This is a genomic window from Pseudomonas nitroreducens NBRC 12694 (genome assembly GCF_002091755.1).
GTDB classification, from domain to species: domain Bacteria; phylum Pseudomonadota; class Gammaproteobacteria; order Pseudomonadales; family Pseudomonadaceae; genus Pseudomonas; species Pseudomonas nitroreducens.
Genome location: NZ_BDAI01000002.1, coordinates 619,165 through 704,071 on the forward strand (window position 1 = coordinate 619,165; position 84,907 = coordinate 704,071).

The following is an 84,907-nucleotide window of genomic DNA, read 5'->3' on the forward strand; positions in this document are numbered from 1 at the left end:
CTTCGGCGACACGTAGGTCATCGGGCCGCCCTGGCTGCCGACGGGCAGGCGGGCCTTCCAGATCTCCTCGCCGTTGCTGCTGTCGTAGGCGCGCAGGTAGAAGTCCTGGGTGCCGGCGATGAATACCAGGCCGCCCTGGGTGGACAGCGTGCCGCCAAGGGTCGGCAGGCCGATGGGAATCGGCAGGTGCATGCGGATACCCAGCGGGCCGGTGTCTTCCACAGTGCCCACCGGTACCTGCCAGGCCACCTGGCGGGTCTTCAGGTCAATGGCGGTGAGGGTGCCGAACGGCGGCGCCTGGCACGGGATGCCGGCCACCGAGAGGAAGCGGTTCTTGTTCACCGCGTAGGGCGTGCCCTTGAGCGGCACGGCGCCCATGCCGGTGTTCAGTGCCTCGCCACCGCCGGCGGCCGCGCCCTTGTTGGCCGAAGGGATCATCTGGATCCACAGGCCCAGGCGCATATCGTTGACGAAGATGAAGCCGTGCACCGGGTCGGTGGACAGGCTGCCCCAGTTCATGCCGCCCAGGGAGCCGGGGAAGCTCAGCGACAGGTCGGTGCCCGGTGCGGTGTAGAGGCCGTCGTAGCGCATCTTCTTGAAGTCGATGCGGCACAGCAGCTGGTCATAGGGCGTGGCGCCCCACATGTCCGACTCGCTGAGGGTCTGCGCGCCGATCTGCGGCATGCCAACGGACTTCGGCTGGGTCGGCGAGTAGGGCTCGTCGGGGATGTTGCCCGGCTTGACCGGCACATCCTTGACCTCGGTCAGCGGCTTGCCGGTGGCGCGGTCGAGTACGTAGATCTGCCCGGCCTTGGTGCCGATGACGACTGCTGGAACGGTCTTGCCGTCGGACACGGGGAAGTCGACGAGGCTCGGCTGCATCGGCAGGTCGAAGTCCCAGAGGTCGTTGTGCACGGTCTGGTAGACCCACTTCTGCGTGCCGGTCGTAGCGTCCAGAGCAAGGATCGAAGCGCCGTAGGTGTGGTCGAGTTTCGTCCGCTCCACGCCATAGATGTCGGTGGAGGAACTGCCCATGGGCAGGAAGACGGTGTTCATCGCCGGGTCGTAGGACATCGGCGCCCAGCTGTTGGGCGTGCTGCGTACGTAGCTCTTGCCGTCCGCCGGGGCCTGCTTGTCTTGCGGGTTGCCCGGGTCGAAGGCCCAGCGCATGGCGCCGGTGATGACGTCGAAACCACGGATCACGCCGCCGGGCATGTCGGTCTGGACGTTGTCCGCGACACGGCCGCCGACCACCACCGTGGTGCCGGCCATCAGCGGGGCGGAGGAGAGCTGGTAGTAGGAATCGGGTACGTCGCCCAATCCTGCCTTCAGGTCGACCTGGCCGTTAGTGCCGAAGCCCTGGCAGAACTCGCCGGTGTCGGCGTCGACAGCGATCAGGCGCGCATCGATGGTGTTGGTCAGCAGGCGACGCTGGCAGTTGGCGCCGGCCGGAACGCTGGCGGCGTTGACCGGCGTGCTGTTCGGCTGGGTCGGCTGTGCGATTTCCTTGGTGGCATCGAAATAGGCCATGCCACGGCAGCGTTGCCAGACCTTGGACTGGGCGTTGATCTCGTTCTTCCACAGCTCCTTGCCGGTATCCGCGTCCAGCGCGATCAGGTTGTTGTGCGGGGTGCAGATGAACACCTTGTCGCCGACCTGCAGCGGGGTGAGCTGGTCTTCCGCGCCGTTGCCGTCGCTGATCGCCACGTCGCCGGTGTGGTAGGTCCAGGCCACCTGCAGCTTGTCGACGTTGCCGCGGTTGATCTGGTCCAGCGCGGCGAAGCGGCTGCCACCCTCGGTGTTGCCGTAGTGCGCCCAATCCTTCTGCGCATGGGCCGGGTCCACCGGCGTCAGGCCGGGGCCCTTGCCGGTGGGCGCGACGCTGGGATGGGCGACGAACATGTTGCCGGCGGCGATGGCCACCAGCACCGCCAGCACAGCGGCGATGCCATAGGCACCACGACCAGCGTTGCGGCCTGCCGAGCGGGCCAGCAGCGGATAGACCAGCGCGACCACCACGCCGATGGCGCTGAACATGAACAGCCGCGAGAACAGCGGCCAGAATGTCAGGCCGGTATCGGCCACGGCCCAGACCCCGGTAGCGACCAGGAAAACGGCGAACAGCCAGGCGCCTGCCGGCTTGCGAAGGGCGATCAGCAGGCCGGAAATCGCCATCGCCAGGCCGCCGATGAGGAAATACCAGGAGCCGCCGAGGCTGACCAGGCGGACGCCGCCGGTAGCCAGGGCGAGGCCGAGGAGGGCGATGATCACGCCCAGGCCGAGGAGGATGAAAGTGCTCGCGCGGGATGCGCGCTCTACTCGTTTCATACAGAAGGTTCTCGCTGTGGAATTCGCCAATTATACGCTTAGCATGCTAATTAACTAGATAGTACAATCGTCGAAGATTAAAATCCTGACGAATGAAATAGCCTCTTGTTCGCCCCTTGCCCACAAGACGCCAATCCACAACAAACCTGTGCAGCGGCTGCCGCGACTGGCAGCATTGCTGCTCGGTCCTACAGAAGAATCCTAGTCACCGTGCCTGCCAACCGCTCTGTCGTGCCCACCCAACTCAAACTGCTGCCGTTGCTGATCTGCGGTGCTGTCCACGGCCAACTGGCCCGCGCCGAAGCCGCGGAGGTGGAGAGTGAAGTGCAGCTTGCGCCCATGGTGGTGACGGGCGCCTATGCGCCGGTATCGAGCTTCGACCTGCCGTTCTCCATCGACACCGTGCAGCAGCCGCAACTCAGCGATGGCCAGCTCGGCGTCAATGCCTCCGAAGTGCTGCAGCGGGTCCCCGGCCTGGTGGTGCAGAACCGCCAGAACTACGCCCAGGATCTGCAGATTTCCTCCCGCGGCTATGGCGCGCGCTCAGCCTTCGGCATTCGCGGGCTGAAGCTGCTCAGCGATGGCATTCCCGCCAGCACGCCGGACGGCCAGGGCCAGGCGGCGACACTGAACCTGGATGTCGCCGACCGCATCGAAGTACTCCGTGGTCCGGCCTCGACGCTCTACGGCAGCAACAGCGGCGGGGTGATCCAGATGTTCTCCCGCGACGGCTATGGCCCGCCGAAGGTCGGTGCGCAGACCACCTTCGGCAGCGACGGCTTCAACAAGAACCACCTCTATGCCGAAGGCGGCACCGACCAGGCCGGCTTCCTGCTCGACGCCTCGAGCATGGACACCGACGGCTACCGCGACCATAGCGCCGCGCGCCGCGACCAGACCTTCGCCAAGCTCAACTTCAAGCCCGACGAAGACAGCCGCCTGGCGCTGATCTACAGCAGCCTGGAGCAGAACGGCACGCAGGACCCGCTGGGCCAGACCTGGGACGCATACCGGCACGACCCGCGCTCGGTGGCAGCGGCGGCCGAGACCTACAACACGCGCAAGAGCATCGACCACCAGCAGCTGGGCATGAACTACGAGCGCTACTTCGGCGACGCGACCCTGCAGTTCAACCTCTATGCCGGCCAGCGCAGCGTGGTGCAGTACCTGTCGATCCCCAGGGGCGTGGCTTCCAATGCCCAGCGCGGTGGCGGGGTAGTGGACTTCGATCGCGAATTCCACGGCGGCACCCTGCGCTGGATCCAGCCGGTGCACGGAGTGCCGGGTGAGCTGACCGTCACCACCGGGGTGGACTACGACCGCAGCGAAGACGACCGCAAGGGTTTCCAGAATTTCAGCGGCGACCAGTTGGGTGTGAAGGGCGAGATGCGCCGCAACGAAAACGACATCGCCACCAGCCTCGACCCCTACGTGCAGGCACGCTGGGAACTGGGCAACTGGACTTTCGACGCCGGCCTGCGCCACAGCAGCATGAAGATGGAAGTGGACGACCATTACCTGAGCAACGGCGATTCCAGTGGCTCGAAGACGTACCAGCAGAACAACCCGTCGCTCTCGGTGATGTATGCCTTTACCCCGAACCTGCATGGCTATGTCAGTGCCGGCAAGGGCTTCGAGACGCCGACCCAGGCAGAAATGGCCTACGCGCCAGGGCTGGCGGAAAGCTTCAACTTCGGCCTCGACCCCGCCACCAGCACCCAGTACGAAGTCGGCCTCAAGGCGAAGGTCGCCGGCAATACGCGGGTCAACGCGGCGATATTCGAAATCCGTACCGACGACGAGATCGTCGTTGCCAGCTCCACCGACGGCCGCACCAGCTACCAGAACGCCGGCAAGACCCTGCGCCGGGGCTTCGAGCTGGGCGTGCAGAGCGACCTCTCCGAACACTGGCAGGCCAATCTCGCCTATACGCGCCTGGATGCCACCTACGACGAGGACTTCGTCGAGAGCGGCAGCGTGATCGAAAAGGGCAACCACCTGCCCGGCGTGCCCGGCAGCAGCCTGTTCGGCGAGCTGGTGTGGAAGCCCCGGGACGGTATCAGCATGGGCTTCGAAGGCCAGTACCGCAGCAAGGTCTACGTCGAAGACAGCAACCAGGACAAGCCGGCGCCCAGCTATGCGGTGTTCAACTGGCGCACCCGCTTCGAGCAGCATGTCGGGCCCTGGACCTTCCACCAGCTGGTGCGGTTGGACAACCTGCTGGATCGCCAGTACGTCGGTTCGGTGATCGTCGGCGACAGCAACGGTCGTTACTACGAGGCGGCGCCGGGGCGGTCGTGGTACGCGGGGGCGGGGCTGGAGTATCGCTTCGACTGAGCGTCCTGACCGAGGTTTTGCGTAGGGCGGATAACCTGTTCCAGGTTATGCACCCTACGGTCCTGTGGGGTGCGGATCGCGAGCAAGCTCGCTCCTGCGAAATGCGCTGCGGAGCTGATCAGTAGGACCGAGGCGAGGCCTGCTCCTTGCTCGCGAACTCGTTATCGGCAACGCCGGTCATCGCCCGCGGGGCACCATAACCGTTCCGAATCCTCTATCCTCGCGAGTTTTGAACCGAGCGGGACTTGTGTGTGATGGGTAGATGGGCAATCGGGGCATTGTTGATGTGCGTCGCGGGCTGGGCGTCGGCGGCTGACCCGCTGTTCGGCAAGTACAACTACGGCGCGGCGCAGAAGGGTTTCGGCAAGCAGCAGGGCTTCGTCGAATGCCTGCAGCCCATGGGCGTCACCGCGCGCTGCAAGGACGGCGTCGACTATGCCGGCACGCGCTATCGCCTGGCGCTGACCTTCGACAAGCAGAAGCTGGTCGAGGCGGTGTTGTACACCGAATACAACGACGCCGCGTACCGGCGCGTGCTGCAGGAAGTGGCCAAGCGCTTCATGCTGGTGGCCATTGCCGACGACAAGAACGTGGTCGACGTCCTGGCACATACCCTGAACCCGAACCGCACCGAGGCCGACGCCAAGGCCATCGGCGACTTCGAGACCCACGCGTTGCGCAGCGGCATGATCAGCTACCGCCTCTACGAACAGCTCGACAAGTACATCAAGCCGGGTCTGGACGCCCGCCAGGTATTGGCGACGGTGCCGGCGAGCATTCGCGTGGTCGAGGTCACGGTGAAGCATGGCAAGTCGGAGAACTGGCTGATCGTGAAGTTCGCCAAGCCGGGCCTGGCGCCGAAAAAGCCCAAGGCCTGATCCGCGCGAATAAATCCGCTCCCAAAGGAACAGAGCCCCTCACCCTAACCCTCTCCCGCAAGCGGGAGAGGGGACTGTTCGCTGCAGGATGAAACCATAGCGTCAGCCGGCACGGTCTGCTCCCTCTCCCTGAGGGAGAGGGGTGGGGTGAGGGGGAAGCTCAGGCACAGAGCAGGGCGGAGAGTGCGGTCGTCCATCGGCTTCATATCTTCGTATGAGGCCTTCCCCCGGATTGCATGGAACGGACGATTGTTCGCCACTGGCCTGACACAGGACAGTGGCGCACTACCGTTCAATCTGGAATCCGCACATGAAACGTTCCCTGTGGCTGGAGGAAATCGCCTCCGAGCTGACTCCGCTGCCTGCCCTGGAAGGCCCGCTCGAAGTCGACGTGGCCATCGTCGGCGGCGGCTTCGTTGGCCTCTGGACCGCGCTGCGCCTGCTGGAGCTCAAGCCTGACTGCCGTATCGCCATCATCGAGCGCGACATCTGCGGTGGCGGCGCCTCCGGGCGAAACGGCGGCTTCGTCATGTCCTGGTGGCCGAAGATCAGCTCGCTGGCCGCGCAGTGCGGCAAGGATGAGGCGCTGCGCCTGGCTCGAGCCTCGGCGGCGGCCATCGGCGAGATCGAGGAATTCTGCAAGGCCCACGATATCGACGCGCACTTCCGCCGCGCCGGCTGGTTGTGGACCGCCACCACCGAGGCGCAGCGCGGTGCCTGGAAGGGCGTGCAGCAGACCTGCGCGCGCTTGGGCGAGCCGGTCTTCCAATCGCTTTCCGACAGCGAAGTGGCCCGCCGCGCCGGCTCGCCGAAGCACCTGGAAGGCGTACTGGAAGCCAGCAACGCCACCGTGCAGCCGGCACGCCTGGTGCGCGGCCTGCGCCGGGTGGCGCTGGAGAAGGGGGTGCGCATCTTCGAGAACACCCCGATGCTCAGCCTGGATCGCGGCCGGCCGGCCGTGATCCGCACGCCCGGCGGCGAATTGCGCGCACCCAAGGTCGTGATGGCGACCAATGCCTGGGCGGCGGCGATTCCCGAACTGCGCCGCACCATCCTGCCGGTGACCAGCACGGTGGTCGCCACCGCGCCGATTCCCGAGCGCCTGGAGCAGATCGGCTGGACCGGCGGCGAAGCCGTCACCGATTCGCAGCTGATGGTCGACTACTACCGCACCACCCGGGACGGCCGCATCGCCTTTGGCAAGGGCACCGGGATGATCAGCTACGCCAGCCGCATCGACGAGCGCTACGACCACAACCCGCAGCTCAACGACGACACCGAACAGGACCTGCGCCGCACCTACCCGCAACTGGACGACGTGCCGGTGACTCACAGCTGGTCCGGGCCCATCGACCGCACCTACGACAGCCTGCCGGTGTTCGGCCACCTGAACGGCGCGCCGCACATCGTCTACGGCATCGGCTGGAGCGGCAACGGTGTCGGCCCGAGCCGTCTCGGCGGGCGCATCCTCGCCAGTCTCGCGCTGGGCATCGATGACGAATGGAGCCGTTGCGGCCTGGTCGGCCGCCAGCCCAAGCGCTTCCCGCTCGAACCGGTGCGCTACATCGGCGGCCTGATGGTGCGCGGTGCGGTGCAACGCAAGGAACAGGCCGAGGCGCAGAACCGCAAGGGCGCCTGGCTCGACCGCACCCTGGCCGGCTTCGCTCCGGCGGGCCTCGAAGACAAGGACCTCTAGGAGAACAGCTGCATGCCCCAACCGATCCTGCTCACCGGCACCGCCGGACTCGAACTGCCGGCGCCGCAGCCGGTGAAGGAACCCCAGGGCACCCCCGTGTCCAGCACCGCGACCCACGCCGAGGAAGGCGAGGGTGGATTGCTCACCGGTGTCTGGGAATGCACGCCCGGCCGCTGGCGGCGCCAGGTGCTGTCACGGGAGTTCAGCCATTTCATCAGCGGCCACTGCCTGTTCATCCCGGACGACGGCGAGCCCATCGAACTGCGCGCCGGCGACGCCGTGCTGTTCCCGGCGAACTGTCAGGGCACCTGGGATATCCGCGAGACGGTGCGCAAGAGCTTCGTGATCATTCCCTGATCCCCAGGTCCATCCCGGCAATCTGCGCCGAGCGCAGCGCGATCCAGAGGACGGCCACGTCCTCGGTGGAATCCAGCGAGCGCTCGGTGATTTCCTCGATGCGGCGGATGCGGTAGACCAGCGTCTGCTTGTGTACGTTGAGCAGCTGCGCGGCTTTCTGCCAGGAGCGGTTCTGTTCGAGGAAAACGCGCAGGGTGTGCTGCAACTGGCCACCCTGTTGCGCGTCGTAATCCGCCAGCGCACCCAGCACCCGGCGATGTACGCGGCGGGCTTCCTCCAGGCTCGCCGGCAGCCAGGACTGTTCGCCCTGCGCATCGGCGTAAGCCACCAGCGGTCGCTGGCGGTTGGCATGGGACAGCGCCAGGCGTGCCTCGCGCAGCGCCTCCACCGCGCGCAATGCATGGCCCAGCGGGTTGCTATGGCCGAGCATGCAGTCCAGCTCGGCCTGCAGGGCCTGCGCTTGGGCCGGATCGTTCAGCAGCAGGATCAGCTCGCTGCCCTGGTGGCGCACCAGCAGCCCCATTCCCAGCCGCTGCAGGCGCTGCTGCCAGTGCGTCGGCAGTTCGCCGGCGGCGCGCGCAAGCACCAGGCAGGCGGCATCCACCGGGCAGTTCAGCTGCGCCAGGCGCTCCTGCGCGGCGCGCTCGGTGAGGCGCTGCTGCAGCAGGTCATCCAGCAACTCCGAGCCCAGGCGCAGCATGCGCTCGTGCTCGACCTGGGCGCGTTCCAGCTCGATGCCCAGCACCGCGACGATGTGGTGCAGCAGGCCGTAGTCGAGCAGCTCGCCGCCGGTAGCGAGAATCTCGCAGGTGGCCAGCGACGGCAGTGGCATCACCAGCGCTTCCTGCTCGCCATTGCTGCAGCGGGTCACGGTGTCCGGCACCGAGCGACGCTGGGCGAGGGTTGCCCGCCAACTGTCCGGCAGCGGCGGCAAAGCCTCCTGCCAGGGCTGCAGGGTGGCCGTATCGAACAGGTAGAGCTGGGCACGCACATCGCTGCACAGCCGCCGCAGCAGCCCGGCAAGGCCGAGCCCGCGCAGACCGATGCGTGCGCTTTCATAGATGCGGGTGACGGCGCTGCGGCGTTCGTGCTCTTCCTGCTTGCTGGCGTCGACGATGGCGCGGGTGACGGCGGAGAAGGGCACCGCGTAGTCGGTCATCAGCAGCGGGAAACCCAGCCGGCAGGCTTCGTCCTGCAGGGCCTGGATATCCGCCGGCGCCTGCATGTTCTCGCCGATCATCAGCCCCGATATCCGCGCCCCGGCCAGGCGTTGCAGGTAGTCGCGCTGCGCCTGCGCCTGCGCGGGAATGCCGATGCCGGTAGTCATCAGCAGGTCACCTTCGCCGAGCCATTGGGTGGGGTCCGCCAGCTCGCACACGTGCGCCCAGCGCAGGCGCCGGCCGACGCCTTCACTGCCGCCAAGCAGGCGGGTGCGCAGGGAGGCGTTGTCGAGGATGTCCTGGATATGGAAAGGCATGGCGGGTCCGCAGCGAAGAGAAACGGCCGGCAAGCATGCCACCAAGCGCGAGGCCTTGTCGCGCCTGGCTTGAGTGGGGATCGCAGGCTTCGTACCAGGATACGAGCGGGGTCTTCCGAATTGTAGTTCCGTCTGATTGTGGAGCTTGCCCGCGTGCCCCAAGACTAGCTGGCAGTGCGCCATGCGAGCCCTTGGAGGCCCCGGATGGCGCCGCCTGCCGCGAGGCGGGCCGTCTACTCACCGGAGACCATAACAATGAACAAGATCCTGAGTTCCTCCATCGCCTGCGCCCTGGGTTGCGCGGCGACTTTCCCTGCCTTCGCCGACCTCACCGTGGTCTCCCACGGCGGCGCCAACAAGGCCGCCCAGGTCAAGGCCTTCTACCAGCCCTACATGCAGCAGAGTGGCAGCCGGCTGATCGCCGACGAGTTCAACGGCGAGATGGCCAAGGTCAAGGTGCAGGTGGACACCGGCAGCGTTTCCTGGGACGTCGTCGAGATGGAGATGCCGGAACTGGCGCGCGCCTGCGATGAAGGCCTGCTGCAGGAAATCGGCGAACAGCCGGGCATTGCCAAGCTCGCCCCTGAACTGCTGGACGGTGCCGTACAATCTTGCGGCGTGGGCTTCTTCGTCTGGTCCACGGTGCTGGCCTACAACGCCGACAAGCTGAAGAGTGCGCCCACCGGCTGGGCGGATTTCTGGGACACGCGGAAATTCCCCGGCAAGCGCGGCCTGCGCAAGGGCGCCATGTACACCCTGGAGTTCGCCCTGATGGCCGACGGCGTGGCGCCGAAGGATGTGTACGCCGTGCTCGGCACCAAGGAAGGCCAGGACCGCGCCTTCCGCAAGCTCGACCAGATCAAGCCGAGCATCCAGTGGTGGGAAGCCGGTGCGCAGCCGCCGCAGTACCTCGCGTCCGGCGACGTGGTGATGAGCTCCGCCTACAACGGCCGGATCGCCGCCGTGCAGGATGAAAGCCAGCTGCGCGTGGTGTGGAACGGTGGCATCTACGACATGGACGCCTTCGCCATTCCCAAGGGCGCGAAGAACACCGAGGAAGGGCTGCGTTTCATCCAGTACGTATTGCAGACCGAGCAGCAGAAGAACTACGCGCAGCAGATTGCCTACGGCCCGGTGAACCGTACTGCCGTCCCGCTGGTGGACGCCGCGCGCCGCAGCAACATGCCCACCGACGAGGCCAACCTGGCCGGCCAGGTGGCGATGAACGCGGCCTTCTGGGCCGACCACGGCGAGCAGCTGGAGCAGCGCTTCAACGCCTGGACCGCCAAGCAGTAAGTCTTCCCAGTGTGCGGTCCCGCCCGCACTTTCAGGCCACCTTCGGGTGGCCTTTTTTGTGGGTGGAGGGGCGGTATTTCGAGATGAGACGACTGTTTCGGTGCTCGATTTCCGTCTGTGCAGCCGGATGCCACGTGCCTTCGATGTTGGCGAGCAAGGACTAGGCGTCCCCCTCGGCCCTACAGATGGGCCTGGCATTTTTTGTAGGAGCGAGCTTGCTCGCGAACCAGGACCGGCCCGGCGGGGAACGGCTTGCGGACAAGGTCCGCTTGTGCGGGAACGCCGGTAGCTCGCCCACAAAAAAGCCCATCGGGTCACCGATGGGCTTGGGGGCAGGCTGGATAACGGATCAGGTCGCCAGGCTCAGCGATGCCGACTGCTGCAGCGAACGGCCCTTGGTTTCCGGCGCCCAGGCCAGGCAGATGAAGAACGCCAGCAGGGTGATCGCCGCACCGATCAGCAGGGTTGCCTGCAAACCGATGGACTCGATGCCGATCGGCATCAGGTAGGTGCCGGTGGCTGCGCCGATGCGGCTGAAGCCCACGGCCACACCCACGGCAGTGGCGCGCACGGAGGTGGGGAACAGTTCGTTGGGGTAGATCCATTCCAGGATGCTCGGCCCACCGGAGACGAAGGCATAGAAGGCAAAGGCGCCGACGATGAACCAGGCCGGCGCGTCCGCCCACAGGCCCAGGGCCAGCAGCGGCAGCGCCATCAGCGCGAAGGGCACCACCACCATGGGCCGGCGGCCCCAGGTTTCCACCAGTTTCAGCGCCGGGATCACGCCGATGGCGAAGAGAATGGCGATCATCAGCTCGCCCAGGGTCGAGGAGTTCTCGCCTTTGATGCCGGCGGTCAGCAGGATCATACTACCGAAGGTGTACAGCACGTACTGCGGGGTGATCTGCGCGAAGTAGAGCATGCCGCACATGATGGTGCGCTTGAGGTAGCCGCCCGAGGAAATCATCTTCAGGTCGCTCTTCCACGAGCGATGGCGGCCGCCGTCGTTCAGCTCGGCGACGTCGGCCGGGGTGATCACCACGTCCCTGCCGTAGACCAGCTTGATGACCTTCTGCGCTTCCTCGATGCGGCCCTTGCTGGCCAGCCAGCGCGGCGATTCCGGGATGCCGCGGCGGATCAGCACGACGATGATGCCGACCACCGCGCCGCTGAACAGCATCCAGCGCCACAGCGAATGGTCACCCGTCCAGGAGACCATCAGGTAGCCGACGATGAAGGCGGTCATGGCGCCGCAGGACCAGGCCAGGCCGGACACGCCGATCATGAAGCCGCGGCGCTTGGACGGGGTGAACTCGGTCAGCAGCGAGGTGGCGATGGGGTAGTCCGCGCCGACCGCCAGGCCGATGACGAACCGCAGCACGATCAGTTGCCAGGCCTCGGTGACGAAGGCAGACAGGCCGCAGGCGATCACCAGTATGGTGAGGTCCAGGGCGTACATGGTTTCCCGGCCGATGCGGTCGGTGATGGCGCCGAACACCGTCGCGCCGAAGAAGATGCCCAGCAGCGAGGCAGCGCCGATCAGGCCGGTTTCCACCGAGGTGGCGGCGATGTCCTGGCCGAAGCCGATCAGCGCGATGCCGATCAGGCTGAGGATATAGCCGTCCAGGAACGGCCCGCCGCAGCAGGCCAGCAGCAGCTTGCGGTGAAATTTCGATACCGGGGAATGTTCAATGACATCAAACACGCTCATGGGTACAACCTTTGTTGAATTTATAAGTGGCCGGGCAGGCGGCTGTCGAGAGTCGGCAGCGGGCGGCAGGAGCCCGCGTTCAGCGGCCGGCAAGGGGAGGCAAAGGTTGCAGGGGTGGGTCAGGGCGGACAATCCACCCAAGGTAAGAAGCGCCGCGTAGGGGCCTGTACGATCGTATGAGCGCCTGTAGTTGCGCCCGCCGCAGGTTTCAGCCGGCGGGTTGCAGCAACAGGTGCACGGTCGCGCTGCAGGCCTGGCCGGGCAGGTGGGACACCTGCAGCTCGCCGCCGATGCTGTTGATCAGGTGCTGGGCGATGCTCAGGCTGAGGCTGCTGCGCGCCGGGTTGCGGGCGGGGTAGTCGCGGGTCAGCTCGGAGAGTGAGTACGCGCGCATTTCGCGGCGTCTGCTGCCCGGCAGGCCTTCGACGGTAATCCGCACGGCCATCTGTTCCTGCTTCGGGGTGGCGGCAATGCATAGCCGGACACTGCCGTCATCGGTCAGGTCGATCACGTACAGGCCCAGGTGCCGCAACGCCTCGCGCAGGGACTTGGCATCGACCAGCAGCCGCTTGCGCGAGCGACTGTCGGTTTCCAGCTTCAGGGCCAGTTGCTTCTGCCCGGCCACGCCGTGCAGGGCTTCGAGCACCTCGCTGGCGAGTTCGTCAAGCCGCGAGGGCAGCAGCGGGACTTCATCCTGGGCGATGAGCGCACGCTTGAGCGAGGCGCCATGGACTCGCAGCTCGTCGAGAATCGCCTGGGCCTGGTCGAGGGCCGGGCCGCCAGGCTGCCCCAGGGTATCGGCCAGCGCCTGGAGGCGTTCGTTCAGGTGGGTGGTCGCGCTGGTGAACAGGTCGGTCAGTTGCTGATGCGCCAGTTCGCCGGCTTCGGCGCGGCTGCGCAGCTCTTCGAGCTGGTCGTAGCGTTCGGTGATGTCGGTGCTGCAGCAGATCATCCCAAGCAGGTTGCCTTCGCCATCCCGATAGGGCGTACCCCAGTGATGCAGCACACGGCGTTCACCGTGGACGTTGATTTCGATGTCCTTGTTGAAGGACTGCTCCTCACTGATCGCGCGCTGCAGGAAACGCAGCATGTTGCGGGCGTCGCTGGGCGAGTACCAGTCCACCTCGGTGGTGCGGGTGCCGAGCACGTCGTCCAGCTCCGCCTGGTACAGCTCCAGGTGCGCCGGGTTGGCATAGACAAGACGTGCCTCGGTATCGCGAACGTAGAAGGCCGCCGGCAGGCTTTCGACCATGGAGCGCCACAGGGGCGCCCCGCCGGCATCGGCGTCGGTGCCATGGGCATCGCTGGCGGGTGCCGCAAGGTGGTTGCGGCGGGCGAAGTCGATCAGTTCGAGCATGCTGGAAAGGTTGAGCTTGCTGCGCATGCGCGCCCGGTAGGTACTGACGGATTTCTCGCTGATGGTCAGCTCGTGGGCGATCTCCTGGTTGCTGTAGCCGCTGGCGAGCAGGCTGAGCACGCTCAATTCACGGTTGGACAGCGAGGCCACGCGCTCGGCGTCGTTCTCGTGCAGGCTGCCGCGGTGCACGCTGCCGAGCATTTCGGCCGGGAAGTAGCTGTGCCCACGCAGGACAACGCCCAGTGCTTCCTTGAGGCGCTCGATGTCCTGGTGCTTGCTGACGAACCCCGAGGCGCCCGCCTGCAGGAAGCGGCCGACGTAGTGCTCCGTGTCCTGGGTGCTGTAGCCCAGGATCGGCAACGTCAGCCCCCGCGCGCGCAGGCGCGAGATGACATCCAGGCCGGTGAGCTGCGACAGGTCGATATCGATGATCAGCAGGTCCGGGGCCAGGCGCGTGGCCAGGCTCAGGGCTTCGAGGCCGTTGCAGGCTTCCCCGACTACCGTGTGGCGCTCCGCCTGCAGCAGCATGCGCACGGCGTAGCGGGTCATCGGGTGTTCGTCCGCGATCAGTATCCGCGCCATCTCTATCCCTCTGGTCTGCTCTCCACTCTAGGGCATGGCGGCGGCTTTCGTGTAGTCATTTTCCTACAAGTCGTGACTGGATTTCGCATCCTCAGTTCATGGTCGCTGGGAAAGAATGCCTGCAAAGACTCCCCATTCCCCTCAAGGTGACCCACATGAGTCGCACTCGAATCGTCAGGGCCGGCATCCTCGCCGGCTCGCTGGGTGTCGCTCTGGTCATGGCCGGCAGCGGCGTCCTCGCCTGGCACCTGGTCATGCAACACACCGCTGAACGCCTGGAAAGCCTGGCACGGCTTGCCTCCGAACGCGCGGACCGAACCCTGGCCCAGGCCGCGACCGCGCTGCGGCAACTGAACAGCTCGCCGTTGCCGCCCTGCTCGGTGGAGGGCGTCGAGCAGATGCGCCTGGTGGCCATCGACACGCTGGCGGTGAAGGCGGTCGGTTATGTCGAGGAAGAGGTGTTCGTCTGCAGTTCCTGGGGCGCCGTCACGTCCCCGGCACAGCGCTGGCCGGAAGACTTCCGTACCCGCGAGGGCCTTGGCGTGTCGATCAACGTGCAGCCGTTCGTTGTGCCGGCCAAGCCCATGCTGGCCCTGCGCGATGCCGCGTTCAACCTGCTGATCGAGCCGGAACACTTCCTCGAGACATCCCTGGCGCCCGGTGTCAGCCTGGCGCTGGGCACGCCCACGGGGCACTGGCTGGGTACGCCTGCCGCCGGTTTCGCCCAGATGCTGACGCGCATCCATGGCGAGCCGCACTCCGGCTTGCAGGACGGCTACGTGTACGCGCGGGTTGCGCACGGCAATTGGCAGACCGTCGCGGCGGTCACCCGCCAGGAAATCCTCGGCGACCTGTGGCGCGAGATGCTGATGCTCGCACCGCTGGCCCTGCTGCTTTCGGGCCTGTGGTGCTGGCTGGTGGCGCGCCGTGTGCGGGCATGGCTGTCGCCCTTGGCCGTACTGTCACGGGCGGTGGCGAAGGGCGAATTCCACGCCTTCTACCAGCCCATCCTCGACCTGCGCGACGGCCGCTGCATCGGCGCCGAAGCGCTGGTGCGCTGGCGCCGCGCAGACGGTTCGCTGGGCATGCCTGACAGCTTTCTTCCGCTGGCCGAATCCAGCGGCCTGATCGAGCCGATCACCGCGCAGGTGATCTCCGGCGTTTGCCGCGAGCTGGGCGCCAGCCTCGTTTCGGGGCAGTTGCAGCATGTGTCGATCAACCTGTCGGCGCGCGATGTAGCCAGCGGCGACTTCCTCCCGCACCTGACGCAGGAACGGCAGCACGCCGGCATCGCCGCCCAGTGCATCTGGCTGGAAGTGACCGAAAGCAGCCTGCTGAGCATCGATGCGGCGCACCGGACACTGGCGCAGAGCCGCGCGGCAGGGCACCCGATTGCCCTGGACGACTTCGGCACCGGGTACTCCAGCCTGCAATACCTCAGGCGGCTGCCGCTGGACCTGCTGAAGATCGACCGCTCCTTCGTCCAGCCGCTCTCGGCCGGCACGCCTTGCCCGGTGACCGACCACACCATCGCCATGGCGCGCCAGCTGAAGCTGCTGCTGGTGGCTGAGGGCATCGAGTCCGACGAGCAACTGCAGTACCTGCGCCAGCGTGGCGTGCAGTACGGTCAGGGTTGGCTGTTCGGCCGGGCGATGCCGCTGGATGCATTCTTGACCTTCGTAGCCGGCCACCACTGGCAGGCTGCGTCATGATTTCCCCGTCCCCTGAACACAGGATGATCACCATGAAAGCTTCCCTGCTGCTGTTCTGCCTTGCCACTGCCACGCCCGCGTTCGCGCTGGCTGCCGACACCGTCACCACGGTCCCGGTGCACTTCGCCAAGGGCGCAAGCAGCACCGCCCACAAAGGCAGCTTCAAGGGCTACGACACAGTCCTCTACACGCTTTCGGCCAAGGCCGGGCAACACATGAAAGTCGGCGTCACGGGCAGCAGCAAAGCAAACTTCAACCTCTTCGCCCCGGGCGACAAGCCGGGCGAATCGACCGCCCTGGGCGCTGGCTCAGTCGGCCAGGACTGGAGCGGTGCGCTGCCAGCCTCGGGAACCTACAGCGTGCAGGTCTACCAGATGCGCGCCAGCGCGCGGCGCGGCGAAACGGTGAACTACAGCATCTACTTCGCCATCGAGTGACGCCGGGGCCGCCTTCCGAGTGGCCCAGGGCTGCTCGGCCCAGGTCGTCAGGAAGGTGGGTACGCCGATTCGGTGGACCGGCTTGTTCATCCCCGCCCGGGATCGAGCCGGTGTAGCCCTCTCGCTCAGGCGGCAACCCGGCTCGCGAAAATGACAACCTATCTGCAACCCGATTCAGGAATGGGCCGCCTGGTAGTGGCTTGGCGATTGCCCGAGGACGCGCTTGAAGGTCTGCGAGAAGGCGCTCGGGCTCTGGTAGCCGTGCTCCAGCGCCACTTCCAGCACCGGGGCTCCGGAGAGCAGGCGTTGCAGGCTGAGCACCATGCGCACGCGCGTGCGCCAGTCGCTGAAATTCATGCCCAGTTCGCGCTGGAACAGTCGGGCAAGAGTGCGGCTGCTGATGTTCAACTGCTGTGCCCATTCCTCCATCCCTGTTTCGTCGGCCGGCGCGCCGATCACCGCGTTGCACAGCCGCAGCAGGCGCGGGTCGCGCGGCATCGCCAAGTGGATGCCAACGGTCTGCGCCGCGTCCATCTCTACCAGCAGCAGCTCGTGCAGGCAACGGCGCCGGCGCTCGTTTCCATCGCCGGGTTGTACGGCACTGGCGGCGACCAGCAACTCCCGCAGCAGCGGGGTCACCCCGAGCAACTGGCACTGCTGGCCACCCCAGGGCCAGTTCGAAGCGGGCATGAACAGGGTGCGCATACGCACCCTGCCAAACATGCGGAGCTGGTGCTCGGTGCCCGGCGGCACCCACAGCGCATGTCCCGCCGGTACTACCCAGCTCTTTTGCGCCGCACCCACCAGCATCACGCCGGAAATCGAGTGGATCAGCTGCGCCTGGGTATGGCAGTGCGGCAGGATTTCCTCGCCATCCTGGTGGTCGTAGGCCAGCGCTTCGAGCGACATGGCGCAGGTCATGCTGCCGGACCTTGGCGGCGAGAGAGTGTGTCGAGCGGCGTCATGCGGGACTCCTGGTTGATCCGGCATTCTAAATGAGGATGTCCGGCATGATTTGGCGTTGTATTGTCGCGATAATAAAAAAGGCGCAATAAATCGGCACAAATCATAAATAAATTGGATTTATTGGTAAGGCTTTCTCTCTTCGGTGAGATGAGACAAAACCCGACACTTCCCGCGCGGGTGGAATCGCGAAGTTTTGCCGCATGCGCTGGGCTTCAGACACGGACATTCGGCCGAACAGGCGCTTGAGTTCGCGGGTGAACGGCGAGCCGACGGCAACGCTCGCTGCGTGCTGGGCAGCGATGCGCCGGGCCTGGTGCGGCAGAAGCTTTCGGCACTGCATGAGGAGCTCAGCCGATCCACCGACGGCTGAGGCGCAGGTCAGCGCCTGGGGTTGCGTTCCTCGGGGCGCAGCGTGAGCACGTCGAAACCCGTGGTGGTTACCGCCACGGTGTGTTCGAACTGTGCGGAGAGCTTGCCGTCGAGGGTCACCACGGTCCACTCGTCCTTCAGGGTTTTCACGCCCGAAAGTCCCTCGTTGAGCATGGGCTCGATGGTGAAGACCATGCCCTGCTTGAGGATCTGCCCGGTGCGCGGACGGCCGACATGCAGTACCTGCGGCGGCTCGTGCATCTCGCGACCGATGCCGTGGCCGCAATAGTCCTCGACCACGCTGTAGCCGTGCTGCCGGGCGTGCCGCTCGATGGCGTGGCCCACATCGCCCAGGCGGGCGCCGGGCTTCACCGCGCGGATGCCTTTCCACATGGCTTCGTAGGTGATGTCCACCAGGCGCTTTGCAGCAGGCGAAACCTTGCCGATCAGGTAGGTCTTGCTGGAGTCGGCGATAAAGCCGTTCTTCTCCAGGGTGATGTCGAAGTTGACGATGTCGCCGTCCTGCAGGCGATCCGCCTCGGAGGGAACACCGTGGCAGACCACCTGGTTGCGTGAGGAATTGAGTACGTAGGCGAAGCCGTACTGGCCCTTGCTGGCCGGCCGCGCCTGGAGTTCGTCGACGATGTAGCGCTCGACCTTGTCGTTCACCTCCAGGGTGGTCATGCCTTCCAGCGGCAGGGCGTCGACGAAGCCGAACACCTGCGCCAGCAGGCGGCCGGACTCTCTCATCAGCGCCAGTTCCGCCGCCGTCTTGATCACTTGGCACCTCCGGCGACGGGGTATTTCACCCCGGCTTCCTGCAATTCGCGGGTGACGATGTCGTTGTAGCTCAGGGTCGGTTCGAGCTCGCAGAGCATGCCGATCTTGATCCAGAACGCCGCCTGGGCGTTGATCGAGCGGCACGCCACGGTGCTGGCACGGCGCAGTTGGTCGTGCAGATCGTCATCCAGGTTGATGATGCCCATGGGAAAAGTCTCCATATGAAACATAACAATACATATATGAATCATATTTCCCGGCGTACAGAAACGCAAAACTCCCGCGCCCACTCACTGCGGTGTATCGGCGTCCTGCATGGCGTGTAGCAGGTCCACCAGTGCGCGGGCGCAAGCGGGCAGGGCCTCGCGGTCGCGCAGCAGCACGCTGCGTTCGCGTACCACCCAGGGTTCGTCCAGCGGCAGGATGCGCAGGTTCATGGTGCGGCTGTGGCGCAGGGCGGCCGTTTCCGGGATGACGCCGATGCCGACACCGGCCTCGACCATCCGGCAGATCGCCTCGAAGCTGGCTACCTGGATGCGCAGGTTGAGCTCGCCACCCATGCGGTCCACCCGCTCGCGCAGGAAGCTCTGCAGGGTGCTGCCCTCGTGCAGGCCGATGTGCGGGTAGTCCAGGGTATCGGCCAGGGTCAGGCGGGGCAGGGCGCACAGCGGGTGGTCCGGGGCCACGGCCAGCACCAGCCGGTCGGTACTGAAGTGGACGATCTGCAGGCCCTCGGCACGCACCGGGCCGGCGACTATGCCCAGGTCCGCCGAGCCATCGAGGATCGCGCGGACGATGTCGCGGTTCAGCCGCTCCTGCAGGTCGACACTGACGCCGGGGCGTTCGGCGAGGAAGTCCGCCAGCAGCTCGGGGAGAAACTCGGTGCATGCGGTGGTGTTGGCGAAGATGCGGATGTGCCCGACCTGGTCACCGGCCTGGCCGCTGAAGTCGCTTTTCAGGTGGTCCACCTGGCGCAGGATCAGCCGTGCGTGCTGCAGCAGGCGCTCCCCGGCAGGGGTCAGCTCGACCCCGCGGTTGTCCCGATACAACAGTCGGCAGTCGAGTTGCCCCTCCAGCGCCTTGATCCGCGCGCTGGCGGCCGCGGCGGAAAGATGGGCACGGCGCGCGCCCTGGGTGAGGCTGGGGGCTTCGGCGATATGGATGAAGAGACGCAGGTCGGCGAGATCGAAATGCATGCAACGGGTTCCCGCTAGGCTTGGGGATGGGGGATGGCGTTCGTTTCTGCTTAACGCTGGATTATGAAAATGTGGATTCGCTGAACGCAAGCCCCTGTTGCATCCTCGGCTCATCCACTCTGCCAAGAGGTCACCCATGAGCGATTCGCCGTACGCCGACTGGATCGGCCGTTCCCAGGAACGCGAGGAAGAATTGAGTGCCGTGCTGGTCCGCCGTCTGGCCGTGACCCTCGCGGAAGACGTACCGGCCGCGGGCGATGCGCTGCCGCCGCTGTGGCACTGGATGTTCTTCCAGGACGAGGTGGTCGAACCCGGCCTGGGCGCCGATGGCCATCCGGCGCGCGGTGGCTTCCTGCCGCCGGCCGATGGGCGCAACCGCATGTGGGCCGGCGGCCGCCTGGAGTTCCATGCGCCGCTGCGCGTCGGTGGGCTGGCGAAGCGCACCACGACCATCCTCAATGTCGAGGAAAAGCACGGCCGCACCGGCTCGCTGCTGTTCGTCACCCTGCGCCATGAATTCCATCAGGACGGCCGCCTGGCCCTCAGCGAGGAACAGGACATCGTCTACCGCGAACCGACGCCGCCCCGGCTCTCCAGCGGCGACGCGCTGCCCGCCGGCGACTGGAGCGAGTCCGTCGAACCGACTCCGATCCTGCTGTTCCGCTATTCCGCGCTGACCTTCAACGGCCACCGCATCCATTACGACTGGCCCTACGTCACCGAAGCCGAGGGCTACCCCGGCCTGGTGGTGCACGGCCCGCTGATCGGCACCCTGAACCTGCGCGCGTTCTGCCGCGCCAACCCCGAAGCACGCCTGCGCCGATACGCCTACCGTGGCTTGCGCCCGCTGATCAGCCCCGAACCTTTCGCAGTCGGCGGCCGCCTGAGCGGCCCAGACAAGGCCGAAGTCTGGGCTGGCAACGGTGCCGGCATCGCCCAGCGCGGCGAAGTGGAATTCGACTGATCGCACCCCTGCGGTGCCCTCCCAACAAGAAAAGAGCAAAGGTGATTCGATGACTTCCACCCCCGAAGAACTCCAGGCCATCCGTGAAGGCGTGCGCGCCCTGTGTGCGGAGTTCCCCGCCGAGTACTGGCGCCGGATCGATGAAGAGAAAGGCTTCCCCGAGGACTTCGTCCGCGCCATGACCGAAGCCGGCTGGCTCTCCGCGATGATCCCGGAAGAGTACGGCGGCTCGGGCCTGGGGCTGGCCGAGGCCTCGGTGATCCTGGAGGAGGTGAACCGCTGCGGCGGCAACTCCGGCACCATCCACGGGCAGATGTACAACATGTTCACCCTGTTGCGGAACGGCAGCGCCGAGCAGAAGGCCTACTACCTGCCCAGGCTCGCCAACGGCGAGCTGCGCCTGCAATCCATGGGCGTCACCGAACCCACCACCGGCACCGACACCACCAAGATCAAGACCACTGCCGTGCGCCAGGGCGACAAGTACGTGATCAACGGCCAGAAGGTATGGATCTCGCGCGTCCAGCATTCCGACCTGATGATCCTGCTGGCCCGCACCACGCCGCTGGCCGAGGTGAAGAAGAAGTCCGAAGGCATGTCGATCTTTATCGTCGACCTGCGCGAGGCCATCGGCAACGGCCTGACCGTGCAGCCGATCGCCAACATGGTCAACCACGAGACCAACGAGCTGTTCTTCGACAACCTGGAAATCCCCGCCGGCAACCTGATCGGCGAGGAGGGCAAGGGCTTCAAGTACATCCTCGACGGCCTCAATGCCGAGCGCACGCTGATTGCCGCCGAGTGCATCGGCGATGGCCGCTGGTTCACCGAGAAGTCCGCGCAGTACGCCCGTGACCGCGTGGTGTTCGGCCGCCCGATCGGGCAGAACCAGGGCGTGCAGTTCCCCATCGCCGAGGCGCACATCGAGATCGAGGCCGCCGACCTGATGCGCTGGCGCGCCTGCGAGGAGTACGACAACGGCAAGAACGCCGGCGCCGCCGCCAACATGGCCAAGTACCTGGCGGCCAAGGCCAGCTGGGAGGCCGCCAACGCCTGCCTGCAGACCCACGGCGGTTTCGGCTTCGCCAACGAGTACGACGTCGAGCGCAAGTTCCGCGAGACGCGCCTGTACCAGGTGGCGCCGATCTCCACCAACCTGATCCTGTCCTACGTGGCCGAGCACCTGCTCGAACTGCCGCGCTCCTTCTGACGAACCGGGACGACAAGCGATGAACAATACCCACGCCCTGGCCGAGTTCCTTGCCGGCCTGCGTTACGAAGACCTGCCCGCGGCAGTGGTCGAGTACACCGAAGAACTGTTCCTCGACTGGCTCGGCTCGGCCCTGGCCAGCCAGAACCGCCATCCGATCCCGCTGTTCCAGCGCTATACCCGGCGCATGGGCCCTGCGAGCGGGAAGAGCCGCGTACTGGTGGACGGCAGCTCGACTTCCGCCTACTTCGCCGCGCTGGTCAACGGCGCCAGTTCGCACCTGGTGGAACAGGACGACCTGCACAACAGCTCCGTGCTGCACCCGGCCACCGTGGTCTTCCCGGCGGCCCTGGCGGCCGCGCAGGAACTGGGCAAGTCCGGCCGCGAGCTGATCCTCGCCAGCGTCGCCGGCTACGAGGCGGGCATCCGCATCGGCGAGTTCCTCGGCCGCTCGCACTACCGCATCTTCCACACCACCGCCACGGTCGGCACCCTGGCCGCCGCGGTGGCGGTGGGCAAGCTGCTGGGGCTGGACAGCCGCCAGTTCGTCAACTGCCTGGGCAGCGCCGGTACCCAGGCCGCCGGCCTCTGGGAATTCCTGCGCGACGCTGCCGATTCCAAGCAGCTGCACACCGCGAAGGCGGCTGCCGACGGCCTGCTCGCCGCCTACCTGACGGCCGATGGCCTGACCGGCGCGCAGAACATCCTCGAAGGCGAGCAGGGCATGGCGGCCGGCATGTCCAGCGACGCCGACCCGAGCCGTCTGGTGGACGGCCTGGGCACCCGCTGGGCACTGTGCGAGACCTGCTACAAGTTCCACGCCTCCTGCCGCCATACCCATCCTGCCGCCGACGCGCTGCTCGGCCTGATGCAGCGCGAAGGGCTGGCGCACGGCGATATCGCCAAGGTCACCACCCGCGTGCACCAGGGCGCCATCGATGTGCTCGGCCGTGTGCTGGTGCCGCAGACGGTGCACCAGGCGAAGTTCTCCATGGGCACCGTGCTGGGCCTGATCGCCGTGCACGGCAAGGCCGGGCTGGTGGAGTTCGAGGAGTTTTCCCTGAAGGATCCAAACGTCGCGGCCTTCCGCGAGAAGGTCGCCATGCAGCTCGATGCGGAAGTGGACGGCGCCTACCCGCAACGCTGGCTGGGCCGCGTCGACGTGCTCACCACCGACGGTCGCCAGCTGCACGGCGCCATCGACGAGCCCAAGGGCGATCCGGGCAATGGCCTGAGCCGTGCCGAACTGGAAGACAAGTTCCGCCGCCTGCTGGCCTTCGCCGGCCAGCGCGGCAGCGCCGAAGCGGATCGGCTGGTGCAGGCCAGCTGGCGGCTGCACCAGCTGTCGAACCTCGACGACTTCCGCTGAAACAGACTCGCGGGCGCCTAGGCCGCCCGATCCCACCGAATCGTAGCGTCGGCCACCCGGCCGGCGTCTGGAGTTGCCCATGAGTTCGCGTCCCCTCGACGGGATTACCGTCGTCAGCCTGGAACACGCCATCGCGGCACCGTTCTGCACCCGCCAGTTGGCCGACCTCGGCGCCCGCGTGATCAAGATCGAGCGCCCCGGCGTCGGCGACTTCGCCCGCGGTTACGACGAGCGTGTGCGCGGCCTGGCCTCGCATTTCGTCTGGACCAACCGGTCCAAGGAAAGCCTGTCGCTGGACCTCAAGCAGGAGCCGGCGCAGGCCGTGCTGGAGCAGTTGCTGGAGCAGGCCGACGTGCTGGTGCAGAACCTCGCTCCCGGCGCCGCTGCGCGCCTGGGCTTGTCGTTCGAAGCGCTGCACGAGCGCTTCCCGCGGCTGATCGTCTGCGATATTTCCGGTTACGGCGAAGGCGGCCCCTACGAGCAGAAGAAGGCCTATGACCTGCTGATCCAGAGTGAAAGTGGCTTCCTCTCGGTCACCGGCGGCCCCGGCGCCGACGAGATGGCCAAGGCCGGGTGCTCGATCGCCGATATCTCCGCCGGCATGTACGCCTACAGCGGCATCCTTTCGGCCCTGCTGCTGCGTGGCAGGACCGGCGAGGGCAGCCGCGTCGAGGTGTCGATGCTCGAAGGCATGGCCGAGTGGATGGGCTTCCCCATGTACTACGCCTTCGAAGGCCAGTCGCAGCCACCGCGCGCCGGCGCCGCCCACGCCACCATCTATCCCTACGGGCCGTTCCCCACCGGCGATGGCGGCAGCGTCATGCTCGGCGTGCAGAACGAGCGCGAATGGAAGCTGTTCTGCGAGGTCGTCCTGCAGCGTCCGGAGCTGGCGGCCGACCCCCGCTTTACCGCGACCAGCCTGCGCGTGGCCAATCGCGATGCCCTGCGTGCACTGATCGTCGAAGCCTTTGCCGGCCTCGACGCCGAGCAGGTGGTCGGGCGCCTGGAACAGGCACAGATCGCCAACGCCCACGTCAATGACATGCGCGGCCTGTGGCAGCATCCGCAGCTGGCCGCCCGCGACCGCTGGCGCGAGATCGACAGCCCGGCCGGCCGCCTGCCGGCGCTGTTGCCGCCGGTGAACAGCAACGCCTATGCCCCGCGCATGGACGCCGTGCCGGCGCTGGGCGAACAGACGGATGACCTGCTCCGGGAACTGGGGTATACCCCCGGTGATATCCAGCGCCTGCACGAGCAGGGCGCGGTATGACCCAGGAGAGCCCAATGATTCAGGATACCCCGGCGGATTCCATCGTACGGACCGCGCTGTTCGTTCCCGGCAGCCGCCCGGAGCGCTTCGCCAAGGCCTTGGCCAGCGGCGCCGACGCAGTGATCGTCGACTTCGAGGACGCCGTCGAGGCATCGCTCAAGGCCCGGGCGCGGGAAAACCTCGAAAGCTTCCTCGACGCCAATCCGGAGGCGCGCGTGCGGGTACGGGTGAACGCCGCCGGCGATCCGCAGCAGGCGGCCGACCTCGAACTTTGCGGGCGCCTGCCGGGCGTCACCGGCATCCTGCTGCCCAAGGCCGAACGCGCCATGCAGGTGCGCATCGCCGCTGCCTCCGGCAAGCCGGTGTGGCCGCTGATCGAGAGCGCCCGCGGCCTGCTCGCGCTGGGGGAGATCGCCGCCTGCGAGGGCGTCGAGCGCCTGACCTTCGGCGGCCTCGACCTGGCGCTGGATATCGGCATGAGCAGCGGCACCCAGGCCGCCGCGGTGGTCTACGACCAGGTACGCCTGAGCCTGCTGCTGCATTCGCGGGTGAACGACCTGCAGCCGCCGCTGGATACCGTGTTCCCCGCCTTCGACGATGCCGAAGGGTTCGCCGCGACCATCCGTCATGGTCGCGACCTCGGCCTGCTCGGCGCCCTGTGCATCCATCCCCGACAGGTCGCTGTGGCCCATGCGGCGCTGGCCCCCGGCGCTGAGGAACTGGACTGGGCACGCCGGGTGGTAGAGGCCTCGCAAGGCGGCGCGGCGGCCTTCCAGGTCGACGGGCAGATGGTCGACGCGCCGGTGCTGGCCCGCGCCCGGCGGCTGCTGGCCAGCGCCGGCGGCTGAACGACCATCTGCAGTAACGAGCTTGCTGCGAACCTTTTCCGCCGGTCGCCGGTGCCAATCGTTCGCAAGCAAGCTCGCTCCTGCATGGTCGGCCGGTTTTCGCGAAACGCCTCGGCAACGCAAAACCGCGATCTTGACCGAGAGCACCGTCAAGGGACAGGTGGCTGATCTAGGCTAGGGGACACAAGGCTCCCATGCGCGGGCCTTCGCAGCAGTGCCCCGGAGCCTTTCGACCCCATGCCCGATACCTCACCACGGCAATCCTCCCGCTTCGACTGGCAGCGTTGGCTGCCAGGGCTGGCCACCCTGTGCAACTACCAGGCGAGCTGGCTGCCCAGGGACCTGGCCGCCGGCCTGGTGCTGACCACCATGCTGGTGCCGGTGGGCATCGCCTACGCCGAGGCTTCCGGCGTACCGGGCATCTACGGGCTGTACGCGACCATCATTCCCTTGCTGGCCTATGCGCTGTTCGGCCCGAGCCGCATCCTCGTGCTTGGCCCGGACTCCGCGCTGGCCGCGCCGATTCTCGCGGTGGTGCTGGTGCAGGCGGCAGGCGATCCGCAGCGAGCCATCGCCATCGCCAGCCTGATGGCGCTGGTCTCCGGCGTAGTCTGCATGGTCGCCGGGCTGCTGCGCCTGGGCTTCATCACCGAACTGCTGTCCAAGCCGATCCGCTACGGCTACATGAACGGCATCGCCCTGACGGTGCTGATCAGCCAGTTGCCCAAGCTGTTCGATCTTTCCGTCGAGAGCCGGGGGCCGCTGCAGGACCTCTGGTCATTGGGCCGGGCGCTGCTGGGCGGGCAGGCCAACTGGCCGAGTTTCGCGGTGGGTGGAGGCTGCCTGGTGCTGATCCTCGCACTCAAGCGCTACCGGCGCCTTCCGGGCATTCTCATCGCGGTGGTGCTGGCGACCCTGTCGGTCAGCCTGTTCGACCTCGGCAGCCGCGGCGTCAAGGTGCTCGGCGAGTTGCCCCAGGGGCTGCCAGGGTTTTCGTTTCCCTGGGTGAGCGGCATCGATCTGGTGGAAGTGCTGCTGGGCGGTATCGCCGTGGCGCTGGTGTCATTCGCCGACACCAGTGTGCTGTCGCGCACCTACGCGGCGAGGCTGAAGACGCCGGTGAACCCCAACCAGGAAATGTTCGGCCTGGGCGTGGCGAACTTCGCTTCCGGGCTGTTCCAGGGCATTCCCATCAGCAGCAGCTCCTCGCGTACGCCGGTCGCCGAGGCCGCAGGGGCAAAGACCCAGCTCACCGGCATCGTCGGTGCCCTGGCGGTGACCCTGTTGCTGCTGGCGGCGCCCAACCTGATGCAGCACCTGCCCACCAGTGCCCTGGCTGCGGTGGTGATCGCCGCGGCACTGGGGTTGTTCGAGTTCACCGACCTCAAGCGCATCTTCCGCCTGCAACAATGGGAGTTCTGGCTGTCCATGGGCTGCTTTGCCGGCGTGGCGGTGTTCGGGGCCATTCCAGGCATCTGCATCGCCGTGGTGATCGCGGTGATCGAGTTCCTCTGGGATGGCTGGCGACCGCACCATGCCGTGCTGGGCAGGGTGGACGGCGTGCGTGGTTATCACGACGTAACGCGTTACCCGAATGCGCGGCGCATTCCCGGCCTGGTGTTGCTGCGCTGGGATGCGCCGCTGTTCTTCGCCAATGCCGAGCAGTTCCAGAACCAGGTACTGGCGGCGCTAAACCAGTCCCCCACGCCCGTGCAGCGCCTGGTGATCGCGGCCAGCCCGGTGACCAGCATCGATATCACCTCCGCCGACATGCTCGCCGAGCTGGACAAGATCCTGGAGCAACGCGGGGTGGAGTTGCAGTTCGCCGAGATGAAGGACCCGGTGAAGGACAAGATGAAGCAGTTCGAGCTGTTCGAGGGCCTGGGTGAATCGGCATTCCACCCCACGGTGGGCGCCGCCGTGGATGCCTACCTGGCCGACTCCGGCGTGGACTGGGAGCCCTAGGCGCCTGTCGATCAGACGGCGCCCAGGGCTACAGCGGAGCAGGGCGCAAGGCTCAACATGACGGTGGCGAATCTAGAGCTTCCAGATGGGGCCGTAGGTGCCAAAACACGCGTTCGATAGCGCCTGCTTGCGAACGCCGTGAGTCTGGTAGCCGCCGAATTCGTTGATTTCCAGGGTCAATTGCGGGGTCAGCTCCTTGCCGCTCTTGAGGCGGACGCTGTCGAACACCCGCAGCTTCTTGCCGGTATTGACCACGCTGGTCTCCATCCAGGCCTCGGGCGTACTGGCTTCATCCAGGCGGGCCAGCAGTGCGTTATAGAGGGGCAGGTAGCGACCGTCCGGAGCCTTGCAGTCGATGTTGATCTTCTTCACCAGGGCCTCGGCCTCGGCGGAGCTGAAATATAACCGGCTGCCAAAATCGCGCTGAAGCCTGTCGACGTAGGAACCCTGGTCGCCACCCGTTGCGGTGGCAACCGTCGCAACATCGGCGGCCTGCCCGGCAAGCTCAGCCTGGCAGGCCTGCCGGCTCTTGTAGAAGGTGTGCGAAACCCTGACGCCAGACGGTTTGTAGATTGCAGAAGCGATCAGTACCTGGCCGTCGGTACTCACCAGGTCGCCATCCGGAATGTACTCACCGCCCTTGCCCCATACGCCATCCGGGAGACCACCTGGCCACTCGACGCAGGAGGGCTGCTGGATATCGCGGCGCAACTCGTAAACGCGCCCCTGGAGAAAGGCCTGCGTATTTTCGGCAACGCTCGGAAAAGATGTCAGCGACAGGCAGGATGCGATGAATAGCCGAGTCCAATTCAAGAAGCGTCTCCTTGTCGCCCGTCGACCTGTCGGCGGGCATTTGTGACTCAGGATAGCTGCGTATCGCGTCGACACAGGGCGAAGAAATCATCCGGAACGATCAGGGCGTCGCCGGGCCTGCTTCGCCAAATATCTGAACTCTGCGCCAGAGGTCTGTCCCAACAGGTAGAACCCGGCGCCGACGTCCATCCCAACAGGGCGCCATTCTGCATCCTGATGAGGAGGACCCTACCGTGGCCAAGAAACCCACCATCAAGCGAAGCGATCTGGCTGGCACCGACACCACCGACCGCCGTAACCGCAACGAGAAGATCGAGCAACTGGAGCCCCACCGCGAGGACGCCACGGGGGAGGCGCTCACCACCAATACCAACGTGCGCATCGCCGATAACCAGAACAGCCTGCGCGCAGGGGAGCGCGGACCTTCGCTGCTGGAAGACTTCATCCTGCGGGAGAAGATCACCCACTTCGACCATGAGCGGATTCCCGAGCGCATCGTGCATGCGCGGGGCGCAGCGGCCCATGGCTATTTCGAATGCTACGAGGACTGGAGCCAGCTGACCAAGGCGGCGTTTCTCGGCAAGGCGGGCCTGCGTACGCCGGTGTTCGTGCGCTTCTCCACCGTGCAGGGGCCGCGCGGGTCGGCGGACACGGTGCGCGACGTTCGCGGCTTCGCGGTGAAGTTCTATACCGAGGAGGGCAACTACGACCTGGTTGGCAACAACATGCCGGTGTTCTTCATCCAGGATGCGATCAAGTTTCCCGACTTCGTCCACGCGGTGAAGCCCGAGCCGCACAACGAGATTCCTACCGGCGGTTCGGCCCATGACACCTTCTGGGACTTCGTCTCGCTGACGCCCGAGTCCGCGCACATGGTCATGTGGGCCATGTCGGACCGCGCCATTCCGATTTCCCTGCGGCATATCCAGGGCTTTGGCGTGCATACCTTCCGTCTGATCAATGCGGCGGGCGACAGTGTGTTCGTCAAGTTCCATTGGCGGCCGAAGTCCGGTGTCTGCTCGCTGGTCTGGGACGAAGCGCAGAAGCTGGCCGGCAAGGATGCGGACTTCCATCGCCGCACCCTATGGGACGACATCGAAAGCGGCGACTACCCCGAATGGGAGCTGGGCGTGCAGGTGATCGCCGAAGCCGACCAGGACAAGTTCGACTTCGACCTGCTCGATCCCACCAAACTGGTGCCCGAGGAGCTTGTTCCCGTGAAGCTGCTGGGCCGCATGGTGCTGAACCGCAACCCGGACAACTTCTTCGCCGAAACCGAGCAGGCGGCGTTCCACCCCGGCCATGTGGTGCCGGGCATCGATTTCAGCAATGACCCGCTGCTGCAGGGGCGGCTGTTCTCCTATACCGACACCCAGCTGTCGCGCCTTGGCGGGCCGAACTTCAACCAGATTCCGATCAACCAGCCGCTGTGCCCGTTCCACAACAACCAGCGCGACGGCCTGCACCAGCACATGCTGCACAAGGGCCGCGCCGCCTACGAACCCAATTCCATCGACAACGGCTGGCCCAAGGAAACCCCGCCCGCCGCGCGCCACGGCGGTTTCACCAGCTATCCGGAAACCATGACCGGCACCAAGGTCCGCGTACGGGCCGATTCCTTCGCCGACCATTTCACCCAGGCCGCGCTGTTCTACCACAGCCTCAGTAAGGCGGAGCAGGGCCATGTGGTTTCGGCCTATGCGTTCGAGCTGTCGAAGGTCGAGCGAATGGCGATTCGCGAGCGCGAGGTCAACCAGATTCTCGCCAATATCTGCCCGAAACTTGCCGAGCGCGTGGCCCAGCGTATCGGGGTGAAACTCACCAACAGGAAGGCCCAGGTTCCGCAGCCCAAGCCATCGCCGGCCTTGAGCCAGGCCAACCTGCTGGCCGGCGATATCCGCTCCCGCAAGGTGGCGATCCTGGTCGCCGATGGCGTCAAGGAAAGCGACGTCAAGGGCTTGCAGGATGCGCTGAAAAAGGCGGGGGCGAGCGCCAAGCTGATCGGCCCCAGTGCCGCCCCGGTGAAGTCCGAAACGGGTTCGGCGCTGGTGCCCGATGCCAGCTGGGACGGCCTGCCGTCGGTGGCTTTCGACGCGGTGTTCGTGCCCGGCGGCGCGAAATCCGTGCAGGCCATCGGTAGCGATGGCCGCGCGCTGCACTACCTGCTGGAGGCGTACAAGCACCTCAAGCCGCTGGCATTCGCCGGCGACGCCGGGAAGCTGCCGGCGCAGCTAGGCCTGCCCGCGGATGAAGGGGTGATCGACGGCAAGTCCGCCAGCGAAGTATTCGGCAAGTTGCAGGAGGCCTTGCTGCAGCACCGCATCTGGGGTCGTGAAGCCCATGCCGGGAAGATCCCCGCCTGAGCGGAGGGGCGGCGGCCGATGCTGCCGCCCCGTGCCCACCGGGCAGTCAACCTGAACTCCAGCCGCTGGTTCGGCTCAACCGGCCGACAGCCTTTGTCCGAGAACCGCAGGAGAGCACCATGACTGAGCGGGCAGGCGCCCTGATAACCGAGGTTATGGATGGTCAGTACGCTGGGCGTCGATTGTCCGCGCCAGGCCATATAGGCCGGAGCAAGAGCCGTGGGCCAGTCGTTCACGTGCAGCAGGTCCGGGCTCCATGCGAGTTCGCTCATGCCGGCAGCCAGGTCTGCGGCGGCGAGGCTCAACCGTGCAAAACGGATGTGGTTGTCGGCCCATTCATGGCCGTTCTGGTCTACATACGGGGTGCCGGGGCGGTCGTAGAGTTCCGGGCAGATCACCGCGTACACCACCAGCCCATCGGCGAGCTTGAGTTCGCCGATATCACAGGCGGGCAAGGCCGCGAGGCCGGGCAGGCGGCCAACCATCTTGCACGCCACGGCCCCCTTGAGTACCTGTGGGTAGCCGGGAATCAGCACGCGGATATCGTGGTCACCCAGCAGGGCACGGGGCAGGGCAGAGGAGACATCGCCCAGGCCGCCGGCCTTGACGAAATCTGAAAACTCCGAAGAGACGAAGAGAATCCGTTTGCGTCGCTGCGGCGGCGCACCATCGGCCGAGGGTACCGCGCTGAGGTTGATTGTGGCGTCTTCCAGACACACATCGGCCAGCTGGTTGCGCATCGTTCGTTCCTCTCTGTGTCAGCCGGGGCGTGGCTTTATCTGCCGGCCCTGCGGGTCTCCGTGGGTGGGTGCCGTCCTTCGGGTGACAGGGGGGCGGAGGGCGAAGTTTCGTCTTTCCGCCAGCAGGCCCGGTGGTCGGCCGCGGCCGGTTGCTCCTTCTGTACAGACAGGCGCCAGCTACCGAAATGTATGGGGTGGCTCCGGAACTGCTGTTGCTGCGGTCACTCAGGCAGGGGAAAAGGCCCCGCCGGTCAAGAAGCCCAATGGAAAGCCCCCGATGGTCACTTAAAGCCGTAAGCAGGGTCCGTACCAGTCGCCGGCTTGAAGCCAAGTAACTGAAAGAAAAGAGAAAAATCAAATGCGGCTGGCTATGTGCAACCAGCAAAATGCACGACCCGGCTTTCAGCCGGTTGCAATACGCCTTGCCGCTGCGCTTCGCGGGGTGGGTTGTGTTGGCTCTGATCGACGGATCATCGGGTGAACTCGTCCGTTCAGCGCGCCGAGAGATTCGCGAGGAACTCGCCGAAGCCGCCGGAGGCCCGATAATCGGCGCGCGCGCTGGTAGTGACGCAGGTCTGATGGGTCCAGACGATCCGCGCGCCGCTTCGCTCCAGGTCACGAACCAGGCAGACATCCTCGTTGCAGGGCAGGGGACGGAATCCCCCGGCCCGCTGATAAGCCCGGGCGCAGATGCCGAGGTTGGCTCCGTGGATGTGGCGATGGTCCTCGCGGCACTGGTAATGCTCTTCATGGCGAAGGCGCACCTGTTCGTCGTGGCCCGACCAATCCGATACCTGCACCGTGCCGCAGACGGCCTCGGCGCCGAAGGCCAGCTGGCGAACCAGCCAGTCATCGCTGACGCAGGTGTCGGCATCGGTGCAGGCGAGCCAGCGTGCGCCCTGGGCGAGCAGCCACGCGGCGCCGGCCCTGCGCGCATGACCGACATTGCGCTCGTGGACTTGCAGCACGGCGACGCCCAGCGAGGCGGCGACGGATTCGCTATCGTCGGAACAGGCGTCCAGCACCGCGAGGATGCACACCGGCTCGCCCTCCAGGCCGGGATGCAAGGCTGCCTGCTGCAGGGAGCGCAGGCAGGTTCCCAGCAGTGCGGCCTCGTTGTGCGCCGGTACGAGAATGCCAATCATCCGGGGGCCTCGTTGGCCCAGAGTTCCAGGCGGAAGTCGGTCTCCAGATGCTGCACGCTGGGCGCAAACCCCATCGCCAGGGTGATCGCCTCATGGACCTCGTCGCCGGTCAGCGTGCAGCCTTCGATCGGGTGCCGCCAGTGACAGGCCAGCAGTACGCCGCCCTCCGCCAGGCTCGCCGCCGCTTTCCGGCAAGTCCGCTGCCAGGCTTGCGCTCCCAGGTAGTAGCCCAGCTCACCCAGCACGATGAGTTCGAACCTCGCCTGCGGCCATTGCTCGGGCAGTGCCTGCCGCACCACGCGCACATTGCCTAGTCCAGCAAGGCGCTGGCGAGCCAGCGCGACAGCCTCCACGCTGTAATCGGCGCACAGCAGATGGTCGACCCGCCGGGCGAGCTCGACACTGGTTTCGCCGTTGGCACAGGCCGGTTCGTAGCCGCTGCGAAATCGCATGCGGGGGAGACAGGCGAGCAGCAGGTCGCGCTTGCGCTTCTCGTACCAGGAGGTTCGGAATGACCAGGGGTCCGGGTCATCGCGGTACAGCCGGTCGAAATGCTCGGGCGGCAGGGGTCGTTTCTCGGCGTTCACAGGAAATACACCTCGAAGGGCTGCAGCAGGGTCTCCAGCAACCGGGCGCTGAGGATCGGCGTGCTGCCTTGCAGTTGGCTGGCGTGGGCTTCGAGAGCCTGGCGCTTGCGTCGCAGCGCTTCGTCGTCAAGGTCCAGGCGGCGTGCGCGGCCCCAGGGCAGGCGCGGGTCACCGGGAAAGGCCCAGTGCCACGCCCAGATCGGAGTCTCGAAATGCCGGGCGCCGCACTCTGCCGCCAATTGCGCACAGGCGAGCCCGACCTGTTCGTGATCGCAATGGCCGTCCTCTCGCCAGGTACTGACCAGTCGATCGCCCGGGCGCAGCAGGGCGCGCAATGGGTCGCGAAGCGCTGCTGCGGTGACGCCGCCATCGGGCAATCGCAAGCGTCGCCACTGCCATTGGCCGAGATCGATGCCGAGGCGGGCGAGGGCGCTGCGGCTTTCGACGATTCGTGTCTGCCGCAGCGTGTCTGCTGTCCAGTGTGTGGAACCGGGATGGCTGGCTTCGCCATCCGTCACGGAAACCAGCAGGCCCGCGCAGTCCTGTGCCGCCAGGCTGGCAAGAAGCCCTCCGCAGCCCAGTACTTCATCGTCAGGATGCGGGGCGACGACGACCAATCGGCGCCCCGGCGGCACCAGTTCTTCGCGGCGGAGGCGCGGCAGTCGTTCGAGCTGGATGCATGAGCGCCACAGCGAAGGTGGCGTGCCCTGGGTTCCGGCTATGAGGTTCTGCGCCTGGCTCATAGTGCCCAGGACTCGATTTCGAGACGCTTCAGGTGCCTGCCCAGGTGGGCCAGGTCGCGCTCTCCGTGGCTCTGCCGGAGGAAGACCGGCAGGTCTGCGGCCAACCGAGCGAAGCGTCGGTCGCGGCAGAACGGCGTTGCCCCGAGTGCCCGGCCGACATGCCATTGCACGGCTTCGACAGCGCCTTCGACCTGGGCGCGAACCCGGCGGGCGGCCAGCTCCGAGGGAGCGGCGGGGTTCTCGTCGATCCACCCGGCGCATTCGCGAAGTGCCCCGGCGGCCCCGGCCAGGGCTGCATCGACCGCTCCCAGGTGCGCCATGGCATGGGGATCCTCGCTACGGCCCTGGCGAAGATAATCCGCCAGGCGACCCGCGGCGCCATACCAGCAAGCGGCGATGCCTGCGCCGCCATGCCAGAAGCCTGGACGTTCCAGGTACTCCTGCGGGCCGCCGACGCAGCGGGCCAGCGCCTGGTCGAAGGTCACCGCCACACTGCCCGTGGCTGCCATTCCCACGGCGTTCCAACCGCTGCTTCCGACGCTTACGCCAGGCTGGGCGAGGGGGACGGCCACCAGTTGGGTACGCTGCTGCTCATCTTTCACCGTGACCAATGCGTGCTCCGCCACGGCTGCGCCGGAACACCAGGGTTTGCTCCCGCTGATGCGTACATGGCCCGCCTCGCGAGCCACCACCTCGACACAGGGACTGGGCGGATCTGCCGCCCAGACGGCCCAGATTCCGCACTGGGGCTCGCCATCCAGCTCTGCCAGAATGGCCAGGGCGTCGGTGTGTCCCTCGTAGAGCTTGAGCAGGGATAGATCGCTGCCCGCCACAGCCGCCAGGGCTTGCCACCGCTCGAGGGTTGCGCCACTGGCGGGCAAGGGCAAACGATCAAGTCCGTCGTCGATCAACTGGCGCAGCGCGGCGCCGACAAAGGGCACCTGCTGAGAAGCGTCCTGCGGCAGTTCGAAGTCGCGCAGCAGATGAGACAGGGCGTGCGAGCGGTCGTGTTTCATGGCATTCCCCCTTTCGGAGCCTCTATGCCATGCCGACCTCGCGTTGCGGTTTGCGGTTCAAACCGATTTGTCCTGTGCCTTGCGGCCAATTCGGCGGCGCGCGGCCGGTATAGCGATGGCTGCCAAAACGCGCCCAGCAATCCGTACCGCTCGGGTGTTTTGCACAGGCCGCAAGGGCGGATCGGGCGTTCTGCTGATTGCACCGTGCGATCAATTCCTGGCCCAGCCGCTCTATCGCGTCCTCCTACGCTCAGGGACGAACCGGGCGTGGAACTTGCTGAATCAGTCTGGCACTTCACCCGAAGCTGCCGGAACCGGGCCACGCCCGGTCCCGCGCTGGATGCGCACGGCCCAAATCGTTCCGTGCGCACCTGGAGCAGAGTCGACCGCCCCGGTGCGAAGCTGCTCCAGCCTTCCGTGGCCAATGGCCAGGAGCACTCCATGAACTACGAAGATCGCGATACCTATGGCATGTACAAGAATCGCCCCGTCGCCGTCGAGGCCGACTCCAGTCGTGGGCCGGGCCCGCGCCTGATGGGCGCCGACACCCTGATCGGCAACGATGTCTACAACACCCGCGACGAAGACCTGGGCGACATCAAGGAGATCATGCTGGATACGCAGAGTGGCCGTGTCGCCTATGCGGTGCTGTCCTACGGCGGGTTCCTCGGCATGGGCGAGAAACTCTTTGCGGTGCCCTGGAGCGCGCTGCGCCTGGACACCGTCAACAAGCGCTTCGTCCTGGACGTTGACAAGGAACGTCTGTCCAGTGCGCCAGGGTTCGATAAACACGACTGGCCGGACATGCAGGACCCGACCTGGAGCCAGCAGATCCACGACTATTACGGCACCAAACCCACCGACGACCCGCGTTTCTGACGTTTGTCGCCTGGCCGATGCGCGGTGTTTCGCATCGGCCGGGAACAATGGCAACGCAGAGCTTCAAGACCGATCGCTACACCACTGGCAGTGCGGGCTCAGAGCAGATTTCTGAACTCCCCAGGCTGCCACGTCTCTACCGGTCAGGCCCCACTTCAGCGGAGTGCATGCCATGATCGGACCAGGATCGCGCGGTGATTTGCCTGCCCACGCTCAGCCCCAGCGGGGCGCCCCCTCAGCGGCGGGTCAACGGAAAGCAATTCCCCCTTCGCACGACCCCACGCAACCAGCAGCAGGGAAGAAGGGCGGGGCGGGCTTTTCACGCTTTGCCCAAGCCCTTTCGCAATGGGCCGGCCGCCCACTGACCTTCGCCCTGGCCTGCGTGCTGCTGGTGGCCTGGGCAATCAGCGGGCCGTTCTTTCACTTCAACGATACGTGGCAGCTGGTCATCAATACCTCGACCACCATCATCACCTTCCTCATGGTCTTCCTTATCCAGAGCACCCAGAACCGCGACACCGACGCGCTGCACATCAAGATCGACGAGTTGCTGCGTACCACCCACCACGCCCACCGCGTGCTGATGGGGCTGGACGACTTAGGCAGCGAGGAATTGCAGAAGCTGCGCAAGACCTACGAGGAGATCGGTGAGGAGAATGTGCAGGACGGTTCGCCACAGAAGGTGGCCGAGCATGAGGAAGAGGATCAGCGTGGGCCGGGCAGTTCTTGAAGCCGGTGAGTCGCCTTCAGCCCTTGGCTGTCGTCGTCATTTGTTGAGTGAGTCAATAGATGGCGGAGCGGCGCTTCGGCAGATCACCTCAAGTCTGCTCAGACCTGGGTCAACGCCATGAACCGTTGTGAAGACATGGCAGCCGATACCGTGGTCAGCCTAAGAGTGGGGTTGGCGTTCTGATTGAGCAGACAGAGAGAACGCCTGGAGTACTGCGAGTATCCACATACAGAATTTAACATAATATACATTATGCGAAGTTACCTATGGCGCTACCGGGCTCGAGTGTCACGAATTTCAATCCGCAAAATCCCCCGCCTGGACAGTTCTGCTGCCTTTCTTTCGATTCCGGCTCAATCCACGTCGGTTCACGCCGATGCGACTCGATTCTCTTGTTCCTGCGCTTCGCGTATCACTGATGTCGATGCTCATGCTGCCTCTTGCCAAGCCGCATCTGATTTCAATGCACAGGTATCCGTTCAGGGTTTGCAAATCATTCGAGCAGACGCTCAGGCAGCGAAAGGTCTGATGCGAGTATTAAAGCCGCCTCAGGATCATGCCGCACGAGTCAGGCGCCACCCATTCCACTGCAGCCGACTTCGTCTTGCCAGTCGCCAGTAACGCGTTACCAAATATCCCTGCTCATTCTGGTAACGCGTTACCTGTCCTTTTGCAGAGCCTATCCAGCCAGCGCCGCCAAAACCCCGCGTAGCCTTCCCAGCGTCGCCGGCGTGCACGCCTGCATCGGCTCGCGCACCTCGTTGGCAATCAATCCTTGCAGTGCCAGCGCGCCCTTGACGGCTGACGGATTGGGCTCAGCGAAAGCGGCCTGCATCCAGGGCAGCAAGCGGTAGAAAATGGCTCGGGCAGCGATGACATTTCCTTCCTCCATCTGCCGGAACATCTGCATGTAGAGCTCGGCACCCACATGGGCCGACGCCGAGATCGCGCCGGCACCGCCCAGGCACAGGTTGGAGAATATCTGCAGGTCCTCGCCTGTGAGCACGTCGACGTGTCCGTCGGCGATCAGCGCCATGGTGGTTTCAGGGTCACCGCCGCAGTCCTTGATCGCGGCAATGTTGGGATGGCGGACGATGCGGCGCAGCGTTTCGCGCTCGATGCGCACACCGGTGCGGTACGGAATGTCGTAGAGCACAACGGGCACGCTGGCTGCGTCGGCGATGGTGTGGAAGAAGGATTCCAGGCCGGCCTGTGACGGACGAATGTAGTACGGCGCCGGCACCAGTACAGCAGCCACCGGGCGGCGCTGGATGTCCTCCAGGCAGGCCAGGAGCTCAGGCTGATTGTTGCCTGCCAACCCCATGATCACCTGCCGCGACGGCACCCATTGCAGTACCGCGTCGAGGATTTCCAGCTGCTCCGAGTGGCTCAAGGCGGCCGCCTCGCCGGTGGTGCCGCAGACGACGAAACCGCTGACGCCCTCCTCCAGCAGCTTCGCTACCAGACGCTGCAGGGCCGGAAAATCGACGGCGCCGCCACGAAAAGGCGTGGCCAGTGCCACCCAGATTCCACGAAAACTCGACATGCAAAAAACTCCTGTTGGCTGACCGTCGGGTCGCCGTCAGGGAGGGTGCGGAAATCAAGCGGGAGGGAGGTTCGACCTTGCGCCTTGTGTCCTGTCAGCCCATCTGACGGGACAGCGCCCCGGTCAAATGAGCGACTGTTTCTTCGATTTCTTCGCAACGACGACGCACGCGCCAGCCTGGGCAAGGAAGCCCGAAGCGGAAAGCGAATGATCGTGAGTGGGAAGCATGGAAATGCCGTTGCGCTAAATGTCTGACGGATACTGCTGAAGGAGCGAGGGAGCTGTCAACTCCCCCGCCCCGTTTCCATCGCATCAATCCTTGCCGCAGCGACTCTCGTCGTGCTGCAGGCTGGCTTGGCTCACCTGGCTGCCTGGCGGCACGCTGCGAGTCAGCCAGACGTTGCCGCCGATGGTCGAGCCCTTGCCGATGGTGACGCGCCCCAGGATGGTGGCGCCGGCGTAGATGACCACTTCGTCTTCGACGATCGGGTGGCGTGGTTCGCCCTTGTGCAACTGGCCGCTTTCGTCAGCGGTGAAGCGCTTCGCACCCAGGGTTACCGCCTGGTAGATGCGCACCTGTTTGCCGATGATCGCGGTTTCTCCGATTACCACGCCGGTGCCATGGTCGATGAAGAAACTGCTGCCGATCTGCGCGCCGGGATGGATGTCGATGCCGGTGGCCGAGTGCGCCAGCTCCGAGATGATCCGGGCCAGCAATGGCAAGCCGGCGTTGTACAGGTGATGCGCAAGGCGGTGGTGGATAATCGCGACGACGCCCGGGTAGCACAGCAGAACCTCGTCGACGCTGCGCGCGGCAGGGTCGCCCTGATAGGCGGCGAGCACGTCGGCATCCAGCAATTTGCGCATTTCCGGGAGCGCACGGGCGAAGTCGCGTACCAGCAGCACGGCATGCTCGTCGATCCGACCATCTACTACGTCACCGCGCTGCCGCGCGCTGTAGCGCAGTTCCAGGCGGGCCTGCACCAACAGTGCATTGAGGGCCGCGTCCAACGTATGGCCGACAAAGAAGTCTTCGCTTTCCTCGCGCAGGTCGTTCGGGCCGAGGCGCATGGGAAACAATGCGCTCGCCAGGCGTTCGACCACTTCCTCGATGGAGTGCCGCGAAGGCAGTTCACGACCGCCCTGTTCCGGATGTCGCCCAGTGCGGGATCGCCACTCGTTACGGGCTCCGCGCAGGTCCTCGACGATCTGCGCCAGTTGCCAGTTCACCGGGCCATTCTCGTTCAGTCGATTGGCGTCGTTCATCGCTTGCTGTGTTCCTTGGTATTCAGAGGCTTCGATCACGAATGCCTATCCTGATCGGTCGCGCCTCCGAGGACAAATCGCCGGAAGGCATAACCTAATGCCTTTTTCGCAGCGCCAAGTGCTGGCACAGCAACAGTCGATCAACAGCATTGCTGCCGCAGCAACACCTGCCCAGCGGCGAATCCCCCCGGAATCCGCGGGCCGCAGCGCTGGCACAAGCCTTGCTGCCCCGCAGGACCGCAGCGCAGCCGCTCTCGTACCTTCCCGCCTGAATCGAGCGCACCGACCGTGCCGGCTGCCGGGTCGCATTCCAATGAAGACTTGCCACGCGTGCACCGACAGGGCGACGCCCTACTTCGATGATGGCAACGAGGACACCCCTATGAGTCTGGATATTTTCTGGTTCCTGCCGACTTCCGGCGACACCCGCTACCTGGGTCATTCCGGCAGCGGCCGCCCGGCGACCAACGAGTACATGCGGCAGATCGCGGTCGCCGCCGACCAACTCGGTTACGACGGCCTGTTGATTCCCACGGGCAGCAGTTGCCTGGACCCCTGGGTCACTGCGGCCAGCCTGGTGCCGGTCACGCAGAGGATCAAGCTGCTGGTGGCGCTGCGCACCTCGCTGGGCAACCCGACAGCCTCCGCGCGCCAGGCCGCCTCCCTGGACCAGGCCAGTGGCGGTCGGCTGCTGCTCAACGTCGTCCCTGGCGGAGACAGCACTGAGTTGGAGGCGGATGGCGTTTTCCTCGGCCACGACGAACGCTACGCCGCCTCGGATGAATTCCTCACCATCTGGCGTCGCCTGCTGTCGGGCGAGACGGTGGACTTCGAAGGCCGGCACCTGAAGGTAAAGGGTGCGCAGAACTTCTTCCCTCCCGTGCAGAAGCCCTACCCGCCCCTGTACTTCGGTGGCTCCTCCCCTGCCGCCCATGAACTGGCCGCCAGGCATGTGGATGCCTACCTGACCTGGGGCGAGCCACCCGCCGCCGTGGCCGAGAAGATTGCCGACGTGCGCGAACGAGCAGCGCGCCTGGGGCGCACGGTGAGATTCGGCGTGCGCTTGCATGTGATCGTGCGGGAAACCAACGAGAAGGCCTGGGCCGCCGCCGACGAACTGATCAGCCACCTGGATGACGCCACCATCGCGGCCGCGCAGTCGAACTACGCGAAGATGGATTCGGTCGGCCAGCAGCGCATGGCCGCGCTGCATGGTGGCGACCGCAACAAGCTGGAGGTTGCGCCAAACCTCTGGGCCGGCGTCGGCCTGGTCCGTGGCGGTGCCGGCACCGCACTGGTAGGCGACCCGCAAACCGTCGCGGCACGCCTGCTGGAATATGCCGCGCTGGGAGTCGACAGCTTCGTGCTGTCGGGCTACCCGCACCTGGAGGAAGCCTACCGATTTGCCGAGCTGGTATTCCCGCTGCTGCCTGGCAAGGGGCGTGTAACGGTGGATGGCGTGCTCACCGGGGGCGCCTTCGACGTACGCGCCGGGCGCGAGGAGGCCAAGGACGCTGCCGCCTGATCGGTCAGCTCAAGTGTCGGTCCGATGACCAGTATTGCCCCTGAGCGATCAGGGGCTACTCTTGTCAGCCATTCCACAGATCGACCCTGCCAGGGAAGTCGCACGACCATGCAATGGCTGATCGAGTATCAACTCAACGGCAAGGACCGCCACCTGCTCATGCGCGCGCGGAGCATTCCCCATATCAAGGCGATCGCCTTCTCCATCTATGTTCGTGAATTCCCCGAGCAGCCCCGCCCGCTGCACTCCTCCGCCGAGGTCGAGTCCTGGCTGGGCGCCCGCGGCATTACCATCTGCGACGTCCGCCTGGTCTCGGCGCAGACCTGAGGCGGCGGCCTAGTCTCCCGCCCTGGCAACACGGTAGGTAACGTCCTGCACGTTGTGGGCCTCCACATTGCGGCGGATGGTGTGGTAGCGCTTCTGGTAGCCGCGCAGATCGTGGATCGGGATGTGCAGATGGCGCGCCACGTGGCTCCATGCCCGCGCTTCGCTCATGGATTCGTCCTCGGCTTCGAACTCGAATTCCCGCCCGTCTCGCACAAAGCAGACGTGATAACGCCTGGTCAGGGATTCGTCCTGCATGGTGCCTCCGGATTCTGGCTCTCTCCCAAGCACTGACCGGGCGACCGTAGCGGCGGTTCAAATCGATCGTTCGAGCTGGATCAGTCCATGACCACCCATGAAATGGTGCCTCCCTCGCCGGACGCATGGTGCAGCACGAGATCGATGCGGTGGGCGGCGTGAAGCAGGGTTTCCGCGTCGTGTTCCAGCAACTGCGCCGCGGCCATCAGCGCCGATGCCGTGTCGGCAGTGCCGGCCTTGAGCGCGGCCTCGCGCAGCACCTGGACAACGCAGGTCTCGTTGAAAGCCGAGGCCATTAGCACCTTCCGCAGTCGTTCCACGTCAGCCTCCCTTGGCCCTGTGCGCCTGTGAGGAATAGCTCCATTTGACCCAGTGCGTCGCCTCGGCCGACGATTGGCGCGGCTTGCGAGCTCGGCTATTATTGGTAACGCGTTACCATGAAGGGCAGATCAATACGGTAACGCGTTACCAACCCCCTGACGAGGCCCGCATGAAAGACGCCAAGGACAGAGCCACTCGCGACGCTTTCGAAGCCCCGAGCAAAGGCCGCCCCCGCAAGGAAGGCGCCATGACCAACGCCGAAAAGCAGGCCGCCTACCGCAAGCGCCGCGCGGAATCCGGCGGCGGTGCGGTCATGCTCAACAACGAAGAAATCTGGCTGATCTGCCACGCCCTCGATGGCAAGGTCTGGGAGGCGGACGCCGAGCAGCGGCAGAAGCTCATCGGCCGGCTTCGCAAACGCGTGGTGTGACGGGTGTGCCAGCAGGCGAACTCCGCTCGGTCGTGCTCCCCCATATAACGAGCGGCCGCCCGATTCATGCCTGATCGTTCTTAAAATCAGTCGAACACCGCTGATCGATTTGTTTCGGATGAAGTGAATGCACCGCATTCGCCCATTCACTTCCCACGGAGTAGTTCCCCATGGCCGAACACAGAGGTGGTAAAGGCAACTTTGCGGAAGACCCCCAGCGGGCATCCGAGGCCGGCAGGAAAGGCGGCCAGCATAGCGGCGGCAATTTCAAGAATGACCCGGCGCGTGCATCCGAGGCGGGTCGCAAGGGAGGCCAGCGCAGCCGCGCTGATCACTGACCGGCAGAGGGTGGTCTCCGGCGCTCGCCGGCACGATGAATCCACCCTGCTCTCTTCAACGAAAACGGCGCCCAGGGACGGGCGCCGTTTTCGCTGGCCGCCATCGGTGCGGCGGGCCCCCGGTCACTGAGTGCAGAGCACCTCGCTGACCTGGATATCGGAGCGCGAATCGCGCCCGATCGGCCCATGCAGTGCGCGGACGAATTGTTGCGCCTGCTGGCGGCTCAGGCTCTCCTGCACCAGCACAGTGCTCATGGGTTGGCCGTTGCGGCGGTAGCGGATCAGGTACGCGTGCATGGCGATCTCTCCTCGGTTGGCTGGTGGCAGACGAAACTCGCAGGAGCAACTATAGGCACAGCTCCGGCAAAGAGCGGGATCGGTACCGTTTCGGCATGGACCTGATACTGGGAGTCGCAATACTGGCAGTCGTTCAAGGTGTGTGGCAGACGCTCCCGATAGGGCCGTCCGCGCGCAATTCCTGAACCTTCGATGGGGCTGCCGCTCACAATTCACGGCAGCCCCATGCAGGCTCAGTCGGTACGAATCTGCCAGGCGCCATCGATTTCCGGCGGCTCGCAGTCGCAGCGAGGTCCGTCTGGCCCGGACCGGCAAACGCACCCGCAAATGGCGCCGGGCACGGGCCAGGCTGCTGTGATTCGCGAAAGGAGGTTCAGATGCCCTCAGTGCGATACACCAATCGTCGCCATGCCGGCGTGGCGCTGGCGATGGTCCTGCGCGACATGCCGCTGGAAAACCCGCTGATCCTCGCTCTGCCCCGCGGTGGCGTGCCCGTCGCCAAGGAGGTCGCCCGAGCGCTGGGCGCGCCGCTGGATGTACTGCTGGTGCGCAAGATCGGCGCACCCGGCAACGAGGAGTACGCCCTGGGCGCCATTGTCGACGGCCCCGAGCCAAACTGGGTGGTGGACGAACAGATGCTCGAGCAGCTTGATCCGCCGCCGGAATGGTTTGAACAGCAGGTGCTGGAGCAGATCCGCGAACTGGAGCGGCGCCGTTTGCTGTACCGCGGCGCGAAGGCGCCAGCGCAACTCGAGGATCGCGACCTGATCGTCGTCGATGACGGCCTGGCGACTGGCAGCAGTGTGCGCGCCGCGCTCAAGTACCTGCGTGCACAGCACCCGCACAAGGTGGTGCTCGCCGTTCCGGTGGGCCCGGCGGAAACCGTGCAGAAGCTGCGTGACGAGGTGGATACCCTGATCTGCCTGGACACGCCGTCACCGTTCCGCGCAGTGGGTGATCACTACCGGGACTTCCACCAACTCACTGACCAGGAAGTGATCGACCTGCTGGCCAAGTAGGCGCGCTTGAGCTTTTCGCAGGAGCGAGTCTGCTCGCGAACCGCTCGACTACGGAGCCGCCGGGATACTCGTTCACGAGCCGGCTCGCTCCTGCAGTGGATGGACAGGCTGAAGGGCTCAGGCGCTTTCGCGCTCCAGCACCCGGCAGCCGAGCAGGTTCAGACGTTCCACCTCGCCATCCAGTGGCACCACACCGATGGACTGCAGCACGCGCAGCGCTGCGATCTCGCCGATCTCGCGGGCTGGCGGCTTGATGGTGGACAGGTTGGGCAGCAGCATCGGCGCGAAGGGATAGTCACCGAACCCCAGCACCGCGCACTCATCAGGAATCTTCAGCCCTGCGCGCTGCCCCGCGAGCAGGCCACCGGCAGCGAGGTTGTCGTTGGCGAAGACGATCGCCTCGGGACGGTGCGACCCTCGTGCCATCAATGATTCCATGGCCTGCCGCCCAGCCTCGAAAGGCGCGCTCTCGGTGGGTACGAACATCCAGGGCTCGCCACCCAGTTCGCGCAAGGAATCGGCATAGCCGTCGCGGCGGTCCAGGGCGCTGAAGTCTCCTGGCGCGCTGTTCTGCACGAAGGCGATTCGCCGGTAGCCCTTGCCGTGCAGGTAGTGCACGGCATCCACGCCGACCTGGTAATGGGAAAAACCGACCTGGATCGGCGCGCGCCCAGGCTGGTAATCCCACACCTCCACCACTGGCATGTCCGCCCCTGCAATGAGCTTTTCGGTGGCCGGCGTATGGAAATGGCTGGTCAGCACCAGCGCCGCCGGGTTCCAGCCGAGAAAGGCGCGTACGGCGTTTTCCTCCCTGTCTTCGGAGAAGTAGCTGGATGCCAGCAGCAGTTGGTAACCGTGCGCGGCCAGGGTGTCGCTGAAGGCCTGGATGGTGTCGGCGAAGATCGGCCCGGAAATGTTCGGCACCACCATCCCCACTACCCTGCCCCGCGCCGAGGCCAGCCCGCCGGCAACCTGGTTGGGCACGTAACCCAGCTCCTCCACTGCCGCGGCGATGCGCTCGCGCAGGTCATCCGACAGCTGCGCCGGCTGGTTGAAGTAGCGCGACACGCTGATGGCGGAAACCCTCGCCAGCTCCGCCACGGCGGTGAGCGTCACGCGCCCTGCCCCACGGCGTTTGCGCGGTATCTGGTTGGCCAATTCGGCGCTCCTGTTTCTTTAAGTCAGGAATATAAACGTAATTTTTAATTATTTGACGATCTATCTAGTGATTCAGGATACTCGCCAATGTTAGCGCTAACAACACAAACTGTCCGCAACGATTCCAGCCACTCGCACGAGCGAGCGCTCGTGACAGTCCCGTAGAGAAAAGCGCCCCGAAATGAGAAACGAGGGCGGACCAGGGCACGAAGGAGTGGCTATGCAATCGCAACAATGGGGGACGCTCGGCCGTCCGCAATTCACCGGCCGACGCAGCGCGCTGGCCCTGGGCATCGCCAGTGTGATCGGCGCGCTGGCCTGCAGCGTGCAGGCAGCCGAAACCACGGGCAGCAACACCCAGTCCGCCGACTCGGCGCCGACGCTCAAGGCAGTGACCGTCACCGCGACCCGTCGCGAAGAGTCGCTGCAGAAGGTCCCCGTCGCAGTCTCGGTGATCGACGGCGAACAGCTGGAGCGCGACAACCGCAACAACGTGTCGAGCATCGTCCAACAGGTGCCGACCCTGAATTTCCGCACCGGCGCCTCGAACAAGGACACCTCGCTGTTCGTGCGTGGCGTGGGCACCATTTCCACCTCCCCCGGCGTCGAGCCGAGCGTGTCGACGGTGATCGACGGCGTAGCGCTCGGCCGGCCCGGCCAGGCGACCCTGGACCTGCTTGACGTCGAGCGCATCGAAGTGCTGCGCGGCCCACAGGGCACGCTGTTCGGCAAGAACGCCTCGGCCGGCGTGCTCTGGGATTGAGCGGGCCGTTCTACCTGTCCAGCCGTGAGTACGCTGGAGCGAATCCCGAGTTCATCCGCCAGGTACTGGACAGCCTCAACCAGGCCGAAGCCCTGACCCGTAGCGACGAAACCGGCAGCGTAGCGATCATGGCGCGCGTCACCGGCCTCTCTCCGGACGTGATCGCGGAAACCTTCAAGCATCGCCCGCCCTCGCCTATCCGTCCGCTGGAGGATGCAGACATTGCCGCACAGCAGCGCACCGCCGACCTGTTCCTCGCCGAGCGCATCCTGCCCCGCACCGTCGACGTCAGTGCCGCACGCTGGAGGCCCTGACAGCTTCCGCCCTTTGTAGGAGCGAGCTTGCTCGCGAACGAAGTTCCCGGCGAGTCGGGCGCTTGGCCGTTCGCGAGCAAGCTCGCTCCTACAGGTGCAATTCCGCTCCTACGCACATGCGAGATTCATGTAAATGGTTATCTAATCGGTTACTTTATATTTCTTCCAGTTATTAGATAGACCAATTCATTCCTTCTCCGCAGCCCCGCCGCACTGCCACACTCGGCTTCGCCGGCGGGCGACCCTCGCCGCTCTACAGCGGGCTTCTCCCACCCTCGAGCGCCCGCTCTCGATCACCCCGGGACCCCGTCAAACGAGCGTGGCCCGACAAGGAGCTGGATGTTCATGAAGAAACTCACTGCCGTTACCGCCCTCGCCCTGGCCGTCCTCTCGGGGCTGGCTCACGCCGACCGCCTGGAAGACATCAAGAAGGCCGGAGTGCTGCGCGTAGCCGCCTTCGACAGCAACCCGCCGTTCGGCTTCGTCGACGCCAGAAGCAAGCAGATCGAAGGCCTCGACGTGGATTACGCCAAGGCACTGGCCGACAAGCTCGGCGTCAAGCTGCAGGTACTGCCGACCAACCCCGCCAACCGTATTCCGCTGCTGACCGCGAACAAGGTCGACCTGGTGCTGGCCAACTTCACCATCACCCCCGAGCGCGCCGAGCAGGTGGATTTCAGCATCCCCTATTTCTCCTCCGGGCAGCAGTTCATCGTGCGCAAGGGCAGCCTGAAATCGCCGGAAGACCTGAACAAATGGCGCGTCGGCGTCGACAAGGGCACAGTGAACGAAGGCGTTTTGCGGGAGAAATTCCCCGGCGCCAAGGTCATCGCCTACGACGACACACCGTTCGCCTTCACCGCCCTGCGCAACGGCCAGGTCCAGGCCATCACCCAGGACGGCCCCAAGCTGATCGGCCTGCTGGCCAACGTGCCGGACAAGGACAAGTACGAAGTCCCGCCCTTCACCATCTCCAATGACCTGATTGGTGTGGGCATCCCCAAGGGAGAGAAAACCCTGACCGAGTTCGTCAACCAGAGCCTCACCGAACTGGAGGCTGATGGTAAAGCCCAGACCATCTACGACACCTGGTTCGGCCCGACCACCAAGACGCCCCTGGCGCGCCTTTACAAGATCGGCGACAAGAGCTGATCCGCGCCGACCTTCCGCACCACCCCACGCCCCGGCTCGCCGGGGCGTGTCCGTTTCTTCCACTGATGGATTCGTGACATGTTCGGCGAACTGCTCGCCCCGACCTACCTGCGCTGGTTGCTCGACGGCTTTCTGCTCACCCTTGCTATCTCCCTGTTCTGCTGCGTACTTGCCACCCTGCTCGGCGCGCCGCTGGCCATTGCCCGGCAGGCGAAATCGCGCTGGCTGTCGTGGCCGGCGCGGGCTTATCTCGCGCTGTTGCGCAACACGCCGCTGCTGGTGCAGCTGTTCTTTTGGTATTTCGGCGTGCCCGCGCTACTCCCGGAGGAGCTGGTGTTCTGGCTCAACTCACCCCACGAGCTGGGCTGGCTCGCATGGCCGTCGTTCGAGTTTCTCGCCGCCGCGTGGGGGCTGACGCTCTACACCACGGCGTTCATTGCCGAGGAGTTCCGCGCCGGTATTGCCTCGGTCAGTGCACAACAGCGTGAAGCCGGCATGGCGCTGGGCCTTCGCCCGATACAGGTTTGGCGCTGGGTGATCCTGCCGCAGGCGCTGCGCACTGCACTGCCCCCGCTGATGGGCCAGTACATGAACGCCCTGAAAAACTCCTCGCTGGCCATGGCCATCGGCCTGGCGGAGCTGTCCTACGCCTCGCGACAGGTGGAGACGCAGACCTTCAAGACCTTCCAGGCGTTCGGCATCGCCACCCTGCTGTACATCGGCGCCATCGCGCTGATCGAGGCGCTGGGCCAGGCGATCCAGCAGACCCGCCGCTATCGCCAGGGGGCCTGACATGGATTTCTCGGTGATCTCGGACAACCTGTCCTATTTCCTCATCGGCGCCTACCCGGACGGCCCGCTCGGCGGCGCGGCACTCACGGTGATCCTTGCCCTGGCCTCCGGCCTTGCCTCAGCGGTGATCGGCCTGGCACTGGGCATCGCGTTGTCGGTATTGAGTGGCAAACCGCGCCTGCTGCTGGTGGCGTTCCTCGGTTTCTTCCGCGCCATCCCGGTGCTGATGCTGATCTTCTGGGTCTACTTCCTGCTGCCCATCGTTCTGCACATCGACGTGCCTGCACTGGGCACGGTGGTCTGCGCCCTGTCGCTGATCGGCGGGCCCTATCTGGCGCACTCGGTGCACGCGGGTATCGAAAGCCTGCCCAAGGGCCAGTGGGACGCCGCCCGCGCGCTGGGCCTGCGCCCATGGCAGGTGCTCACCCTGGTGATCCTGCCGCAGGCGCTGCCGATCATGCTGCCGTCCTTTCTCAACCAATGGGTCTCGCTGATCAAGGACACTTCGCTGGCCTACGTGATCGGCGTGGGCGAGCTGTCCTTCGTCGCCACCCAGGTGAGCAACCGGGTGATGGTGCATCCCACGGAAGTCTTCCTGTTCGTCGCCCTGCTCTACTTCCTGCTGTGCTCGGCGCTGGACCTGACGGCGGCGTTGGTGGCGAGGCTGCGGCCGGCTTATCGCAAGCCCGTGTGAGCCTCAGTACTCATCGTGCCGGCGCCACCACATGCCCTGCTCGTTGCGCCCGCGTGGCGCGCGGTCGAGCCACTGGAACAGGCCCCAGAGGGTATCCAGGCCGCGGGCGTAGGTGGAGTAGCAGTGATAGATGTGGTCGCCTTCGCGAACGAAGCTGCTCATGCCGGGCAGATCACGGGTAAAAGTCGCCACATCGGTGCCGCAGCAGGCGGCGGTTTCCACGACGGGTGCCGGTGCCGGCCCCTTGGCCGGGCCTTCGCGGCGGAAGTTGTAGTCGACTTCCCCGCCGCGCTGCTGTGCTTCGGTGAAGGATACGTTGAAGTCGTAGTTGAAGCCGCTGCCGTGGGATGACGCCCAGGGGAAGCTCCAGCCCATGCGTCGCCGATACCCCAGCAGCCTTTCCAGCGGTGCGCGGGACACCGCCACCAGGCTGACGTCGTGGTTCGCCAGGTGGCTGGCGTAGCCGTCGAAACCGTCGGCGATGTTCGAGCAGGACGGGCAGCCGGCTCGGTAGTCCGGACCGAACATGAAATGGTAGACCAGCAACTGCGAGCGGCCGGCAAACAGCTCCTGAAGGCTTGCAGGGCCCTGTTCGGTGTCGAAGCGGTAGTCCTTGTCGATCAGCACCCAGGGCAGCGCCTGGCGCTTGCGGGCCAGCTCGTCGCTGCGCCGGGTCAGCGCCTTTTCCTCGGCCAGCAGCTCCAGGCGTGCGGCCAGCCATTCTTCGCGGGTGCCGATGGAATGGGCAGTCATGGCAGTTCTCCTCCGCCAGCGGCGGTTCGGTGGGCATGGCTTAGACTAGGCAGCGGGCCGACGTCGACGGGAGTGACAAAGGTGGCGGGATTTACATGGATTCGCTGATCACCGCGGCTGCCCGCGCTTTGGCAGCGGGCGATCCGCTGGGCGCGTTGAACCGCGTGGCACTGCGCGAAGACCCGCCGGCTCTCGCCCTGCGCGGCATTGCCATGGCGCAACTGAACGACTATCCCCGCGCCCGAGCCCTGCTCCGCCGTGCCGGCCGCGCGTTTGGCGCCCATGAGCCGATGGAGCGAGCGCGCTGCCGGGTTGCCGAGGCGGAAGTGGCGCTGGCCAGCCGCGAACTGAATTGGCCGGCCGAGCCGATGGAAAACGCCGCGAAGACTCTGGAGGCTCACGGCGACGAGGGAAACGCGGCCCAGGCGCGTTATGTGCTGATTCGCCGAGCGCTGCTGGTCGGCCATCTTGACGAGGCAGAAAGCCGGCTGGCGGCGCTTGATCCAAGCGCCATCCCGGCACCATTGCGTGCTGTGCACTGGCTCATCGTCTCGGGCCTTGCCGTGCGCCGGGTGCGTGCCGGCGAAGCGCGCGCGGCGCTGCGGGCTGCGGCCCTGGCGGCCAGGGAAGCCGGAATACCGGCGCTGTGCGCCGAGGTCGAGCAGGCCGGGCGACTGCTCGATGCACCGGCCGCACGACTGATCTCGCCGCAAGCGGATCGCCTGTTGTCGCTGGAGGAAGTGGAAAGTCTGCTGGGCTCGGACGCTTTGGTGGTGGATGCCTGCCGCAGCCGCTTCGGCCCTGTGGCGCTGGCCAGCCGGCCGGTGCTCTTTGCCCTGGCCCGCGCGCTGGCCGAAGCCTGGCCTGGCGATGTATCACGCGCAGACCTGATCGCCCGGGTGTTCCGCACCCGCCACCCGGACGAAACCCACCGGGCGCGCCTGCGGGTGGAGATGGGCCGCTTGCGCCGCCTGCTGCAGCCACTGGCGCGGCAGCCTCTGGCACGGATAGCGGCGACGCCGCGCGGGTTCGCGCTGTATCCCGAAAAGACCACCCGCCTGATTGTCCTCGCGCCGCCGCTGGAGGACTCCCACGCCGACGTACTGGCGTTGCTGAGCGATGGCGAGGCCTGGTCCAGTTCGGCCCTGGCCATGGCGCTCGGCAGCAGCCAGCGCAGCGTTCAGCGCACGCTCGAAACACTGGCCAGAACCGGGCGGGTACAGGCGTTGGGCCAGGGCCGGGCGCGGCGCTGGACGCTGCCGCCAGCGCCCGGATTCGCGACGACCTTGTTACTCCCCGCGCCCTTCGGCGCCTGAATAGGCTCAAGCCTCCCATCCACAACGTGCAGGGCCAAACCATGACTCGCTACAAGCAATCTCCCGCAGAAGTACTCCAGGAATACGGCCCATACCCCGGCGTCGAGACCGTCGCCGGCGTGACCTGGGATGGCGAGCGCGTCTGGATCGCCACCGGTGACCATCTGCAACGGCTGGACCCCGCCAGCGGCGAGCTGGAAGCGTCGATCGCAGTTCCTGCCCACGCCGGTACGGCCTTTGACGGCAAGTACCTGTACCAGATCGGCGAAAGCATCATCCAGAAGATCGACCCGGCCAGCGGCAAGGTGCTGGCGAGCATTCCGGCACCCGGCAAGGGCGGCGACTCCGGCATGGCCTGGGCGGAGGGTTCGCTCTGGGTCGGCGAGTACCGCGCCAGGAAGATTCACCAGATCGACCCGGAAACCGGTGAAGTCCTGCGTACGATTGATTCAAATCGTTTCGTCACCGGCGTGACCTGGGTCGAGGGACAACTCTGGCATGGCACCTGGGAGCCGGAGTCGACCTACAGCGAGCTACGCCGCATCGACCCGCAGTCCGGCGAGGTTCTGGAGCAGCTGGACATGCCCGAGGGCGTGCACGTTTCTGGCCTGGAAGCCGACGGCGCCGAGCGTTTCTACTGTGGCGGCGGCAACAGCGGCAAGGTCCGCGCGGTGCGTCGGCCGCGCTGAGGCGCGCCAGCGAACGCAATCTGGGCTAGTGTTGGCAGCTCACTGGATTTGGCCGCACTGGCCCGGAGACCGAGCATGGATTGGCTGGAACACCGCATTCCCCCGCCCCTGGTGGCGATCATCAGCGGCCTGCTGATGTGGCTGGCGGTACGCCCGATTGCGCCCCTGGGTGGCCGCCTGTGGCTGGCGCTGCTGGTGGTGCTGGCCGGGGCGGCGGTCTGTCTGGCTGGCGTGGCGTCTTTCCGTCGTGCACGCACCACGGTCAATCCGCTGAAACCGGAGAGCGCCTCGTCCCTGGTGGTCGCCGGCATCTACCGGCACACCCGCAACCCAATGTACCTGGGCTTCGCCATCATCCTGCTGGGCTTGTGCGTGTTCCTTGGGTCCGCACTGGCGGTGCTCGGTGTCGCAGCCTTCGTGCTGTACATCGGCCGATTCCAGATCCGCCCCGAGGAAAGGGCGTTGCGCGAGCTGTTCGGCGCGGAGTTCGAGGCTTTCTGCGGTCGGGTGCGACGCTGGGTCTGAGGGCCTCGCGGCAGATTGCCATTGCCTTGTGACCGGGAGAGATGAGATATTTGCAAATGCTAAACATTCTCATCAAAGAAACTCTCATCAAGGTTTATCGTGTCCCCTTCGCTTCTGCTGGTGGAGGACGATTCCCGTCTTCGCCTGGACCTCGAACGCCATTTCTGTCAGCGCGGTTTTGCCGTCACCACCTGCGCCAACGGTGACCATGGCCTCGTCGCCGTTCACCAGAACGACTTCGACCTGGTCGTGCTGGACATCATGCTGCCCGGCGTCGATGGGCTTTCTTTGCTCGACACCCTGCGCAGCCAACGCGCTACACCGGTCATGCTGATGTCCGCCCTGGGCGCGGAGCAGGACCGCATCACCGGCTTCACCCGTGGCGCCGACGACTACCTGCCCAAGCCCTTCAGCCTGGCGGAACTGGACGCGCGCATCGATGCGCTGCTGCGCCGGGTCAGTCTGGACCGTGCCCGCGAGGTGCCTCGCCCGCAGGGCTCGCTGGAGTTCGACGATGAGCTGCAGGACGTTTCCCGCAACGGTGAGCACGCAGGGCTGACGCATTCCGAGTATCGCCTGCTGGCCACGCTGAACGCCCACGCCGGCGAGGCACTGAGCAAGAGTTTCCTCTACCAGAGCGTGCTGCACCGCGCGTACACGCGCCTCGATCGCGGGCTGGACGTGCACGTCTGCAACCTGCGCCGCAAGCTGGCCGCCATCGGCGCGCTGCAGGTGCAGATCCAGGCGGTGCGCGGCCAGGGCTACATCCTGGTGGACGCGGAACGCCACTGATGCGCCGTCATCCCCTGCTATGGAAGATCGCCGCGCTGCAGGTCGGCTTCTGCCTGCTGCTGACCTGGCTGATCTGGACCTGGGGCCTGTCGCTGGAGCGCAGCACCTACTTCCTGGGCGAAGCCGATCGCGACTACCTCGCGCGCTATGCCGAGCAGGCGGAAATGGTCTTCGAGCAGCACGGCGCCGAAGGTGTCGAGCGCTTCCGCCGGGAGTTGGCCGCCGCTGAAGACACCTGGGTGGCGGTGATCGGCGACCACCTGCAGAGCCTGGGCACCACGCCACTGACGGCGGCGGAATCCAGCCACCTGACGTTCATGCGCAAGCTCGACTGGCCGATGAGCCGACGCCTGCAGGATGAGCTGCCCTACGTCAGCATCGAGTTTCCCGCACATCCCGAACGCGGCCGGCTGGTCATGCAACTGCCCGAGCGGCTGCTACCTGGCGGCCTGACGCCCTGGACGCACCTGTTCAGCCACGGCGTGGTGCCGACCCTGCTGGCCGCCCTCCTCGGCCTGCTGATCTACCGCCACCTGGTGCTGCCGCTCAATCGCCTGCGCGCCCGTGCTGACGCCCTGCGCGCCGACGATCTGGACAGCGATATGCCCGGCACGCCACTGGCCAATCGCCGCGATGAGCTGGGCGAGCTGGCACTGGCCTTCGATCACATGGCCGAGCGGCTACGTCACAGCCTTGCGCAGCAGCGACTGCTGCTGCGCACCCTGTCCCACGAGCTGCGCACTCCGCTGGCGCGCCTGCGCATCGCCCATGACAGTGACCTGCCGGCGGAGCATCTGCGCGAGCGGCTGGGCCGTGAGATCAACGATATGCAGCGCCTGCTGGAAGACACCCTCGACCTGGCGTGGATGGATACCGAGCGCCCGCAGCTCGAACGTGAGCCGGTGCTGGTGCTGTCGGTGTGGGAGGCGCTGCGCGAAGACGCCTGCTTCGAAAGTGGCTGGGAAGTCGAACGTCTGCCCTGCTCGCTGGGCACCGACTGCAGGGTGCAGGTGCACCTGAACAGCTTCGCCCAGGCCATCGAGAACCTGCTGCGCAACGGTATCCGCCACTCCCCGCGCAACGGCAAGGTGCGTCTGGACGGCTGGCGCGAAGGCGGTTTCTGGCATCTATGTGTCAGCGACGATGGCCCCGGCGTCGCCGAACCTGACCTTGAGCGCATCTTCCAGCCCTACCAGCGGCTACAGCCGTCCGAGTCCAGCGGTTTCGGCCTTGGCCTGGCCATCGCCCGGCGCGGTATCGAGCTAGCGGACGGCCGCCTGTGGGCCGAAAACGGCGCGAAGAATGGCCAGGCCGGGCTCTGCCTGCACCTGCTGCTGCCCGCAGCGCCGAGCCAACAGTCCATCGCAAGTGTTTAGAAAGTTAATGCGCTTTACTGGCAAATAGCAGTCATTATCATTTGTGATCTCTCAGTAATCGTCCTCCTCTGGAGATCACCGATGTCGTCTCGTCCGATGCAGTTCTTTCCGCCCTTCCTGCTGCTTTCCAGCTGCCTGCTGTCCTTCGCCGTACAGGCCGCCAGCGCCGATTCCGATGTCGTCGAGTTCGACAGCGAAACCATCGTCGCCACCGCCGCGGAGGAAGCCAAGCAGATGCCGGGCGTGTCGATCATCACCGCCGAGGACATCAAGAAGCGCCCGCCGGCCAGCGACCTGTCGCAGATCATCCGCACCATGCCGGGCGTCAACCTGACCGGCAACTCCACCAGCGGCCAGCGCGGCAACAACCGCCAGATCGACATCCGCGGCATGGGCCCGGAGAACACCCTGATCCTGGTAGACGGCAAGCCAGTCGCCAGCCGCAATGCCGTGCGCTACGGCTGGCGCGGCGAGCGCGACTCGCGCGGTGACACCAACTGGGTGCCGGCCGACCAGGTGGAGCGCATCGAAGTGCTGCGCGGCCCGGCGGCAGCGCGCTACGGCAATGGCGCGGCGGGCGGCGTGGTGAACATCATCACCAAGCAGGCCGGCAAGGAAACCCACGGCGACGTCACCGTCTACAGCAATTTCCCGCAGCACAAGGACGAAGGCGCCACCCAGCGCATGACCTTCGGCCTTAACGGCCCGCTGACCGACACCCTGAGCTACCGCGTCTACGGCAACGTCGCCAAGACCGACTCGGACGACTGGGACATCAACGCCGGCCACGAATCCAACCGCACCGGCAACCAGGTCGGCACCCTGCCGGCCGGCCGCGAAGGCGTGCGCAACAAGGACGTCAACGGCCTGCTCAGCTGGCACCTGACGCCCGAGCAGACCCTCGACTTCGAGGCCGGCTTCAGCCGCCAGGGCAACATCTACACCGGCGATACCCAGAACACCAACAGCAACGCCAACGTGAAGTCCATGCTCGGTCACGAGACCAACCGCATGTACCGCGAGAACTACTCGATCACCCATCGCGGCGAGTGGGACTTCGGCAGCTCCATGGCCTACCTGCAGTACGAGAAGACCCGCAACAGCCGCATCAATGAAGGCCTGGCCGGCGGCACCGAGGGTATCTTCAGCAACACCGATTTCTACACCGCCACCCTGCGCGACCTCACCGCTCACGGCGAAGTGAACCTGCCGCTGCACGCCTGGCGCGACCAGACCCTGACCCTGGGCAGCGAATGGGTGCAGCAGAAGCTCGACGACCCCAGCGCCAACACCCAGACCACCAGCGAAGGCGGCTCGGTGCCGGGCCTGGCCAGCAGCAACCGTGACACCACCTCGCAGGCACAGATCTTCTCGCTGTTCACCGAGGACAACATCGAACTGTTGCCCGGCACCATGCTGACTCCGGGCCTGCGCTGGGACCACCACAACATCGTCGGCGACAACTTCAGCCCGTCGCTGAACCTGTCCCACGCGCTCACCGACAGCGTCACCCTGAAGGCCGGCATCGCCCGCGCCTACAAGGCGCCGAACCTGTACCAGCTCAACTCCGACTACCTGCTCTACAGCCGCGGCCAGGGCTGCTACGGCCAGAGCACCAGCTGCTACCTGCAGGGCAACGAGGACCTCAAGGCGGAAACCAGCGTCAACAAGGAGCTGGGCATCGAGTTCAACCAGGACGGCCTGATCGCCGGCCTGACCTACTTCCGTAACGACTACAAGAACAAGATCGAGTCGGGCCTGTCGCCCATCGATCAGGCCAGCGGCGGCACCGGCAGCTACGCCAACGCGGCGATCTACCAGTGGGAAAACGTGCCCAAGGCGCTGGTCGAGGGCCTGGAAGGCACCCTGACCATCCCGCTGATGGAGCAGCTGAAGTGGAGCAACAACTTCACCTACATGCTGCAATCGAAGAACAAGGAAACCGGTGACGTGCTCTCGGTGACGCCGAAGTACACCCTGAACTCCATGCTCGACTGGCAAGCCACCGACGCCCTGTCGCTGCAAGCCAGCGTCGCCTGGTACGGCAAGCAGAAGCCGAAGAAGTACGACTACCACGGCGACCGCGTCACCGGCAGCGCCAACAACCAGCTCTCGCCCTACGCCATCGCCGGGCTGAGCGGCACCTACGTGTTCACCAAGAACCTGAGCTTCACCGCCGGGGTGGACAACGTGTTCGACAAGCGCCTGTTCCGCGAGGGCAACGCCCAGGGCGTGAATGGCATCGAGGGTGCCGGCGCGGCCACCTACAACGAACCGGGCCGCACGCTGTACACCAGCCTCACCGCGTCGTTTTGATTAGAGAAAAGCCTGATGAGATTTCGCCTCCTGGCCCTGGCACTGGCATTCGCCGTGCCGGGGCTGGCAGCGCACGCCGCGCCTGCCCCCGACCAGAAAATGGACACGACCCTGCTGCAACGCAGCGACCTGGCCTACCGCTTCAGCGAGCTGAAGCTCGATTCCGCCGATGGCCAGCGTCACTACCAGCTGTGGATTGCCCGGCCGAACCACCCTGCTCCGGCCGCTGGTTATCCAGTGGTGTGGATGCTCGATGGCAACGCCGCCGTCGGCGCACTGGACGAAAAGCTGCTCAACGACCTGAACAACGGCAAGGCGCCATTGCTGGTTGCCGTGGGTTACCAGACGCCCCTGCGCATTGACCGCGCCGGCCGCACCCGCGACTACACCCCGCCGCGCCCGCAACTGGCCGAGCAGAAGGACCCGCTCACCGGCGACCCCAGCGGCGGCGCCGATGCCTTTCTCGACCTGATGCGCGACCGCATGCTCCCGGCGGTGGCCGCCCAGGCGCCCATCGACCGTTCGCAGCAGACGCTCTGGGGCCACTCCTACGGCGGCCTGCTGACACTCCACGCGCTGCTCACGCGCCCGCAGCAGTTCAGCTTCTACGCACCGGCCAGTCCTTCGCTGTGGTGGGGGGATGGCGCCATCCTCCAGGAGCAGGAAGGCTTTGCCCAACGCATGGCCGGGCATTCTGCGCAGCTGCTGCTGATGCGCGGCGGCAAGGAGCCCTTCAAGCCACGCGAGGACATCACCCCCAGCGCGCCGCGCGCCGCCCAGCAACTGGTAGAAAGCGTGGGCAAAGTGCCCAGCATGCAGGCGCGGTTCCACGCCTTCGACGGCATGAGTCATGGGCAAACGCTGGAGGCTTCGCTGCGCTATCTGCTGCAGACGCGGTTTGGGCAGTGACCTGAGGCACCGTGCCAGGTTGTAGGAGCGCCATCGACGCTCAGACTGCCGCGGCAATCTGCTCCCGCAACCACCGGTGCGCCGGGTCGCGGTGCGAGCGTTCGTCCCAGAGCATCGACATCTCGTATCCCGGCACTTCCACCGGCGCCTCCACCACGCGCAGCGCCGGGTTATTGCGCACCAGCCGCGCCGGCACCATGGCCACCAGGTCGCTGCTGGCCAGCGCCGAGATGACGAAGAGGAAATGCGGCACCGACAAGGCCACGCGCCGGCTCAGGCCGACCGCTGCCAGCACTTCGTCGGTCACGCCGCTGAAGCCGCCGCCATCGGGCGACACCATCACATGCTCCAGTTGGCAGAACTGCGCCAGGCTCGGCTTGCGCTTCAACCTCGGGTGCCCGGCACGCCCGGCCAGCACGTAGCGCTCGCTGAACAACGTGCGCCGGCGCATGTTCGGCGGGCTGCCCTCTGTAGTGTGGAACGCCAGGTCGATCTCGCCCTGCTCTGCCTGCCGGGCGATGCGCGGCGGCGACAGCTCCAACAGGGCCAGGCGAGTGGCCGGTGCGCTGCCGCGAATGGCGCTCAGGGCCGGCAACAGGATGGTGGATTCGCCGTAGTCCGTCGCGGCGATGCGCCAGGTGTTGTCCGCCATGGTCGGATCAAAGGGTGCTGATGGCGTCACCGCCTGCTCCAGGGCCTCCAGGGCAATGCGCAGGGGCTCGCGCAGGGACTCTGCCCGCGCCGTCGGGCGCATGCCGCGGGGGCCGGGCAGGAGCAGCGGGTCGTCGAAGATGTCGCGCAGCTTGGCCAGGTGCACGCTGACCGAGGGCTGGGAAAAATTCAGCTGCTCGGCGGCGCGCGTGACGTTGTGCTCGCGCAGCAGCACGTCGAGGGTCACCAGCAGATTCAGATCGAGCCTGCGCAGATTATTCATTGATATACCTGGGATTCCTGATATTCATTTCAACTATACCCCGGCAATCCGCATCCTGCGCCCATCCCCTCCCACCGGATGACTCACAGGAAGGCATTCATGAACGTACTGATCGTCTACGCCCACCCCGAACCACGTTCGCTCAATGGCTCACTGAAGGACTTCGCCGTGCGCCACCTGCAGGACGCTGGCCATGCCGTGCAGGTCTCGGACCTGTACGCGATGAACTGGAAGGCCCCGCTCGACACTTGCGACAACCTCGACCGCGATCCCGAAGCGCGTTTCGACCCCTCGCTGGACTCCAAGCGCGCCTACGCCGCTGGCCGGCAGAGCATCGATATCGCCGCCGAACAGGAAAAGCTGCGCTGGGCCGACACCGTTATCCTGCAGTTCCCGCTCTGGTGGTTCAGCATGCCGGCAATCCTCAAGGGCTGGTTCGAGCGGGTCTACGCCTATGGCTTCGCCTACGGCGTCGGCGAGCACTCCGACGCCCGCTGGGGCGACCGCTATGGCGAAGGCAACCTCGCCGGCAAACGCGCCATGCTGGTGGTCACCACCGGCGGCTGGGAGTCGCACTACAGCCCGCGCGGCATCAACGGCCCGATCGACGACCTGCTCTTCCCGATCCACCACGGCATGCTGTATTACCCCGGCTTCGACGTGCTGCCGCCATACCTGGTCTACCGCACCAGCCGGGTGGATGGCGAGCGCTACAGACAGATCGAACAGGAGCTCGGCGAGCGCCTGGACACGCTCCAGACCGCGGCTCCCATCCCCTTCCGCCGGCAGAATGGCGGCGACTATGAAATCCCGGCGCTGACCTTGCGCGATGAGATCGCCCCGCAGGCGAACGGCTTCGACGCGCACCTGAAGTGAGAGCGCACGGGCACACGGACTGCTTGCAGAACCCTGCTGCATTCAAGTGCAGCCCCGATGGGGGGAGGCTTCCGGGACACGTCCTGCCTGACTCTGAAGTCTTGCGGCGGCTGCCCCGCAAACAGGCACAACGCACCACCATGGAACCATTTAATTCAGAAAAATTACTTATTGAATTATTTGATTTACACGCTTAACCTCGATTGCAGATTCCTTCAGACGGGATCGCAGGCTTCTTCAAAACAAGAACGAGGGGAGCAGCAATGAAAGCAAAGTGTGTAGTGGGTTTCGCCCTGGCGGCAGCCTTCACGACCGGAGCCACCTGTGCCTGGTCCGCTGACTGGACGGTTGGCGCCAACGTCGGCAACGTGCCTTGGGAGTTCCAGGATGCCAAGGGTGAGATCGTCGGTTTCGAAGTGGACGTCGTACGCGAAGCCGCGAAGCGCGCCGGCAAGTCCGTGGAGTTCGTCAACATCCCCTTCAATGGCCTTTTCAGCGCCGTTCAATCACAACGCGCGGACCTGGCCATTTCCTCGATCACCATCACCCCCAAACGCCTGGAGTCGGTTGGATTCGCCCAGCCGTACTACGACAGCGACCAATCCCTGTCGGTGCTCAAGACCTCCTCCATCAAGAGCCTGGACGACCTCCCCGGCAAAGTCGTCGGCGTCGATACAGGTTCCACGGGGGACATGTGGGTCGGCCAGCACAGCGCGCAGTATAAGTTTGGCGATGTATCGCGCTACGAGGGTCTGTCACCGGCCATGCTCGATCTCGCCTCTGGTCGAATCGACGGCTATATCAGCGACATCCCCGCAGTCCTCTACTACATCAAGGACAAGCCGCAGTATGCCGTGGTCGCGCACATCCCTACCGGTGAGCGTTACGCGATCATGCATGCGAAGAACTGGCCGGCCTCCGCGCAGCTCAACGACATCATCAGCACGATGAAGCAGGACGGTTTCATCGCCGACCTGCACAAGAAATGGTTCGGTGCCGATGCGACTGCCGGCTCCAGCACCCTGGAAGTGGTCGACGCGCCTCGCTGAAACCATCCCTGCCATGCGGCGGCAACCAACGGCGCCGCTTCGCTCAGGAAGTCCCGATGGAACTGCTACATACCTTCTTCAACTGGGGCGTCTTCGTCGATGCCCTGCCGGTGATGCTGCGTGGGCTGGGCGTGACGGTCATGCTGGGTATCCTCAGCATTGTGCTAGGCCTGGCCGGCGGCCTGGCTCTGGCGATGATCCGGCTCTACGCGCTCACACCGCTGCGCGCACTGGCGCGGGTCTATATCGATGTGCTGCGTTCAATCCCGCTACTGGTGCTGCTGGTGCTGATCTACTACGCACTGCCCTTCATGGGGATTCGCCTGTCGTCCTTCGCCGCGGCCACTGCAGCCTTGTCCATGGTTTCCTGCGCCTATGCCGCGGAAATCTTCCGCTCGGGCATCGAGGCCATCCCCCGTGGCCAATTCGAGGCCGCTGCATCGCAGGGCATGGGCTTCTTCCACACCATGCGCGACGTGATCCTGCCGCAGGCAATGCGCATCGTCATGCCACCGATGACCAGCAACTGCATCAACGTGATGAAGGACACAGCGCTAGCCTCGGTGGTAGCGATGCCGGACCTGCTCAAGCAGGCGACCCAGGCACAGGCGCTGGCGGCCAACCCGACACCCCTGGTCGGTGCGGCCGTCATGTACCTGCTGCTGCTGTTGCCGCTGGTGCAACTGGTTAGCTGGGTCGAACAGCGCAATCACAGCGGGAGCAAAGCAGCATGAAGCCGATCATCCAGGTCAAGCGCATGTCCAAGCACTATGGGGAGTTCCAGGCGCTGTACGGCATCGACCTCGACGTCGTCGAAGGCGAAGTGGTGGTGATCCTGGGGCCTTCCGGCTCCGGCAAGTCCACCCTGATCCGCTGTATCAACCTGCTGGAGTACTATCAGCAGGGCGACATCCTGGTCGCCGGCGAACGCGTCGAGGCAGGCCCGCGCCTCACGCACATCCGTAGCGAAGTCGGCATGGTGTTCCAGGGGTTCAATCTCTACCCGCACCTGAGCGTACTGGACAACGTGGCATTGGCGCCGATCCGCGTACGGAAGATGTCGCGCCGCGACGCCCACGCCCGCGCCCGTGTGCTGCTGGAGAAGGTCGGCATGGCCAGCCACGCTCACAAATTGCCGGGGCAACTTTCCGGCGGACAGCAACAGCGCGTAGCAATCGCCCGGACCATGGCGATGGAACCGAAGGTCATCCTGTTCGACGAGCCCACCTCTGCACTCGATCCCGAGATGGTCGGCGAGGTACTGGATGTCATGCAGGCGCTGGCCCGCACGGGTGTAACCATGATCGTGGTTACCCACGAGATGGGCTTTGCGCGGCGCGTTGCCGACCGGGTGATCTTCATGGAAAGCGGGCGCATCGTCGAAGAGAACGAGCCCGAAGCGTTCTTCACCCAGCCCCGTGAGCCGCGAACCCAAGCCTTCCTGCAAGCCATTCTGCACCACTGAAGCTTGCATCACCGAACAATGGAGCACCGATGTGAATCTGCCTTCTGCCCCTCGTCATAACGCGCTCGACATGGATTACGTGCGCGCCCAGTTCCCCATGTTGGCCGATGGTTTCGCCTATCTCGACAACGCCGGTGGTTCGGCCGTGCTCGGCCGCGTGGCCGACCGGGTGCGAGACTACCTGCTCAATAACAGCGTGCAACTGGGTGCCTCCTACAGTGGCTCGGCGCTGGCTGGCGAGCGGGTCCTGGAAGCACGCCGGGCCATCGCGCAACTGATAAACGCTCGTCATCACGAAGAAGTGATCATGGGTGGCTCGACCACCCATCTGCTGCAGATTCTCTGCCGCGCACTGGCCCCGAGCATCGGGCCAGGCGACGAAATCATCGTCACCAACAGCGACCACGAAGCCAACATCGGCCCCTGGGTGCGACTGGCCGAGGAGCGCGGCGCAACACTGAAGTTCTGGAGCGTGGACAGCGCCAGCCAGGAGTTGGAACTGGCCGACCTGGACCGCCTGCTCAGCCCGCGTACCCGCTACGTCAGCATGACCCATGCGTCGAATATCCTGGGTAGCGTCAATCCGGTAGCCGAGGTCGCGCGACGTGTCCATGCGGTCGGCGGAAAGCTGTGTGTCGACGCCGTCGCCTATGCGCCGCACCGTCTGGTGGATGTCCAGGCCAGCGCGGCGGACTACTACGTCTTCAGCTTCTACAAGGTGTTCGGCCCTCATTTCGCTGTGCTCTGGGGCCAGCGGGACGCATTGCTCGAGTTGCCGAGCCTAAATCACTTCTTCATCGGCCGTGAGGTGCTGCCCTACAAGCTGCAACCGGGCAACCTCAACTACGAGCTGTCGTTCGGCTGTGCCGGCATCAACGACTATCTGCTGGATATCGGTGCTCGGCTCGGCACCCAGGGCAGCCCCCGGCAGATCATGCAGGCGGCCTTCGACGCGTTCGAGCAGCAGGAGGACCTGCTGGCCGAGCGCCTGCTGCAGTTCCTCCGCGAAAAGCCTGGGGTGCGTATTATCGGCAAGGCGCAGGTGAAAGACCGCGGGCGCGTACCTACCATCAGTTTCGTTGCCGACGGCCTATCCTCGGAAAGCATCGTGCGCGCCATCGACGAGCACCGCATCGGCATCCGCTTCGGCGACTTCTACGCCCGTCGCCTGATTGAACATCTCGGGCTGACGCAGCATGGCGGAGTGGTGCGGGTTTCCATTGCCCACTACAACACCGTCGAGGAGATCGACCGACTGGTCGACCATCTCGACTGCGCGCTCGATCGCCTGCGCTGATCGACGTCCTCCACCTGACCGAGCCTCTTATGTCTGCCCCGAAGAATCTCACGGAACTGCGTGCCGCCATCGTCGCCCAGCAGGCCGACCTCACCCAGCGCATGCGCGACGCCGCACGCTACCTGACCGACCATCCCCATGACGTTGCGCTCAATACCGTTGCGGCGCTCAGCGATCAGTCGGGGATTGCGTCGACGGCCTTCATCCGCCTGGCCAAGGCGCTGGGATTCAATGGCTTCAGCGAGCTGCAGAAGCTCTTCAAGGAGCCTTTGCAGCAAGCTGGCCAAGGCAGCTTCAGCGAGCGCATTCGCCACCACAAGGGCGAACAGTTGCTGGAGGATCCAACCGATGTCGGCGGCATCCTGCGCGAGTTCAGTCGCGCCAATATCGTCTCGCTCGAACACCTGGCCGAAGGCACGCAGCAAGCCGCCATCGAAGAGGCTATCGAGCTGCTGCAAAGCTCTCGCACCGCCTTCGTGATCGGGATGCGCCGCTCCCTTCCGGTAGCCAGCTATCTGAGCTATGCGATCAGCCGCGGTGGCCGTCCATCGGTGCATATCGGCGGTTTCGGCGGAACGCTGCGCGAACAGGTCGCCGCGATTCGAAGCGACGACGTGCTGGTGGCGGTCAGCTTCCCACCCTATGCCAGCGACACCGTCGAGGCCTGCCAGCAGGCCCTTGCCGCCGGTGCCAGGGTATTGGCAATCACTGACAGCCTGCTCAGCCCGATCGCCCAGGGAGCTTGCGTGCTGATTGAAGTCAGCGATGCCGAACTGCTCGGCTTCCGCTCACTGACTGCGTCGTTCTGCGTGGCGCAGACACTGGCGATGGGCCTGGCCTTTAGGGACCGCCAGGCTCCGGACGGCAGTATCGATCATCAGGTACTCGAAGACATCGACTGCTGACCCCCCTTTTTCTCACTTTTCACGGTGCGGCCCTGTGGCCGCTGCCAGGAGTAACTCTGGATGAGCAACCCTGCCCGCAATCTTGTCGGCTATGGCCGCCAGCGCCCCACCGGGCGCTGGCCGAACGGCGCGCGCCTAGCGATCAGCCTGGTGATCAACTACGAAGAGGGCTCCGAGCGTTCCCTGGCCATGGGCGACCCGGACCAGGAGTCGATGACCGAATGGGGCAGCTATCAGTGCCCGCCCGGCGTGCGCAACCTTGCCATGGAGTCGATGTACGAATACGGCTCGCGGGTGGGCATCTGGCGCATCCTGGATATCCTGCAGGCGGCCGACGTACCTGCCACGTTTCACGCCTGTGCCCTCGCCTTCGAGCAGAACCCCGACGTCGCTCGCGCCGCCGTCGAGCTCGGCCACGAAATATGCAGCCACGGGTATCGCTGGGAAGAAGTCTTCCGCCTGAGCGAAGCCCAGGAGCGTGAACACATCCGCCTGGCCATCGAGTCATTCGAGCGTACCTGCGGCAAGCGCCCAGTGGGTTGGTACTGCCGCTATGGCGCCAGTGTGCATACCCGTCGCCTGGTCGCCGAAGAAGGCGGGTTCCTCTATGACTCGGACGCCTACAACGACGATGTGCCGTACTTCGTCGAAGTCGAGGGAAAACGTCACCTCGTGGTGCCCTACACCTCGGACGTCAACGATTTCCGTTACTGGAACACGCCGGGACTGAATCAGGCCTCCGACTTCTTCGAATACATGAAGGAAAGCTTCGATGTGCTCTACGAGGAATCGGCTCAGGGACTGCGCATGCTCTCCATCGGCTTGCATCCACGCATGGTCGGCCGCCCGGGCCGGGTAATGGCGATCAAGCGTTTCATCGAGTACGCACAACAGCACAGCGACGTCTGGTTCACCACCCGCGAGCAGATCGCCCGCGCCTGGCTGGAGCGCTCCTGACATGCCCGGCTCCGGCGCTGGAAGCGCGATGGCATTCGACCTGGTCATCCGCAACGCACGGGCGGTGACCGCCGCCGACGAGTTCTTCTGCGACATCGCCGTGCGCGACGGCAGCATCGTCGCGCTCGGCCTGGAGCTGCCCGCAGGGACAGCCGAGATCGACGCCGCCGGGCGCTACGTGACGCCCGGCGGTATCGACAGCCATGTGCATTTCGACCAGCCCACCGGCGACGGCTCGCGAATGGCCGACGACTTTCTCAGTGGCACGCGTTCGGCAGCCTGTGGCGGCACCACCTGCGTGATCCCCTTCGCCTGCCAGCAGAAGGGCCAGTCGTTGCGAGCCGCGGTGGAGGACTACCACCACCGCGCCAACGGAAAGGCAGTTATCGACTACGCCTTCCACCTGATCGTGACCGATCCCACGCCAACGGTGCTGCGCGATGAGTTACCCACGCTGATCGAAGAAGGCTACAGCTCTTTCAAGATCTACATGACCTATGACGCGCTCAAGCTCGACGACCGACAGATTCTCGAGACCCTCAGCGTCGCGCGTGAGCACGGCGCAATGGTCATGCTGCATGCTGAAAACAGCGACTGCATCGGCTGGCTGACCGAGCGCCTGCTTGCGGCCGGACGCACGGCGCCTCGCTACCATGCGACTTCGCGGCCGATGCTGGTGGAGCGCGAAGCCACGCACCGTGCCATCGCGCTGGCTGAACTGGTGGACGTTCCCATCCTCATCGTCCACGTCTCCGGACGCGAAGCCATCGAGCAGATTCGCTGGGCGCAGGGCCAGGGCCTGCGGGTGTATGCCGAGACCTGCCCACAGTATCTGTTCCTCACCGCCAAAGCGCTGGGCTGCGACGACAGCTTCGAAGGGGCCAGATGCATCTGCAGCCCGCCACCGCGCGATGCGGCGAACCAGTCGGTGATCTGGACAGCTTTGCAGAATGGCACTTTCGAGGTGTTCTCCTCCGATCATGCGCCCTTCTGCTACGACGGCCCGGACGGCAAGCGAGCCCACGGCGAGGACGTCTCGTTCGAACGCATCGCCAACGGCATTCCCGGCGTGGAAACGCGCATGCCGCTGCTCTGGTCCGAAGGTGTCCTGACAGGTCGCATCACTGCGCAGCAGTTCGTTGCCCTGACCTCCAGCAATGCGGCGCAGCTCTATGGGCTTGCGCCACGCAAGGGCACTATCGCCGTGGGTGCCGACGCCGACCTGGTGATCTGGAACGACGGCCTGGACCTGCGCCTGGACAATCGGATGCTGCACCACAACGTCGACTACACGCCTTATGAAGGCATGCCCCTGAGGGCCTGGCCGGCACTCACACTCTCGCGCGGCGAAGTGGTCTATGACGGCGAGCCACGCCTGGAACCAGGACGCGGCCGGTTCCTGTGCTGCGACCGGCCAGCGCCGGCACGGCATCGCCAACGCAGCGACCCGCTGCCCCTCTGAAGCTAATTTCGCCGCGAGGCTCCTCATGGCTGAACACGCGGCTCTGCCTCGAAGGCGCTGCGCAGCAACTCGACGAACTCCGGCGCCGGCGGGATCTCAACATCACCGATGCGGCTCACCGGTACCGCCGGCGTCCAGGAGTTCATCACCACGGCACCGGTCAGGCGCGGCAGGTTCTGCTGGTCGATGGCGCGGGTGACCTGGCGCACGCCCTGCCGTTCCAGTTGCCGCTGGAGAATGCCCATGGTGGTGCCGGTAAGCATTTTCGCCCGCGGCCAGACCACGGTTTCACCGTCCCAGAACGCCAGATTCCAGATGGTCGCTTCGCTGAAGCGCCCGCGATGGTCGGTGAACACCGCATCGTCGAAGCCGGCGACCACCGCTTCGCGCAGATACCAGGTCTTGGCGATCTCGCCAACGTGCTTGATCTCCGGCAGCACCCGTTCGTGCCCGGCAATAGCGAGCGCCAGCGGTCCCTGCAGGCCATCCGAAGGCGGCGCGGTGCGCACCAGCAGCTCGGGGCGATGCTCAGGGCCGGCAACGGTGAACTCCCCGGCGGGCGAGTAGACCGTCGCCATCAGGGATACGTCTGCTGGCGCCTGCTCCAGTGCGGTACGCAAGGCGGCACGAATCTCCTCATCGGAGTGGCTCTGGCCGAACAGCCGCTGCGAAGCGTTGCGCAGGCGCTCCAGGTGCAGGTCCAGGCCGCGAATGCCGCCGCCACGAACCTGCATGGCGGTGAAATGCGCATAGCCGGCGAAAGCCAGGGGCGCGAGGTCGTCGGCGCTGGCCGGCTGGGCATTGCGCTGGGTGATGTAGGGATGGATGGCGGCTGACATGGCGTGGCTTCCTCTGCTCGGTTATCTTCAAATTAAACATCAGGTGAGATCACTATCGGCCTTTGACGAAGCCAGGAGAAACGAGTATTTCTCGACGGATCATCAAGCAGGATTTGAAGATCGATGAGTCGCCCCTTTCCCGGTATCCGCAGCCTGCGCACCTTCGAGGCGGCTGGCCGTCACCTCAACTTCACCCGCGCGGCGGAAGAAGTCGGCCTGACGCCGGCCGCGGTCAGCCACCAGATCAAGGAGCTGGAAGACCAGCTCGGCCTCGGCCTCTTCGTGCGTACCAGTCGCAGCATCCAGCTGACCCCGGCGGGCGCGTTGCTGCTCGAAGCGGCAGTCGAGTCCCTCGGTCTGCTGCACCGCGCCACCGTGCGTGCCCGACGGCTGGCGCGGACGTCGGAACAACTACGGGTCTCGTTGACAGCCCGGTTCGCCACGCACTGGCTGCTGCCGCGCCTGCCGAAATTCCGCGCACTGCATCCGGGGTTGAAGCTCAGTTTCGACGTCAGCGACGAGTTGCGGGATTTCGCCGTCGACGACATCGATCTGGCCATCCGCTTCGGCAGCGGACACTACCCCGGCCTGGTCGCGGAGCGCCTGTTCGATACCCAGATAGTGCCGGTGTGCTGCCCGAGCCTGCTCAGCGAAGGCCCACCCTTGCGCGAGCCGCGCGACCTGCAGGCCCATACCTTGTGCCATGTGGTGTGCGAGACCGAAGGCGCCGCCTGGCCGGACTGGTCGCGCTGGATGGCGGCAGCCGGCGTGGAAGACTTCGACGCCGGCAACTGCGTGACCTTCGAGGACACCAGCCACGTGGTGCAGGCCGTGCTGGAAGGCGGCGCGGTCGGGCTGGCCGATCAGGCCATGGTTGCCCGCGAACTGGAGCAGGGCCTGCTGGTGCAACCGTTCGAGCTGGGCGTGCGCGTCGCTGAGGATTACGCCTACAACCTGGTGTATCCGCAGCCGAGCACGGACGACCCGCGCGTCAAAGCCTTCCGCGAATGGATTCTCGGGGAAATGGCCAGCGGCTGATCCTGGCGGTCCGCTTGCCAAGGCCGGATTTTCCTGCGAAAACGCACGCCCTCGCGGCGCTGACGCCGCACCGCATCACTGGAGAACGCCATGAGCAACGAACTGCAGATCGAAGATATCGTCGTCGGTGACGGCAAGGCTGTGGTCAAGGGCGCCCTGATCACCACCCAGTACAAGGGCACCCTGGAAGATGGCACCGTCTTCGATTCGTCCTACGAGAAGGGCCGCCCCTTCCAGTGCGTGATCGGCACCGGCCGGGTGATCAAGGGCTGGGACCAGGGCCTGATGGGCATGAAGGTCGGCGGCAAGCGCAAGCTCTTCGTCCCGGCGCACCTGGCCTACGGCGAGCGGCAGGTCGGCGCGCACATCCAGCCCAACTCCAACCTGCTGTTCGAGATCGAACTGCTGGAAGTCCTTACCCGCGACGATTGATCTTCAGGCGGGCGCGGCTTCTACATTGCGCCGCATGGCCAGGATCGCCGTCGGTCCCTGCGCCTTGCGGGTGAACCAGAACACCCGGCTCACGCCGCGGGTGATCGCCACGTAGGCCAGGCGCAGTTGCTCGTCCTGCCGGGCCTGGTCATAGCTGCTGGCGAAGAAGCCCGAAGCCGCGTACAGCGCGCTACGCAGCGGATGTTTTTCCGGTGGCGCGCAGTCGTCGACGATGATCGCCACTTCCGCCTGCAGGCCCTTGGCGCGGTGGATGGTCATGCCCTTCACCGGCAGCTTGCGGTCCAGCTCGCCGAGGATCGTTTGCAGGGTTTCATTGCGCCGGCTGAGCAGCAGCACGGCGGTCTTCTCCCGCGATCCTCGTGCGGCAACGTGCTCGCACTGCTTGCGGATCTCCTCCAGCAGGATTGGCAAGCTGCTGCGCGCATCGAAGCGCTGCACCAGCTTCACCCCATGATCACCCGCCTCCGCCGACTTGAACGCGCGGCAGGTCTTGGCCTGCTTGTTGGCCACGCCCACCAGCACCCGCTCGCCGTCGCGGATCACCGGGTCGATGCTGCGGTAGTTGGTTTCCAGCAGCAGCACGCGGCTCTTGCGCCGGCCCTTGCTGGGGAAGTGGCGATCGAAGTCCATGAACAGCTCCGGCGAGCTGCCACGCCAGGCATAGATGGACTGCCAGTCGTCACCGATGGCCATCAGACTGACGGCTTCGCCGCGCTTGGCGAGGTCGCGATGCAGATCCTGCAGCCACTGCACGATCTGCGGCGAGACGTCCTGGAACTCGTCGATCAGCAGGTGCTGGAACGGCGCCAGGGCTGCGGCCGGCAGCTTGCCGTCGCCGAGCTGGTCGGTGAGGCGCTGGAAGGCCAGGTTGAAGGTCAGCAGGCCCTGTTCCTGCAGCGCGTTTTCGAAGGCCACCCAGAACAGTTGCAGCGCCTCGACGAACTGCCGTTCGCGCGCCGGACAGCCGAGCTTCTTCGGCTGCAGCTGGGCGATGCGCAGGCCGATGCTCTCGATGAACCCGGCCTGGGCATAGAAGGCTTCGAACAGTGGCAGCGCGGTGAACTCTCCAGATAACTTGAAGGCATTCAATGGCGCCTTGCCGATGCGCGGCGGCTTGCCATCCTCGCCGGCTTCAGGCGGTGGCGGCAGTTCCAGCAGCTGATGTGCCAGGACACGGAATTCGTGCTGGTCGGCATAGCACTGCTGGTAGACCTGCTTGAGCAGCCGCTGTTGCGCCGGGCGCAGGCGTCCCGCCAGCAAGGGGTTGTCCAGTTCGTCTGCCGGAGTGCGCTCGTCCAGTTGCTCGAACCAGCGAGGATTCTTCAGCGCGACTTTCGCCAGCGTGCCCATGGCCGAATGGAAGGTACGCACACACTGACGCGCCTGGGCAGCGTCGAAGGGATGGCCCCAGTAGCCGAGCACGTTCACCAGTTGCTCGCGCAGCTGGGCGCAGGAGGCGTTGGTGAAGGAAATCACCGTCACTCGCTCGGCCTCGATGCCCAGGTGGCACAGCATGTAGACGACGCGCAGGACCAGCGTCGTCGACTTGCCGGAACCGGCGCCGGCGAAGATGCGGGTCAGCGGTTCGGGCGCGAGGATCATCGCCCACTGTTCGTCCGAAGGCTGGCTGATCACGCCGTGGGCGGCAGCCTGGGCCACTCGCTGGCGCATGTCCAGGGCGAGCTGTTCATCGGGCGCCTTGGCGGTGCCGTAGATACCGGCTGCGGCCGGAGTTCGCGGGCGCCTGGGCGCGGGCCCCTCGCCATCCTTCTTGGTTTTCGCCGCGCGCTTGGCAGGTGCCTTGGCTTTGCCCTTGGTCTTGCCACGTCCACGGGGCTGCGGCTGCGCCGCTTCGCGTTCGGCGCGCAGGTATTCGGTGGTGCGGGGGAAATAACGCGCCAGGGCCTCGGCGAGCAGGCGTTTGTAGCGTTCGACAGCAGACTCCATGGGCCCTACCAGATCAATTACAGCGTTGAATCATAAGCGCTTTCGGACAGTGACAGGCAAGTGATCGGGCGGTTCCGCAAGGTCTTGGAAAATTGATAAGCATTAGCGATTGGATTAGAGTCGGGCTCCCGCTTTTTCCGGCCTTGCCGCCCTGATGGATGACCCCATGTTCGAACTGGAAAATGTCAGTTTCAGCGTCCCCGGTCGCACCCTTCTGCAACCGCTGAGCCTGCAACTGGCCGACGGCAACATGATCGGCCTGATCGGCCACAACGGTTCGGGCAAGTCCACACTGCTCAAGCTGCTGGCCCGCCAGCAGCAGGCCAGCAGCGGCAGCATCCGCCTGGACGGCAAGCCGCTGCAGGACTGGGGCAACCGCGACTTCGCGCGGCAGGTCGCCTACCTGCCGCAACAGCTGCCGCAGACCGACGGCCTGACCGTGCGCGAACTGGTCGCCTTCGGCCGGTACCCGTGGCATGGCGCGCTGGGCCGCGTGACCGGCGAAGACCGCAAGCAGATCGACCGCGCGCTGGAGCTGACCGACACCCAGGCCTTCGCCGACCGCCCGGTGGACCTGCTTTCCGGCGGTGAACGCCAACGCGTCTGGCTGGCCATGCTGCTGGCGCAGAACAGCCGCTACCTGCTGCTGGACGAACCGACGTCGGCGCTGGATATCGCCCACCAGGTCGAAGTGCTCTCCCGCGTCCACGAACTGAGCCGCGAGCTGGGCCTGGGCGTGCTGGTGGTGCTGCACGACATCAACATGGCGGCGCGTTACTGCGACCACCTGATCGCCCTGCATGGCGGCCGCCTGCTGGCCCAGGGCTCGCCCGCCGAACTGATGCGCGGGGACACGCTGGAAGACATCTACGGCATTCCCATGGGGGTGCTGAGCAATCCGGTGGATGGCTCGCCGATCAGTTATCTGCGTTAAGCCCCTATTGGGGGCGAACCGCCCCCTGCCAGCCTCCCCGGCGAGCGTATCTGCCGCGATACCCATGCTGCGGGGGCGTGGATATCGATGGGTATCGCCACGCTCCACGCCATCCTGCGTCCATGCGCCAGCGTGATTCTCGGGTGAGCGGAAACGCCGGCCGCGGGCATGGGCGGCTGCGACAGGAATGTTCGATTACAGATCGCTGGTTTCCGCCGGCGGCTCGTCGATCAACGGGCAATTATCGCAATTGCCCATCTCCCCCAGCCGATAGCGAATGCAGCAGGTCCGCCGCTGCCGCCAGAGCCCGTCGGGGCGCTGCGCGCAGGACACCTCGATATACTGGATCGGCTTGAACAGCGGATTGCGCGTGCCATCCGGCCGGCGCTCGGTCTCCAGCAGCTCGCGACCGTGCCCCAGCATCGGAGCCAGCGGCGCTAGCTTGCCCATCTCGCCGATGAACCACTCGAAGTAATTCCCGGCATTGCTCCACAGCACCCTGGGCGACAGGCGCACCTCGGCGGCGAGGCGCTGCACGAAGGGTTGCAGGTGACCTTCCAGCAGATGGGCGAAGCGCTGGAACGGATCGCCCGGCAGCGCCGCGAACGGCCCACCCTCCCCCGGCAATTTGAAAGCCTCGGGAATGCCCTGGGCATCCAGCACCACTTCCACGTCGTCGAAGTCCAGCGGCAGCGTGCGGCCGAGCACCAGCGCAGCGGCAACGGCCGGCGGGATGATCCGCACCAGGTACCACTTCGACCACTGCGAGGCCAGGGCGCGGCGATCGCCATCGGCGTGGGAGGGGTCGAAGCGGCGCAGCACGCTGTCGAGCCTCTCGCGTTCGAGCAGCGTGCGGGCCGGTATCGAAGGGCGAGGATCGTCGCGAGTCACCAGCACCTCGCGGTAACTGGCGAACTCGCCGAAATACAGCGGCGCCAAGGCTGCGATCACCGGCAGCCCTCGGTCGCGCGGCCCTCGATCCGGCAGAGCAGCGCTGTCAGCACAGGGCGCACCGCTCGAAGAAGGTTTCCCGGCTCTGCACCATCAGCGCGGCGCGCTTGTGCGGGAAGTTGAATTCCTTCTCGCGCCAGAAGCCCAGGCGCTGCATGTGGCCGATCATCTTCGCGTTGTCGGCGCGCGGTTCGGCGACGATGCGCTGGGTGCGCGGGTCGTCCAGCAGCAGGTAATGCACCAGGGCGGTCATCCAGCTTTCCACCTTGTGCGGCCCGCGATGGGGTTCCTCGCCCACCAGCATGTGGATGCCGCGGTCGTAGTCACCCACGTCGTAGAACGGCGCGATGCGGTCTTCCTTGGCCCAGTAGGCTTCGTAGTAGGCGAAGGGCTCGTCGTCGATGCAGCCGATCAGGGTGGTGGTGTGCGGGTCGGCAGCGGCTTTTTCCAGGTAGGCACGGTGCTGTTCGAGGGTGCCGCCCTCCTGCCAGAACTCCAGCACGCGCGGGCTGTTCTGCCAGCGGTTGAAGCGCTCCAGGTCCAGCGCGATGTCCAGGGTGCGCAGGGAAATCCATTGGCCCAACTTTGCATCGAAGCGGCGATAGACCTCACCCTGCGGCTTGGGCGCGCGCAGCGGATGACGGCGGCCGCTGCTGATGCGATAGACCTGCGGGTAATCGGCACTGGCGATGCCCTTGTGCCAGGCAGCAGGCAGCTGCCAGAAGGCCGCACGCTCGATCTGCAGGTGCCCGCCGACTTCATCGCGGCTCACCAGGCCCTGCTCCAGGGCCGCGGCGGGTACGTTGGCGACAGCGAACTGCACGCGCTCACACTGCGCGTCGCCGGCAAAGCTCCAATAGGCCAGCGCCCAGAGGGCATCGCGGGTGACGGCACCGTTGAGCTGCCAGCACTCGCCCTCGCGTTGCGCAGTCAGCAGCGGTTCGCCACCGAGCAGCAAGGTCAGGCCTGTGGCACCGCGGTCGGCGGACAGTTGGCGGCCATCGGGCAGCGATAGGGAAAAAGTGGGCGTCATGATGGATAACCTTTCGTGAATGCAACGACCCCGCCCGTATGACGAGCAGGGTCGGCAGGAATTTAGTCGGCCCGGAAGAAATCTCCGGACCGTTGGCTTCAGGCGCTTTCGGCCGCCAGCGGACGCGAGGGCTTGTGTGCCGATTCCTGCGGCGGCAGGTGCTCGAACATCGACGCGGCGATTTCCTCGGCGCGCATCGGCAGGACCGACAGCAAGGTGTCGCTCAGGCCGTGGCTGTCCTGGGTGAAACCCTGCAGGTAGATGCCGGCGTGCAGGCGCTCGTCGGCCAGCACGCGGTAGTCGCGGCCCACCTCGAAATCGCCCAGGTAATCCTGCAGCGGCGCAAGCAGCTCGCGGTGCGATTTGCGCTCGTAGCCGGTGGCGAGGATCACCGCGTCGTAGCGATGGGTTTCCACGGCGCCGGTGGCGCTGTCGCGCAGGGTCAGCTCGATGCCACCGGCGTCGGCCTTGGCGGATTCGACGTTGCGGCGGCAGAGGAAGGCATGGCGATCCGCGCCGGCCACCTTCTGGCGGTAGAAGATGCCGTAGATGCGCTCGATCAGGTCCAGGTCGACCACCGAGTAGTTGGTGTTGTGGAATTCCTGGATCAGCTTCTCGCGCTCGGCCTTGGGCTCGTTGAACACCAGGTCGGTGTAGCGCGGGGCAAAGATTTCGTTGACGAAGGGGCTGTCGTCGGCCGGCTTGAGCACGGCCGCGCGCAGGACCATGTCGACCTGCACCGAGGGGAAGCTGTCGTTCAGGTCGATGAAGGCTTCCGCCGCGCTCTGGCCGCCGCCGATCACCGCGATGCGCATCGGCTCGTTCTGGTTGCAGCGCTGCTTGGCCATGCACTCCAGGTAACGGGCGTGGTGGAACACGCGCGGATCGTCACGCAGGTGGTTGAAGGCGGACGGGAAGCGCGGCGTGCCGCCGGTGCTCACCACCACGCTGCGGGCCAGGCGGAAGCGCTCGTGGCCGCGGGCATCGGTGGACAGCACCTTAACCAGTTCGATGCCGTCCGGGCCCTGCACCGGCTCCACGCGGCTGACCGTCTCGCCGCAGACGCGCTGCTCGGCGAACTGGTCGCTGACCCAGCGCAGGTAGTCGTTGTACTCCATGCGGCACGGGTAGAAGGTGCCCAGGTTGGTGAAGTCGATCAGCCGCCCCATCGCATGCAGGTAGTTGACGAAACTGTACGGGCTGGTGGGGTTACGCAGGGTCACCAGGTCCTTGAGGAAGGAAATCTGCAGCTCGCTCTGCGCCACCAGGGTGTTGCCGTGCCAGCGGTAGTCGGCCTGCTTGTCGAGGAACAGGGCGTGGTAATGGCGGCCCTCGCGTCGCGCCTGCTCCTGCAGGGCGATCGCCAGCGCCAGGTTGGAGGGGCCGAAACCGATGCCGAGCACGTCGTAGGTCGGGGTGATCATCTGAGTCATGGTGCCAATGTCCTGTGTCGCGATGGCCGTGGGGCATGACGGCGCGGGAACCGGTGGCCTACTGCTCGGCCCTGCCAGGAGCGCCCCGCCGCTTGGCGGCCGGCACTCGATCCTGCGTGTCGCCCATGATTTGCGCTGTCGATAGCGCGTTATCTGGAGAGACGAGACAGGCTTCGGGAAATTTAGAATGATTCTCACTAAGTCATGAAAATTTCAGAATGACGAAGAGCTGAGTGGCACCTGGAATCTGCGTGCGGGCCCGCAGAAATTAATTGTCGGCGCGGGCCATACGTCTGTGTATGTAATTGCGATTGGTGCGGTGCGGTGCGGTGCGGTGCGGTTCGCGAGCAAGCTCGCTCCTACAGGCTGGGTTCGCGCGCTCTTTGTAGGACCGAGGGGGACGCCCAGTCCTTGCTCGCAAACCAGAGATGACGGGGAGGAATGAGGTGTGACTAACCCTGCACGCCCCAGGCCCTGAGCCGCAGCCGGCAATGCTTCATCGCGTTGACGATGTGCTTCTCCACCATGTCGCGGGAAATGCCCATGGCTTCGGCGATCTCGATATGGCTGCAGCCCTCGACCTTGCGCAGCAGGAATGCGCGGCGACAGTTTTCGGGCAGCTCGCCAAGGGCGCGCTGGAGCAACTGCAACTGCTGCTGCCGGCTGGCCTCTTCCTGCGGGCAGCGCTCGTCGAGGCAGCCTTCGCGATCGAGGGTTTCCAGCTCTTCGGTGCGGCGCACGCGTCCGCGCCGGTGCAGGTCGATACTGAGGTTCACCGCCGTGCGATAGAGAAATGCGCGAGGTTGTTCGATATGCTCGTCACCCTTGCGGTCGAGCAGGCGCAGGAACGCCTCCTGCGTCACATCGGCAGCCGCCTGGCGGTCGCCGAGGCTGCGATTGAGGTACAGGACCAGTTCCTTGTAATACCGGATGAACGCGCTTTCCACCCCGTCGGGCATCCTATGAAAAACAGTCGAGGCTGCAGGCGCCTGCTGACAGTCCGAGTCAGGCTTATTTATAATCACTCGCATCAACACGAAAAGAAAGTGTGATATCGGCCGCAAACGGCCTCACCGAGATCCCTGATGACCAGCTCCCCCGCCCCGTTCGACGATGACCGCATCAGCGCCGAAGCCGCGCACTGGTGCGCGCGTCTGCACGATGAGTGCAGCGATGCCGAGCGCGCCGATTTTGCGCAGTGGCTCGAAGTCGACCCGCGACACGAGGAGGAGTACCAGGCGATGCTGGAGATCTGGCAGCTCTCGGAACTGCTGCCGCCTACTCCGCAGATCCAGCCGAACCTTGTCGTCAGCCCGGCACCCCATCGCGCACGCAGCCAGCGTCGTCCTCGTAACGGCAGGCGTATTGCCGCCGTGGCCGCTGGCCTGCTGGTCGCCATCGGCGCGGTCTGGTCGGCGGGCTGGTCCGCCGGGTTGCTGCCCTCGCGGGTCGGCTATTACGCTGCGCAACCCGCGCCGCGCATGGTCGAACTGGCCGACGGCTCGAACGTCGAGCTCAACAGCAATTCGCAACTGGTCTTCGCCAACTTCCGCGACCGCCGCAGCGCCTGGCTGAAAAGCGGTGGCGAAGCCTACTTCCAGGTCGCCCACGACACGCTGCAGCCCTTCTCGGTGTGGACCGACAACGGCAGCGTGCGGGTCACTGGCACCCGCTTCAACGTCTGGACCGACTCCCGCCAGATGCTGGTCACCCTGCTCGAAGGCTCGGTGGTGGTCAGCCCTCCCGACAGCGTCGACGGCAACAGTGCGCAACTCACACCCGGCATGCAGGCCCGCTACCTGAAGGGTAGCGAGCGCATCGAACTGGCCCAGGTGGCCCCGGCCGGAGCCATCGCCTGGACCGAAGGCAAGCTGGTGATCGACGACCTGACGCTCCAGGCCGCCATCCCGCTGATCAATCGCTATCTCAAGCAGCCGGTATTCCTCGACGACGCCACGGTCGCGGCCATGCGCATCGGCGGCATCTACCGCACGGACGACCTGCAGGCGCTGGTGGATTCGCTGCCCAAGGTCCTGCCGCTGGAGCTGCGCAAGGACAACCAGGGCCGTATGGTGCTCGCCAGTCGGTACGTGCAGCTCTGATAGTCGCCACGCGGGCATGCCGGGTAGCGGCGTGCCGTGCGGGATCGCGAGCAAGCTCGCTCCTACAAAAAGCACCCAAGTCCCAGGCCAGACTGCAGGAGCGAGCTTGCTCGCGAACTCCAATGCGACGAAATCCGCAGCTGCCGACAGACTCCGACACCTGGTGCCCGCTCCTGAAAGAGGCCGCGACCAGGCGTCCCACCCATACGCGCCCTTCCTACTTGCGAAACTTTCGCAAATTCTCTTCAGTTTTCTCCTGGCTCATTCGTCTTGATAGGAACGATTCGGATTTGCCGATGATCTCCTGATTCGCGCGCCGTCTCGTCCCGTTGTGCGGCCTGCCCTGTGGCAGGCCGGGGCCAGGAAAAGACGATGCCAACACCCGCTCCAAGCGCCTTGCGCGAAATGCTCAAACTGCTGCGGCCGCACTGGCTGCCGCTGACTGCGGCCACCCTGCTGGGGATTCTGGGCGGCTCGGCCATCACCGCGCTGCTCGCCACCATCAACTACAGCCTGCACTCCCAGGGCGGCATGCCCGCCGGCCTGCTGCTGGGTTTCGCCGGGCTGTGCGTACTGGCGCTGCTGGGCTCGATCATTTCCGACATGGGCACCAACTACGTCGGCCAGCACGTGATCGCTCGACTGCGCAAGGACCTGGGCAGCAAGATCATTTCCGCGCCCATCGAGCAGATCGAGCGCTACCGCAGCCACCGTCTGATTCCGGTGCTGACCCACGACATCGACACCATCAGCGACTTCGCCTTCGCCTTCGCGCCGCTGGCCGTCGCCCTGACCACCACACTGGGCTGCCTGGGGTACCTGGCCTGGCTGTCGCCGCCGATGTTCCTCGCCACCGCCATCGCCATCGTCGTCGGCAGCGCCGTGCAGTACGTCGCGCGGGCCAAGGGCATCAAGGGCTTCTTCGAGGCCCGCGACAAGGAAGACGAGCTGCAGAAGCACTACCGCGCCATCGCCGAGGGCGCCAAGGAGCTGCGCATCAGCCGCCCGCGCCGCTTCCAGCATTACAGCGAACGCCTGCAGGGCACCGCCGACGAGATCTGCGACATCCAGCTGCGCTCGATCAACCTGTTCAACGTGGCCAAGGGCTTCGGTTCCACGCTGTTCTTCATCGTCATCGGCGTGGCGCTGGCGTACCAGTCGCTGTGGCCGAGCACCGACCAGGCGACGCTGTCCGGCTTCATTCTGGTGCTGCTGTACATGAAGGGCCCGCTGGAAGGGCTGCTCGGCCAACTGCCGGTGGTGACCCGCGCACAGGTCGCCTTCCGCCGCATCGCCGAACTGTCAGTGCGCTTTTCCTCGCCGGAGCCGAACCTGCTGCTGGCCGACGACGGCCGACAGCCGCTGGAGTTCCAGTCCATCGAGCTGCGCGACCTGGCCTACCACTACCCCACCGACGACGGCACCCGTGGCTTCGGCGTCGGCCCGCTGAACCTGAAGGTGAATCGAGGGGAAATCCTCTTCATCGCCGGCGAGAACGGCTGCGGCAAGACGACGATGATCAAGCTGCTGCTCGGCCTCTACGTCCCGCGCGCCGGCGAACTGCTGCTCAATGGCGAAGCGGTCGGCGATAGCGGCCGCGACGACTACCGCCAGCTGTTCACCACCATCTTCGCCGACTACTTCCTCTTCGAGGACCTGCTCAGGGGCAGCCAGGACATCCCGGCAGAGGCCGGCCGCTACCTGGAGCGCCTGGAAATCGCCCACAAGGTCAGCCTGCAGGGCCAGGCGTTCTCGACGACCGACCTGTCCACCGGCCAACGCAAGCGCCTGGCGCTGGTGCAGGCGTGGCTGGAGAAGCGCCCGGTGCTGGTGTTCGACGAATGGGCCGCGGACCAGGACCCGGAATTCCGCCGCATCTTCTACACCGAGCTGCTGCCCGAGCTGCGCGCCCAGGGCAAGACGCTGATCGTGATCTCCCACGATGACCGTTACTTCGACGTCGCCGACCGCCTGCTGCGCATGCGCGCCGGGCAGATCGTGGAGATCGAGGACCACCGCACTGCGACCCCGCCCGGCCCTTCCGGCGTGGCGCTGCGCTGACCGTCGGGCGGCCCGGACGGCCGCCCTTTCACCCGGTCGTCGTTGAACAACAAAAAAGATCGAACGGAATTTTCCGGTTTTTTCCAACCAGCGCGTCACATAAAGCTGAATCATTCTTATTAGAAACTGCATTACAAGATCACGCTGACAAGATCATAGGAGCTAACAAGTGAGTCGCACCCGCAATGCGCTGCAATCCCGGCACCCGGTGAAGCCCCTGGCCCGCCTGGTCCGCGCCACCGCCCTGGGCATGGTTCTGACCGCCACCGCCGTAGAGGCTGCGCCGGTCCGCATCGATATCCCGGCCCAGTCGCTGGCTTCCGCCCTGACCAGCCTGGGCACGCAGTCGAACCTGCAGATCGTCTTCAACCAGACCCAGGTGCAGAACCTGCGCGCCCCCGGTGTGCGCGGCGAGATGGAGCCCACCGCGGCGCTGGAGCGCCTGCTGCAAGGCACCGGCATCAAGTACCAGGTCGAAGGCAGCCGCGTGACCCTGCTGGGCGCCGATGCCGCCAGCGGCGACACCCTGAACCTGTCCGCCCAGGTCATCACCGGCGCCATCGAAGGTGAAGACAGCTATGTGCCGCGCACCTCCAACAGCGGCAGCAAGACCGACACCCCGTTGCTGGAAATCCCCCAGTCGATCTCGGTGATCACCCGCAAGCAGATGGACGCCCAGGGCGCCCAGACCGTGACCGAGGCGTTGCGCTACGTGCCCGGCGTCAAGGTGGAAGCCTATGGCCTGGACCCCAAGGGCTTCGACTGGATGTACATCCGCGGCTTCAATGCCCAGGCCACCAGTGACTACCTCAACGGCCTGCGTCAGCAGAACAACAGCTACGCGTTCTTTCGCAGCGAGCCCTATGCCTTCGAGCGCATCGACGTGGTCCGTGGCCCGTCTTCCAGCCTGTTCGGCATGGGTGATGCCGGCGGCATCGTCAACCGCGTGAGCAAGAAGCCCACCGCCAACCACATCAACGAAGTGGAACTGACCGGCGGCAACCATGACCGCAAGCAGGGCCAGTTCGACCTGGGCGGCGCGCTGGACGACCAGAACCAGTTCCTCTACCGCGTGGTGGGCCTGGCCCGCGATGCCAACACCCAGGCCGAATACGACGACGGCCACGAGGTCGAGGACGACCGCTACTACATCGCCCCGTCCTTCACCTGGGCGCCGGACGAAGACACCAGCCTGACCGTGCTCACTGACTTCCTGCGTGACCGCAACTCCGGCTCGATCTTCGACTACAGCGTCAACGGCCACCCCACCGGCACCCTGCTCGGCGATCACAGCTACAACCACTTCAGCCAGGACCAGTACACCCTGGGCTACGAGTTTCGCCACCGCCTGAACGACACCTGGGAATTCCGCCAGAACGCCCGCTACGGCCAGGTCGACCTGGTGTTCGCCAACCTGCTGCCGCAACTGCAGGTCGGCCGCAACATCATCCGTACCGCTGACCGTTTCGATCAGCACATGGACACCTTCAATCTGGATAACCAGTTCCAGGCCAACTTCGACACCGGCGCGTTCAAACACACGCTGCTGATGGGCGTCGACTACAGCTGGCAGGACGCCGACATCGCTCGCTGGCGCACCCTGGGCCCGTCGCTGAACCTGGACAACCCGCAGTACGGCCAGAGCGTGCAGCGCCCGACCAAGGACACCACCCTCCCCGGCCAGGCCATCAACTACGACCAGACCATCCAGCAGGTGGGCGGCTACATCCAGGACCAGGTCAAGTTCGACGACCACTGGATCCTCACCGCCGGCGGCCGCTACGACTACGTGCGCAACGACCTCGACAGCCATACCAGCGCGCACACCATGCAGAAGGACAACGCCTTCACCGGCCGCGTCGGCCTGACCTACCTGACCGATTTCGGCCTGGCGCCCTACGTCAGCTACTCGGAGTCCTTCGTACCCAACACCGGCATCACCGCCGACGGTGGCGCCTTCAAGGCCAGCGAAGCCCACCAGTACGAAGCGGGCGTGAAGTTCCAGCCGGACGAAACCCTGCTGATCACCCTGGCCGCCTACGAGCTGACCAAGGAAAACATCCTTACCACCCAGCTCAACGCCAACGGTGTGCCGACCGGCTTCAGCGAGCCGACCGGCGAGCAGCGTTCGCGCGGCATCGAGGCCGAGTTGAAGGCCAAGCTGGATCAGAACTGGGACCTGCTGGCCTCCTACACCTACACCAAGGCCAAGATCACCAGCAGCAACGACGGCAACGAGGGCAATCGCCCGGCCAACGTGCCCGAGCACATGGCCAACGGCTGGCTGAACTACACCTTCCACGAAGGCGCGGTCGACGGTCTCTCCATCGGCGGCGGCGTGCGCTACACCGGCTCGCTCTACGGCAACAACGCCAACACCTACCACGTCGACAACTACACCCTGTTCGACGCCGGCGTGAGCTACCCGCTGAACAAGAACGTGACTCTCTCGGTGAACGCCCAGAACCTGCTGGACGAGGAATACGCAGCCACCTGCGACAGCCCGATCTCCTGCTACCCGGGCCTGCGCCGCACCGTCATGACCAGCGTGAAGTACAGCTGGTAAGGCACGGGCGGAAGCGGCCCCGCGCCGGTTCCGCCTGCTGCTTCCGGGCTCCCTGTTCGCAGGGGGCCCTTTGTTGTTTCAAGAGCCTGCTGTTTCAGAAGCCTGTTGTTTCACGCGAGGAGTAGTGCATGTCCCTCACCCGTCGCCACCTGCTGCAGGGCCTCGCCCTGGGTGGCCTGGCCTGCGCCTGCGGCCTGCCGGTTTTCGCCGGTGAGCGCCTGACGCGGATCGTCGCGCTCAACTGGGTCGCCGCCGAGACGCTGCTGACCCTGGGCGTACCGCCGCTGGCGATTTCCGACGACCGCTATTACCGGGTGCGCATGCCGACCATGGCTCTGCCGGAAAGCGTGCGTGACGTGGGCCCCTACTGGGAACCGAACCTCGAACTGATCCAGCAACTGCAGCCGCAACTGATCCTCAGCGACCCGATGACGCCGACCTTGCAGCGTCGACTCAACGGCATTGCGCCGACCGAAAAGGTCGCTATCTACCCGGCTGCCGAGGGTGCCTGGAAAGCCACTACCGACTTCATGAACGACCTGGCGCGGCGACTCGGCGTCGAGCAGGCGGCTGCCGACTACATCGCCGCCGGCGAACAGCGCCTGGCCGAACTGCGCGCAGAACTGGCCAAGCGCAGCCTGCCGCCGGTGTGCGTCGCCGTACTCAACCAGGACGGCCGCCACGCCGCTGTCTACGGCAGGAACAGCATGGTGCAGGACGTGCTCGACCGCCTCGGCGTCGAGAATGCCTGGCAAGGGCCGGTCGGCCCGGTGGGGCTGGCCATGGTCAGCATCGAACGCCTGGCCGAGCGCCCGGATGCGCACCTGGTCTACGTCGACATCCCCACCACCTCGGCACGACTGCAGAGCCTGCGGCAGCCCAACGACCTCTGGGCCAACCTGCCCGCCGTGCGCCAGGGGCACACGCTGACGCTGCAGCGCTTCTATCCCTACGCCGGCGCTGCCTCGGTGCTGGACCTGGCCGAACGCATCGCCGCTTACCTGGACAATGCCACGGAGGTCGCCCATGCCTGAATCGACCCTCGGACTCGCCGCACCACGCCGCGGCCTGCCGATTGGCCCGGCGCTCTGTACGCTGCTGCTGGCGCTCCTCGCCGCACTGCTGGTATTCCATGGCCTGCAAGGCGCCCTGCCCCGCGAACTCTGGTGGCAGGCCTTGTGGTCGCCGGACCTGGACGACGTGCGCCAGGTGCTGCTGCACTTCAGCTTCTTCCCGCGCCTGGCGGTGAGCCTGATGGCTGGCGCCGCGCTGGCCCTGGCCGGCACGCTGTTCCAGCAGATCCTCCGTAACCCGCTGGCCGAGCCGGTGACGCTGGGCGTTTCCGCCGGCGCCAACCTGGCACTGTCGGCCGCCACCATATTCGCCCCGACGCTGCTGGTGCATGGCCTGGAAGCCGTCACCCTGACCGGCGCCGCGCTCGCCACCGCCCTGCTGTTCGCCTTTGCCTGGGGCCGCACGCTGTCACCGCTGCGTTTCATCCTCGCCGGCATGGTCATCAGCCTCTATTGCGTGTCGCTCAACGCGCTGCTGGTGCTGTTCAACCACGACTACCTGATCGACCTGCTACTCTGGCAGGCCGGCTCGCTGAACCAGAGTGGCTGGGACGGCGTGCTGTACCTCGCCCCGCGCCTCGCAGTGGCCATGGTCATCGCCCTGTTGATGGTGCGCCCGTTGGCAGCCCTGGGCCTGGAAGATGAAGGCGCGGCGGCGGTCGGCGTCAACCTGCGCCGGACCCGCGTGCTCGGTCTCGCCGTGGCGGTGGCGCTGAGTGCCTTCGTGACCAGTGCCGTAGGCATGCTCGCCTTCGTCGGCCTTGCCGCGCCGGCGATTGCCCGGCTGTGTGGTGCCCGCACGCTGAAGCAACGGCTGATCTGGGCGCCACTGCTGGGCGCTGCGCTCCTCTGCGTGGTGGACCAGATCGCCCGCGAGCTGTCGCGCTTCGCCGGGGAAATTCCCGCCGGCATCCTCACCGGCATTTTCAGCGTTCCGCTGCTGCTGTGGCTGCTCAGCCGCCAGCGCAGCGGCGGGATCATCCCGCGCCCGGCGCCGGCCAGGCCGCAGCGGGAGCATCCGTGGCGGCTGATCATCGGCATGGCCATCCTGCTCGCCTTGCTGACGCTGCCGGCGATCCACTTCGCGGTGGACGCCAACGGCTGGCACTGGGGCGACGCCGGTCTGAGCGACGCCATCGCGCAATGGCGCCTGCCGCGCGTACTCGGCTCGCTCGCCGCCGGCGCCATGCTGGCCGTCGCCGGACTGCTGGTGCAGCGCCTGACCGGTAACCCCATGGCCAGCCCGGAAGTCCTCGGCGCCACGTCCGGCGCGGCCATCGCCGTGCTGGTGCTGTTCCTGGTGATGCCGCAGCCGCAGGCCTACATGGTGCCAGCCGCCAGCATCGGCGCGCTGCTGACGCTCGGCCTGCTGCTGTGGTTCGCCTGGCGCAAGACGTTCAACGCCGAGCGGCTGCTGTTGACTGGCGTGTGCCTGACCACCTTGTTGCACTCGTTGAGCACGTTGCTGCTGGCCAGCGGTGACCCGCGCATGACCGCGATGATGAGCTGGATGACCGGCTCGACCTATCAGGTGGATGTGACGTCCGCGAGCACCGGCCTGGTCGTCGGAGCGTTGATGATCGGTATCAGCCTGCTGCTGGCTCGCCCGCTAGACCTGCTGACCCTGGGCAACGGCACCGCGACTGCGCTGGGCTTGCGGTTGCGCGGTAGCCACCTGGCAATCCTGCTGACCGCTGCGGTGTTGACCGCCACCGCTACCATCATCGTCGGCCCACTGAGCTTCGTCGGTCTGATCGGCCCGCACATCGCCCGCCACCTCGGCGTCCGCCGCGCCGCGCCGCAATTGCTCCTGAGCGCGCTGGCCGGAGCCGTGATCATGGTGGTGGCGGACTGGCTGGGGCGGAACATCGCCTATCCCTGGCCGGTCTCTGCGGGGCTGCTGGCGGCGTTCATCGGTTGCCCGTACTTCCTCTGGCTGATGCATCGGGAACGGCGGGGCTGAACGCAGCACGCCCAAGGTCATGCAGGGCGTGCAACCGCGAACCGTTGTCCGCCTTACGGTCAGGTCCCCTGCAGAGCGCGAGGACGATTGCTGCGGTCTTCGGCTCCGGCAGCGACGGCCCGCTGCAGCTGGAAATCGAACTCGATCTCGGCGAAGCGCCCTTCCACACCGCGCGCCTTGGCCGCCGCCGCGTCCTCGACGAAACGCAGCTCGCCGATCAGCCCGTCGCGGGTGGCATAGGCGAAGTCGTCCCACAGGTACTGGTCGCCGGCGAGATTGATCTGTGTGGTCAGGTGGCGATGGCCCGGCGCGGAGATGAAGAAGTGGATGTGCGCCGGGCGCTGGCCGTGGCGGCCGAGTTGGTTCAGCAGCTCCTGGGTCGGCCGTCCGGCGGGCAGCCGTAGCCGCTGGGCACGATGCTGCGCGCCTGGTAGCGGCCTTCGGCGTCGGTGACGATGCGCCGGCGCAGGTTGTACTCGGACTGGGTACTGTCGAAGTACGAGTAGGTGCCCTTGGTGTTGGCGTGCCAGAGGTCGACCACGGCACCGGCCAGCGGCTTGCCATCGAGGTCGAAG

75 protein-coding genes and 3 pseudogenes (1 of these 78 cut by a window edge) are annotated in these 84,907 nt (G+C 65.7%); 49 read left to right on the top strand and 29 right to left on the bottom strand.

All coding sequences use genetic code 11. The features are described from left to right. On the bottom strand, positions 1-2,328 hold the 5' portion of the coding sequence (locus PNI01S_RS08655; protein ID WP_084357846.1) for a glucose/quinate/shikimate family membrane-bound PQQ-dependent dehydrogenase. 111 nt of this gene lie to the left of the window's left edge; the window shows 2,328 of its 2,439 coding nt (coding positions 1-2,328); its start codon is at positions 2,326-2,328; its stop codon lies off the left edge, out of view. Positions 2,329-2,667: 339 nt separating this feature from the next. Between PNI01S_RS08655 and PNI01S_RS08660 the strand changes: the two genes are divergently transcribed. From PNI01S_RS08660 to PNI01S_RS08675, 4 genes are all read left to right on the top strand, one after another. Next, positions 2,668-4,665, top strand: a complete 1,998-nt coding sequence (locus tag PNI01S_RS08660; RefSeq protein ID WP_089285781.1) for a TonB-dependent receptor family protein — start codon at positions 2,668-2,670, stop codon at positions 4,663-4,665. A 254-nt stretch (positions 4,666-4,919) separates the two neighbouring features. Beyond that, positions 4,920-5,543 (top strand): hypothetical protein, encoded by a 624-nt coding sequence (locus PNI01S_RS08665; protein WP_128082467.1) that lies wholly within the window; start codon positions 4,920-4,922, stop codon positions 5,541-5,543. A 310-nt stretch (positions 5,544-5,853) separates the two neighbouring features. After that, positions 5,854-7,239: an NAD(P)/FAD-dependent oxidoreductase gene (locus tag PNI01S_RS08670; protein ID WP_084357850.1), complete on the top strand. Its 1,386-nt coding sequence runs from the start codon at positions 5,854-5,856 to the stop codon at positions 7,237-7,239. A gap of 12 nt (positions 7,240-7,251) precedes the next feature. Then, entirely contained in the window at positions 7,252-7,596 is a 345-nt protein-coding gene (locus PNI01S_RS08675; RefSeq protein ID WP_084357852.1) for a cupin domain-containing protein, read from the top strand. Here PNI01S_RS08675 and PNI01S_RS08680 read toward each other — a convergent pair. After that, entirely contained in the window at positions 7,586-9,073 is a 1,488-nt protein-coding gene (locus PNI01S_RS08680) for a PucR family transcriptional regulator (RefSeq protein ID WP_084357854.1), read from the bottom strand. The genes PNI01S_RS08675 and PNI01S_RS08680 overlap by 11 nt on opposite strands. Before the next feature lie 255 nt (positions 9,074-9,328). Between PNI01S_RS08680 and PNI01S_RS08685 the strand changes: the two genes are divergently transcribed. Then, positions 9,329-10,369, top strand: coding sequence for an ABC transporter substrate-binding protein (locus PNI01S_RS08685; protein ID WP_084357856.1), 1,041 nt, complete (start codon positions 9,329-9,331; stop codon positions 10,367-10,369). 349 nt (positions 10,370-10,718) lie between these two features. Here PNI01S_RS08685 and PNI01S_RS08690 read toward each other — a convergent pair whose 3' ends face one another. Both PNI01S_RS08690 and PNI01S_RS08695 read right to left on the bottom strand, forming a co-directional pair. Then, positions 10,719-12,080, bottom strand: a complete 1,362-nt coding sequence (locus PNI01S_RS08690) for an MFS transporter (protein ID WP_024762535.1) — start codon at positions 12,078-12,080, stop codon at positions 10,719-10,721. A 208-nt stretch (positions 12,081-12,288) separates the two neighbouring features. Continuing rightward, on the bottom strand, positions 12,289-14,019 hold the full coding sequence (locus PNI01S_RS08695; RefSeq protein WP_084357858.1) for a response regulator: 1,731 nt from the start codon (positions 14,017-14,019) through the stop codon (positions 12,289-12,291). 155 nt (positions 14,020-14,174) lie between these two features. Between PNI01S_RS08695 and PNI01S_RS08700 the strand changes: the two genes are divergently transcribed. Both PNI01S_RS08700 and PNI01S_RS08705 read left to right on the top strand, forming a co-directional pair. Further along, on the top strand, positions 14,175-15,731 hold the full coding sequence (locus tag PNI01S_RS08700; protein WP_084357860.1) for an EAL domain-containing protein: 1,557 nt from the start codon (positions 14,175-14,177) through the stop codon (positions 15,729-15,731). A 32-nt stretch (positions 15,732-15,763) separates the two neighbouring features. Continuing rightward, on the top strand, positions 15,764-16,168 hold the full coding sequence (locus tag PNI01S_RS08705; protein ID WP_084357960.1) for a g-type lysozyme inhibitor: 405 nt from the start codon (positions 15,764-15,766) through the stop codon (positions 16,166-16,168). Between the two features lie 174 nt (positions 16,169-16,342). On the opposite strand, the gene PNI01S_RS08710 is transcribed toward PNI01S_RS08705, so the two are convergent. The 4 genes from PNI01S_RS08710 to PNI01S_RS08730 form a co-directional block, all read right to left on the bottom strand. Further along, on the bottom strand, positions 16,343-17,089 hold the full coding sequence (locus tag PNI01S_RS08710) for an AraC family transcriptional regulator (protein ID WP_024762539.1): 747 nt from the start codon (positions 17,087-17,089) through the stop codon (positions 16,343-16,345). 423 nt (positions 17,090-17,512) lie between these two features. Beyond that, on the bottom strand, positions 17,513-18,283 hold the full coding sequence (map, locus tag PNI01S_RS08720; protein WP_024762540.1) for a type I methionyl aminopeptidase: 771 nt from the start codon (positions 18,281-18,283) through the stop codon (positions 17,513-17,515). Then, positions 18,280-18,489, bottom strand: a complete 210-nt coding sequence (locus tag PNI01S_RS08725) for a ParD-like family protein (RefSeq protein ID WP_037010194.1) — start codon at positions 18,487-18,489, stop codon at positions 18,280-18,282. The genes map and PNI01S_RS08725 overlap by 4 nt, the downstream gene beginning before the upstream one ends. Positions 18,490-18,573: 84 nt before the next feature. Beyond that, positions 18,574-19,479, bottom strand: coding sequence for a LysR family transcriptional regulator (locus tag PNI01S_RS08730; RefSeq protein ID WP_024762542.1), 906 nt, complete (start codon positions 19,477-19,479; stop codon positions 18,574-18,576). A gap of 136 nt (positions 19,480-19,615) precedes the next feature. Here PNI01S_RS08730 and PNI01S_RS08735 point away from each other — a divergent pair, with 136 nt between their 5' ends. The 6 genes from PNI01S_RS08735 (at position 19,616) to PNI01S_RS08760 (ending at position 27,105) form a co-directional block, all read left to right on the top strand. Then, a complete protein-coding gene (locus PNI01S_RS08735; protein WP_084357864.1) occupies positions 19,616-20,443 on the top strand; it encodes an HTD2 family dehydratase in 828 nt (275 codons plus the stop codon). Between the two features lie 49 nt (positions 20,444-20,492). Beyond that, positions 20,493-21,653, top strand: a complete 1,161-nt coding sequence (locus PNI01S_RS08740) for an acyl-CoA dehydrogenase family protein (RefSeq protein WP_084357866.1) — start codon at positions 20,493-20,495, stop codon at positions 21,651-21,653. Positions 21,654-21,672: 19 nt separating this feature from the next. After that, entirely contained in the window at positions 21,673-23,022 is a 1,350-nt protein-coding gene (locus tag PNI01S_RS08745) for an MmgE/PrpD family protein (RefSeq protein WP_084357868.1), read from the top strand. Positions 23,023-23,101: 79 nt separating this feature from the next. Further along, positions 23,102-24,292, top strand: coding sequence for a CaiB/BaiF CoA transferase family protein (locus tag PNI01S_RS08750; protein ID WP_084357870.1), 1,191 nt, complete (start codon positions 23,102-23,104; stop codon positions 24,290-24,292). Between the two features lie 14 nt (positions 24,293-24,306). Further along, the gene (locus PNI01S_RS08755) at positions 24,307-25,140 is read left to right on the top strand and encodes an HpcH/HpaI aldolase/citrate lyase family protein (protein ID WP_038803211.1); all 834 of its coding nucleotides are present in this window, start codon (positions 24,307-24,309) and stop codon (positions 25,138-25,140) included. Positions 25,141-25,377: 237 nt separating this feature from the next. Beyond that, complete coding sequence (locus PNI01S_RS08760; protein WP_084357872.1) at positions 25,378-27,105, top strand: SulP family inorganic anion transporter; 1,728 nt, start codon at positions 25,378-25,380, stop codon at positions 27,103-27,105. A gap of 72 nt (positions 27,106-27,177) precedes the next feature. Here the strand turns inward: PNI01S_RS08760 and PNI01S_RS08765 are convergent, their stop codons facing one another. Further along, complete coding sequence (locus PNI01S_RS08765) at positions 27,178-27,918, bottom strand: hypothetical protein (protein ID WP_084357874.1); 741 nt, start codon at positions 27,916-27,918, stop codon at positions 27,178-27,180. Positions 27,919-28,124: 206 nt separating this feature from the next. Here PNI01S_RS08765 and katE point away from each other — a divergent pair, with 206 nt between their 5' ends. Continuing rightward, on the top strand, positions 28,125-30,281 hold the full coding sequence (gene katE / locus PNI01S_RS08770) for a catalase HPII (protein ID WP_231387704.1): 2,157 nt from the start codon (positions 28,125-28,127) through the stop codon (positions 30,279-30,281). A 104-nt stretch (positions 30,282-30,385) separates the two neighbouring features. Here the strand turns inward: katE and PNI01S_RS08775 are convergent. The 5 genes and pseudogenes from PNI01S_RS08775 to PNI01S_RS08795 all read right to left on the bottom strand — a co-directional run. Then, positions 30,386-30,922: pseudogene (locus tag PNI01S_RS08775) on the bottom strand (glycogen/starch synthase); the annotation flags it as partial. 590 nt (positions 30,923-31,512) lie between these two features. Beyond that, positions 31,513-32,166 (bottom strand): glycosyltransferase family 2 protein, encoded by a 654-nt coding sequence (locus PNI01S_RS08780; RefSeq protein ID WP_084357878.1) that lies wholly within the window; start codon positions 32,164-32,166, stop codon positions 31,513-31,515. Next, a complete protein-coding gene (locus tag PNI01S_RS08785) occupies positions 32,163-32,753 on the bottom strand; it encodes a methyltransferase domain-containing protein (RefSeq protein ID WP_256576573.1) in 591 nt (196 codons plus the stop codon). Before PNI01S_RS08785 ends, PNI01S_RS08780 begins: the two co-directional genes overlap by 4 nt. Beyond that, a complete protein-coding gene (locus tag PNI01S_RS08790) occupies positions 32,750-33,496 on the bottom strand; it encodes a PIG-L deacetylase family protein (protein ID WP_084357880.1) in 747 nt (248 codons plus the stop codon). The genes PNI01S_RS08785 and PNI01S_RS08790 overlap by 4 nt, the downstream gene beginning before the upstream one ends. Next, positions 33,493-34,512 (bottom strand): acyl-CoA dehydrogenase family protein, encoded by a 1,020-nt coding sequence (locus PNI01S_RS08795; protein WP_024762567.1) that lies wholly within the window; start codon positions 34,510-34,512, stop codon positions 33,493-33,495. The genes PNI01S_RS08790 and PNI01S_RS08795 overlap by 4 nt, the downstream gene beginning before the upstream one ends. 441 nt (positions 34,513-34,953) lie before the next feature. Here PNI01S_RS08795 and PNI01S_RS08800 point away from each other — a divergent pair, with 441 nt between their 5' ends. Together PNI01S_RS08800 and PNI01S_RS08805 are read left to right on the top strand one after the other, a co-directional pair. Next, entirely contained in the window at positions 34,954-35,391 is a 438-nt protein-coding gene (locus tag PNI01S_RS08800) for a PRC-barrel domain-containing protein (RefSeq protein ID WP_024762568.1), read from the top strand. 259 nt (positions 35,392-35,650) lie between these two features. Continuing rightward, entirely contained in the window at positions 35,651-36,121 is a 471-nt protein-coding gene (locus tag PNI01S_RS08805) for a low affinity iron permease family protein (protein WP_256576577.1), read from the top strand. A 679-nt stretch (positions 36,122-36,800) separates the two neighbouring features. Here PNI01S_RS08805 and dapA read toward each other — a convergent pair. Further along, positions 36,801-37,667 carry a 4-hydroxy-tetrahydrodipicolinate synthase gene (gene dapA, locus PNI01S_RS08810; RefSeq protein WP_084357884.1) on the bottom strand — a complete coding sequence of 289 codons (867 nt, stop codon included), beginning with the start codon at positions 37,665-37,667 and terminating at the stop codon, positions 36,801-36,803. Positions 37,668-37,979: 312 nt separating this feature from the next. Continuing rightward, entirely contained in the window at positions 37,980-38,933 is a 954-nt protein-coding gene (gene epsC / locus PNI01S_RS08815) for a serine O-acetyltransferase EpsC (RefSeq protein WP_089285771.1), read from the bottom strand. A gap of 382 nt (positions 38,934-39,315) precedes the next feature. On the opposite strand from epsC, the gene ssuD reads away from it, so the two are divergent. Together ssuD and PNI01S_RS08825 are read left to right on the top strand one after the other, a co-directional pair. Then, positions 39,316-40,458: an FMNH2-dependent alkanesulfonate monooxygenase gene (ssuD, locus tag PNI01S_RS08820; protein ID WP_024767193.1), complete on the top strand. Its 1,143-nt coding sequence runs from the start codon at positions 39,316-39,318 to the stop codon at positions 40,456-40,458. 108 nt (positions 40,459-40,566) lie between these two features. After that, a complete protein-coding gene (locus tag PNI01S_RS08825) occupies positions 40,567-40,785 on the top strand; it encodes a hypothetical protein (protein WP_024767194.1) in 219 nt (72 codons plus the stop codon). Positions 40,786-40,794: 9 nt separating this feature from the next. Here the strand turns inward: PNI01S_RS08825 and PNI01S_RS08830 are convergent, their stop codons facing one another. Together PNI01S_RS08830 and PNI01S_RS08835 are read right to left on the bottom strand one after the other, a co-directional pair. Continuing rightward, on the bottom strand, positions 40,795-41,040 hold the full coding sequence (locus PNI01S_RS08830; protein ID WP_024767195.1) for a hypothetical protein: 246 nt from the start codon (positions 41,038-41,040) through the stop codon (positions 40,795-40,797). An 80-nt stretch (positions 41,041-41,120) separates the two neighbouring features. Next, entirely contained in the window at positions 41,121-41,360 is a 240-nt protein-coding gene (locus PNI01S_RS08835) for a hypothetical protein (RefSeq protein ID WP_141678459.1), read from the bottom strand. Between the two features lie 248 nt (positions 41,361-41,608). Here PNI01S_RS08835 and PNI01S_RS08840 point away from each other — a divergent pair, with 248 nt between their 5' ends. Together PNI01S_RS08840 and PNI01S_RS08845 are read left to right on the top strand one after the other, a co-directional pair. Further along, positions 41,609-41,791 carry a hypothetical protein gene (locus PNI01S_RS08840; RefSeq protein WP_167632555.1) on the top strand — a complete coding sequence of 61 codons (183 nt, stop codon included), beginning with the start codon at positions 41,609-41,611 and terminating at the stop codon, positions 41,789-41,791. Positions 41,792-41,961: 170 nt separating this feature from the next. Further along, positions 41,962-42,129 carry a con-10 family general stress protein gene (locus PNI01S_RS08845; RefSeq protein ID WP_081754103.1) on the top strand — a complete coding sequence of 56 codons (168 nt, stop codon included), beginning with the start codon at positions 41,962-41,964 and terminating at the stop codon, positions 42,127-42,129. A gap of 123 nt (positions 42,130-42,252) precedes the next feature. Here the strand turns inward: PNI01S_RS08845 and PNI01S_RS28215 are convergent, their stop codons facing one another. Further along, positions 42,253-42,426 carry a hypothetical protein gene (locus PNI01S_RS28215; protein WP_099051252.1) on the bottom strand — a complete coding sequence of 58 codons (174 nt, stop codon included), beginning with the start codon at positions 42,424-42,426 and terminating at the stop codon, positions 42,253-42,255. 377 nt (positions 42,427-42,803) lie between these two features. On the opposite strand from PNI01S_RS28215, the gene PNI01S_RS08850 reads away from it, so the two are divergent. After that, positions 42,804-43,445, top strand: coding sequence for a phosphoribosyltransferase (locus PNI01S_RS08850; RefSeq protein ID WP_084357887.1), 642 nt, complete (start codon positions 42,804-42,806; stop codon positions 43,443-43,445). A gap of 117 nt (positions 43,446-43,562) precedes the next feature. Here PNI01S_RS08850 and PNI01S_RS08855 read toward each other — a convergent pair whose 3' ends face one another. Next, complete coding sequence (locus tag PNI01S_RS08855) at positions 43,563-44,603, bottom strand: LacI family DNA-binding transcriptional regulator (protein WP_084357889.1); 1,041 nt, start codon at positions 44,601-44,603, stop codon at positions 43,563-43,565. 220 nt (positions 44,604-44,823) lie between these two features. Between PNI01S_RS08855 and PNI01S_RS08860 the strand changes: the two are divergent. The 5 genes and pseudogenes from PNI01S_RS08860 to PNI01S_RS08880 form a co-directional block, all read left to right on the top strand. Beyond that, a pseudogene (locus tag PNI01S_RS08860) lies at positions 44,824-45,357 on the top strand (TonB-dependent receptor plug domain-containing protein); the annotation flags it as partial. Between the two features lie 5 nt (positions 45,358-45,362). After that, entirely contained in the window at positions 45,363-45,680 is a 318-nt protein-coding gene (locus PNI01S_RS08865) for a type 2 periplasmic-binding domain-containing protein (protein WP_174602959.1), read from the top strand. Between the two features lie 345 nt (positions 45,681-46,025). Then, on the top strand, positions 46,026-46,832 hold the full coding sequence (locus PNI01S_RS08870) for an ABC transporter substrate-binding protein (RefSeq protein WP_024767201.1): 807 nt from the start codon (positions 46,026-46,028) through the stop codon (positions 46,830-46,832). Positions 46,833-46,910: 78 nt separating this feature from the next. Further along, positions 46,911-47,624 (top strand): amino acid ABC transporter permease, encoded by a 714-nt coding sequence (locus tag PNI01S_RS08875; protein WP_024767202.1) that lies wholly within the window; start codon positions 46,911-46,913, stop codon positions 47,622-47,624. Between the two features lies 1 nt (position 47,625). Continuing rightward, positions 47,626-48,318, top strand: a complete 693-nt coding sequence (locus PNI01S_RS08880; protein ID WP_084357891.1) for an amino acid ABC transporter permease — start codon at positions 47,626-47,628, stop codon at positions 48,316-48,318. 3 nt (positions 48,319-48,321) lie between these two features. Here PNI01S_RS08880 and PNI01S_RS08885 read toward each other — a convergent pair whose 3' ends face one another. Further along, positions 48,322-49,071 carry a DUF899 domain-containing protein gene (locus tag PNI01S_RS08885; RefSeq protein ID WP_084357892.1) on the bottom strand — a complete coding sequence of 250 codons (750 nt, stop codon included), beginning with the start codon at positions 49,069-49,071 and terminating at the stop codon, positions 48,322-48,324. Between the two features lie 95 nt (positions 49,072-49,166). Here PNI01S_RS08885 and PNI01S_RS08890 point away from each other — a divergent pair, with 95 nt between their 5' ends. The 7 genes from PNI01S_RS08890 to PNI01S_RS08920 all read left to right on the top strand — a co-directional run bounded on the left by PNI01S_RS08890 (position 49,167) and on the right by PNI01S_RS08920 (position 56,994). Continuing rightward, positions 49,167-50,387: a winged helix-turn-helix domain-containing protein gene (locus tag PNI01S_RS08890; protein ID WP_084357894.1), complete on the top strand. Its 1,221-nt coding sequence runs from the start codon at positions 49,167-49,169 to the stop codon at positions 50,385-50,387. 41 nt (positions 50,388-50,428) lie between these two features. Then, positions 50,429-51,076, top strand: coding sequence for a Vgb family protein (locus PNI01S_RS08895; protein WP_084357896.1), 648 nt, complete (start codon positions 50,429-50,431; stop codon positions 51,074-51,076). Between the two features lie 75 nt (positions 51,077-51,151). Continuing rightward, the gene (locus PNI01S_RS08900) at positions 51,152-51,601 is read left to right on the top strand and encodes a methyltransferase family protein (RefSeq protein ID WP_084357898.1); all 450 of its coding nucleotides are present in this window, start codon (positions 51,152-51,154) and stop codon (positions 51,599-51,601) included. Between the two features lie 99 nt (positions 51,602-51,700). Next, positions 51,701-52,393, top strand: a complete 693-nt coding sequence (locus PNI01S_RS08905) for a response regulator transcription factor (protein ID WP_084357900.1) — start codon at positions 51,701-51,703, stop codon at positions 52,391-52,393. Beyond that, positions 52,393-53,769: a HAMP domain-containing sensor histidine kinase gene (locus PNI01S_RS08910; protein ID WP_065085269.1), complete on the top strand. Its 1,377-nt coding sequence runs from the start codon at positions 52,393-52,395 to the stop codon at positions 53,767-53,769. The genes PNI01S_RS08905 and PNI01S_RS08910 overlap by 1 nt, the downstream gene beginning before the upstream one ends. 81 nt (positions 53,770-53,850) lie before the next feature. After that, positions 53,851-56,085, top strand: a complete 2,235-nt coding sequence (locus PNI01S_RS08915) for a TonB-dependent siderophore receptor (RefSeq protein ID WP_084357902.1) — start codon at positions 53,851-53,853, stop codon at positions 56,083-56,085. A gap of 15 nt (positions 56,086-56,100) precedes the next feature. Then, positions 56,101-56,994: an alpha/beta hydrolase gene (locus tag PNI01S_RS08920; protein WP_065085267.1), complete on the top strand. Its 894-nt coding sequence runs from the start codon at positions 56,101-56,103 to the stop codon at positions 56,992-56,994. A gap of 40 nt (positions 56,995-57,034) precedes the next feature. Here PNI01S_RS08920 and PNI01S_RS08925 read toward each other — a convergent pair whose 3' ends face one another. Further along, positions 57,035-57,928 (bottom strand): LysR family transcriptional regulator, encoded by an 894-nt coding sequence (locus PNI01S_RS08925; RefSeq protein WP_084357904.1) that lies wholly within the window; start codon positions 57,926-57,928, stop codon positions 57,035-57,037. Positions 57,929-58,027: 99 nt separating this feature from the next. Here PNI01S_RS08925 and PNI01S_RS08930 point away from each other — a divergent pair, with 99 nt between their 5' ends. The 8 genes from PNI01S_RS08930 (at position 58,028) to hydA (ending at position 65,939) form a co-directional block, all read left to right on the top strand. Then, positions 58,028-58,804 carry an NAD(P)H-dependent oxidoreductase gene (locus PNI01S_RS08930; protein WP_084357905.1) on the top strand — a complete coding sequence of 259 codons (777 nt, stop codon included), beginning with the start codon at positions 58,028-58,030 and terminating at the stop codon, positions 58,802-58,804. A 263-nt stretch (positions 58,805-59,067) separates the two neighbouring features. After that, on the top strand, positions 59,068-59,853 hold the full coding sequence (locus tag PNI01S_RS08935) for a transporter substrate-binding domain-containing protein (RefSeq protein WP_084357907.1): 786 nt from the start codon (positions 59,068-59,070) through the stop codon (positions 59,851-59,853). Positions 59,854-59,909: 56 nt separating this feature from the next. Continuing rightward, positions 59,910-60,587, top strand: coding sequence for an amino acid ABC transporter permease (locus PNI01S_RS08940; protein WP_084357909.1), 678 nt, complete (start codon positions 59,910-59,912; stop codon positions 60,585-60,587). Continuing rightward, positions 60,584-61,318: an amino acid ABC transporter ATP-binding protein gene (locus PNI01S_RS08945; protein WP_084357911.1), complete on the top strand. Its 735-nt coding sequence runs from the start codon at positions 60,584-60,586 to the stop codon at positions 61,316-61,318. The genes PNI01S_RS08940 and PNI01S_RS08945 overlap by 4 nt, the downstream gene beginning before the upstream one ends. A 31-nt stretch (positions 61,319-61,349) precedes the next feature. Next, positions 61,350-62,615, top strand: a complete 1,266-nt coding sequence (locus PNI01S_RS08950; protein ID WP_256576575.1) for a cysteine desulfurase-like protein — start codon at positions 61,350-61,352, stop codon at positions 62,613-62,615. Between the two features lie 29 nt (positions 62,616-62,644). Next, entirely contained in the window at positions 62,645-63,520 is an 876-nt protein-coding gene (locus tag PNI01S_RS08955; protein WP_084357914.1) for a MurR/RpiR family transcriptional regulator, read from the top strand. 60 nt (positions 63,521-63,580) lie between these two features. After that, a complete protein-coding gene (locus PNI01S_RS08960; RefSeq protein WP_084357916.1) occupies positions 63,581-64,477 on the top strand; it encodes an allantoinase PuuE in 897 nt (298 codons plus the stop codon). A 28-nt stretch (positions 64,478-64,505) separates the two neighbouring features. Next, the gene (gene hydA / locus PNI01S_RS08965; RefSeq protein WP_084357918.1) at positions 64,506-65,939 is read left to right on the top strand and encodes a dihydropyrimidinase; all 1,434 of its coding nucleotides are present in this window, start codon (positions 64,506-64,508) and stop codon (positions 65,937-65,939) included. Positions 65,940-65,962: 23 nt separating this feature from the next. Here the strand turns inward: hydA and PNI01S_RS08970 are convergent, their stop codons facing one another. Beyond that, positions 65,963-66,778 (bottom strand): aminotransferase class IV family protein, encoded by an 816-nt coding sequence (locus tag PNI01S_RS08970; protein ID WP_084357920.1) that lies wholly within the window; start codon positions 66,776-66,778, stop codon positions 65,963-65,965. A 123-nt stretch (positions 66,779-66,901) separates the two neighbouring features. Here PNI01S_RS08970 and gcvA point away from each other — a divergent pair, with 123 nt between their 5' ends. After that, positions 66,902-67,816 (top strand): transcriptional regulator GcvA, encoded by a 915-nt coding sequence (gcvA, locus tag PNI01S_RS08975; protein ID WP_037009974.1) that lies wholly within the window; start codon positions 66,902-66,904, stop codon positions 67,814-67,816. Positions 67,817-67,906: 90 nt separating this feature from the next. Then, entirely contained in the window at positions 67,907-68,248 is a 342-nt protein-coding gene (locus PNI01S_RS08980; RefSeq protein WP_084357922.1) for an FKBP-type peptidyl-prolyl cis-trans isomerase, read from the top strand. Between the two features lie 3 nt (positions 68,249-68,251). Here PNI01S_RS08980 and PNI01S_RS08985 read toward each other — a convergent pair whose 3' ends face one another. Further along, on the bottom strand, positions 68,252-70,216 hold the full coding sequence (locus PNI01S_RS08985) for a DEAD/DEAH box helicase (RefSeq protein WP_084357924.1): 1,965 nt from the start codon (positions 70,214-70,216) through the stop codon (positions 68,252-68,254). Positions 70,217-70,382: 166 nt separating this feature from the next. Here PNI01S_RS08985 and PNI01S_RS08990 point away from each other — a divergent pair, with 166 nt between their 5' ends. Beyond that, positions 70,383-71,150, top strand: a complete 768-nt coding sequence (locus tag PNI01S_RS08990) for an ATP-binding cassette domain-containing protein (protein ID WP_024766478.1) — start codon at positions 70,383-70,385, stop codon at positions 71,148-71,150. 195 nt (positions 71,151-71,345) lie between these two features. Here PNI01S_RS08990 and fhuF read toward each other — a convergent pair whose 3' ends face one another. The 4 genes from fhuF to PNI01S_RS09010 all read right to left on the bottom strand — a co-directional run bounded on the left by fhuF (position 71,346) and on the right by PNI01S_RS09010 (position 75,526). Then, positions 71,346-72,101, bottom strand: coding sequence for a siderophore-iron reductase FhuF (gene fhuF / locus PNI01S_RS08995; RefSeq protein ID WP_084357926.1), 756 nt, complete (start codon positions 72,099-72,101; stop codon positions 71,346-71,348). A gap of 46 nt (positions 72,102-72,147) precedes the next feature. Next, complete coding sequence (locus PNI01S_RS09000; protein WP_084357928.1) at positions 72,148-73,134, bottom strand: GNAT family N-acetyltransferase; 987 nt, start codon at positions 73,132-73,134, stop codon at positions 72,148-72,150. Between the two features lie 98 nt (positions 73,135-73,232). Continuing rightward, the gene (locus PNI01S_RS09005; RefSeq protein WP_084357930.1) at positions 73,233-74,567 is read right to left on the bottom strand and encodes a lysine N(6)-hydroxylase/L-ornithine N(5)-oxygenase family protein; all 1,335 of its coding nucleotides are present in this window, start codon (positions 74,565-74,567) and stop codon (positions 73,233-73,235) included. A 452-nt stretch (positions 74,568-75,019) separates the two neighbouring features. Further along, complete coding sequence (locus PNI01S_RS09010) at positions 75,020-75,526, bottom strand: sigma-70 family RNA polymerase sigma factor (protein ID WP_084357932.1); 507 nt, start codon at positions 75,524-75,526, stop codon at positions 75,020-75,022. 126 nt (positions 75,527-75,652) lie between these two features. Between PNI01S_RS09010 and PNI01S_RS09015 the strand changes: the two genes are divergently transcribed. The 5 genes from PNI01S_RS09015 (at position 75,653) to fhuB (ending at position 84,332) form a co-directional block, all read left to right on the top strand. Further along, a complete protein-coding gene (locus PNI01S_RS09015; RefSeq protein WP_084357934.1) occupies positions 75,653-76,669 on the top strand; it encodes a FecR family protein in 1,017 nt (338 codons plus the stop codon). Positions 76,670-77,041: 372 nt separating this feature from the next. Continuing rightward, entirely contained in the window at positions 77,042-78,730 is a 1,689-nt protein-coding gene (locus PNI01S_RS09020; protein WP_084357936.1) for a cyclic peptide export ABC transporter, read from the top strand. A 169-nt stretch (positions 78,731-78,899) separates the two neighbouring features. Further along, positions 78,900-81,296 (top strand): TonB-dependent siderophore receptor, encoded by a 2,397-nt coding sequence (locus PNI01S_RS09025; RefSeq protein WP_084357938.1) that lies wholly within the window; start codon positions 78,900-78,902, stop codon positions 81,294-81,296. Positions 81,297-81,424: 128 nt separating this feature from the next. Next, complete coding sequence (locus PNI01S_RS09030; protein ID WP_084357940.1) at positions 81,425-82,330, top strand: ABC transporter substrate-binding protein; 906 nt, start codon at positions 81,425-81,427, stop codon at positions 82,328-82,330. Next, the gene (gene fhuB, locus PNI01S_RS09035; protein WP_084357942.1) at positions 82,323-84,332 is read left to right on the top strand and encodes a Fe(3+)-hydroxamate ABC transporter permease FhuB; all 2,010 of its coding nucleotides are present in this window, start codon (positions 82,323-82,325) and stop codon (positions 84,330-84,332) included. The genes PNI01S_RS09030 and fhuB overlap by 8 nt, the downstream gene beginning before the upstream one ends. Positions 84,333-84,391: 59 nt before the next feature. Here the strand turns inward: fhuB and PNI01S_RS09040 are convergent. Then, positions 84,392-84,907 (bottom strand): annotated as a pseudogene (locus PNI01S_RS09040) (dioxygenase family protein); the annotation flags it as partial.

Coding starts and splice junctions, on each gene's coding strand:
- PNI01S_RS08955 (WP_084357914.1), top strand. CDS start 62,645: ATGTCTGCCCCGAAGAATCTCACGGAACTGCGTGCCGCCATCGTCGCC.
- PNI01S_RS08660 (WP_089285781.1), top strand. CDS start 2,668: ATGGTGGTGACGGGCGCCTATGCGCCGGTATCGAGCTTCGACCTGCCG.
- PNI01S_RS08670 (WP_084357850.1), top strand. CDS start 5,854: ATGAAACGTTCCCTGTGGCTGGAGGAAATCGCCTCCGAGCTGACTCCG.
- PNI01S_RS08890 (WP_084357894.1), top strand. CDS start 49,167: ATGGATTCGCTGATCACCGCGGCTGCCCGCGCTTTGGCAGCGGGCGAT.
- PNI01S_RS08925 (WP_084357904.1), bottom strand. CDS start 57,928: ATGAATAATCTGCGCAGGCTCGATCTGAATCTGCTGGTGACCCTCGAC.
- PNI01S_RS08830 (WP_024767195.1), bottom strand. CDS start 41,040: ATGCAGGACGAATCCCTGACCAGGCGTTATCACGTCTGCTTTGTGCGA.
- PNI01S_RS09000 (WP_084357928.1), bottom strand. CDS start 73,134: ATGACGCCCACTTTTTCCCTATCGCTGCCCGATGGCCGCCAACTGTCC.
- PNI01S_RS08920 (WP_065085267.1), top strand. CDS start 56,101: ATGAGATTTCGCCTCCTGGCCCTGGCACTGGCATTCGCCGTGCCGGGG.
- PNI01S_RS08680 (WP_084357854.1), bottom strand. CDS start 9,073: ATGCCTTTCCATATCCAGGACATCCTCGACAACGCCTCCCTGCGCACC.
- PNI01S_RS08740 (WP_084357866.1), top strand. CDS start 20,493: ATGACTTCCACCCCCGAAGAACTCCAGGCCATCCGTGAAGGCGTGCGC.
- PNI01S_RS08760 (WP_084357872.1), top strand. CDS start 25,378: ATGCCCGATACCTCACCACGGCAATCCTCCCGCTTCGACTGGCAGCGT.
- PNI01S_RS08685 (WP_084357856.1), top strand. CDS start 9,329: ATGAACAAGATCCTGAGTTCCTCCATCGCCTGCGCCCTGGGTTGCGCG.
- PNI01S_RS08880 (WP_084357891.1), top strand. CDS start 47,626: ATGGATTTCTCGGTGATCTCGGACAACCTGTCCTATTTCCTCATCGGC.
- PNI01S_RS08730 (WP_024762542.1), bottom strand. CDS start 19,479: ATGCATTTCGATCTCGCCGACCTGCGTCTCTTCATCCATATCGCCGAA.
- PNI01S_RS08690 (WP_024762535.1), bottom strand. CDS start 12,080: ATGAGCGTGTTTGATGTCATTGAACATTCCCCGGTATCGAAATTTCAC.
- PNI01S_RS08790 (WP_084357880.1), bottom strand. CDS start 33,496: ATGAGCCAGGCGCAGAACCTCATAGCCGGAACCCAGGGCACGCCACCT.
- epsC (WP_089285771.1), bottom strand. CDS start 38,933: ATGAACGACGCCAATCGACTGAACGAGAATGGCCCGGTGAACTGGCAA.
- PNI01S_RS08970 (WP_084357920.1), bottom strand. CDS start 66,778: ATGTCAGCCGCCATCCATCCCTACATCACCCAGCGCAATGCCCAGCCG.
- PNI01S_RS08910 (WP_065085269.1), top strand. CDS start 52,393: ATGCGCCGTCATCCCCTGCTATGGAAGATCGCCGCGCTGCAGGTCGGC.
- PNI01S_RS08795 (WP_024762567.1), bottom strand. CDS start 34,512: ATGAAACACGACCGCTCGCACGCCCTGTCTCATCTGCTGCGCGACTTC.
- PNI01S_RS08985 (WP_084357924.1), bottom strand. CDS start 70,216: ATGGAGTCTGCTGTCGAACGCTACAAACGCCTGCTCGCCGAGGCCCTG.
- PNI01S_RS08750 (WP_084357870.1), top strand. CDS start 23,102: ATGAGTTCGCGTCCCCTCGACGGGATTACCGTCGTCAGCCTGGAACAC.
- PNI01S_RS08875 (WP_024767202.1), top strand. CDS start 46,911: ATGTTCGGCGAACTGCTCGCCCCGACCTACCTGCGCTGGTTGCTCGAC.
- PNI01S_RS08735 (WP_084357864.1), top strand. CDS start 19,616: ATGAGCGATTCGCCGTACGCCGACTGGATCGGCCGTTCCCAGGAACGC.
- PNI01S_RS09010 (WP_084357932.1), bottom strand. CDS start 75,526: ATGCCCGACGGGGTGGAAAGCGCGTTCATCCGGTATTACAAGGAACTG.
- PNI01S_RS08935 (WP_084357907.1), top strand. CDS start 59,068: ATGAAAGCAAAGTGTGTAGTGGGTTTCGCCCTGGCGGCAGCCTTCACG.
- PNI01S_RS08700 (WP_084357860.1), top strand. CDS start 14,175: ATGAGTCGCACTCGAATCGTCAGGGCCGGCATCCTCGCCGGCTCGCTG.
- PNI01S_RS08665 (WP_128082467.1), top strand. CDS start 4,920: ATGGGTAGATGGGCAATCGGGGCATTGTTGATGTGCGTCGCGGGCTGG.
- PNI01S_RS08960 (WP_084357916.1), top strand. CDS start 63,581: ATGAGCAACCCTGCCCGCAATCTTGTCGGCTATGGCCGCCAGCGCCCC.
- PNI01S_RS28215 (WP_099051252.1), bottom strand. CDS start 42,426: ATGCACGCGTACCTGATCCGCTACCGCCGCAACGGCCAACCCATGAGC.
- PNI01S_RS08695 (WP_084357858.1), bottom strand. CDS start 14,019: ATGGCGCGGATACTGATCGCGGACGAACACCCGATGACCCGCTACGCC.
- PNI01S_RS08850 (WP_084357887.1), top strand. CDS start 42,804: ATGCCCTCAGTGCGATACACCAATCGTCGCCATGCCGGCGTGGCGCTG.
- PNI01S_RS08800 (WP_024762568.1), top strand. CDS start 34,954: ATGAACTACGAAGATCGCGATACCTATGGCATGTACAAGAATCGCCCC.
- PNI01S_RS08825 (WP_024767194.1), top strand. CDS start 40,567: ATGCAATGGCTGATCGAGTATCAACTCAACGGCAAGGACCGCCACCTG.
- PNI01S_RS09030 (WP_084357940.1), top strand. CDS start 81,425: ATGTCCCTCACCCGTCGCCACCTGCTGCAGGGCCTCGCCCTGGGTGGC.
- PNI01S_RS08705 (WP_084357960.1), top strand. CDS start 15,764: ATGAAAGCTTCCCTGCTGCTGTTCTGCCTTGCCACTGCCACGCCCGCG.
- PNI01S_RS08900 (WP_084357898.1), top strand. CDS start 51,152: ATGGATTGGCTGGAACACCGCATTCCCCCGCCCCTGGTGGCGATCATC.
- PNI01S_RS08780 (WP_084357878.1), bottom strand. CDS start 32,166: ATGATTGGCATTCTCGTACCGGCGCACAACGAGGCCGCACTGCTGGGA.
- PNI01S_RS08915 (WP_084357902.1), top strand. CDS start 53,851: ATGTCGTCTCGTCCGATGCAGTTCTTTCCGCCCTTCCTGCTGCTTTCC.
- gcvA (WP_037009974.1), top strand. CDS start 66,902: ATGAGTCGCCCCTTTCCCGGTATCCGCAGCCTGCGCACCTTCGAGGCG.
- PNI01S_RS08755 (WP_038803211.1), top strand. CDS start 24,307: ATGATTCAGGATACCCCGGCGGATTCCATCGTACGGACCGCGCTGTTC.
- PNI01S_RS08945 (WP_084357911.1), top strand. CDS start 60,584: ATGAAGCCGATCATCCAGGTCAAGCGCATGTCCAAGCACTATGGGGAG.
- PNI01S_RS08845 (WP_081754103.1), top strand. CDS start 41,962: ATGGCCGAACACAGAGGTGGTAAAGGCAACTTTGCGGAAGACCCCCAG.
- PNI01S_RS08710 (WP_024762539.1), bottom strand. CDS start 17,089: ATGACCTGCGCCATGTCGCTCGAAGCGCTGGCCTACGACCACCAGGAT.
- PNI01S_RS08930 (WP_084357905.1), top strand. CDS start 58,028: ATGAACGTACTGATCGTCTACGCCCACCCCGAACCACGTTCGCTCAAT.
- dapA (WP_084357884.1), bottom strand. CDS start 37,667: ATGTCGAGTTTTCGTGGAATCTGGGTGGCACTGGCCACGCCTTTTCGT.
- PNI01S_RS08840 (WP_167632555.1), top strand. CDS start 41,609: ATGACCAACGCCGAAAAGCAGGCCGCCTACCGCAAGCGCCGCGCGGAA.
- PNI01S_RS08675 (WP_084357852.1), top strand. CDS start 7,252: ATGCCCCAACCGATCCTGCTCACCGGCACCGCCGGACTCGAACTGCCG.
- PNI01S_RS08885 (WP_084357892.1), bottom strand. CDS start 49,071: ATGACTGCCCATTCCATCGGCACCCGCGAAGAATGGCTGGCCGCACGC.
- PNI01S_RS09015 (WP_084357934.1), top strand. CDS start 75,653: ATGACCAGCTCCCCCGCCCCGTTCGACGATGACCGCATCAGCGCCGAA.
- PNI01S_RS08980 (WP_084357922.1), top strand. CDS start 67,907: ATGAGCAACGAACTGCAGATCGAAGATATCGTCGTCGGTGACGGCAAG.
- PNI01S_RS08870 (WP_024767201.1), top strand. CDS start 46,026: ATGAAGAAACTCACTGCCGTTACCGCCCTCGCCCTGGCCGTCCTCTCG.
- PNI01S_RS08725 (WP_037010194.1), bottom strand. CDS start 18,489: ATGGGCATCATCAACCTGGATGACGATCTGCACGACCAACTGCGCCGT.
- hydA (WP_084357918.1), top strand. CDS start 64,506: ATGGCATTCGACCTGGTCATCCGCAACGCACGGGCGGTGACCGCCGCC.
- PNI01S_RS09020 (WP_084357936.1), top strand. CDS start 77,042: ATGCCAACACCCGCTCCAAGCGCCTTGCGCGAAATGCTCAAACTGCTG.
- PNI01S_RS08895 (WP_084357896.1), top strand. CDS start 50,429: ATGACTCGCTACAAGCAATCTCCCGCAGAAGTACTCCAGGAATACGGC.
- fhuB (WP_084357942.1), top strand. CDS start 82,323: ATGCCTGAATCGACCCTCGGACTCGCCGCACCACGCCGCGGCCTGCCG.
- PNI01S_RS09005 (WP_084357930.1), bottom strand. CDS start 74,567: ATGACTCAGATGATCACCCCGACCTACGACGTGCTCGGCATCGGTTTC.
- PNI01S_RS08745 (WP_084357868.1), top strand. CDS start 21,673: ATGAACAATACCCACGCCCTGGCCGAGTTCCTTGCCGGCCTGCGTTAC.
- ssuD (WP_024767193.1), top strand. CDS start 39,316: ATGAGTCTGGATATTTTCTGGTTCCTGCCGACTTCCGGCGACACCCGC.
- PNI01S_RS08940 (WP_084357909.1), top strand. CDS start 59,910: ATGGAACTGCTACATACCTTCTTCAACTGGGGCGTCTTCGTCGATGCC.
- PNI01S_RS08990 (WP_024766478.1), top strand. CDS start 70,383: ATGTTCGAACTGGAAAATGTCAGTTTCAGCGTCCCCGGTCGCACCCTT.